85 protein-coding genes are annotated in these 85,034 nt (G+C 65.0%); 50 read left to right on the top strand and 35 right to left on the bottom strand.

The window, feature by feature from the left end; all coding sequences use genetic code 11:
- Window positions 1–459 precede the first annotated feature (459 nt).
- The 5 genes from JQ586_RS27740 to JQ586_RS27720 all read left to right on the top strand — a co-directional run bounded on the left by JQ586_RS27740 (window position 460) and on the right by JQ586_RS27720 (window position 4,862).
- A complete protein-coding gene (locus JQ586_RS27740; protein WP_212397808.1) occupies window positions 460–900 on the top strand; it encodes a hypothetical protein in 441 nt (146 codons plus the stop codon).
- A gap of 208 nt (window positions 901–1,108) precedes the next feature.
- Window positions 1,109–1,981, top strand: coding sequence for an AraC family transcriptional regulator (locus JQ586_RS27735; RefSeq protein ID WP_212397807.1), 873 nt, complete (start codon window positions 1,109–1,111; stop codon window positions 1,979–1,981).
- A gap of 143 nt (window positions 1,982–2,124) precedes the next feature.
- Window positions 2,125–3,321, top strand: a complete 1,197-nt coding sequence (locus JQ586_RS27730) for a CaiB/BaiF CoA-transferase family protein (RefSeq protein ID WP_212397806.1) — start codon at window positions 2,125–2,127, stop codon at window positions 3,319–3,321.
- A 151-nt stretch (window positions 3,322–3,472) separates the two neighbouring features.
- The gene (locus JQ586_RS27725) at window positions 3,473–4,213 is read left to right on the top strand and encodes an SDR family NAD(P)-dependent oxidoreductase (RefSeq protein WP_212397805.1); all 741 of its coding nucleotides are present in this window, start codon (window positions 3,473–3,475) and stop codon (window positions 4,211–4,213) included.
- A gap of 4 nt (window positions 4,214–4,217) precedes the next feature.
- A complete protein-coding gene (locus JQ586_RS27720; RefSeq protein ID WP_212397804.1) occupies window positions 4,218–4,862 on the top strand; it encodes a glutathione S-transferase family protein in 645 nt (214 codons plus the stop codon).
- A 41-nt stretch (window positions 4,863–4,903) separates the two neighbouring features.
- Here the strand turns inward: JQ586_RS27720 and JQ586_RS27715 are convergent, their stop codons facing one another.
- Entirely contained in the window at window positions 4,904–5,956 is a 1,053-nt protein-coding gene (locus JQ586_RS27715) for a Cj0069 family protein (protein ID WP_212397803.1), read from the bottom strand.
- 319 nt (window positions 5,957–6,275) lie between these two features.
- On the opposite strand from JQ586_RS27715, the gene JQ586_RS27710 reads away from it, so the two are divergent.
- Both JQ586_RS27710 and JQ586_RS27705 read left to right on the top strand, forming a co-directional pair.
- Window positions 6,276–7,361, top strand: a complete 1,086-nt coding sequence (locus JQ586_RS27710) for an AraC family transcriptional regulator (RefSeq protein ID WP_212397802.1) — start codon at window positions 6,276–6,278, stop codon at window positions 7,359–7,361.
- Between the two features lie 37 nt (window positions 7,362–7,398).
- On the top strand, window positions 7,399–7,563 hold the full coding sequence (locus JQ586_RS27705; RefSeq protein ID WP_212397801.1) for a hypothetical protein: 165 nt from the start codon (window positions 7,399–7,401) through the stop codon (window positions 7,561–7,563).
- A gap of 27 nt (window positions 7,564–7,590) precedes the next feature.
- Here the strand turns inward: JQ586_RS27705 and JQ586_RS27700 are convergent, their stop codons facing one another.
- From JQ586_RS27700 to JQ586_RS27680, 5 genes are all read right to left on the bottom strand, one after another.
- Window positions 7,591–8,286, bottom strand: coding sequence for an ABC transporter ATP-binding protein (locus JQ586_RS27700; protein WP_212397800.1), 696 nt, complete (start codon window positions 8,284–8,286; stop codon window positions 7,591–7,593).
- Window positions 8,286–9,035 (bottom strand): ABC transporter ATP-binding protein, encoded by a 750-nt coding sequence (locus JQ586_RS27695; RefSeq protein ID WP_212397799.1) that lies wholly within the window; start codon window positions 9,033–9,035, stop codon window positions 8,286–8,288. Before JQ586_RS27695 ends, JQ586_RS27700 begins: the two co-directional genes overlap by 1 nt.
- The gene (locus JQ586_RS27690) at window positions 9,032–10,336 is read right to left on the bottom strand and encodes a branched-chain amino acid ABC transporter permease (protein WP_212397798.1); all 1,305 of its coding nucleotides are present in this window, start codon (window positions 10,334–10,336) and stop codon (window positions 9,032–9,034) included. Before JQ586_RS27690 ends, JQ586_RS27695 begins: the two co-directional genes overlap by 4 nt.
- Complete coding sequence (locus JQ586_RS27685; RefSeq protein ID WP_212397797.1) at window positions 10,333–11,280, bottom strand: branched-chain amino acid ABC transporter permease; 948 nt, start codon at window positions 11,278–11,280, stop codon at window positions 10,333–10,335. Before JQ586_RS27685 ends, JQ586_RS27690 begins: the two co-directional genes overlap by 4 nt.
- Before the next feature lie 199 nt (window positions 11,281–11,479).
- Window positions 11,480–12,718 carry a branched-chain amino acid ABC transporter substrate-binding protein gene (locus JQ586_RS27680; RefSeq protein WP_212397796.1) on the bottom strand — a complete coding sequence of 413 codons (1,239 nt, stop codon included), beginning with the start codon at window positions 12,716–12,718 and terminating at the stop codon, window positions 11,480–11,482.
- 415 nt (window positions 12,719–13,133) lie between these two features.
- Here JQ586_RS27680 and JQ586_RS27675 point away from each other — a divergent pair, with 415 nt between their 5' ends.
- Complete coding sequence (locus tag JQ586_RS27675) at window positions 13,134–14,198, top strand: ketopantoate reductase family protein (RefSeq protein WP_212397795.1); 1,065 nt, start codon at window positions 13,134–13,136, stop codon at window positions 14,196–14,198.
- 102 nt (window positions 14,199–14,300) lie between these two features.
- Here JQ586_RS27675 and JQ586_RS27670 read toward each other — a convergent pair whose 3' ends face one another.
- The 4 genes from JQ586_RS27670 to JQ586_RS27655 form a co-directional block, all read right to left on the bottom strand.
- Entirely contained in the window at window positions 14,301–16,838 is a 2,538-nt protein-coding gene (locus tag JQ586_RS27670; protein WP_212397794.1) for a branched-chain amino acid ABC transporter ATP-binding protein/permease, read from the bottom strand.
- Entirely contained in the window at window positions 16,835–17,710 is an 876-nt protein-coding gene (locus tag JQ586_RS27665) for a branched-chain amino acid ABC transporter permease (RefSeq protein WP_212397793.1), read from the bottom strand. The genes JQ586_RS27670 and JQ586_RS27665 overlap by 4 nt, the downstream gene beginning before the upstream one ends.
- Window positions 17,711–17,797: 87 nt before the next feature.
- A complete protein-coding gene (locus tag JQ586_RS27660; protein ID WP_212397792.1) occupies window positions 17,798–19,036 on the bottom strand; it encodes an ABC transporter substrate-binding protein in 1,239 nt (412 codons plus the stop codon).
- Between the two features lie 154 nt (window positions 19,037–19,190).
- Window positions 19,191–20,078 (bottom strand): IclR family transcriptional regulator, encoded by an 888-nt coding sequence (locus JQ586_RS27655; RefSeq protein WP_212397791.1) that lies wholly within the window; start codon window positions 20,076–20,078, stop codon window positions 19,191–19,193.
- Window positions 20,079–20,265: 187 nt separating this feature from the next.
- Between JQ586_RS27655 and JQ586_RS27650 the strand changes: the two genes are divergently transcribed.
- From JQ586_RS27650 to JQ586_RS27635, 4 genes are read left to right on the top strand one after another with little or no spacing between them, the layout of a single operon-like run.
- Entirely contained in the window at window positions 20,266–22,065 is a 1,800-nt protein-coding gene (locus JQ586_RS27650; RefSeq protein WP_212397790.1) for a thiamine pyrophosphate-binding protein, read from the top strand.
- A gap of 20 nt (window positions 22,066–22,085) precedes the next feature.
- Complete coding sequence (locus tag JQ586_RS27645; protein ID WP_212397789.1) at window positions 22,086–22,790, top strand: SDR family oxidoreductase; 705 nt, start codon at window positions 22,086–22,088, stop codon at window positions 22,788–22,790.
- Between the two features lie 32 nt (window positions 22,791–22,822).
- A complete protein-coding gene (locus JQ586_RS27640; RefSeq protein WP_249148225.1) occupies window positions 22,823–23,347 on the top strand; it encodes a hypothetical protein in 525 nt (174 codons plus the stop codon).
- A gap of 16 nt (window positions 23,348–23,363) precedes the next feature.
- Window positions 23,364–23,747, top strand: a complete 384-nt coding sequence (locus JQ586_RS27635) for a cupin domain-containing protein (RefSeq protein ID WP_212397788.1) — start codon at window positions 23,364–23,366, stop codon at window positions 23,745–23,747.
- 6 nt (window positions 23,748–23,753) lie between these two features.
- Here the strand turns inward: JQ586_RS27635 and JQ586_RS27630 are convergent, their stop codons facing one another.
- Window positions 23,754–24,284, bottom strand: coding sequence for a chromate transporter (locus tag JQ586_RS27630; protein ID WP_212397787.1), 531 nt, complete (start codon window positions 24,282–24,284; stop codon window positions 23,754–23,756).
- Window positions 24,281–24,859 (bottom strand): chromate transporter, encoded by a 579-nt coding sequence (locus JQ586_RS27625; protein WP_212397786.1) that lies wholly within the window; start codon window positions 24,857–24,859, stop codon window positions 24,281–24,283. The genes JQ586_RS27630 and JQ586_RS27625 overlap by 4 nt, the downstream gene beginning before the upstream one ends.
- A gap of 116 nt (window positions 24,860–24,975) precedes the next feature.
- Between JQ586_RS27625 and JQ586_RS27620 the strand changes: the two genes are divergently transcribed.
- Together JQ586_RS27620 and JQ586_RS27615 are read left to right on the top strand one after the other, a co-directional pair.
- Window positions 24,976–25,890: a LysR family transcriptional regulator gene (locus JQ586_RS27620; protein ID WP_212397813.1), complete on the top strand. Its 915-nt coding sequence runs from the start codon at window positions 24,976–24,978 to the stop codon at window positions 25,888–25,890.
- Window positions 25,891–26,021: 131 nt separating this feature from the next.
- Window positions 26,022–26,318 (top strand): DUF1330 domain-containing protein, encoded by a 297-nt coding sequence (locus JQ586_RS27615; RefSeq protein WP_212397785.1) that lies wholly within the window; start codon window positions 26,022–26,024, stop codon window positions 26,316–26,318.
- A gap of 56 nt (window positions 26,319–26,374) precedes the next feature.
- Here JQ586_RS27615 and hydA read toward each other — a convergent pair whose 3' ends face one another.
- Complete coding sequence (gene hydA, locus JQ586_RS27610) at window positions 26,375–27,829, bottom strand: dihydropyrimidinase (protein WP_212397784.1); 1,455 nt, start codon at window positions 27,827–27,829, stop codon at window positions 26,375–26,377.
- Between the two features lie 248 nt (window positions 27,830–28,077).
- On the opposite strand from hydA, the gene JQ586_RS27605 reads away from it, so the two are divergent.
- Window positions 28,078–28,626 carry a carboxymuconolactone decarboxylase family protein gene (locus JQ586_RS27605; RefSeq protein WP_212397783.1) on the top strand — a complete coding sequence of 183 codons (549 nt, stop codon included), beginning with the start codon at window positions 28,078–28,080 and terminating at the stop codon, window positions 28,624–28,626.
- A gap of 64 nt (window positions 28,627–28,690) precedes the next feature.
- Here JQ586_RS27605 and JQ586_RS27600 read toward each other — a convergent pair whose 3' ends face one another.
- On the bottom strand, window positions 28,691–29,683 hold the full coding sequence (locus tag JQ586_RS27600; RefSeq protein ID WP_212397782.1) for a GlxA family transcriptional regulator: 993 nt from the start codon (window positions 29,681–29,683) through the stop codon (window positions 28,691–28,693).
- Between the two features lie 56 nt (window positions 29,684–29,739).
- Between JQ586_RS27600 and JQ586_RS27595 the strand changes: the two genes are divergently transcribed.
- On the top strand, window positions 29,740–30,450 hold the full coding sequence (locus tag JQ586_RS27595) for a DJ-1/PfpI family protein (protein ID WP_212397781.1): 711 nt from the start codon (window positions 29,740–29,742) through the stop codon (window positions 30,448–30,450).
- Between the two features lie 182 nt (window positions 30,451–30,632).
- Here JQ586_RS27595 and JQ586_RS27590 read toward each other — a convergent pair whose 3' ends face one another.
- A complete protein-coding gene (locus tag JQ586_RS27590) occupies window positions 30,633–30,857 on the bottom strand; it encodes a hypothetical protein (RefSeq protein WP_212397780.1) in 225 nt (74 codons plus the stop codon).
- 442 nt (window positions 30,858–31,299) lie between these two features.
- Here JQ586_RS27590 and JQ586_RS27585 point away from each other — a divergent pair, with 442 nt between their 5' ends.
- The 5 genes from JQ586_RS27585 (at window position 31,300) to JQ586_RS27565 (ending at window position 36,790) form a co-directional block, all read left to right on the top strand.
- Window positions 31,300–32,364: an amidohydrolase family protein gene (locus tag JQ586_RS27585; protein WP_212397779.1), complete on the top strand. Its 1,065-nt coding sequence runs from the start codon at window positions 31,300–31,302 to the stop codon at window positions 32,362–32,364.
- Window positions 32,365–32,374: 10 nt separating this feature from the next.
- Window positions 32,375–33,487, top strand: a complete 1,113-nt coding sequence (locus JQ586_RS27580) for an amidohydrolase family protein (RefSeq protein WP_212397778.1) — start codon at window positions 32,375–32,377, stop codon at window positions 33,485–33,487.
- An 8-nt stretch (window positions 33,488–33,495) separates the two neighbouring features.
- Window positions 33,496–33,909, top strand: a complete 414-nt coding sequence (locus JQ586_RS27575) for a Rieske (2Fe-2S) protein (RefSeq protein WP_212397777.1) — start codon at window positions 33,496–33,498, stop codon at window positions 33,907–33,909.
- A gap of 127 nt (window positions 33,910–34,036) precedes the next feature.
- Window positions 34,037–34,654 carry a glutathione S-transferase family protein gene (locus JQ586_RS27570; protein ID WP_212397776.1) on the top strand — a complete coding sequence of 206 codons (618 nt, stop codon included), beginning with the start codon at window positions 34,037–34,039 and terminating at the stop codon, window positions 34,652–34,654.
- Window positions 34,655–34,714: 60 nt separating this feature from the next.
- Complete coding sequence (locus tag JQ586_RS27565) at window positions 34,715–36,790, top strand: pyridoxamine 5'-phosphate oxidase family protein (RefSeq protein ID WP_212397775.1); 2,076 nt, start codon at window positions 34,715–34,717, stop codon at window positions 36,788–36,790.
- Here JQ586_RS27565 and JQ586_RS27560 read toward each other — a convergent pair.
- Together JQ586_RS27560 and JQ586_RS27555 are read right to left on the bottom strand one after the other, a co-directional pair.
- Window positions 36,775–37,797 (bottom strand): cyclopropane-fatty-acyl-phospholipid synthase family protein, encoded by a 1,023-nt coding sequence (locus JQ586_RS27560; RefSeq protein ID WP_212397774.1) that lies wholly within the window; start codon window positions 37,795–37,797, stop codon window positions 36,775–36,777. The two genes, JQ586_RS27565 and JQ586_RS27560, sit on opposite strands and share 16 nt — an antisense overlap.
- A 134-nt stretch (window positions 37,798–37,931) precedes the next feature.
- Window positions 37,932–38,507: a TetR/AcrR family transcriptional regulator gene (locus tag JQ586_RS27555; RefSeq protein ID WP_212397773.1), complete on the bottom strand. Its 576-nt coding sequence runs from the start codon at window positions 38,505–38,507 to the stop codon at window positions 37,932–37,934.
- Between the two features lie 123 nt (window positions 38,508–38,630).
- On the opposite strand from JQ586_RS27555, the gene JQ586_RS27550 reads away from it, so the two are divergent.
- A complete protein-coding gene (locus JQ586_RS27550; RefSeq protein ID WP_212397772.1) occupies window positions 38,631–39,614 on the top strand; it encodes a zinc-dependent alcohol dehydrogenase family protein in 984 nt (327 codons plus the stop codon).
- Window positions 39,615–39,682: 68 nt separating this feature from the next.
- Here JQ586_RS27550 and JQ586_RS27545 read toward each other — a convergent pair whose 3' ends face one another.
- From JQ586_RS27545 to JQ586_RS27535, 3 genes are read right to left on the bottom strand one after another with little or no spacing between them, the layout of a single operon-like run.
- The gene (locus JQ586_RS27545) at window positions 39,683–40,450 is read right to left on the bottom strand and encodes a hypothetical protein (protein ID WP_212397771.1); all 768 of its coding nucleotides are present in this window, start codon (window positions 40,448–40,450) and stop codon (window positions 39,683–39,685) included.
- Window positions 40,451–40,482: 32 nt separating this feature from the next.
- Window positions 40,483–40,875 (bottom strand): hypothetical protein, encoded by a 393-nt coding sequence (locus JQ586_RS27540; protein ID WP_212397770.1) that lies wholly within the window; start codon window positions 40,873–40,875, stop codon window positions 40,483–40,485.
- Window positions 40,876–40,933: 58 nt separating this feature from the next.
- A complete protein-coding gene (locus JQ586_RS27535; RefSeq protein ID WP_312017029.1) occupies window positions 40,934–41,719 on the bottom strand; it encodes a hypothetical protein in 786 nt (261 codons plus the stop codon).
- A 237-nt stretch (window positions 41,720–41,956) separates the two neighbouring features.
- Between JQ586_RS27535 and JQ586_RS27530 the strand changes: the two genes are divergently transcribed.
- The 5 genes from JQ586_RS27530 to JQ586_RS27510 all read left to right on the top strand — a co-directional run bounded on the left by JQ586_RS27530 (window position 41,957) and on the right by JQ586_RS27510 (window position 47,367).
- A complete protein-coding gene (locus JQ586_RS27530; protein WP_212397769.1) occupies window positions 41,957–42,622 on the top strand; it encodes a response regulator transcription factor in 666 nt (221 codons plus the stop codon).
- Window positions 42,616–43,941, top strand: coding sequence for an ATP-binding protein (locus JQ586_RS27525; RefSeq protein WP_212397768.1), 1,326 nt, complete (start codon window positions 42,616–42,618; stop codon window positions 43,939–43,941). Before JQ586_RS27530 ends, JQ586_RS27525 begins: the two co-directional genes overlap by 7 nt.
- Before the next feature lie 139 nt (window positions 43,942–44,080).
- On the top strand, window positions 44,081–44,893 hold the full coding sequence (locus tag JQ586_RS27520) for a uridine kinase (protein ID WP_212397767.1): 813 nt from the start codon (window positions 44,081–44,083) through the stop codon (window positions 44,891–44,893).
- Between the two features lie 14 nt (window positions 44,894–44,907).
- On the top strand, window positions 44,908–45,738 hold the full coding sequence (locus JQ586_RS27515; RefSeq protein ID WP_212397766.1) for a molybdenum storage protein subunit alpha: 831 nt from the start codon (window positions 44,908–44,910) through the stop codon (window positions 45,736–45,738).
- A 93-nt stretch (window positions 45,739–45,831) separates the two neighbouring features.
- On the top strand, window positions 45,832–47,367 hold the full coding sequence (locus JQ586_RS27510) for a tannase/feruloyl esterase family alpha/beta hydrolase (RefSeq protein ID WP_212397765.1): 1,536 nt from the start codon (window positions 45,832–45,834) through the stop codon (window positions 47,365–47,367).
- A 28-nt stretch (window positions 47,368–47,395) separates the two neighbouring features.
- Here JQ586_RS27510 and JQ586_RS27505 read toward each other — a convergent pair whose 3' ends face one another.
- Window positions 47,396–47,788, bottom strand: a complete 393-nt coding sequence (locus tag JQ586_RS27505; RefSeq protein ID WP_249148223.1) for an Ig-like domain-containing protein — start codon at window positions 47,786–47,788, stop codon at window positions 47,396–47,398.
- 196 nt (window positions 47,789–47,984) lie between these two features.
- On the opposite strand from JQ586_RS27505, the gene JQ586_RS27500 reads away from it, so the two are divergent.
- Window positions 47,985–48,356, top strand: a complete 372-nt coding sequence (locus JQ586_RS27500) for a cupin domain-containing protein (RefSeq protein ID WP_212397764.1) — start codon at window positions 47,985–47,987, stop codon at window positions 48,354–48,356.
- A 21-nt stretch (window positions 48,357–48,377) separates the two neighbouring features.
- On the opposite strand, the gene JQ586_RS27495 is transcribed toward JQ586_RS27500, so the two are convergent.
- Together JQ586_RS27495 and JQ586_RS27490 are read right to left on the bottom strand one after the other, a co-directional pair.
- The gene (locus JQ586_RS27495) at window positions 48,378–48,836 is read right to left on the bottom strand and encodes a GNAT family N-acetyltransferase (protein WP_212397763.1); all 459 of its coding nucleotides are present in this window, start codon (window positions 48,834–48,836) and stop codon (window positions 48,378–48,380) included.
- 36 nt (window positions 48,837–48,872) lie between these two features.
- Window positions 48,873–49,481, bottom strand: coding sequence for a TetR/AcrR family transcriptional regulator (locus JQ586_RS27490; RefSeq protein WP_212397762.1), 609 nt, complete (start codon window positions 49,479–49,481; stop codon window positions 48,873–48,875).
- Window positions 49,482–49,593: 112 nt separating this feature from the next.
- Between JQ586_RS27490 and JQ586_RS27485 the strand changes: the two genes are divergently transcribed.
- The 5 genes from JQ586_RS27485 to JQ586_RS27465 all read left to right on the top strand — a co-directional run bounded on the left by JQ586_RS27485 (window position 49,594) and on the right by JQ586_RS27465 (window position 53,396).
- Entirely contained in the window at window positions 49,594–50,289 is a 696-nt protein-coding gene (locus JQ586_RS27485) for a PspA/IM30 family protein (protein WP_212397761.1), read from the top strand.
- Window positions 50,290–50,341: 52 nt separating this feature from the next.
- Entirely contained in the window at window positions 50,342–50,617 is a 276-nt protein-coding gene (locus JQ586_RS27480) for a YiaA/YiaB family inner membrane protein (protein WP_212397760.1), read from the top strand.
- 172 nt (window positions 50,618–50,789) lie between these two features.
- Window positions 50,790–51,854, top strand: a complete 1,065-nt coding sequence (locus JQ586_RS27475) for a hypothetical protein (protein ID WP_249148221.1) — start codon at window positions 50,790–50,792, stop codon at window positions 51,852–51,854.
- The gene (locus JQ586_RS27470; protein ID WP_212397759.1) at window positions 51,851–53,050 is read left to right on the top strand and encodes a hypothetical protein; all 1,200 of its coding nucleotides are present in this window, start codon (window positions 51,851–51,853) and stop codon (window positions 53,048–53,050) included. Before JQ586_RS27475 ends, JQ586_RS27470 begins: the two co-directional genes overlap by 4 nt.
- Window positions 53,051–53,189: 139 nt before the next feature.
- Window positions 53,190–53,396, top strand: coding sequence for a hypothetical protein (locus JQ586_RS27465; protein ID WP_212397758.1), 207 nt, complete (start codon window positions 53,190–53,192; stop codon window positions 53,394–53,396).
- Between the two features lie 12 nt (window positions 53,397–53,408).
- Here JQ586_RS27465 and JQ586_RS27460 read toward each other — a convergent pair whose 3' ends face one another.
- Window positions 53,409–53,969, bottom strand: coding sequence for a DUF2478 domain-containing protein (locus tag JQ586_RS27460; RefSeq protein ID WP_212397757.1), 561 nt, complete (start codon window positions 53,967–53,969; stop codon window positions 53,409–53,411).
- A gap of 70 nt (window positions 53,970–54,039) precedes the next feature.
- Window positions 54,040–55,449, bottom strand: a complete 1,410-nt coding sequence (locus JQ586_RS27455) for an aldehyde dehydrogenase family protein (protein WP_212397756.1) — start codon at window positions 55,447–55,449, stop codon at window positions 54,040–54,042.
- A gap of 188 nt (window positions 55,450–55,637) precedes the next feature.
- Between JQ586_RS27455 and JQ586_RS27450 the strand changes: the two genes are divergently transcribed.
- Window positions 55,638–56,018: a hypothetical protein gene (locus JQ586_RS27450; protein ID WP_212397755.1), complete on the top strand. Its 381-nt coding sequence runs from the start codon at window positions 55,638–55,640 to the stop codon at window positions 56,016–56,018.
- Window positions 56,019–56,196: 178 nt separating this feature from the next.
- Here the strand turns inward: JQ586_RS27450 and JQ586_RS41620 are convergent, their stop codons facing one another.
- From JQ586_RS41620 to JQ586_RS27435, 3 genes are all read right to left on the bottom strand, one after another.
- Window positions 56,197–56,319: a polyhydroxyalkanoate synthesis regulator DNA-binding domain-containing protein gene (locus JQ586_RS41620; protein ID WP_212397754.1), complete on the bottom strand. Its 123-nt coding sequence runs from the start codon at window positions 56,317–56,319 to the stop codon at window positions 56,197–56,199.
- A gap of 238 nt (window positions 56,320–56,557) precedes the next feature.
- Window positions 56,558–57,409, bottom strand: coding sequence for an SDR family NAD(P)-dependent oxidoreductase (locus JQ586_RS27440; protein WP_212397753.1), 852 nt, complete (start codon window positions 57,407–57,409; stop codon window positions 56,558–56,560).
- 257 nt (window positions 57,410–57,666) lie between these two features.
- Window positions 57,667–58,050 carry a winged helix-turn-helix domain-containing protein gene (locus JQ586_RS27435; protein WP_212397752.1) on the bottom strand — a complete coding sequence of 128 codons (384 nt, stop codon included), beginning with the start codon at window positions 58,048–58,050 and terminating at the stop codon, window positions 57,667–57,669.
- 103 nt (window positions 58,051–58,153) lie between these two features.
- Here JQ586_RS27435 and JQ586_RS27430 point away from each other — a divergent pair, with 103 nt between their 5' ends.
- From JQ586_RS27430 to JQ586_RS27420, 3 genes are all read left to right on the top strand, one after another.
- Complete coding sequence (locus JQ586_RS27430; protein ID WP_212397751.1) at window positions 58,154–59,281, top strand: alkene reductase; 1,128 nt, start codon at window positions 58,154–58,156, stop codon at window positions 59,279–59,281.
- Between the two features lie 221 nt (window positions 59,282–59,502).
- On the top strand, window positions 59,503–60,018 hold the full coding sequence (locus JQ586_RS27425; protein WP_249164257.1) for a GFA family protein: 516 nt from the start codon (window positions 59,503–59,505) through the stop codon (window positions 60,016–60,018).
- Window positions 60,019–60,243: 225 nt separating this feature from the next.
- A complete protein-coding gene (locus JQ586_RS27420; protein WP_212397750.1) occupies window positions 60,244–61,908 on the top strand; it encodes a thiamine pyrophosphate-binding protein in 1,665 nt (554 codons plus the stop codon).
- Window positions 61,909–61,932: 24 nt separating this feature from the next.
- On the opposite strand, the gene JQ586_RS27415 is transcribed toward JQ586_RS27420, so the two are convergent.
- Window positions 61,933–63,300, bottom strand: a complete 1,368-nt coding sequence (locus tag JQ586_RS27415; protein ID WP_212397749.1) for an LLM class flavin-dependent oxidoreductase — start codon at window positions 63,298–63,300, stop codon at window positions 61,933–61,935.
- Window positions 63,301–63,461: 161 nt separating this feature from the next.
- Here JQ586_RS27415 and JQ586_RS27410 point away from each other — a divergent pair, with 161 nt between their 5' ends.
- Together JQ586_RS27410 and JQ586_RS27405 are read left to right on the top strand one after the other, a co-directional pair.
- Window positions 63,462–64,847: a M20 family metallopeptidase gene (locus JQ586_RS27410; RefSeq protein WP_212397748.1), complete on the top strand. Its 1,386-nt coding sequence runs from the start codon at window positions 63,462–63,464 to the stop codon at window positions 64,845–64,847.
- 220 nt (window positions 64,848–65,067) lie between these two features.
- Window positions 65,068–65,916 carry an IclR family transcriptional regulator gene (locus JQ586_RS27405; protein WP_212397747.1) on the top strand — a complete coding sequence of 283 codons (849 nt, stop codon included), beginning with the start codon at window positions 65,068–65,070 and terminating at the stop codon, window positions 65,914–65,916.
- Here JQ586_RS27405 and petA read toward each other — a convergent pair.
- On the bottom strand, window positions 65,903–66,556 hold the full coding sequence (gene petA, locus JQ586_RS27400) for a ubiquinol-cytochrome c reductase iron-sulfur subunit (protein ID WP_212397746.1): 654 nt from the start codon (window positions 66,554–66,556) through the stop codon (window positions 65,903–65,905). The two genes, JQ586_RS27405 and petA, sit on opposite strands and share 14 nt — an antisense overlap.
- Before the next feature lie 363 nt (window positions 66,557–66,919).
- Between petA and JQ586_RS27395 the strand changes: the two genes are divergently transcribed.
- The 7 genes from JQ586_RS27395 to JQ586_RS27365 all read left to right on the top strand — a co-directional run bounded on the left by JQ586_RS27395 (window position 66,920) and on the right by JQ586_RS27365 (window position 72,668).
- The gene (locus JQ586_RS27395; protein ID WP_212397745.1) at window positions 66,920–67,336 is read left to right on the top strand and encodes a hypothetical protein; all 417 of its coding nucleotides are present in this window, start codon (window positions 66,920–66,922) and stop codon (window positions 67,334–67,336) included.
- Window positions 67,333–68,196, top strand: a complete 864-nt coding sequence (locus JQ586_RS27390) for an alpha/beta fold hydrolase (RefSeq protein WP_212397744.1) — start codon at window positions 67,333–67,335, stop codon at window positions 68,194–68,196. The genes JQ586_RS27395 and JQ586_RS27390 overlap by 4 nt, the downstream gene beginning before the upstream one ends.
- A gap of 31 nt (window positions 68,197–68,227) precedes the next feature.
- The gene (locus JQ586_RS27385; protein WP_212397743.1) at window positions 68,228–69,139 is read left to right on the top strand and encodes an amino acid ABC transporter substrate-binding protein; all 912 of its coding nucleotides are present in this window, start codon (window positions 68,228–68,230) and stop codon (window positions 69,137–69,139) included.
- Window positions 69,140–69,433: 294 nt separating this feature from the next.
- The gene (locus JQ586_RS27380) at window positions 69,434–70,165 is read left to right on the top strand and encodes an amino acid ABC transporter permease (protein ID WP_212397742.1); all 732 of its coding nucleotides are present in this window, start codon (window positions 69,434–69,436) and stop codon (window positions 70,163–70,165) included.
- 2 nt (window positions 70,166–70,167) lie between these two features.
- The gene (locus JQ586_RS27375) at window positions 70,168–70,860 is read left to right on the top strand and encodes an amino acid ABC transporter permease (RefSeq protein ID WP_212397741.1); all 693 of its coding nucleotides are present in this window, start codon (window positions 70,168–70,170) and stop codon (window positions 70,858–70,860) included.
- Window positions 70,861–70,885: 25 nt separating this feature from the next.
- Window positions 70,886–71,617, top strand: coding sequence for an amino acid ABC transporter ATP-binding protein (locus JQ586_RS27370; RefSeq protein ID WP_212397740.1), 732 nt, complete (start codon window positions 70,886–70,888; stop codon window positions 71,615–71,617).
- Window positions 71,618–71,807: 190 nt separating this feature from the next.
- Window positions 71,808–72,668: a D-amino-acid transaminase gene (locus JQ586_RS27365; protein WP_212397739.1), complete on the top strand. Its 861-nt coding sequence runs from the start codon at window positions 71,808–71,810 to the stop codon at window positions 72,666–72,668.
- Window positions 72,669–72,764: 96 nt separating this feature from the next.
- Here the strand turns inward: JQ586_RS27365 and JQ586_RS27360 are convergent, their stop codons facing one another.
- The 3 genes from JQ586_RS27360 to JQ586_RS27350 all read right to left on the bottom strand — a co-directional run bounded on the left by JQ586_RS27360 (window position 72,765) and on the right by JQ586_RS27350 (window position 76,426).
- Window positions 72,765–73,223 carry a carboxymuconolactone decarboxylase family protein gene (locus JQ586_RS27360; protein WP_212397738.1) on the bottom strand — a complete coding sequence of 153 codons (459 nt, stop codon included), beginning with the start codon at window positions 73,221–73,223 and terminating at the stop codon, window positions 72,765–72,767.
- Window positions 73,224–73,254: 31 nt separating this feature from the next.
- Window positions 73,255–74,874, bottom strand: coding sequence for an MDR family MFS transporter (locus JQ586_RS27355; RefSeq protein WP_212397737.1), 1,620 nt, complete (start codon window positions 74,872–74,874; stop codon window positions 73,255–73,257).
- Between the two features lie 403 nt (window positions 74,875–75,277).
- Window positions 75,278–76,426: an HlyD family secretion protein gene (locus tag JQ586_RS27350; RefSeq protein ID WP_212397736.1), complete on the bottom strand. Its 1,149-nt coding sequence runs from the start codon at window positions 76,424–76,426 to the stop codon at window positions 75,278–75,280.
- Between the two features lie 141 nt (window positions 76,427–76,567).
- On the opposite strand from JQ586_RS27350, the gene JQ586_RS27345 reads away from it, so the two are divergent.
- The 3 genes from JQ586_RS27345 to mctP all read left to right on the top strand — a co-directional run bounded on the left by JQ586_RS27345 (window position 76,568) and on the right by mctP (window position 79,395).
- A complete protein-coding gene (locus JQ586_RS27345; RefSeq protein WP_212397735.1) occupies window positions 76,568–77,479 on the top strand; it encodes a LysR family transcriptional regulator in 912 nt (303 codons plus the stop codon).
- A 235-nt stretch (window positions 77,480–77,714) separates the two neighbouring features.
- Window positions 77,715–77,894 (top strand): DUF3311 domain-containing protein, encoded by a 180-nt coding sequence (locus JQ586_RS27340; RefSeq protein WP_212397734.1) that lies wholly within the window; start codon window positions 77,715–77,717, stop codon window positions 77,892–77,894.
- Between the two features lie 10 nt (window positions 77,895–77,904).
- Window positions 77,905–79,395, top strand: coding sequence for a monocarboxylate uptake permease MctP (gene mctP / locus JQ586_RS27335; RefSeq protein WP_212397733.1), 1,491 nt, complete (start codon window positions 77,905–77,907; stop codon window positions 79,393–79,395).
- On the opposite strand, the gene JQ586_RS27330 is transcribed toward mctP, so the two are convergent.
- Complete coding sequence (locus tag JQ586_RS27330; protein ID WP_212397732.1) at window positions 79,366–82,842, bottom strand: indolepyruvate ferredoxin oxidoreductase family protein; 3,477 nt, start codon at window positions 82,840–82,842, stop codon at window positions 79,366–79,368. The genes mctP and JQ586_RS27330 overlap by 30 nt on opposite strands.
- A 159-nt stretch (window positions 82,843–83,001) precedes the next feature.
- Between JQ586_RS27330 and JQ586_RS27325 the strand changes: the two genes are divergently transcribed.
- A complete protein-coding gene (locus JQ586_RS27325) occupies window positions 83,002–83,457 on the top strand; it encodes an Lrp/AsnC family transcriptional regulator (RefSeq protein WP_212397731.1) in 456 nt (151 codons plus the stop codon).
- A gap of 44 nt (window positions 83,458–83,501) precedes the next feature.
- Here the strand turns inward: JQ586_RS27325 and JQ586_RS27320 are convergent, their stop codons facing one another.
- Complete coding sequence (locus tag JQ586_RS27320) at window positions 83,502–84,683, bottom strand: serine hydrolase (RefSeq protein WP_212397730.1); 1,182 nt, start codon at window positions 84,681–84,683, stop codon at window positions 83,502–83,504.
- Between the last annotated feature and the right edge of the window lie 351 nt (window positions 84,684–85,034).

Raw genomic sequence — 85,034 nt, 5'->3', positions numbered from 1 at the left:
GTAGGACCACAGGTGTAACCGGGAACAACCCGGCTTTCCCTGCGCGATGGGTTACGGCTTATACGTGCTCTCCCCGGCGAGACTGGGCTTTTTTGTCACCGCTTTCGCAAAGATGCTTTCGCACGCTTCACGAGAGGACACCTGCCACCAGGGCGTCAGGCCTGCACGATTTCGCCGTCCGCTACATGCGCTCTCGTCAGTCACGCATGCAGCGTCCACCGCATCCCACCACCACGTTCGTGACGATCGCGAGCGCCCCTCGAGCGGGTGAGACGGAAAATCTATACACTGATTTGACCTACTGATAAACCGAAATATTTCTGCAATGGGGGCTTGCGCCGTCGGGCAAATCAATGATCGACAACCCGCGCCCAGTTCCGGCATTGAGTAGGGCGGCGACCGGCACGGAGCGCGACGTCTCTCGCGCGACTGGGGAGTGTGTCAGAAGGAGAGCCTGCGGTGCTCGATCATATTCTGAGGTTCGTGACGCTCGGGACCGTCATCGTCGGCATCACGGCGATCTACACTGCACTTCACACCAACAATCGGCGTCTGGGCGCCGACATATTCCTCAGATATTCCGATCGCATCTCCGATCTGCGACGCAGACTTCCAATGACGGCCCTCCTCTACGAGGGAGTCCCCGCATCCGCCGAGCTGACGCCCGAAGAGGTCAGGACGGTGCACGAAGTCATCTACTCGATCTTCGAGCTTTACGAACTGAAGGTGCACGGATTCCTTCCGCCCGCGATCTGGAAGATCAGGGAGCCCGACATCGAACGCGTTCTCCTGCTGCCGGTCGTCCAGCAGGAACTGACGACGTTGCGCGGCTGGTTCGTCAAGCACCCGCGATTTGCGGCATGGGTCGACCAAATCGAAAACGCGCACAGCCGGTCCTGACGGGCTCGAATGACGCTGCGGCTGCCGTCGGAATCCGATGCAGGGCCCGGGAGCGCATCTGCCGTCGCGGGTGATCACAGTCCCGTGCGCAAGCCGCGCCCGGCCAACATCCCGGCGAATCGATCGACAAAACGCTGGATTTCCGTTCGTGGATCGTCAATTCTGATTCAGAACTTACTATCCGTGCCACACGCGGAGGAGATATCCCATGGAGGAAGCGTGCGAGGGGCGGTATGTCCGCCAGGTCGGCGGTGAACTTGTCTCCTCCGTCATCGCCAGGTCGAGGCCGGTCAGGGTCGAGCTTCTCAGCCGAACCTCTCGGCCTCGAATGAACTGGCACTTCCGCCAGCCCGAACTGACCTTGTTCTGGTTCCGCAATGGCTGTTCGCGATTGCGGGCCACGCTCAACGGGCGGCCGGTCGAATACGCGTTTTCCGCCGCCGCAAATCTCGCGCTGTTTCCCGCCGGCACGGAGATCGAGGGTGAATGGTCGGTCGAGCCCGCGTTCGACTATGTCGTCGTCTTCCTCGATCCGCGGTTCGTGCAGAGCCGTCTCAATGGCCTGATCGAGAGGCCCGCGATTGCGTTCAGCCATGATCAGCTCTGCCACGGTCTGGCCGAGCTAAGCCAGGAGGCCGCCACACCCGACAATCTGTTCGATCTGTTCGCCGAGGGCTGGGCCACTCAGGCGCTGGCCCATCTGGCGCGGTTGTCGCACGGCGTCGAACCGCCAAAGCCACTGAGCCGCGGCGGACTGCCGGCGCTCAAGCTGCGAAGAATCGAGGAGTTCGTCCGCGGGAATCTCTGCGAGACGATCTCGCTTGCGGCGCTCTCCGACGTCGCCGGCCTCAGCAAGCGCCACTTTCTGCGCGCTTTCCATGAAAGTACGGGGACCAGCCCGCACCGCTATGTGCTCGGTTTGCGCATTGAAGCGGCCAAGCAACGCCTGAGCCTGACCGATGAGAGCGTGACGAGCATTGCGCTCTCGTCGGGCTTCAGCCACGCCCAGCACTTCTCGTCGACCTTCAGGCAGGTCACCGGATTGAGCCCGTCGCTGTTCCGGCAGCGAAGCCGGGCGTGAGTTTCGGCGCTTTTTCGCAAATCGGGGCGCTTTCCCGCAAGCGCCAGAACATCTCGCATCGTATCCCGGCGTAGCGGCGCGTCCGCTGGCGCGAGAATTTCCCGGCGTCTGGTGTGACCGGGAACCGGAGAAGGAAGCAGAGCATGGCAGGCCCATTGGCAGGAGTTCGCGTCCTTGACTTGACCAGCGTCGTCTCGGGTCCCTTCGCGACCATGTTGCTGGCGGACCAGGGCGCTGAGGTCCTGAAAGTCGAGCCGATCGGCGGCGATATCACCCGCCGCAGCCGCGCACCTCTCGACAAATCGGGCGAATTCTCGGCGCTGTTCATCTCGTCGAACCGCGGCAAGCGCTCGCTCTCCATCGACATAAAGACGGATGCCGGCCGCGAGGTCCTGGGCAGGCTGGTCGAGCAGGCCGATGTGCTGGTGCAGAATTTCCGGCCCGGGACGATGGAGCGTCTCGGGCTCGGTCCGGACAAGGTGCGCAGGAAAAACCCGCGGCTGATCTACGTGTCCATCAGCGGGGTCGGTGAAGACGGACCCTATGCGAAGAAGCGCGTCTACGATCCCATCGTGCAGGGCTTGTCGGGCTTCTGCGATATCCAGGCGCAACCGGTGACGAACCGGCCGCAGATGATCCGGACCATCGTGGCCGACAAGACAACGGCAGTCTATGCCGCGCAGGCGGTGACGGCGGCGCTCTATGCCCGGGAAAAAACCGGCAGTGGCCAGCACATCCAGGTGGCGATGCTGGACGCGATGCTCGCCTATCTCTGGCCCGAAGGCATGATGCAATACACGGTGGTCGGTCGCGAGCAGACCACCGCGGATCCCAACGATCGTCCCGATCTCGTGTTTCAGACCTCGGACGGCTACATCACCTGCGGCACGATCTCCGATTCCGAATGGCAGGGGTTCTGCCGCGCCACCGGTGACCCCGAACTCGCCAATGATGCGCGGTTCGCGACGCCGTCCGCGCGCTCCGTCAATGCAACGGCGCGCATCAACAGGATGCAGGACTATATCGGCAAGCACAGCACCGCCGAATGGCTGGCGCGGCTGGATGCCGCCGACGTGCCCTGTGCGCCGATCCTGCGGCGCGGCGAGATCATCGCCAACGAGCAGGTGGTGGCACGGGAGCTCATCGCCGAGCTGGATCAGCCGGGGGTCGGCACCGTGCGGCAGCCCAAGCCGGCAGCGCGCTTCGAACGCGATGCGGCCGCGATCGGCGGCCCGGCCCCGCGCATCGGCCAGCACACCCGCGAGGTGCTGCGCGAACTCGGCTACGGCGAAACGGCCGTCGATCAGATGATTACGCAGAAGGCCGTGCGGGTTGTCTAGAGCATGATCCGGAAAAGCGTGTAGCGGTTTTCCCTCGCGACAAACGCGGAAGGCGTTTGCGCGGAGATCATGCTCAAACAAAGAGCTAAAGCGCTGGCCGCGCAAGGCCGGCGAGTTGAACTGAACAAACTGCCGTCGGTGGGAGATCTCCATGGTCGAGACGAACAAGGCTGCCGTGCTGGTTGGCGCGGGCGATGCAATCGGTGCCGCGGTCGCGCGCCGGTTCGCCGCAGGGGGCTATTCGGTGTGCATCGCGCGGCGGGACCCGGCGAAATCCAGCGCATTGGTCGAGGAGCTGACGCGCGCCGGACATCAGGTGCAGGCGTTCGCCGTCGACGCGCGGCGCGAGAACGAGGTGCAGCAGCTTTGCGAACGTGTCGAGCGGGATGTCGGGCCGATCGAGGTCTGCCTGTTCAATGCCGGTTCGAACGTCAAGAAGGACCTCCATGAAACCAGCGAGAAGCTGTTCTTCAAGGCCTGGGAGCTCGCCTGCTTCGCCGGCTTCCTGGTCGGGCGCGAAGCGACACGGCAGATGCTGCGGCATGGTCGCGGCACCATGCTGTTCACCGGCGCGACCGCGAGCGTGCGCGGCAGCAGCGGCTTTGCGGCGTTCGCGTCGGCGAAGTTCGGCCTGCGGGCAGTTGCGCAAGCGATGGCGCGTGAGCTCGGGCCGAAGAATATCCATGTCGCGCATCTCCTGATCGATGCCGGCGTCGACAGCCCGGCCATTCACCAGCGGATGGCCGATCGCGGCATCGACGCCTCGGAGATGCCGCCGGATTCGCTGACGCGCACGTCCTCCATCGCAGAAGCCTACTGGTTCGTGCACCAGCAAAGCCGCGACGGCTGGAGTCACGAGCTGGATCTGCGGCCGTCCGTCGAGAAATGGTGACGCCATGTCGACGACGCTGACGCTATGGGGTGTCGGGACATCACGGACGATCCGGGCCCATTGGGCATTGCACGAGCTCGGCCTGGACTACCAATGCAAGCCGATCCTGCCGCGCTCGGGAGAGACCAAGACGCCGGAATACACCCGGCTCAATCCGCGTCAGAAGGTACCCCTGCTGCAGGACGGCGATTTCACGATCGGCGAGAGCGCTGCCATCGCCGCCTATCTGGCGCGGAATTATTCCAATCCGGAGAGGTCGCTTGTTCCGCGCGACGAGCGCGACTTCGCGCGCTGGCTGGAGTGGTGCTTCTTCATCGTGGCCGAGCTCGACTCGACCAGTCTCTACGTCATGCGCCGCCACGGCCTCCAGGGGCTCGCACACATCTATGGCCATGCGCCCGACGTGGTCGGACAGGCGGCGGATTATTTTCGCCAACAGCTCAGGCATGTGGAAGTCGCCCTGTCAGACGGCCGCAAATATCTGATGGGAGATCAATTCACGAGCGCGGATATCCTGCTGACGACCTGTCTCGTGTGGGCGATCGATTACGGCGTCGGGGTCTGCGATATCGCAAACCCCTATCTTGACCGCACCACGTCCCGGCAGGCCTACAAGGAAAGCGTCGCGGTCAACACCGTCAAGACCTGACCGGTTCGCTTCGCGATCCAAATGTCCCGACAGACCTGCCGTCAGGGCAGGCGCTCCCTGACCGCCCGCGCGATCGCCGCCGGCGCCTCGTCGGGGATCGCGAAGCACGAGCTCACATTGATCTCGCAGAGGACATAGGTGTCGGCGCCATCGGCGTCCGGCGGGCCGTAGAGGAAATCCGCATCCCAGATCACGGGGAGCGATGCCTCATCGAGGCTCAACGTCTTCATCATCCGGGGCGTCCATTCGTCTTCCATCGCGCGGCGCAGCGCCTGGAACGGCGGGGCATCGGGTCCGTGCATGATCCGTGGACCGGGCTGCGCATCCGGCGAGTCCGGCCCCTGCCGCGGCGGCGGGATCAAGGCCTTGATCAATTGGTGGCCGAAGCCCGCCACCTTGCTTCCGCTCATGTAACAACGGATCATTCCGTCGGGCAGGCGCGGCTGGAACGCCTGATCAATGATGCAGCCGCCCCATTCGAAATAGGACGCGCAGCGCGCGATGAATGCGTCGAGGGGGATGTCTTCAGTCAAGCTCCCGCGCTGTGCGTGGAGCACCCGGATTGCCGCATCGGCACCCGGCACGGTCTCCACCTTCCAGACGCCCTGGCCGCCATTGCCGCGATTCTGCTTGAGGACGCGGGGCCCGCCTGCCCGCAAGCGGGGTGGAAATTCCGCTGCGAATGCGGCGGCGCTGGCGTAGCGATGCGTATCGGCACCCCAGCCGAGATGGCGCGTCGTGTAGAGCACCTCCTTGACGCCCATCTTCAGGATGACGTCGGGATGTGCGCTCACCCATGGGCCGCGCGCCGCGACCTCGCGCAGCAATGCATCGAGTGCCGCGCGGGTCTTGCCCTGATGGATCGGATCGACCCAGACCAGCACGCCATCCGCCGTCAGAAGCTGCTCGCGGACGGCATCAGCGAAGGTTTCATCGTAGATCGCCGGACGCGCCTCGATGCCGGCGGCCGCGAGCGCCTCGAAGACGCGGACGAAGCGGCTGTTCTGCGGAGTGGCCTCCCGACGCGCAGCCGCGTCTCCACGCGAGAGGATGGCAACGGTATGGCGAGGGGAGGGATGTCGTTCGGTGTCCATGCGCAGGCTCCACGACTAGTCGTGCCGCGCAGAGCTTGGACGGGGCGTCTGACGGGGAGTCTGCCTGATCCCCGACAGGTGAATTTACCCGCCTTCGGGTGGTTTTCAAGTCGGAGAATGTGACGCCCCGGAGGGGACACGGAGTGGCCGCGAAGCAACCGGCTAGATGATTTGCCCCTTTCTCGTCTTGTAACCACAGGGTCATTTAATTGCCGGATACTGCCAGACCGCCGGTTTCGAGACGTGAGCTGATTTGACATAGGTCAAAATCCGATCCCGGAAGCTCGCGACGTTTGGCGACGACACATTTCGGTGCCGGATGAAAAACACCATACGCCTGGCAAACGCCTTGCCATCGATACCAACCTCAGCCGGGGGGATCGCGCGTCTCGCATGTACCCGACTTCGGGATGCGCGAGTTGACCTGGCTCCGATCGTGTCGGCCGCAGGCATGACAATCGACGACATCGAGGACCGCAAGCGCCGCATCGACGCGCGAGCGCAGATAAAACTGCTCGAGCATGCTGCCAGGGAATTGCAGGACGACTGCTTCGGATTCCGTTTGGCCCAGGACTTTGAACTCGGGGAGATCGGGCTCCTATACTACGTCATGGCCTCATCGGAGCAACTGGGCGATGCCCTGCAAACCGGAGGACGTTACTGCGCGATCAACAACGAGGGTGTGCGGCTGCGGGCCTCTCTGGAGCGCGGATTCGCCGTTGGCTTCGAGTATGTCAACATCGACAGGTCGTCGGATCGTCACCACGCGGAATTCTGGCTGATAGCGCTTGTCCGTATTTGCCGCGCACTGACTGACGGCAGGCTGGTCCCGAAACAAGTCAAATTGAAGCACTACAGGCGGGAAACACCTTCGGATGTCCGAACCCATCTGGGATGCGACATCGAATTTGCAGCTGACGTGGACGAGGTGCTGTTCCCTGCCCAGATCGGCGCGTTGGCTGTCGTGGGCGCTGATCTGCATCTCAACAGGATGCTGCTCGAATATGCCGACGAAGCGCTCAGCGACCGGGCGTCAAGACGGACCAGCGTGCGGTCTCGCGTCGAAGACCAGATCGCCCAGTTGCTTCCGCACGGCAAGGCCAACGCGGAGGCAGTCGCGCGCCGTCTTGGCATGAGCCGGAGGACTCTCGCCCGGGCGTTATCGTCCGAGGGCCTGGGATTCTTGAACGTCCTCGCGGCGTTTCGAATTGCGCTTGCGCGACGCTATCTCGAGGAAGCGGAGCTTCCGATTTCCGAAGTCGCATGGTTGTTGGGCTACAGCGAGGTCTCTTCCTTCTCACATGCCTTTGTGCGGTGGACCGGGATCACGCCGAGGGCGTACCGGAGTTCGAACGACGCCCGGCGATCGGATGACACAAAGCCTCAAGTGCCTGGCACGGAATAGCAAGACTTGGCGGATCGAATTCCGCTAGGCGAATGCCATGCATTCAAACTTCCTGTCTCAGCTGGCGTGTCGCTGCCGCGTCGCCTGGGCCGCGGTTTTCGGCCCGATGACCAGGGATGACTGGCTGTTCCTGGCTTCCATCATCTGGTTCCACAGTCTCCTGGTCGCGCTGATCTGGGGCCTGTATTACGGCTACCTTTGATGGTTTGCCCTGCCCGGCCGGGTCGCCTCACACCTCCAGCCATTCCTCGCGAATGGCGGCGTTGGACTTGAGCTGGTCGGGGGTGCCTTCGAACACGACGCGGCCGTGGCCCATGATGTAGACCCGGTTCGAGATCTTCATCGCGATCGAGAGCTTCTGCTCGACCAGCAGGATGGCGACGCCGGCCTTCGCGATTGTCGCGATCAGCTCGCCGACCTGCTGCACGATCAGCGGAGCCAGTCCTTCGGTCGGCTCGTCGATCATCATCAATTGGGGGTCGCCGAGCAGGGTGCGGCAGGTGGTCAGCATCTGCTTCTCGCCGCCCGACAGCACGCCGGCCGGCGTGTCGGCGCGGCGGGCGAGATTGGGGAACATGTCGAGCATGTTCTCGAGCCGCCACTTGCCGGGGCGGCGCGGATCCTTGATGCCGAGGATGAGATTCTGGCGAACCGTCAGGCTCGGGAAGATGTCGCGATGCTCCGGCACATAACCGAGCCCGAGGCGGGCGATCCTGTAGCTCGGAAGACCCGCGATGTCCTGGCCCTTGAAGCGGATCGTGCCCTGCGGCGGCACCTCGCCCATGATCGCCTTCACGGTGGTGGAGCGGCCGACGCCGTTGCGCCCGAGCAGGCTCACGACCTCGCCGGCCGCGATGTCGAGGTCGACGCCCTGCAGGATATGGCTCTTGCCGTAATAGGCGTGAAGATTCCTGACCTCGAGCATCAGTCGATCTCCTCGCCGAGATAGGCTTCCTTGACCTTCGGATTGCCGCGGATCTCGTCCGGCGTGCCGGAGGCGATGATGTTCCCATACACCAGAACCGAGATGCGGTCGGCTAGGCCGAACACCACGCTCATGTCATGCTCGACGATCACGAGCGTGCGGCCCTCGGTGAGGCGGCGGATCAGCGCGACGGCACGATCGGTCTCCGCATGGCTCATGCCCGCGGTCGGCTCGTCCAGCATGATGACGCTGGCGCCGCCGGCGATCGTGATGCCGATCTCGAGCTCGCGCTGCTCGGCATAGGTCAACAGGCCCGCCGGCACGTCGCGCCGGTGGCTGAGATGGATGTCGTCGAGGATCCGTGCCGTACGCTGCTTCACCTCGGGCAAATTGTCGACGTTCTTCCAGAACGCATAGCGATGGCCGGTCGCCCACAGCACCCCGCAGCGGACATTCTCCCACACCGTCATGCGGGCGAACACATTGGTGACCTGGAACGAGCGCGACAGGCCGCGCCGGTTGATCTCGAACGGGCGAAGGCCCGAGATCACGTCGCCATTGAGACGGATCTCGCCCGAGGTCGGCTTGATGTGGCCGCTGATCAGGTTGAACGTCGTCGACTTGCCGGCGCCGTTCGGGCCGATGATGGCATGGCGCTCGCCCTTGGCGACGCTCAGATTGAGATCGCGGATGATGCCGACATTGCCGAAGCTCTTGTCGACGGCTTTGACTTCGATGGCCGCGGTCATGCGAGATACCCCCGGTCACGAGCCACTGTCGCAGCGCGATCCCAGGCCTCCGCGACGCGCAGCCAGGTGAGGCGAGCGACCAGGTAGCCGCCGACCAGAAGGAATGCCGCCGCCGCCCAGGTTGCCGGCGCCGTGGCGACGAAGGGGATGCCGAGCAGATTGATGGTGCTGCCTTCGCCTTCGCCGCCCGAATACCGCGCAACCGTCTCGATGGTCAGGATGGCGCCGAGCGCGAACGCCAGCGTCGGGATCGCGGCGACCAGATAGGACGGGATGACCATGCCGAGGGAGCCGGCGCGGATCAGCGGACGGTGCTTCATCAGCAGGCCGGCGATGCCGCCCGGAGCGAACATCACGATGCCGATGAAGATGATGCCGAAATAGAGCAGCGAGACCGAGGTGACGTTGGTGAGCCCGAGTTGCAGATAGGTCACGAGGATGGCACCCAGGATCGGACCGAAGAAATAGGCGGTGCCGCCGATGAAGGCGGCGAACAGCACGAAGCCGGACTGCGTCGCGCCGAGATAGGCCGAATTGGCAATCTCGAAATTGATCGCGGTGAGGCCCCCGGCGATGCCGGCAAAGAAGCCGGCGAAACCGTAGGCGAGATAGCGCACCACATGCGGATCGTAGCCGATGAACTCGACGCGCTCCGGATTGTCGCGGACCGCGTTGCAGATGCGCCCGAGCGGCGTGCGGGTCAGCGCGTACATCGCGATCGCCGAGATCAACACCCAGAACGCGATCAGGTAATAGACCTGGAGCTGCGGCCCGAAGGTCCAGCCGAACAGCGGCATCAGGGCGGTGCGGTCGGTGGTGATGCCGGATTCGCCGCCGAACACGCTGCGCAGGATCAGCGAGGAGGAGGCGACCAACTCGCCGATGCCGAGCGAGATCATCGCAAACACGGTGCCGGCGCGCTTGGTCATCACCCAGCCGACCAGAAGAGCGAAGGCGAGGCCGCCGATGCCGCCGATCAGGGGAATCGCCGGCAGCGGGATCGGCCAGTTGTGGCTGGCGACCGCATTCATCATGTGCACGGCCAGGAAGCCGCCGAGGCCGTACTGCACCGCATGACCGAACGACAACAGCCCGGTCTGGCCGAGCAGGATGTTGTAGGAGAGCGCGAAGATGATCGCGATGCCGATCAGGCTGAACGAGGTCAGCGAGCCGCCGGAGGAGAAGATCAGCGGCAGCACGACGAGCGCTGCGGCTGCGATCAGCCAGACGCCATAGAAGCTCAGGGCGCCGCCGGGTTCCTCTTTGGTCACGGCCGGTGCGGGTGAAGCGGCGTTGCTCATGACTCGCGCGTCCCCAACAGGCCCATCGGGCGGAAGATCAGGACCAGCACCAGCAGCAGGTAGGGCAGGATCGGCGCGATCTGCGCGACCGTGACGTTCCAGATGTCGGTGAGGGGCGAGGGACCAAGGCCCGGATCGAGCGGGCCGAACAGGCTGGCGAGCGAGCCGTTGAGCGCGACCGCGAAGGTCTGGATCAACCCGATCAGCAGCGAGGCGATGAAGGCGCCGGGCAGCGAGCCGAGACCGCCGAACACGATGACGACGAACAGGATCGGTCCGAGCAGTCCGGCCATGTCGGACTGCGTCACCAGCGAGGGCCCGGCGATGACGCCGGCGAGGCCGGCGAGCGCGCTGCCGACGCCGAACACCAGCATGAACACGCGCCCGACATTGTGGCCGAGATGGCCGACCATGCTCGGATGGGTCAGCGCGGCCTGCACGATCAGGCCGACCCGCGTCCGCTTCAGCGCGATCAGCAGTGCCACGAAGATCGTGACCGACACCACCAGCATGAAGATCTTGTAGGCGGGATAATTGGTGGAGAACACGGTGAAGGCGGGAAAGTCCAGCGCCGCCGGGATCCGGTAATCCATCGGGCTCTTGCCCCAGACCATCGAGACGATCTCCTCGATGGCGTAGGCAAGACCGAAGGTCAGCAGCAATTCGGCGACGTGTCCGTGCTTGTGGGTGTTGCGCAGGCCGTAGCGCTCGACCGCCATGCCGACCGCGCCGACCAGCAGCGGCGCCAGCACCAGCGCCGGCCAGAAGCCGATCCAGCGCGTCAGCTGATAACCGAAGAACGCGCCCAGCATGTAGAAGCTGGCATGCGCGAAATTGAGCACGCCCATCATGCTGAAGATCACGGTGAGGCCGCTCGACAGCAGGAACAGCAGCATGCCGAACAGGACGCCGTTGAGAGTCGAGATGACGATCAGCTCAGCCATGGCGCACTCGCTGAAGACAATGGTTCACGTGGAGCAAAGCCTGTCAATTGAAATGAACTGACTGTCATTCCGGGGCGATGCATCGAACCCGGAATCTCGAGAATCCCAGGTGCGCAACAGCGCACCTGAGGTCTGGCCCTCCGGACCATCCCGGAATGACTGATCGGTATCCCCGGAATGACCTGGGAACGGCGGCCGATCAGGGCCGCTTCATCTTGCAGGTGGTCGGCACCATCGCATTTGCGGTGTCGATCTTGGAGACGAGGTGCCAGCCCCAGCCGGTGTTCTCCTCGTCGAACGGCTCCTTGGCCTTGTCGGCGAGCGTGCCGAACGAGGAGATGTAGATCGGCTGGAAGAACTGGTGATCGTCGGCGCGCATGAAGCCCTCGCCGCCGTCGAGCACGTCGAACTTCATGCCTTCGAGCGCGGCGGCGACCTTGACCGGATCGATCGAGTTGGCCTTCTCGGCGGCCGCCTTGAACATCCGCATCTCATTGACGGCGCGCGGATACCACAGCGACAGGTTGACCTTGGCGCGGAAATCCTTCTCGAAATCCATCGCCGCCTTGTTGCCGGAGTTCGGGATGCCCTCGGTGATCTGGTACACCTGGTGATCGAGGCCGGTCTGCTTGATCGCGGTCGGGCCGCCGGCGCCGCCGGCATAATAGGTGTACCAGTTGACCTTCAGCCCGGCGTCGGCGGCGGCCTTCAACAGCAGCGCGATGTCCTGGCCCCAATTGCCGGTCACGACGCTGTCGGCGCCCGACGCCTTGATCTTGGCGATGTAGGGCGAGAAGTCGGTGATCTTGAGCAGCGGATGCAGCTCGTCGCCGACGATCTGCACGTCGGGCCGCTTCGCCGCCAGCATCTTGCGCGCGTCCGATCGCACCGACTGGCCGAACGAGTAGTCCTGGTTGATCAAATAGACCTTCTTGATGGACGGCTGATCCTTCATGTAGTTGGTCAGCGCTTCCATCTTGATGTCCGAGCTCGCGTCCCAGCGGAAATGCCAGTAGCTGCACTTCTCGTTGGTCAGGCTCGGATCGACCGCGGCATAGTTGAAGTAGAGCAATTCCTTGCCGGGATTGCGCGAATTGTTCTTGGTGACGAAATCCTCCAGCGCGGCGCCGACCGACGAGCCGTTGCCCTGCGTGATGTAGCGGATGCCGGCGTCGACCGCCTTCTGGGCCTGCACCAGGCTTTCCTGCGGATTGGTCTTGTTGTCGAGCGGGACGATCTCGACCTTGTGGCCGAGGACGCCGCCCTTGGCGTTCAACTCGTCGGCAAGATACTGGAACGTCTTCAGGCCGCCTTCACCGACGCTGGCGCCGCCGCCTGAGAGCGGATCGATATAGCCGATCTTGACGGTTTCCTGCGCGGAGGCCGCGCCACCAAGCATCAGGACAGCCGCAGCCACGGCGATGGGAAGATGACGCATGTCTTGTCGTTTCCTCGTTGGCGATTGACTTTTGATTGAAATTGTCCGCCGACCATGCAGCGCAACATCGAAGGCGATACTGCGCGAACCGGACATTGACAAGTCTGGTTTGGGCATGGCTCGCGCCGGACGTCCCGCAAAAGCGAGCAAGCGCTCGGTAAATCCCTGCAACACCATCGCTCATCCCGTGGTGAGGAATAAGACCGCGAGCCACGATAGACGTAAGTTGCGGTTCCCGAAAGATGTCACCAATCGGGTTATTTGAGCCCCGGATCGGGGTGTCGCGCAGACGGCACAATCGCCGCAGTGGTCACTTTACGCTGGACACCGCCGCGCCTTCCGGTAAGGGGTTGCTCTCGTGGTATACCAGACTTCGCGTGAAGAACATTCCGGGATTGTCTTTGTGAGAGGGAGCATGGCGCGCAACATTCTGATTCTCGGAGCCTCCTACGGCTCGCTGCTGGGGACCAAGCTGCTGATGGCGGGTCACAACGTGACCCTGGTCTGCCGCAAGAACACGGCAGAGCTGATCAACCGCGAGGGCACCGAGGTTCGCATCAAGCTGCGCGACGAAAAGACGCACCGCGCGATCTTTTCACGCGACCTTCCAGGCAAGCTCGACGCGGTGACGCCCGGTGACGTCGACGTCTCGCGCTACGACATGGTCGGCCTTGCGATGCAGGAGCCGCAATATACCAACCACACGGTGCGCGTGCTCATGATCAGGATTGCCGCGGCAGGGCTGCCCTGCCTCTCGATCATGAACATGCCGCCATTGCCCTACCTCAAGCGTATCCCCGCGCTCGCGGGCATGGATCTCGAGGAGGCCTACACCAATGCGCAGGTGTGGGAGCGCTTCAAGCCGGGCCTCGTGACGCTCTGCTCGCCCGATCCGCAGGCGTTCCGTCCGCCGGATGAGAAGGCGAATGTGCTGCATGTCGGGCTGCCGACCAACTTCAAGGCCGCGGTGTTCGCCGACGACGAGCACAACAAGGTGCTGCGCGAGCTCGAGGCCGACATCGACGCGGTGACGCTGGATGGCCAGGACGTCCCGGTGAAGCTGAAAGTGTTCTCGTCCCTGTTCGTGCCGCTGGCGAAATGGTCGATGCTGCTGACCGGCAATTACCGCTGCATCACCCCATCGGAGCCGCAGTCGATCCGCGACGCCGTGCATGGCGATCTGGCGCGTTCGCAGGCGATCTACGACCATGTCGACGGCATCGCGCGGCGCCTCGGCGCCGACCCTGCCGATCAGGTGCCGTTCGCGAAATACGCCAAGGCGGCGGAAAGCCTGCTCAAGCCCTCGTCGGCGGCCCGCGCGGTGGCGGCCGGCGCGCCCTTCATCGAGCGCGTCGACCTGCTTGTGAAGCTGATCTCGCATCAGCTCGGCACGCCCAGCACGGAGATCGACCGCACGGTCGAGACCGTCGATGCGAAGCTGAACGAGAAGATCGTGCAGGGCGGATCAGGGGCGCAGTGAGGACCAGGTAGGCACGCCTCTCAGGCTCCCCCTCCCGCAAGGGGGAGGGAGCCCATCGGCCAGTGGCTCCCTCACGCGTTGTGCCGATAACAGCCGCGGCGCTCACAGCCACAGCACCTTCTTGCGGTAGTCGAGATCGACCAGCAACTCGCTGGCCGGGCCCTCGTGGAATACGGCGCCGCGTTCCAGCGCATAGACGCGGTTCGCGAGCGCCAGCACCAGGTCGAGATTGTGCTCGACGATCACGATCGGGATTTTTTGGCGCAGGGCATCGAACACCCTGAACAGGTCGAGGATCACGGCCGGCGCCAGGCCCTCGAACGGCTCGTCGAGCAGCAGCAGCCTGACATTGCCCGACAGCGCGCGGGCGACTGCGACCATCTGCTGCTCGCCGCCGGAGAGATAGTCGGCGGCGACGTCCATGCGTTGCTTCAGCCGCGGGAAGTGCGCCAGGATCTCGGCTTCGCTCCAGGCGACGCCGCTGCGTCCGTCAGTGTCGCGGGCGAGGCGGCCGAGCGCCAGATTGTCCCGCACCGTCATGCCCGCGAACAGGCCGCGGCCCTGCGGCACATAGCCGATGCCGAGCCGTGCGATGTCGGGTGCCCCGAGGCGCGAGATGTCGCGGCCGTCGAAGGCGATGCGGCCTGAGGCCGCCGGCACCAGGCCCGCCAGCGTCTTCAGCAGGGTCGATTTGCCGGCACCGTTGCGGCCGAGCAGGGCGACGATCTCGCCCTGCCGGACATCGAACGTCGCATCATGCAGGATGTGGCTCTTGCCATAGAAGGTGTTGATGCGGTCGACGCTCAGCAGCGGCGCTGCGGCCGCTGTCGCATCGTCGCGGCCGGCATGCTCGACCGGCGGAACCCCCGACCCGGTGTAGATCTCCTGCACGCGGCGGTCGCAGCGCACTTCTTCCGGCGATCCCGTCATCAGGACTTCGCCCTGGTTCATCACCGTGACGCGGTGGGAGAAGCCGAGCACGCGATCGATGTCGTGCTCGACGATCAGGATCGGGAGCCTGGCGGCGACGCATCGGATCAGGTTGGAGACGCGCTCGCGCTCGGCGGCGGCGAGCCCCGCCAGCGGTTCGTCGAGCAGCAGCACTTTCGGCTTCGAGGCGAGCGCGATGCCGAGATCGACGAGGCGCTGCCCGCCATAGGACAGCGCGCCGGCTTCGATGCTCTCGATGCCTTCCAGCCCGAGGAACTTCACCAGCGCCTGCGTCTCGGCGTGGATGTCGGCGTAGCCGTCGATATCGCGCCAGAGGTTGAAGCGCCGCTTGTGTTGTGCCTGCCGCGACAGCCGGAGGTTCTCGTAGATCGAGAGACCCTTGAACAGGTTGGTGATCTGGAACGAACGCGACAGGCCTTGATGGCAGATCAGGTCTGCCGGAGTGCCCTGGATTTCGCGGCCGTTGAGGCGGATCAAGCCGCGGTCCGTAGGGTACAGCCCGGACACCAGGTTGAACAGCGTGGTCTTGCCGGCGCCGTTGGGTCCGATCAGCGCGTGGATTTCGGCGGCGGCGACCATCAAGCTCGCATCCGACACCGCGCGGATGCCGCCGAAGGATTTTGCGACGCCGGCAACCTCGAGCACGGCGCCGACGCGGCTTGCCGGGATCAGGAAGTCCGGCAGCGGCAGGCCGTCATAGGTCTTGCGCCGGCTCATCGCGGCGGCCTCTTCCGGCGGGGGCCGGAGGCGGCGCGCAATCTGCGACCAGATGCCGACGAGGCCGTCGGGCGAATACATCACGAAGCCGACGAAGATCAGTCCGAACCACAACAGCCAGTCCGGCGTCCAGATCGAGAGCAACTCGCGGAACAGGATATAGAACAGCGCGCCGAGCGCGGGCCCGAGCATGCTGCGCATCCCGCCGATCACGACGATCGCGAGCAGTTCGCCGGAGAACGGCACCGAGACCGCCTCGGCCGAGACGAGGTAGTTCTGGAACGCGATCAGGCCGCCGGCAAGGCCGGTGACGGCGGCCGAGATCACGAACACCGCGAGCTTGTATCGTTCTATCCGATAGCCCTGGAAGCCGGCGCGCAGTGGATTTTCGCGGATCGCGACCATCACATGGCCGAACGGCGAGCGCACCAGGCGGAGCAGCAGATAAAGCATGCCGAGCGCGATCAGCGCGACCACGATGTAATAGGTCAGCGCATCGTCGAGATTGAGCGGGCCGAGATGCCCGCGCTTCAGGCCGCCGAGCCCGTCCTCGCCGCCGGTCAGGCTGCTCCAGCGGAACGCCGTGGTATAGGTCAGCGCCGCGAGCGCCAGGGTCAGCAGCGAGAAATAGACGCCGCGCCGGCGCAGGATCACGGCGCCGACGAAGGTCGCGGCAACCGCGACCGTGACCATCGCCAGCAGCAGCGGCAGCCAGATCTCGCCGGGGAAATAATGCAGCTGGAGCAGGCCGGCCGCATAGGCGCCGATGCCGAACCAGGTGCCGTGGCCGAACGAGACGAGGCCGGTGTAGCCGATGCAGAGGTTGAGCCCCAGCGCGGCGATCGCAAGCGCCACCACCGTCGTCCCGGTGTTCAGCGACAGCCCGAGCGCGTGCAGCAAGAAGGGCAGCGCGATCATCGCCAGCGTCGCCAGCCAGAGCGGGCGATATTTTTCCGTCGCCGATACGATCATTCGAATTTCTCGATGCGCTCGCCGAGCAGGCCGCGGGGCCGCACCATCAGCACCAGGAACATCAGCACGTAGATCGAGGCCTCGCCGGCGGCCGGCGCGAAATGGATGGTGATGCCCCTGACGACGCCGACCAGCAGTGCTGCGATCACGACGCCCCAGAAGCTGCCGAGCCCGCCGATCACGACGACGACGAAGGCGACCGTGATGATCTCGGCGCCCATCGCCGGTTGCACGATTGATATCGGCGCAAAGAACGCACCGCCGAGCGCGGCCATGCCGACCCCGAGCATCACGATCACGGTCATGTAGGGCTCCAGCCGGATGCCGAGCGAAGCGACCATGTCGGGCCGCTGGATGCCGGCACGCACAACGCGACCGAACGAGGTCTTGTGCAGCAACAGCCAGACGCCGAGCAGCACGGCCGCGACCACCGCAAGTATCAACAGTCGATAGCGCGAGAACAGGAAGTCACCGAGGATGATCGAGCCGCGGAACGTGGGCGGGATCGAGGCCGACAGCGGCGCCGCGCCCCAGATCATGCGGATCGCCTGCTCGGCGACGAGAGCCAGGCCGAAGGTGACGAGCAGGCTCAGGATCGGATCCGACATGTAGAAGCGGCGCAGGATGAAGCGCTCGAACAGGATACCGAGCAGGGCGACCGCGACCGGCGACAGCACGATCGCGGGGCCGAATCCGAAATAGCGCGTGAGCTCGACCGAGACATAGGCGCCGAGCGCGTAGAATGCGCCATGGGCGAGATTGACGATGCCGCCGACGCTGAAGATCAGCGACAGCCCAAGCGCGATCAACAGGTAGTAGCCCCCGAGCACGAGGCCATTCACCACCTGTTCCAGCAAGAACCCGAATTGCATGTATGTTCCACACTGGCGTCTGGTTGACCCCGTCCCCCTTCTCCCCGCAAGAGCGGGGCGAGGGAGAAGCGGCCGCCACTTTGCGCATCACATCGAGCAGGGATTCTGCTCCTTCGTCAGCGCAATCGATTCCAGCGACTCGTTCGGCGCGGGAATCGCTGCGCCGAGCTCGAGCGTGTCCCACGGGTCTTTCGCCTTGCCCTTGGGCTTGACCGTGAACGGATAGGCCTCCTGCATAAGCTGGTGATCCCACGCCCTGAAGTAGCCCTTGCGGGCCTTCAGGATGTCGAACTCGGTCTGCTTCTCGAAATAGGCGATGAGCTTGTCGGTGTCGGTCGACTTCGTCTCGTTCATCGCCTGCGCCATCATCTTCAGCGAGACGTATTCGATCCAGGCGTGGTTCTCCGGCGGCTTGCCGTACTTCTTGATGAAGTTCGCGACGAAGATCTTCGACGCCGGCACATCCGACGTATGGTACCAGACCGTCGGCCAGGTGCCGCTGAGATTGCCGTCGCCGGCGGCCCAGGCGTCCGCGGTATTGAGGTTGAAGCCGACGATCGGATAGGGCAGGCCGAACTCGGCATATTGCTTGATCAGATTGGTGACCTGGTTGCCGGCGAGGTTGGAGCAGACGATGTCGGGCCGGGATTGCCGGATCTTCAGCAGATACGGGCTGAAATCGGTGACGTCGGTTGCCACCAGTTCGTCGCCGATCAGCTTGCCGCCATTGCCGTCGAAGAACGCCTTGGCCGCACGCGCCAGATCATGGCCGAAAATGTAGTCGGCGGTCAGCGTGTAGAATTTCTTGTCCTTCATCATGTTGTCACGCACCAGCGCCTTGCCGACCGCGTTCACCATCACGGTCGAGGGGATGTCGACATGGAAGGTGTAGCGGTTGCAGTTCTTGCCGCGCAGCGCGTCGGAACGTGCACCGATCTGCATGAACAGCCGCTTGTTGCGGTCCGCGACCTGCATGATGGTCAGCGCGGAGGCCGAGTTGATTTCACCCATCAGGACCGCGACGCCGTCCTGGTCCAGCATGCGCTGCGCCTTGGTCGCCGCGGTCGCGGGGTTGACCGAGTCTTCCGATTGGATATCGAGTGGCCGCCCCATCACGCCGCCGGCGGCGTTGATCTCCTCCGCCGACATGCGGATGCCGAGCTGCGCATAGGCGCCGAGCGCGCCCAGGAAGCCGGTCAGCGGCGTCAGATGGCCGATCCTGATCTTGTCGGATTGTGCTTGGACGATCGCAGGCGACCCGATCGCCGCCACGCCGGCCAGCGCGGCGCCCTGTTTCAGCAATCTGCGTCGGCTGTAGTGGATCATGCTCTCCTCCCGGGCGCAGCCAGTGCTCTCGCCGCTTATGCGACATTGTGAGAGACCTTCTTTTATTATTGGAGGATATTTCCGGACGCGGCGGAGCCTGTCAACGCTTAAAGCGCTGCCGCGTCTTTGGTCGTATACGCGCTTGGCAGGACGCCTAGATCACACCCTTGGCGCCGAACTCCACCGACAGGCGGTTGGCGGTGACGCGCACGGCCTTGGCGTGGGTTTGCAGCGCCTGGTTGGTCATTCGCCAGATCGGCCCCGAGATGCCGAGCGCGCCGATGATCTGGCCGGTGAAATCCATCACCGGAACCGCGATGCAGCGCACCTCGGCATTGTATTCGCCGTCGTCGAAGGCGATCCCGCTGCGCCTGATCTCGGCGATCTCGCGCAGCAGAACCGTGCTTTCGGTGATCGATTTGCTGGTCGACGGCTTCAGCTCGACGCGTTCCAGGAAGCGGGTGAGCTGATCGGGCCGCAATGAGGCGAGGATGATCTTGCCGAGCGCGGTGCAATGCGCCGGCCGCACCACGCCGACGCGGTCGGTGAGCTGGAATGCGCCGGGGCCGGCGGTGCGCGCGATCACCACCACCGCATCGCCCATGCGCACGGCGAAATGGCCGCTTTCCCCGGTCTCGCGCGACAGGTCCTCGAGAATCGGCGTTGCGACATTCACCATTTCGATCTCGTCGAGCGCGCTGGCGGCGAGCGCGAACAGCGGACGGCCGATGCGATAGCGCTTCGAATCCTTCTCCTGGCGAAGATAGCCGAGTGAGACCAGCGTCTTGGCGAGATGGAACGTCGTCGAATTGTGCAGGCCGACCAGCTTGCTGAGGTCGGCAAGCCCGATGCCGTCGCGATGGCGCGCCACCTCTTCCAGGATCGAGAAGGCGCGGCCGAGCGACTGCACGCCGCCGCGTGCGCGGTCCTCTGCCTCGTCGTCGATGTCACGGTGCGGCGATTGTACGAGCTTGGCGATAGCGGCCTTGCGCAAGTCGGCGGGCCTGGCGGCCGATGTCTTGTTCTTGGTACGCGGTTTCACGGAACCTCTTTTCGTCCGGCGTTCGTCAAACCCTACAGGCGGGCGCACGCTTGAACAGCGGTGCAGGCCGTTTCACGAACGTATATCACAATAGCAATTGACGTACAGTATTATGAGACATACGGTTTGCCCCCGCCAAGGCCGGGTCCAACCGGCCGGCCGTTGAGCTCAGGGGAGAGTGCTGTCGATGTCGCGCAACATGCTCAACGGGGCCCAGGTGATCGTCGACTATCTGATCCAGGAGAAGGTGCCGCAGGTGTTCGGTCTCTGCGGCCACGGCAACATCCAGTTCATCGACGCGCTGTATGAGCGCTCGGCCGACATCAAGACGATCTCGGTGCATCACGAGAGCGTCGCGGGCTTCATGGCCGACGTGTACTACCGTGTCTCGGGGCGGCCGACCGCGACCTTCACCTCCTGCGGCCCGGGCTCGGCCAACCTGCCGATCTCGCTTGCCAACGCGTTCCTGGATTCCGTGCCGTTCATGGCGGTGACCGGCAACGTGCCGACCAGCCAGTTCAACCGCGGCGCGTTCCAGGAGATGTACCGGCACCATCAGGCCGACTTCCCCTCCACCGTGCGCACCATCTGCAAGAAGGTGTTCCAGCCGACCCGCGGCGAGATGGTGCCGCTCGCGGTGCGGCAGGCCTGGAAGACCATGACATCGGGCCGGCCGGGTCCCGTCGTGCTCGACGTGCCGTTCGACGTCTTCATGGAATCCGCCGCCGAGGAGGCGCCGAACGCGCAAAGCTGGAACGCCAATATCTCCAGCCGCTGCGGCGCCGATCCTGATGGAGTCGTGAAGGCAGTGGACATGCTGCTCGGCGCCGAGCGGCCGGTGATCCTGATCGGGCAGGGCGTCCGCTATGGCGGCGCGGCCGGGGAATTGAAGCGGCTCGCCGAGCGCCTGCAGATTCCGGTCGCGGCTTCGGCAAGCGGCCTCGGCGGGCTCGATTGTCATCATCCGCTGGCGCTCGGCCTCGTCGCGCGCGCAGGCCATTATCAGGCCAACCACGCCACGCGCCAGGCCGACGTGCTCCTGGCGCTCGGCGTGCGCTTCGACGACCGCACCTCGAGCTCCTGGATCCCGGGCTATTCCTTCACCATTCCACCAACGCGGCTGATCCATGTCGACATCGATCCCGAGGAGATCGGCCGCAACTATCCGGTCGCGCTCGGCCTGATGGCCGATGTCCGCGTGTTCCTGCAACAGGTCCATGCCGAGCTTGATCGCCGCGCCGGCATCACGGTGAAGGCCGATGCGCGCGCGAAATGGCTGGCGCAGATCGACACCTATCGCAAGGAGTGGGACCGTTTCGTCGCGCCCGGTTTCTCCGACGACACCACGCCGATCAATCCGCAGCGCGCCGCCGCCGAGATCGACAAGGCGCTGCCGGAGGATGCGATCCTGGTCAGCGATATCGGCGTGCACCACAACTGGCTGCTCGGCTTCTGCAAGCCGCGGCGACCGGATTCGCTGATCGGCTCGATGGGTTTCGGCCCGATGGGCTTTGGTGTCGCCGGCGTGATGGGCGCGAAGTTCGCCGCGCCCGACCGGCCCTGCGTCTCCGTTTGCGGCGATGGCGCCTTCTTCATGCATGCCAACGTGCTCGGCACCGCGGTCGAATACAATCTGCCCGTGGTCTGGGTGGTCTGGAACAACTACGCCTATGCCTCGATCCGCGGCTTGCAGCGCGGCTACCTCGACGGCCGCGAGCTCGCGACCGATTTCCACGATCCGGTCTCGGGTGAGCGCTACAATCCGGACTTCGCCGCGATGGCGCGCGCCTGCGGCGTCGAGGGCGTGCGCGTCGACCGTGCCGGCGATATCGGCGAGGCCGTGCGCAAGGGCATTGCCGCCAACAAACCGTATCTGATCGACGTCGACATCGCGGCCGACGTCAATCCGTCCGGCGCGGGGGTGTGGGAATTGCCCGGGCTCGGCCAGAGCAAGCCCGGCATCGGCACGCGCTATCAGCCGGCGTGATCGGAAACCAGGAGGGCAGCATGCAGCTCGCAGGCAAGAAGGTCGTCGTCGTCGGGGGCTCCTCCGGCATCGGCCTCGCCACCGCGGAACTGGCCAGGCACGCAGGCGCCGACGTCATCATCGCCTCGCGCAACGCCGAAAAGCTCGATGCGGTCGCAGGCAGGCTGAAGGTCGCGGCAATCCCGGCTGACGTCACCGACGATGCCAGTGTCGAAAACCTTTTCAGGCGATCCGGGCAGGTGGATCATGTCGTCGTCACCGCCGCGCAGTTGCGCACCGGTCCGTTCAAGACCGTACCGATGGCGGATGTGCGTTCGACATTCGAAGGGAAGTTCTGGGGCGCCTGGCGCGTCGCGCGCGTGGCGGAGTTCCGCACCGGCGGGTCGCTGACATTGGTCTCGGGCTTCCTGAGCATCCGCCCGCGGCCCAACTCGGCCATCATCAGCGCTGCCAACGCCGCGCTGGAATCGCTGTCGCGGGCGCTCGCGCTGGAACTCGCACCGGTGCGGGTCAACTGCGTCTCGCCCGGCATCATCGATACGCCGATCCGGGCCGCGATGCCGGAAGCGGCACGACAGGACATGCTGGCCAGGGCGGCGGCGGGCCTGCCGGTCGGGCGGGTCGGTCAAGGCGAGGACGTCGCCCACCAGATCGTCGCCTGCATGACCAACGGATTCATGACGGGATCGACCATCTATCTCGACGGCGGCGCGCTGGTCGTCTGACGGCACCGGCTGCGGTCAGGAAGGAGGACGCGGTGGCGCAGGAAGGCATCATTGGCAAACGCGCGACCGCGTCGCGTGCGGCCGGCGAGCCCGACAGCAGGGACAAGGTGCTGATCGGCCTCGCGGGCGGCCTGCTCGGCGGCGTGATCATCTGGATCTATGAAGCCATCGTCTGGGTCGGCGTGCAGCATTTGATGCCGCTGGCCGGCATTCCCCGCAACGCGACCGGGCTCGTGTTCGGAAAGGCGGTGCAGGACCAGCTCGGCGGCATCGCCTATCTCGTCGGCACCGGCATTCATTTTGTTTTCGCGCTCGGTTGGGGCGTGGCGTTTGCGTTCGCCTGGCCGTGGTTCCGGCGCCGCGGGTACGAGGCGACGCTGGTGGCACTGTTCTTCGCGGTCCTGCTCTGGATCGTGATGCATGTCGCGATCGCGGTCGCCTCCGACAACCATCCGAACTACCTCGATCCCGCCGTGATCATCGGCGGGTTCATGTCGCATTTCTTCTATGCTGTGCCGCTTGCGCTGTATGTGAAGCATCGTTTCGCGCAAGCGTAACCGGGGACGACATCCGATGGACTCAGAAAGCAATGGTGCCTTCATCCGCAACATCGCGGAGGTGCCCTGGCGCGAATTTCCCGATCATTTCGGCGGCGCGCTGTCGAAGCCGCTGGTGATGCCGGAGACCGCGGGCGCGCGCCACCTCGATTACCGCATCTCGCTGTATCAGCCGATGGCCCGCGTCGCGCGGCACAAGCACAAGATCCAGGAGCAGATCTATCACGTGCTCGAGGGCGAAGGGCTGATGGAGATCGCGGGTCAAGCGCGCGTCGTGCGCAAGCATGACGTGATCTTCCTGCCGCCCGGCGTCGAGCATGCGATCTCGAACTCCGGCCTGGTCGATCTCGTGTTTCTCGTCATCACCTCGCCGGTGAATGATGCGGTGGCGCCGGCGTAGACCGCCTCATGGCTGGCCGAGACCGGTCAGCCCCAGCACCGCGCCGGCGGCGAGCGCCAGCAGTGGATGGATACGGGTCGTGGTGGTGGCGATCGCGACCAGCGCGGTGATCAAGGCGAGGCTCCAGCTTGGAGCCGAGGCGTGGGTGATGACAATGGCACTGGCCGTGACCAGGCCCGCGGTGACCGGAACGAGGCCGGCCTGCACATGCCGCCGCCAGGGCCGGTCCTTGAAGCGCTCCCAAAGCTGCAGGGCGACGCCGGTGATGAGGGAGGATGGCCCGAACTTCGCGAGCGACGTCACCAGCACGCCGGCGAAACCGGCGACGTGCCAGCCGACCAGCGGCACGACCATCATGTTCGGCCCGGGCGCAGCCTGGGCGAGGGCGAACAGCGCACTGAATTCCTGTGCCGACATCCAGTGATTGATGTCGACGACCTGGCGCTTCATCTCGGGCAGGATGGTGTTGCCGCCGCCAAAGGCGAGCACCGAGAGTTCGGTGAAGATCAGAGCCAGCGTGACGAGGGTGCCGCTCATGACGCCTGCCTCGATTTCAGGAAGATGCTGAGCGGCGCCAATGTCAGCAGCGTCGGCAGCAGCGGCAGCTTGAGGATTGCGATCGCCAGCACGCCGAGCGCTACGATCAGCAGGCCCTGCACGTCCCGCCGCAGCGGCCAGGCGATCTTGATCGCCATCGAAACCAGCAGTCCCGCCGCCGCGGCGGCGAGCCCGCCGAACAGGTGACGGACGGTCGGCGCGTTCTCGTAGCGCTCATAGATCACGCCGAGCGCGATCACCACGGCCGTCGGCGCAGCGATCAGGCCGATGATCGCCGCCAGCGCGCCGGGAATGCCGCGGAACTTGAGCCCCACCGCGACCGACATGTTGATGATGTTGCCGCCGGGCAGGAACTGGCAGAGCCCGAGCAGGTCCGTGAATTCCGCGCCGGTCAACCAACGGCGTTTCTCCACCATCATCCGCCGCGACAATGGCAGCACCCCGCCGAAACCGGTCAGCCCGAGCATGAAGAAGCCGGTGAACAGCTCACTCACGCCTGGCGCGTCATGCGTGATCGTGGTCGGGGCTGAGGTCGGGGCTGACTTGGCGTCCATCGGAGCATCGGTTCCGGTTCGAGCGTTTTCGAACGAGAGCCTAATTGGCGGCATGCCAAATTTCAAATATATGGTAGAAGCAAAATCGATATGTTCTGGATATGGATCACCAGGTGATCGAGCTGCGCCATCTTCGTTATGCGGTTGCCGTGGCCGAGGAAGGCCACATCACCCGCGCCGCGGCACGGCTCGGCATCCAGCAGCCGCCGCTGAGCCAACAGATCCGCGCGCTGGAGGCCGCGATCGGCGCACCGCTGTTTCGCCGGCAGCCGCGCGGGGTCGACTTGACGGCGGCCGGCCGGGCGTTCGTCGACAAGGCACGGCGAGTGCTGCGCGACGCGGATCTTGCAGTGGAGGCTGCGCGCCGCGCCAGCCGCGGCCAGGAAGGCCAGCTTGCGATCGGCTTTACCAGCTCGGCGGCGTTCCATCCCTTCGTCACCGGCGTGATGCGCGAGATGCGCGAACGCGCGCCGGCGATCACGCTGTCGCTGGAAGAAGCCTCGACCGCCGAGCTGATCGAGGCGCTCGAAGCCGACCGGCTCGACGCGGCCTTCGTGCGCTCGCCGACCGAGCGGCTGGAAGGGCTCACGATCACGCATTTGCTGAACGAGGAGATGCTGGTCGCGTTGCCGGACCATCATCCGCGCGCCCGCAAGGACACCCGCCGCCGGATTGCACTGGCCGCGCTCGCCGACGAGCCCCTGATCCTCTACCGCCGCCCGACCGGCGCGGGCCTCTATGACAGCATCATCGCCGCCTGCCGGGCGGCGGGCTTCAGCCCCAAAGTGGCGCAGGAGGCGTCGCGGATGGTCTCGACGCTGAGCCTGGTCGCGGCGGGGCTCGGAATTTCGATCGTGCCGGAATCGATGGCGCGGCTGGAGACTGCCGGTGTTTCCTATCTCCGGCTCGACCGCGCAGCAGGCCTGGTCGCCCCGCTCGCGCTGGCGCGCAAGAAGGGACCGGCGAGCGGGACGCTGGCCCGCCTGCTCGGCATCGTCTCGCGCCGCGTGAAAGATCGTGCCGTCGGATGAAGGGGGCCAGCCGGGTTGCTGATGCGGCATTATAGCGCAAACGCCACCCGCGGTCATGGAAGTAGGATCATATCGAGCTGGGCGCTGAAAGGCGCGGGACGGTAGCAATCTTCACCACGAGGAGGGGTTGAATGCCCGCTTATCTGGTTGTGGAACACAAGATCACCGATGCCGCGAAATTCGATGAATACAGAATCGCCGTAGGCCCGATGATCGCAAAGCATGGTGGCCGCTACCTGACGAAGGGTGGCAGCCATAAATTTCCGGAAGGCGGCCACTGGCTCCCCGAACGGGTCGTGATCATTGAATTTCCCACCATGGACGCGCTCAACGCCTGGTACACGTCGCCCGAATATCAACCACTCATAGCGCTGCGAAAGTCGTGCACGAGCGATCTGGATATGCTGATTACGCTCGAAGGCGCATAACCGGAATTCAAGCTCAGGCTTGTGACGTTTTCGCCGATCCCGGGTTCATTCCGTCGTCAGGGCGTGACGGGGCCGCGGGGAACGGCACGTGGTGCGGTCAATTCCTTCCAGGTCGAGTTCGCGACATGGACGGGCGGGAAGGCGGGTCGCTCGATGTAGCGGCCATCGCCCTTCCCGGCGCGAAGATCGCCGTCCTTCCAGGCGATCTTGCCGCGTGACAGGGTGATCGCCGGCGCGCCGGTGCAGGTAAAACCTTCGAACACGTTGTAGTCGATGCGGCTGAATTGCGTGCTGGCGCGGATCGCCTTGGTCGCCGCGGGATCCCACACCACGAGATCGGCATCGGAGCCCGTGGCGACTGCGCCCTTGCGCGGATAGATGTTGAGAATGCGGGCGATATTCGCCGAGGTCACTGCGACGAACTCCTCCTTCGTCAACCGCCCGGTGCCGACGCCTGCGGTCCAGAGCAGGGGCATGCGGTCTTCCAGCCCGCCGGTGCCGTTCGGAATCTTGCGGAAATCGTCAAGCCCGAACCGCTTTTGCTCGGTGGTGAAGGCGCAATGGTCGGTCGCGACGACCTGCAGCGATCCCGCCTGCAGTCCGGCCCACAGACTGTCCTGATGCACCTTGTCGCGGAACGGCGGCGACATCACGCGCTGCGCCGAATGGTTCCAGTCCTTGCTTGCATATTCGCGCGCATCCAGCAGCAGATGCTGGATCAGCGGCTCGCCATAGACGCGCTTGCCCGCCGCGCGCGCCCGCGCGATCGCCTCATGCGCTTCGCGGCAGCTGGTGTGCACGACATAGAGCGGCGTGCCGGTCATGTCGGCGATCATGATGGCGCGGTTGGTGGCCTCGCCCTCGACCTCCGGCGGCCGCGAATAGGCGTGGCCCTCGGGCCCGGTGACGCCGCGCGCCATCATCGCCTCCTGCATGCGCGCGACGATGTCGCCGTTCTCGGCATGCACCAGCGGCATCGCGCCAAGGCCTGCGCAGCGGGCGAACGAGTTGTAGAGCTCGTCGTCATTCACCATCAGCGCGCCCTTATAGGCCATGAAATGCTTGAAGGTGTTGATGCCGTAGGTCTTGACGACAGTCTCCATCTCGTCGTGGATCTGCTTCGACCACGACGTCACCGCCATGTGGAAGCCGTAGTCGGCGGCCGCCACCTCGGATTTGCGCCGCCAGTCCTGATAGGCCGAGAGCAGGGATTGGCCGGGGTCGGGCAGGCAGTGGTCGACCACCATCGTGGTGCCGCCGGTCAGCGCCGCCTTGGTGCCGGATTCGAAATCATCGGCTGTGACGGTGCCCATGAAGGGCATTTCGAGATGGGTGTGCGGATCGATGCCGCCCGGCATCACGTAGCAGCCGCCGGCATCGATGATCGCGCTGCCCGCGGGCGCCTCGATCGCGGTGGCGACTGCGGCGATGGTTTCGCCATGGATCAGCACGTCGGCGCGGCGCGAATGATCGTGATTGACGACGGTGCCGCCACGGATGAGGAGGGGCATGATGTCTCCGGGAAAAAAATGTTTGCGCGACCGCGGAGCGCGGGGATCGCACTCAGCGTAGGCCGCGTGATGGCCCGGTGACAGGTGAAAATTTAGCCAGTCGCTGAACCATTCTTGAGCGCTCGATCCGACCATCGGGGCATTCGGGCCGATGGCGTGGAATGTGGGGCCTTTGGCGAGGCCGGCGCGATTGCTGCAGCTAGATTGCATGCAGCGAAACACGGCCCAACCAGCAAAAGGCAATTCCGATGGCACGTTTTCCTGTTCATACGTTCGACACCGCCCCCGAGGCCTCCAAACCGTCCCTGAAGGATGTGCAGGCGCGGTTCGGCATGATCCCCAACCTCGCCGCGACGATGGCGACGTCACCGGTGCTGATCCAGAGCTTCATAGGCATCTTCGACAAGGTTCACGGCGGCAGCTTCACCGAGCCGCAGATCCAGACCGTGCTGCTCACCGACGCCGTGACAAATGGTTGCGCCTGGGCGGTTGCGCTGCATTCCGTGCTCGCGACGCAGGCAGGCGTCGATGTCGCCGACGTCGCGGCGATGCGCGGCGGCCGATCGCCCGTGGACAAGGGGCTCGGCGCGCTCTCGACACTGGCGCGCACACTGATCGAAAAGCGCGGGCGGCTCGATGAGGGGGATGTCGAGCGTTTCCTGGCCGCAGGCTTCAGCAAGGAGCTGCTGCTCGAGACAATCACCATCGTCGCCGCGTCGACGATCACCAACTATGTCGGCAGCGTGACCAACCCGCCGCTCGAGGAGATGTTGCAGGCGCATGCCTGGAACGGTTGAGCAGCATCGGACAAGACAGCACGCCGCGGCGGCCGCAAGGCCGTCGTGCGCGTTTTGGCGACCGTCAGCTGAATCTCGCCCGGTAATCCTGTGGCGTGGTGGCGAGCAGTCGCAGGAAGCTGCGGCGCATGGTTTCTTCCGAGCCGAAGCCGCAGCGCTGCGAGATGCGCTTGATCGGCAGGCGCGTCTCCGACAGCAGATGCCGCGCGCCTTCCACTCTCAGGCGCTCGATGGCACGCGCCGGCGTCAGCCCTGTCGCTTCCGCATAGTGACGGCTGAAACTGCGCTCGCTCATGGCCGCCTGCCTTGCCAGCACCGGGAGCGAGAGATCGTCGGCCAGATGATTGCCGATCCAGTCATGCAGTTCGCCGAACTTGTCCTCGGAGGCCTGCAGCAGCAGCATCTCGCTGAATTGCGTTTGTCCGCCCGGCCGTTTGAAGAAGACCACGAGATAGCGGGCGACCGCCAGCGCCATGGCGCGGCCGAGATCCTCTTCCACCAGCGCCAGCGCGAGATCGATGCCTGACGTTACCCCCGCCGAGGTCCAGATCGAACCGTCGCGCACGAAGATCGGATTGCTCTCGACGCGGACGAGGGGATAGCGCCGGGCAAGTTCCGCGCAGAAGCCCCAATGGGTGACCGCGCGCCGCCCATCGAGCGCGCCTGACGCGGCGAGCAGGAACGCGCCGGTGCAGACCGATGCGGTACGACGCGCGCGCCCGGTGCGTTGGCGGACCCAGTCGACCAGCGTGGCATCATCGGAGGCGGCATGGACGCCGTCGCCGCCGGCGATCACAAGCGTATCCACGGCCGTATCGATCGGAGAAAGCGCATGCACCGCGAGCCCGACGCCGGCCGATGCTTCGATGGTCGGACCGCGCCTTGCGACAATCCGCACCGCATATGGCTCGGCCTTGCCGTCCTTCGCCATCATCGCATTGGCGGACGCGAACACCTGCAGCGGACCGGTGACATCGAGCAACTGCACGGAGGGAAAGGCGACGACCTCGACCAGGCGGCTGCCGTTTGGCTGAGAACGTGGGGGCTTTGGCGTCATCGCGCGAGCGTGACGCGATAGCGTTACCTTGTCCAGAGTGGAACAGGAGTACGGCAATGATTCCTCATGACGTTCATCTGCAGATCGGCTCGCTGCTGTTTGACGGCGTCGATCAGATCGATCTCACCGGCCCCTTCGAGGTGCTGTCGCGGATTCCCAATTCGACCTATCGCATCTACGGCAAGACATCAGGCGCGGTCCGTGACGTCAGGGGATTGCGCCTGATGCCCGATGGCGCGCTGGCGGATGCGCCGCCGCTCGACGTGCTGCACGTGCCAGGCGGCTTCGGCCAGGAAGCCCTGATGGAGGATACGGAAGTGCTTGGCTGGATCCGCCAGCAGGCAGCGGGAGCATGCCGCATCTTCTCCGTATGCACGGGTGCCCTGCTGTGCGGTGCCGCCGGCCTGCTGAAGGGGCGCAGGGCAACGACGCACTGGGCGTCGTTTCATCTGCTGCCGTTCTTCGGCGCTACCCCGGTCAATGAACGCGTCGTGGTCGACGGCAGCTACGTGTTTGCCGCCGGTGTCACCGCAGGCATCGACGGCGCGTTGCGGCTCGCCGCCGAATTGCGCGGTGACGATGCGGCGCGATCGATCCAGCTCTACATGGCGTATGCGCCGGAGCCGCCTTTCGACAGCGGCACGCCTGAGACCGCGCCGCCCGCAGTCGTCGCACAGGCCAGGCAGGCCATGAGCGCGATGACCGCCCGGCGGGAGGACACCGCACGCCGCCTGGCTGCAAGGCTCGGCGTCGCAGTTCCGGGTTAGCCGGGCGGCGCGTTGGCGGACTCACGAGCGCGTGGCCGTGATCGGCGGTGATCTACGATGATGGACGATGAAACCCGAGCAGGATGCTGCGCGGGCGAACTCAGCGAATCTCTCACGTAGTCTCAGCGGTCCAACATTGAAAGGATCGCGTAGGTTGCGCGATGCTCTTCCGTCGCGCTTCGCTACCTCAGCACGCCAATTTCCCGGATCGTTATCTCGGATAGCGCCAAGGCGTTGGTGACGCCGCGCGTGAGAACCTCGACCATCGTCTTGGCCACGAGGTCGCACAGCGGATCGTTGCGATCAACCAGGTTGAGCTTGCGCAAAGCGGTGCCGAATGCCAGTTCGATGATGTGCTGCTGGTCAGGCGTGAGATTGATGTCTGCGAATTGACGCGTGACCGGCATTCCCGTTGCTCCTCTTGAGTATACAGGCGGGAGCGCAACCGGCGTTCTCATCGCCGATGTATACCGAAGGTCGTGCGGCGATGGGGCAAGGCTGCGCTCTATTGCGCGCAAGCGCCAGCAGTATGTTTCGCTCCGATCACGGAACGATCTGAAAACGGCTCAAGGCACTAAAGGGACTAAGGGGACTAAGTTGCCGGTTTCTGCACTCAAATCTCCTCTGGCACAACTTGCTCAAGCTCCAGCGATGATGCCGAAACTGAAGCTGCGGCAAGGGCCTTCGCGCCCGTGAGCAGGCTGATGCGCTGACCGGGCGGAGCTGCCCCGCATCTATCGGCTTGCAGGATCAGGCCATCGGCGTCACAGTCCGGTTCGCGGCATGGATGCCGCCAAGAATCGAGACAAGAATCGAGACAAGAATCAAGTTAAGGGTGTGAGGAACGCCATGGCGGCCACGCGCATCGACTGCGACATCCATCCCGCGGTGGGAGGGACGCGCACTACGCTGCTGCCCTATCTCAACGATCACTGGAAGGAGCAGGTCGTCAGCCGGGCCATCGACGGGCTCGATCTCAACTCCTATCCGCCATCGATGCCCCTGAGCGGCCGCGCCGACTGGCGCCCGGCGGACGGAAGCAAGCCCGGCAGCGATCTTGCCATGGTGCAGCGCGGTGCGTTCGACCAGCTCGGCGCCAGCCACGCGATCTGCAATGTCGTGTACGGCGCTCAGGCGGTGTTCGATCCCTACATGGCGGCTGACTTCTGCAGGGCGATCAACGACTGGATCGCGGCCGAGTGGCTTGCGAGGGACAAGCGGCTGCGTGCCTCGATCGTGGTGCCGATTCAGGCGCCGGACCTCGCGGTCGAGGAGATCGAGCGCCGCGCCTCCGACAATCGCTTCGTGTCGGTTCTGGTGCCCTCGCAGGGCGAGACGCTGCTCGGCCGCCGTCACCATTGGCCGATCTACCAGGCCGCGGAGAAATACAAACTGCCGATCGCGATCCACGCAGGAAGCGCCTACCGCACCGCGCCGAGCTCGATCGGCTGGCCGTCCTATCGCTACGAATATTACCTGGCGGAGGCGCAGGCGTTCCAGGCGCAGGCGCTGAGCCTGATCTATGAGGGGGTGTTCGGCAAATTCCCGCACCTGAAGATCGTGCTGATGGAGTCAGGCGTGAGCTGGCTGCCGGCCTTCATGTGGCGCGCCAACAAGACCTGGCGCGGCGTCCGCGTCGAAGTGCCCTGGGTCGAGCGCGAGCCGGCCTCGATCATCCGCGATCATTTCCGCGTCACCATGCAGCCGTTCGACGGCCCGCCGGATCCAACCGGCGTGGAAGACGTCATCGACCAGATCGGCTCCGACAAGATGTTCCTGTTCGCATCCGACTATCCGCACTGGCAGTTCGACGGCGACGATCCGATTCCGCCGCATCTGCCAAAGAGCATCGTGTCTCGGATGTGTGAAGACAATCCGCGGGAGACCTTTCCGCGGTTGAAGCTGGATTCATAAGGAGGCTTGCATGAGTGACGTCATGGACCGCCCGGTGCTCGATGAGGAAAAGACCGCCGCGACGCGCTTGCGCATCATCGACTGCGACATCCATCCGAGCATTCGTTCGCATAGCGACCTCGACGAATTCCTGCCGAAGCGCTGGCAGCAGCACCTGAAGGAGTACGGCAGCCACCTGCGCACGCCCTATATCGGCACCACGCCCTATCCGCGCTCCTCGCCGCTGATCGCGCGGCGCGACGCCTGGCCGCCGACCGGTGGCGTCCCCGGCTCCGACCTCGATTTCATGCGCAAGCAGCATCTCGATCCGTTCGACGTCGAGTTCGGGATTCTTCAGGTGCTCGACCTCTTCATCTTCTCGCAGCAGAACCTGGAATTCGGCGCTGCGATCCAGCGCGCCATCAACGACTGGCAGCTCGCGTTCTGGGCGCATCGCGATCCGCGCCTGAAGGCCTCTATCCTGGTCGGGCAGGATGGCTCGGATCTCGGCCTCGCCGAGATCGAGCGCTGCGCAAAAACCGGCGAATACATCCAGATCAACGTCTCGCCGCGCGCCAACGAGCCGCTCGGCCGCCGCGGTTACTGGCCGATCTATGCACGCGCGCAAGAACTCGATCTGCCGCTCGGCATTCATGTCGGCGGCTATGGCGGGCACGCGCCGACCGGCGGCGGCTGGCCCTCCTATTATTGCGAAGAACACCAGTCGAACGCGCATACGATGGCGTCGATGCTCACCAGCCTGGTGCTCGAAGGCGTGCCCGAACGCTTCCCGAGGCTGAAGATCGTGTTCATCGAGGGCGGCTTCGGCTGGATCCCCTCGGCGATGTGGCGGATGGACCAGCATTTCGAGCGCTTCCGCAGCGAGGTGCCGCATCTGAAGCGCAAGCCGAGTGAATATGTGAAGGAGCACTTCTGGTTCACGACCCAGCCGATCGACGAGCCGGACGAAGCGCGGCATCTGCGCCAGCTGATCGAATGGGTCGGCATCGACCGGCTGTTGTTCTCGTCGGACTATCCGCACTGGGACTACGACGACGCGCGCTACGCCTTCAAGACGCCGCTGACCGAGGTCGAACGGCGCAAGATCTTCAACGGCAACGCCCGCGCGGTGTACAAGTTCTAGGACGCAGGATGGCCCGTCACATCGTCGCGCGCACCAGCGATATCCCGGCCGGGGGCAACAGGGTGTTCGGCGTCGAAGGCCGCGACATCGTCGTGTTCCACGTCAATGGCGAGTTCTTCGCATTGCTCAATCGCTGCCCGCATGAGGGCGCGCCGCTGGAGAAGGCGGCCTGCGTCGCGCGGCTGACCTCGCCGGAGCCCGGCATGTACCACCGCGACCGCGTCGGCGAAATGCTGCGCTGTGCCTGGCATGGCTGGGAATTCGACATCCGCAACGGCCAGTCCTGGTTCGACCCGAAGCGCTTCAAGGTCCGCTCCTTTCCGGTCGCGGTCGAAAGCGGGGAGGAGCTGCAGAAGGGACCCTACGTGGCCGAGACGTTTCCGGTGCACGTCGAGGACAATTACGTGATTGTCGAGGTATAGGCGCGGATTATTGCTGAATTCGCAATAATGAAGTGCCAGTGCCGGCGATTATCATGTTCGGTGCAATGAGCCATCTTGGGGTCGCGGATCGGGAATGACCCCGTCCACGAGTTCCGGGAATTGCATCATGAAGCTCTATCATTTTCCCCTGTCAGGCCACGCGCACCGTGCTCGCCTGTTTCTGTCCCTGCTGGGCGTGCCGCACCAACTGGTCGAGGTCGACCTGAAGTCGGGCGCGCACAAGACGGCGGAATTCCTTGCGCTCAATCCGTTCGGCCAGGTGCCGGTGCTGGATGACGACGGCACCATCGTCTCCGATTCCAACGCGATCCTGGTCTATGTCGCAACCAGGCTCGGCCGCACCGACTGGCTGCCCGCCGATGCGAAGGGTGCCGCTTCCGTGCAGCGCTGGCTGTCGGTGGCCGCCGGGGAAGTGGCCTATGGTCCCGCCGCGGCGCGGCTCGTCACCGTGTTCGGCGCGAAGTTCAATCCGGAAGATGTGATCGGCCGTGCGCATGTATTGCTGAAGCGGCTCGAAGCGCATCTGGCCGATCGCGACTGGCTGGTCGGCGCGCGGCCGACGATCGCGGATGTGGCGCTCTACAGCTATTTGTCGAGTGCTCCCGAAGGCAATGTCGATCTCTCGACCTACGCCAACGTGAACGCCTTCCTGCGCCGGATCGAGGCGCTGCCGGGCTTCGTGCCGTTTGCAAAGACGCCCGTCGGTTTGGCGACGGCAGCATGACAAGCTGATCGGGCGCGTCATCGGGCGCGCCCGTCCAACCCCGACGGGGAGGGCGATGAAATGAGCGACAGGCGAACGAAGACGAAGCTCGCGACCTGGCATGCCGGTGAAAAGGCGATCCAGCAGAAGGCCGGTGTCGCCGAGCGCATGGAGTCCGTGGGCCGGCGATCCGTGCGCGACTTCATGCCGGATCAGCACCGCGAATTCTTTGCCCGGATTCCGTTCATTGTGTTAGGCAGCGTCGACCGCAAGGGCGACGCTTGGGCCACGTTGCTGACAGGACGGCCGGGCTTCATTTCCTCGCCGACCGAGCGCAGCCTCGAGATCGCTGCGCGTCCCGACCCCGGCGATCCCGCGGCCGAGGGCGCGCAGGAGGGCGACGCCATCGCGCTGCTGGGCATCGAGTTGCACACCCGCCGCCGCAACCGCGCGAACGGAATCATTCGCTCATCATCAGGCAACGCACTCGGCTTCGACGTCGACCAGAGCTTTGGCAATTGTCCGCAATACATCCAGCTGCGCGACTTCAGGTTCGTCCGCGCGACGGATGAGCCGTTCAACGGTGAGATCGAGGAGAGCGCTTCGCTCGATCAGGCCACGCGCGACATGATCAAGGTGGCCGACACGTTCTTCGTGGCCTCCTATGCCGAGCGCGAGGATCGCCGCCAGGTCGACGTCTCGCATCGCGGCGGCAGAGCCGGTTTTGTCCGCATCAGCGACGACGGCACCCTGACGATTCCCGATTTCGCCGGCAATCTGTTTTTCAACACGCTCGGCAACATCCACCTGAACGGCAAGGCGGGGCTGCTGTTCGTCGATTTCGAGACCGGCGACATGCTGCAAATGACCGGTGATGCGGAGGTGATCCTGGAGTCTCCCGAGATCGCGGCATTTCAGGGCGCCGAACGGCTCTGGCGCTTCCGCGCCCGTCGCATTGTGCGGAGACGCGGTGCGCTGCCGTTGCGCTGGGCCTTCCGCGCTGATGGCTGGTCGCCGAACGCGCTGATGACCGGTGACTGGACGCAGGCCGCCGACCGCATCAGGGCGGCCGAGCGCGCGACGCAATGGCGTCCGTTCAAGGTGACTGATATCGTCGACGAGAGCGCTTCGATCCGCTCGTTTCATCTCCGGCCTGATGATGGAGCAGGGTTGCTTCCGCACAAGGCGGGGCAGCATTTGCCGATCCGCCTGTCTCTGCCCGGCGTGGACAAGCCGGTCATCCGCACCTACACGCTGTCCGTCGCGCCGTCGGACGGCATCTACCGCATCAGCGTCAAGCGCGACGGTCTGGTGTCGCAGCATCTGCACGACAACATCCATGTCGGCGATCTCATCGAGACGCGCGCGCCGGATGGCGCGTTCACGATCGACGCGCGCGAGAAGCGGCCGGCGGTGCTGCTTGCCGGCGGCGTCGGGATTACCCCACTGCTCGCCATGCTGCGTCACGTGGTCTACGAGGGGTTGCGCACCCGACGCATCCGGTCGACGTTCCTGTTGCAGGCCGCGCATGCCAGGCGGGATCGTGCGTTCGGCGGCGAGCTGGAGCAACTCGCGAGCGCTGCCGGCGGCGCGGTCCGGATCATCCGCGTACTCAGCGACGTCGATGGCGCTGCGGAGGGTACGGACTACGACGCCGCCGGGCGGATCGACATGGCGCTGCTGTCGCGCGTCCTGCCGTTCAACGATTACGACTTCTATCTATGCGGGCCGCCGCGTTTCACGCAGTCGCTCTATGACGGCTTGCGGGGCTACAACGTTGCGGACCACCGGATCCATGCGGAGGCGTTCGGTCCGTCGTCGCTGGTGAGAACGCCCGACGTCGCGTCAGCGGCGCCGACGCGCCGGCCACCGGCGACCGAGCCGGTTGCGGTCGACTTCACCGCATCCTCGAAGGAGGCACGCTGGACGCCGGAATCGGGCACGTTGCTCGAGCTGGCGGAAGCAAGCGGGCTCAGTCCCGCGTTCTCCTGCCGGGCAGGGAACTGCGGCTCGTGCCGAACCCGACTGCAGGCAGGTGCCGTGACCTATGTGAAGGATCCCACCGCCGAGGTGGCCGGCAACGAGGTGCTGATCTGCTGCGCCGTACCTGCGGCACCGGAAGCCGGCGGCGGGGATCGGGTTCAGCTCGCGCTTTGATCGGTGCATTCCGTTTGGGGCGGCACTTCGGAGAGCCGTGCGGCCTTCGGCTTGATGGCGAGCACGATGTTATAGGGGTTGCCGAACACGAATACCTTCGACGTGCGCCAGATGATCCGTTCCAGCTCCACGAAGGTGCGCATCTTCAGCCGGTACTTCCACAGCAGCAGGTGTTGAAAGAAGTTCCATGTGAGGCCCCAGGCCCAGAACTGCAGGCGTCGATAGCGAATCGGGCCGAAGCCGAGCCGGCGCAGCTTGTAGACGAGAAGATTGGCGCCGACGAAATTGTAGCGCCAGTTGTCGAAGAAGGCGGTGACGCTCCGGTAGTCCTCCTCGCGGCGGCAATGATCCAGCGATCCCGGTGTGCGGACCAGCAGGCGGCCGCCCGGCTTGAGCATTCGCCAGCATCGCGCCAGCCAGGTGTCCAGGTCCTTGGTGTAGCCGATCGACTCCAGCGAATAGATCGCGTCGAAACTGTCGTTCGGGAGATCGAGGCTGTCGAAGTCCGTGACGATGACCTGTCCACGCCCGCCGAGCTTCGCGAACTTTCGCCGGCAGATGTCGGCTTGCACGGATGAATTGGTCACGCACACGATGTCGATGTTGCGCCGGCTGGAGAGATACGCAGCGGCCGCGCCGGAACCGCACCCCAGGTCCAGCAACCGCATCCCGTCCTTGGGCTTCAGAAGCGCATATTCGGCCTCGTAGGCCTGCGAAAATGCCGTCCGGGGGAATATGCACGTGCTGTAGTTCGCCTCTTCGTCGCGATAGGTCCCGAACACGTCGTCGTACGTCCGCTTCTCGTCATCGTGCTTGAGAAAGTCGTCCGGCCGTGGCGCCCACTCGACCAATTGGCGCTGCTCGAATGGATTGAGTTGCTGGCCTATCCCGCTCGCGTCCCTTGGATGCGTCACCATGAGGAAAAGGACGTAATGCAAAAGATTATATGCCACAGACAACGCGACGATGATCGTCGCGGCGACTAGAAGTATGAGAACGATGTCCAAGGTCGCTCCTGACCGGTGAAAGCGTTCTGAACGCGAGCGGTTTACTCACGCGGCATAGCGCCACGCTCAAATGATACTCGTTGCAATTGTACGATTTTATGTCTCTGCTGGGGAGGGTCGGCGCGGACTGGCGGTCACGCGACCAGGTTCATGACCTGGTCGATCACGGACTTCACACGCCTGGACTCCGGCGACTGGTGCGCGAGCGCCAACAATCCCGCATGCACCACCATGATCGTGTGCGCGGTGACGTCAGGGTCAAAACCCCGGCCGAATTGGGCGCGGTCGGCGCGAAGCCGTGCGCGCAACAACTCCTCGAGGCGCCTGTTGTAGCGTTCGATGCTCTTGCGGATTTCGGCCCGGTCGAGCGAGCCGTCGGCCGCTGAATTGATCGACAAACAGCCCCGCTGTCCCTTCTCGCCCGAACAATACGGGATGAACCCGGTGAGCCATTGCCTGATGGCGTCGCGGGCCGACCCGGGCTGTGCCAGCACGCGCTCGGCCCAGCCCAATATGCCGTCGTGGTAGCGGTCCAGCACCTTCAGGAACAGCGCGTTCTTGTCGCCGAAGGCTGCATAGAGGCTGGGCTTCGCCACACCGCTTGCCGCCGTGATCTCGTCGAGCGAGGTCGCCTGAAAGCCCTTCTGCCAGAACATCTGGCGGGCGATATCGAGGACATCATTCGGGTCGAAGCTGCGCGGCCTTGCCATGATCTCCTTTTATGTACTCCCGCGTCGGATGTGAAGGCCTCAACTCACCGTGAAAGCAATTTCAGCTCATTGACCGTCTGTCCATTATTTACTATCAAGTACAGAACAACGGGAGATCCTGCCATGAAGGCGATTCAGGTGGTTGCGTTTGGACGTGCTGCGGAGGTGGTGAAGCTGAACGAGGTGCCCGAATTGGGCAGCCCCGGGCCCGATGAGGTCGTCGTCGCCGTCGAAGCGACCCCGATCAACAATACGGACTTGCTGGTCATCGCGGGACGGTACGGCTATTTGCCGCCGCTGCCGGGGACACTCGGAATCGAGGGCGTCGGGCGTGTCATCGCCAGGGGATCGCAGGTCAAGAACCTCAAGGAGGGCGACCGGACGCTGATACCGGTCATGACCCCGACCTGGGCCGAGCGCGTCAAGTTCGCAACGTCCTGGCAGCGGCCCTTGCCCGAGCATGCGGACGCCAACCAGCTCTCGATGGTCGGCGTGAATCCGGCGACCGCCTATCTCCTGCTCACCGACTACGTCAAAATCCCCCGCGACGGATGGGTGATCCAGAACGGTGCCAATTCGGCGACGGCGCGTGCGGTGATTGCGATCGCCAAATCGCTTGGATTGAGGACCGTCAACGTGGTGCGGCGCGAGGAGGTGGTGGCCGAGCTCAAGTCGCTCGGAGCCGACGTTGTACTGGTCGACGGGCCGGATCTGGCGAAGCGCGTCGGAAAGGAGACCGGCGGGGCGCCGATCCAGCTCGGGCTCGATGTCGTCGGCGGTTCGTCTACGCTGAACCTGATGAATTGCCTGGCGCAGAAAGGCGTCCTGGTGGTCTACAGCGGGGTGAGTGGACAGCCCTTCAGCGGTTCGGTGCAACGCGCGATCTTCGGCGAGGTCTCGTTGCGCGGCTTCTGGCTCGGTCACTGGCGCAAGACCGCGAAGGACGACGTGACCGCCGCGATGTACGACTATCTCGTGCCGATGGTCGCATCCGGGGCGATCAGCGCCCCCGTCGATGCCACCTACGGCCTGGAGCGATTCCCCGAGGCGATCGCACAGGCCGCGACGTTCAAGGGCAAGGTCATCCTGACTCCCGGCAAGGCCTGACCTGGCTGGATCGGCTTCGTTGACTGGCGTTCTATACCCATCAGTCAACAACAGGTTCGGAGATGGCCTCATGCGTGGTCTCCGGCCCGCTGCGGCAGGATGAGCACCAGTGCGGCGATCGCGACCGCGAGCGCGATCGATGCCGTGTAGCGGCTAAGCGCCAGGCCACCGTGATCGATCGGCTTGTCCAGGAAGTCGCCGACCGTGGCGCCGAGCGGCCTGGTCAGGACAAAGGCGATCCAGAACAGCAGCGTGTGCGATACCCTGGTCCAGAGATAGGCGGCGGCAACGATCGCGATGCCGGCGGCAAAGACCAGTGCGCCGCCGCCGTAGCCGAGCCCGGTTGAATCGGCCATCCAGTCGCCGAGCGCCGTTCCCAGCGTCTGCGAGAACAGGATCGTGACCCAGTAGAAGGTCTCGGCCACCTTGTTGTCGATCGACGCGATCGAGACCGTTCCCATGGTGCGATACCAGGCGGCGAGCGACACGACCAGCAGTGCCGCGAGCAGCGAGGAGCCGCCCAGATATCCGATCCCGAGCGAGCGATCGACGAAATCGGCGAACGTCGTGCCGACCGTCGTCGTCGCGACGATCACCGTCCAGTAGAGGAGCGGGTGGAACCGCTTCGCCGCCATCTGCGCGGCGACGGCAACGGCGAAGATGATCGCGAAGATGGCCGTGCCGACGAGATAGCCGAGATCCATCGACATCGTCACGGCGTCGCCACCGGTTTCGCCCAGAGTGGTGGCGAGGATCTTGATGATCCAGAAGCCAAGCGTGACGGCGGGGACCTTGCCGGCGCGGGCGGCGGTCGCGGTATCGTAGGTCAAGTCCATGAGATCGGCGCTCCGGGTGATGGTCGGGATGATCAGGCCTTCATCGAGTCCATGATCGAGAGCAGGTCGGCGAGCGCCTGCTTGCACTTGGCGGCGTCGGGGCTGGTCTCGCGCAGCGCCGCCAGCGCCCGGTCGATCGCCTTGTCGACCGTGTGCCAATCGGCGGCCGCGCGCGGCTTAAGGCCTGCTTCGGCGTCATCCCATCTGGTTTCGAGATTCTTGATTCGAATCCTGGCGCCGGCAAGGTCGCCCTTGTCGACCAGTGCGGCAACGTCGATCACGATGGCGTGGAACGGCGAGAGATCGCCGAGTTTCGAAGCTGCGGCTTCCGCGCGCGGCAGCAGCGCCGGTCCGCCGCTGGCGTGCGGCAACGTGACGGAAAGCGCGAGGACTGCCGTCGCGACGCTGAGAATCGCCCTGTTCATCATGGTTCTCCTTGGTTGAGAGGACTTTGGTTGCCGTCCATCAGGACGAGCGTTGGATTCAATCCTTGAGCGGGACTTTGAGGTTCCGGCCCGCGTCGCCGTCGAACGACAGCCAGACAACCAGCGCGACGATCACGGTCAGGAAAGCGAGGCTGGTGGAGATGGTTCCGAGGCCGAGGCCGCCATAGTCGCGCGACTGCGACAGCAGGTCTCCGAACGAGGCCCCCAAAGGGCGGGTGAGGATGTAGGCGAACCAGAAGGTCAGCACCGTGTTGGCGCCGAGCGCATAGGCTGCCGTGACGGCCGCGATCAGGCCAGCGAAGGCGACTGCCCCGACATTGAAGCCGAGTCCCAGCGCTTCGGTCGCAAGGTCGCCCCCGGCGGTGCCGAGCGCGAATGTGAAGAGGATCGCGGCCCAGTAGAACAGCTCGCGACGTGTGGTGACGATGCTGTGGATCGACAGCGTCCGTTCGACCTTGAACCAGACGGCGAAGATGGCGGCCAGCGCGATCGCGAAGGCGGCCGTGCTGGCGTAAAGGCTGACCTCGAGCCTGTCGGTCAGCGCGTCGGTGATCTCAGTACCGACGATGCTGACCAGCACGACGGTCAGCCAGTAGATCCATGGCACGTAGCGGTCGGCGCGCAACTGGACCAGCAGCGCCACCGCGAGCAGGCTGGCCATCACAAGGCCGGTGATTGATGTCCCCAGGCCGATATGGACGGCAAGGTAGTCGGCGCCGGTCTCGCCGACGGTGGTCGACATGATCTTGATGGCCCAGAACACGAGCGTAACCTCGGGGACCTTGTTCAGCGTCGTGCGGCCGATGCGTATTGAGTCCTGCACAGTGTAAAGCTCCGCTCCTGAATGTCCGGCATCCGTGCCGAAGGCCGGGGGAAGCGTGCACCGCGGGACTTAGCTGCGGCTTAGTGCCCTCGGCGGAAGGTCTGGGAGCGCGGCCAGGCGCTAAGTTCCGCCTAAGTCTGGGCTGATATCATCGCTTGATGACGCCCCGGGCCCGCCGGCCATGCGCGAACTCCGCCGCGGCCTCTCCCGGGCGGATCATGATGGATTTACCGAGCGATGCGAGTGCTCCTGGTCGAGGACGACAAGATGATAGGAGCGGCCGTCGTCGAGGCACTGAAGGATGCGGCCTATGCCGTGGATTGGGTGCGTGACGGCGATTTCGCCATCGAGGCCACCCGCAGCGAGACCTACGACATTGCGCTGCTCGATCTTGGCCTGCCGGTGACCGATGGTCTCGACGTCCTCAAGACCGTTCGTTCGCAGAGCCGGCGTGTCCCCGTGATCATCCTGACCGCGCGCGATGCGCTCGAGGACCGCATCCGCGGGCTCGATCTCGGCGCCGATGATTACCTCGTCAAGCCGTTCGAGATCGCCGAATTGCTGGCGCGGATGCGCGCGGTGCTGCGCCGCGAGGGCAGTGGAGCGCCACCGGTGCTTAGCAATGGCGAACTCCACCTCGATCCCGCGACCCGCGAAGCGCGCCTTGCCGGCGAGGCCGCCGTGCTCAGCGCTCGCGAGTTCGCCCTGCTTCAGGCGCTGCTGACGCGGCCGGGAACGATCCTGTCGCGCGCCGAACTCGAACGCCAGATCTACGGCTGGAGCGAGGAGGTCGAAAGCAACGCGGTCGAATTCCTGATTCATGCCGTGCGCCGAAAGCTCGGTTCTGCCGCGATCCGGAATGTGCGCGGCGTCGGCTGGATGGTGGATCGTCCCAAATGCTGACGTCGCTGCGCGGGCGCCTGTTCCTCGGGCTCACCGTCATCATCGTGCTCACCGGCGCGATCGGCGGAACGTTTGCCTATCTGTGGGCGTATAGCGAAGCGATCGAGATGCAGGATTCCTCCCTTGTCCAGATCGGCAGCTTCGCGCTCACCGCCTCGATCAGGCAAAGCGGGCCGGTGAACGGGGTCGATGCGGACTCAGAGGTCGCGATCGTCGAGCTGGGCGCCGCGCCCCACGGCTCGGCCGAGGAGCGCCAGCTGTGGAGACTTACGGACGGGCTGCACAATGACCGGTATCAGGGGCAGCCGGTGCGCATCCTGTTGCGCACCCGGCCCGACGGCAGCCGCTTTGCGGTGACGCAACGCACCGAAATCCGCACCGAGATCGCAGGCGACATGGCGGTACGGACGCTGCTGCCGATCGCTGCGCTGGTGCCGTGCCTGTTGCTGGTGACCGCGTGGGTGATCGAGCGATCGTTCCGGCCGATGCTGCGGCTAGCCGACGATCTCGACACAAGAAAGCCCGACGACGTCGGTCTGTTGGCTGCGACCGGCGCGCCGCGCGAGTTGCGGCCGTTCCTCGGCTCGATCAACGGGCTGCTGGAGCGGGTGCGCGCCATGATGGAGCAGCAGCGGCATTTCATCGCCGACGCGGCCCATGAGCTCCGCACGCCGATCACGGCGCTCAGCCTGCAAGCCGAGAATCTCGAATCCCCCGACATGCCGCCGGCGATGCATGACCGGCTCGAAGCCCTGAGGAGCGGCATGCGGCGGACCAGGAATTTGCTCGAGCAACTCCTGGCGCTCGCCCGACAGGATACCGCGCCGCCCGCCGCCGGCGAGGCCGTGCAACTCGACATCATCGCAAAGGGCGTCGTCGCCGATTTGCTGCCGGAGGCAGCCTCGCGCGAGATCGATCTCGGTTTCACCATGGTCGAGCCGGTTGCGGTCAACGGCGATCCGCTTGCGCTCATGACGGTGGTACGAAACCTGGCCGAGAACGCGGTGAAGTTCACGCCTGACGGGGGCAGCGTCGATCTCGGAGTCTATCGCGAAGACGGCATGGCCGTCATCCGGATCGAAGACACCGGGCCGGGCATTGCGCCGGAGGATATCGATCGCATTTGCGAGCCGTTCTTCCGCGGCCGTCAGCCGAGTGGCGACGGAGCCGGGCTCGGACTGTCGATCGTGAAACGGATCGTCGATCGCGGCAGTGGATCGATCCGGTTCGAGAATATGACCGGTGCCGGACGGTCCGGCCTGCGCGTCACCGTGAAGTTGGCGGTGGTCGGCTATGAGGCCGCTCGGGCGACGTCATGACCGTTGCGTCTTGAGACCCGCCCAAACTATCGCTACCACTGGCAATCGGATGCGGGGCCGTGGAACGGCCGGTGGAGACCGGTTCGGTTCAGGGGTCCGATGAATTGTGCTTCAACGCATTGGAAACAAGGACATTCTCATGACCGACACGACGACGGAGCTCGAGGCGCTGCTGATGCAGCGGTCGCTCACCGATCCTCAGCTCTTGGCCGTGGCGGATGCGGCAACCGACTTCCGGATCCTGCCGGATGCAACCGTCATCAAGATCGGCGGGCAGAGCGTGATCGACCGCGGCCGTGCCGCGGTCTATCCACTGGTCGACGAGATCGTTGCCGCCCGCAAGGATCACAAGATCCTGATCGGAACCGGCGCCGGCACCCGCGCACGGCATCTCTACTCGATCGCGGCCGGGCTTCGCCTGCCGGCCGGCGTGCTCTCGCAGCTCGGCGCCTCCGTCGCCGACCAGAACGCCGCGATGCTGGGGCAATTGCTGGCCAAGCACGGCATCTCCGCGGTCGGTGGTGCCGGGCTCTCGGCCGTGCCGCTCTATCTCGCCGAGGTGAACGCCGTGATCTTCAGCGGCATGCCGCCCTATAGCCTGTGGATGCGTCCCGCAGCCGAAGGCGTGATCCCGCCCTATCGCACCGACGCCGGGTGCTTCCTCGTCGCCGAGCAATTCGGCTGCAAGGCGATGATCTATGTGAAGGACGAGAACGGTCTCTACACCGCGAACCCGAAGACCTCGAAGGGCGCCACCTTCATCCCGAAGGTCTCGGTGGCCGAGATGAAGGCCAAGGGCTTGCAGGACTCTGTGCTGGAATTCCCGGTGCTCGACCTGCTGGCCTCGGCGCGCTACGTGCGCGAGGTGCAGGTCATCAATGGCCTCGTTCCCGGCAATCTGACCCGCGCGCTCGCGGGTGAGCATGTCGGCACCATCATCACCGCGAGCTGAAGGGAGCGATCGCCATGAACGTCATCAACCAGATCAAGCATGTCGCTTCGCCGCTCGCGCGCCAGACCCTGCTCGACGGCGATCTCACCCGTCCCGTCGCGGGCGGCCGCCCGATCCAGCTGCTGCCATGGTTGCAGGTGGTCAAGATCGGCGGCCGCTCCATCATGGATCGCGGCCACGAGGCCATCCTTCCGCTCGTCGACGAGCTGCGTTCGCTGCTGCCGGAGCACCGCCTCCTGATCCTGACCGGCGCCGGCATCCGCGCTCGCCATCTCTACAGCGTCGGCCTCGATCTCGGACTGCCGGTCGGATCGCTGGCGCCGCTCGCGGCAAGCGAGGCCGGGCAGAACGGCCACATCCTGGGCTGCCTGCTCGCGCCGGAGGGCGTCTCTTATGTCGAGCACCCCACCATTGCGAGCCAGCTCGCCATTCATCTTTCGGCGGCCCGTGCGGTCGTTGGTAGCGCCTTTCCGCCCTATCATCACCACGAATTCCCGACCTCGCGCATCCCGCTGCATCGCGCCGACGTCGGCGCTTTCCTGATCGCGGACGCGCTGGGCGCTGCCGGCCTCACCATCGTGGAGGATGTGGACGGCGTGTACACGACGGATCCCAATGGTCCCGACGGGAAGCAGGCGCAGCTGCTGCGCGAGACCAGCGCCGCTGAGCTGGCGAAGCTGAAGGGCACGCTGCCGTTCGATCCCGCACTGCTCGAGGTCATGGCACATGCGCGGCATATCGCGCGGGTGCAGATGGTGAACGGACTCGTTCCCGGACGGCTCACCGCGGCGCTGCGCGGCCAGCATGTCGGGTCGATCATCCACACCGGCGCGCGACCGGCCTGAGCCTCCCGATTGCGGGCACAACGGTCTCGCGCCATTCTGTGGCGAGGCTCAAGCGGGCTCCTGAAGAAGACAGGACACGGGAGGAATCGGGCCATGAGGAAGCAAGTCGTCGCCGTCGGACTATGCTTGGCCGTCACCACGCCGATGCTGCTTTCTCGATCTGCCCAAGCCGGAACGCCGCTTGCCTGCGAGCAGCTCGCGGGGTTGAAGATCGACAACGTCAATCTGCTGTCGTCGACCAGGGTCGAGGCGACTGCCGACCTTCCCGCGCATTGCCGCGTGCTCGGCTATGTGCGGCCGGCGATCAACTTCGAAATCCGCCTGCCGGTCGAGGGATGGAACGGCAAGTTCTACATGACCGGCTGTGGCGGCTTCTGCGGCACGCTTGACAGCGACCGGGCTGGCTTCACCAATTCGATGAACTTCGGCTTGCGGCGCAACTATGCGGCATCGACCATGGACTCAGGCCATTGGGGCACATCGGTGCTCGACGGGCGCTGGGCCTACAACAACCGGCTCGCCGAGATCGACTGGGGGAGCCGCGCGGTCACCGAGACCGCGAAGGTGACGAAAGCGATCATTCGCGCGTATTACGGCGATCCGCAGAAGAAATCCTACTTCATCGGCTGCTCGACCGGCGGACGCATGGCGGCACTCGAGGCGCAGCGCTTCCCGGATGATTTCGACGGCATCATCAGCGGCGCGCCCGCGCTCGATTACACGGGCCTGGTCGCCACGCACTTCGCCTGGCTGGTGCAGGCCAATACCGGTCCCGACGGCAAGGACATCCTGAGCAAGTCCAAGGTCCCGCTGATCCGCGACGCCGTGGCAAAACAATGCGGCGATGCCACGGGACTCGTCACCGATCCCGCGGCCTGCAAGTTCGAGCCCGCAAGCCTGATCTGCAAGCCCGGCCAGAATTCCGACTGCCTGAGCGAAGCCGAGGCCAGGGTCGTCGAGAAATGGTACGGTGGCGCGAAGAATTCGAAGGGCGAGCAGGTGTATCCAGGCGGCCTGCCGAAGGGGTCGGAGCCGTATTGGCCGGTCTGGCTCACAGGCCTCGACCCTGCCGGCGGAAAGCTGATCTACGGGTTCGGTCTCGATTTCCTGCGCTACATGGCGTTCCAGGACGATCCCGGCGAGCGCTACAAGGCCGCCGATTTCGATTTCGACAAGGATCCGCCGCGGCTTGCGCATATGGCCGCGATCTACAACGCCATGAATCCGGACCTCTCACGCTTCAAGGCCCGTGGCGGCAAGCTCCTGATGTATCACGGCCTCGCCGATCCGATCGTCACGCCGCAGAACACGCTCGATTATTACGCCGCGGCGGAGAAGGCGGCCGGCGGCAACATCGCCGATACGTTCCGTCTCTTCATGATCCCCGGCATGGATCATTGCGGGATCCCCGGTCAGGCGGGGCCGGGGATCACGGAAGCCGGCTTCGATCCGGTCAGCGCGCTGGAGAAATGGGTCGAGGACGGCGTCGCGCCCGACACGCTTGTTGCGACCAAGACAGACAAGGAAGGCAAGGTGCTCTGGACGCGGCCGCTCTGTCCGTATCCGAGGAAGGCGACCTTCGCGGGGACGGGCGATATCAAGGATGCCGCGAATTATCGCTGCGAGTAGCATGCAAGGACGCAGGCGACCGGAACGACTACTTGATCGTCGCGTGCACCGTGATGACCGATGTGCCTGATACCGTCGGCCCCTGGCCGGTGGCCTTGATGGCGAACGTGTCGCTTCCCTTGTATTTTGCCTTCGGCGTGTATTCGAACGTCGACGCGTTGACCTTCTTCAGCTTGCCGTGCGCGGGTTTTTGCGAGATGGCCGAGTCGGTCACCGTGCCGCGAATCTCGATCGGAAAAGTGCAGGTGTCCCCGGCCTTGACGTCGATGTCGCCCGTCGGATTCTCGCCCCAGTTCGCCAGCGTGACCGACCTCGAGCAGTCGGACGCGGCGCGCGCCGGCACGAGGTCTGAAACTGTAACCACAAGCAGCACCAAAGCGGCGGTCTTCGCCAGCAGCGAAGCAAAGTCTAGCGTTCTCATGCAGGATTCACCCAGGAGACACCCCACGCCAAGGTTTTGCAACGCGGGCGCACGGGAGGCAAGGGCTTCAGCAGAGACGAATTGGAAGGCCGGCGCAAGGTCACCTTGCTGCTTCGACAGGGCGTCCCCATAGTCTTCTCGCGCGGTCCGATCGCGCTGCAGTGACCCAATGAAGAATATGAAGAAGAGGTATCCAATGGGTGAAGGTATCGGCGGACAAGCAAGCGCCCGGCAGGCCGGGTTCTCGGGCGTCACGCGCAAGACGCTGGAACGTCTTGCACTGCCTGATGACCACAGGGAACTCGTGGTGGCCGAGGTGACCTATCCGCCCGGTGGCGTGGCGCCGCTGCACCGGCATCCGGTTGGCGGCATCATCTTCATCGTCGAGGGCGTTGCCGAGTCCGCCTATGGCAGCGATGCCCCACGGCAATATCGGGCCGGCGAGACCTTGCAGGATCGGGCCGATCTGCCTCACACCCTGTTTCGCAATTGTGATCCGGAACGCCCGCTCCGCTTTCTGACCATCTATGCGCTCGAACCCGGGCGCGCCTACACGATGGAGCCGTGAGCACGCTCCGGCATCCTCATGTCAGAGCGCCATCTTGTAGCCGATATGGCTATCGACGAAACCCAGCCTTGCATAGAATCGATGGGCATCCGCGCGGCTCTTGTCGGTAGTGAGCTGGACGAGATCGCAGCCGCGCGCGCGGCATTGCGCGATCGCCCACTCGAACATCTGCTGCCCGACACCTGATCCGCGGTGGTCAGCCGCGATCCTGACCGCCTCGATCTGCCCGCGCCAGGCGCCTTGGCGCGCGAGCCCCGGGATGAAGGTGAGTTGAAGGCTGCCGATCACCTCGTCGTTCAAGGTCGCGACGATCTGCAGCTGGTTGGGATCGGCAAGGATCGCCTCGAACGCCGTTGTATATCGCTGATGCGGCGGGGAGCTGGCGTCCTCCCGCTGCTGCCCCAGGACATCATTTGCCAGAAGCGCGATGATCGCCGGAAGATCGGCTGCTTGGGCGCGACGGAACGTCAGCTGCGTCATTGAGAGGTCTCCACGAGACGGGGGCAGGGCGGATGCCTACTCCTTCTTCGCCGTCAGCCCGTCGATCATCGCGCGCGTCAGCGTCGCAATCTCGACGCGCAGCGCATCGAGTGGAACGGCGATCAGCTTCTGCTCCAGCCCGAGCGTTACCATGCCGTGCACGGCGGAGAACAGGCTGCGAGCGGTGACGCCGAGCTGCGCGGCCGAGCGCTGCGGGAACAGCGCGGTGAGCGGCTTGTAGATGTGGCGGAACAATTCCATCTGCTCCGCAACAGCCCATTCCGGCACAGGCTTGCCGGGCTGCATGCGGTGCTCGAACAGCGCGCGCCACAGTTCGAGGTTCTCGGCCGCGAACTCGCAATAAGCGACCGCGATCCGCACCAGCATGTCGCGCGGGTTGGTCGAACCACTGATCTCGGCCAGCGACAGCGACGCATCCAGGCGTGCCAGCGTGCGCGAGCCGACGCGCAGGATCAGTTCGTCGACATCCTCTACCAGATTGTAGACACCGCCATTGGCGATGCCGATTTCCTGGGCCAGGTCGCGCGTCTTCAGGCCGCCGAGGCCCTTTGCGGAGATCGCCCGTTCCGCCGCCTCGACTAGCGCTTCGCGCAGTTTTGCACGTCGTTCCAATGCCTTGGACATCATTCACCTGTCGTTAATCACAATTATGAGCGTTGCTCAAATAAAGCTTGAGCGATGCTCATTATGTGGTACAAAGGATTCATGAGCGATGCTCATAGCAGGGAGCGGCCAAATGTTCAAAACTGTTTTCACGCTTTTCCGCGGCACCGTGGCCGCGGCGGAAGAACAACTGGAGGACCGGACGGCGCTGGTCATCCTCGATCAGCAGATGCGCGACGCGGCCGCCGCCGTGGACCGCTCGAAGCGGACGCTGGCGCTTGCCATCGCCGGCGACCAGCAGGAGGGCCGGCGGCTCGAGGCGACCCACGCCCGGATCGCCGATCTGGAGGTGCGCGCCACGGCAGCGCTCGAGGGCGGCCGGGAGGATCTCGCCCGCGAAGCGGCGCAGGCGATCGCCAACCTTGAGGCCGAGCGCGATGCGGCGATGACCGCGCGCACGCTGTTCGCCGCGGAGATCACGCGGCTGAAGCGCCACGTTGCCAATGCGGAAGCGCGGATCTCCGAGCTCGATCGCGGCCGCCGGCTGGCGCGTGCGTCGGAAGCGGTGCGGTCGCTGCGCCGGAGCGGCATCGAGGCGGAGCGGCCCTACGAGTCGACGCTGCCGGAAGCGGAGGCGACGCTGAAGCGGCTGCGCGAGCGGCAGATGGAAGCCCAGGCCGCCGACGAGGCGCTGTTCGAGATCGACGCCGCGTCGGGTCCGCTCACAATTGCCGAGAAGCTCGCCGAGCAGGGCTTCGGCCCGCGCATGAAATCGACCGCCGACGACGTGCTGGCGCGGCTGAAAGCCAAGCGCCCGCCGGCCGCCTAGTTGCCAAGACCCCGTCAACCACAAACCACCTCGTATCATCAAGGAGAATATCATGAACCAGACCATCCAACCTCACAGCGGCGCCTGGGTCACCTTCACCTACGCGTCCTTCGCGGCTTCCGCCTTCCTCGTCGCCATCGGCGTGTTCTGGCTGCCGATCGATCTCTGGATGAAGGGCTATCTCACCATGGGCGTCGTGATGTTGATCCAGACCTGCGTCACGCTGACCAAGACGGTGCGCGACAACCACGAGAGTGGCAGGCTCGTGAACCGCATCGAGGACGCCAAGGCCGAGCGCCTGCTGATGGAAGTGTCCAAGGCGGCCTGAGCCGGAAGGGAAGCGAAGCGGCGGGTGGCGATCACCCGCCGCGTCGTGCTCGGACCAACTTGTTCCGTTTCCTGAAGGGCTCGTTTACCCTGCGACGAACTGCGTCACCTCGCGCTCATCGCCCCTTAACGGGCGGAAGCGCAGACATCGCCCCGACAAACGGGCAGGACAGATGGCGTCCACGGACAACGGCACGCGCCCGGCGCGCGGCGACAGGGGGCTTGCGAAGACGCGGGCGGCCTTTGACGCCTTGCGCAGCCATGCCGGCTTCTGGCTCAAGGCGCTGTCGCAGTCGACCATCGATCTCTCCTTGCGCACGGAGGCTGGCCAGCGTACGCGGATCGTCGAGTCGCCTGGCCTGTCGTTGCCGCAGGCGGAGCTCGACGCGCTGGTCGCGCAACTGCGCATCGTGGCGGCGAAGACGCTGCCGCAGGAGAGCCTGACCTACGGCATCTTCTCCGGCGAGCCGGAACGGCTGTCGCACGCCATCGTCACGCTGATCTCCGAGGAGGAGAGCGGGCGGCCGATCGCCTTCAATGCGCTGTCGGTGATGGACGTGCCGCTCGACGGCGAGCCTGTCGAGGTCACCCATCTCGGCCTCGTGATGGTCGATCCCGATGTGCGCGGGCAGGGGCTGTCCTGGGTGCTCTACGGCCTGACCGCGCTGGTGCTGTTCGCCCGCGACGGCTTGCGGCCGAAATGGATCTCGAACGTGACCCAGGTGCCGTCGGTCGTCGGCATGGTCTGCGACACTTTTTCCGACGTGTACCCCTCGCCGCTGCCGGGCGCGCGGCAGAGCTTCGCGCATCTGCAGCTCGCCCGCGGCATCATGGCGCGGCACCGCTCCGTGTTCGGGATCGGCGCGGAGGCCGGCTTCGACGAGGCGCGCTCGGTCATCACCAATGCCTATACCGGCGGCTCCGACGCGCTCAAGAAGACGTTCGAGGTCGCGCCGAAGCACCGCAGCGAGATCTACAACGATTTCTGCGCGCGCGAGCTCGATTACGTCAGAGGCGACGACGTGTTGCAGCTCGGCCGCATCGATCTCGCCGGCGCGCGCCGTTATCTGCTCAGCGAAGTGCCGCACGGCTCGCTTCCGGCGCTGCTGGCGGCGTCCGCGCTGCTGGCATTGCAGCGGCTGGTATTGCCGGTGGTCTACTGGCTGGACGACAGTCGCGCGTTCGGGACGCTGCGGCCGCGTCGCCGCGCCATCGACCGTGTGACGGGCGACAGATGACCTCAGGGGCGATCGCCGATTCCATCGTCAATCTCTGCGGCGCCATCGGTCTTGCGGTGGCGATGATGACGTTCTACCGCCGCGATCCGAACAGCCCGTTGAGCCGCCGCCTGCTGTTCGCGCTCGGGGTGATCGCGATCCTGTTCCTCGACCGCGGCGTGGCGTGGTGGACCGGCAGCTTCGTGCTCGACCGCCTCTCGGTGATTCCAGCCGCGCTGATACCGCTCGGCGCCCTCGTCGTCACCGAGGGGATCTTGCGCCGTCATGCGCCGCGCGCCGTGAAGATGGCAGCCCTCGGCGGCGGCATTTTGCTCGGCCTCGGCGGTACGTTCGGGCTGCAACGCTTCGCGATGCCCTATGCCGTCACGCTGGCGCTGTTCCAGCTCCTGGGCTTTGCCACCTGCGCTGCTCTGCTCGCGGCGCGCGACCGCTCGGCGCTGATGGCCTCGGAGAACCGCAGCATCGGGCGGCTGGCGGTCGGCGCGCTCGTGGTGATCCCGTTCATCCTGACCGATTTCCGCACCCTGTTCCCGGATATCCCGGTGCGCCTCGGCGCACTCGGCGCGCTGCTTACCGTGACCGTGATGCTGATCGCGGGCGGCGGCGCCGAAACCCGCCGTCACGGCCTTGCGATGATGGCGCTGCGGTTGATCAGCTCCGGGCTGCTCGGCTTTGCCGCCGCCTTCATGGCGCCCGACGCCGATGCGGCGCAGATCGTCCGCTTCGTCGCGGTCGCGATCGCGGGCGTGCTCACCATCGGCCTGATGACGGACGCGCTGCGCGCGCTGTTCGAAGCGCAGGAGCCGGGCGTGCTCAATTCGATCGCCGCATCGCCGGCAGCGACACGAGATCAGCTGATTGCCGAGCTGGCGCGGCACCCGATCTTCGAAAGCGCCCGGCGCTACCGCGAGAGCGAGCTAGGTCCCTACGATCCGCCGCTGCTGCGCGATTTCCTCTCTGCCAGGCGTGTGCTGCGGCGCTCCGATGCGCCGTGGGGGCTTTCGCCGACCGACCCCGCTGCCGAGCGCGTGATCTCGCTGATGTCGGCCGACAGCGCCACCCATGTCATCGTGCTGGCGCCCGATCCGCTCGACCTGATCGTGCTGGCGGTGCCGGTGACCGCGGCCGATCCCGCCACCGAGACCGCGCTGGCGCTGGTGCGGCGGCTGCTGGCGCTGACCCCCGAGGTCAAATGACATTCGACAACGGCCATATCCGCTGTTGAAGCTTCATACGGGCGTGCTATGACCGCGCCCGCGAGCTAACGCATGATCCGGAAAAGTGGACACCGGTTTTCCGAAAAGATCATGCTCAAACAAAAGACCGGTAAGCAGCATGTCAAAGCAGTCGATGCGCGAGGAGGCCGAGCGCCTGATCCGCGAGACGATGGAAAAGCGGAACCTCACCATCAAGCAGGGCATGACCCGGATCGAGGCCGTCTGCGGCAAATGCGGCGCGCCGAACCGGGTGCAGGCGGAAAAGGGCCAGGCCCGCGTCAAATTCGCCTGCAAGCAATGCGGCCACAAGCAGGAAACGCTCTGAGGGTTCGGATGCCTACTTGAAAGCCTCGCACACGGTGACGTGATCCGAGGCGACCCGGGTCGTGGTACGCAGCGAGACGCTGCGCCACCATCCCTGCAGCGCCGATCGTTCGCAGGCGAGCTTCACGCTCATGCCGCCGGCGAACTTGATCCAGTCGGCAAAACTGTGGCGCGACACCGCGATGACCACGGGAATGTCGGCACCGAGCGCGCGCTCGATCAGATAGCCAAGGCCCTTGCCGTCGCGTTCGCGTTTGCCGAACCGGTTGACGATCAGGATATCGGCGCCAGCCTCGAGCGCCCCGGCGACCCGGGCGCCTGCGTCCTGGAGCCGCGCGAGGTCGAGCTTGCAGCCGGTGGCACCCGGGCTCGGCGGCTGCGCCAGCAACAGTGTCTCGCCGCTATGGATCAGCACGGCCGACAGGCTGGAATCGGCGCACTGGCCGGCCTGGACCATGCCGACCGCGCGATACCCCTGCGCATTCAATTCGCCCGCGAATTCATGCAGCACAGCATCCGGGTCGTCCTGGTCGTCATAGACGAGGGCGGCGAGATCGGATTGAGCATCGAACATGAAGCGTCTCACTTGCTGCGGGGAGAGATCGGCCGCGGCACCTCTGCGCCGCGGCCGTGATTTGTCGGGATCAGGCGGCCGGCGGGCCGTTGATGATCTGGAGCTGGGTGAACTCGGCGAGGCCTTCCTCGGCGAATTCGGTGCCGATGCCCGACTGCTTGGCGCCGCCGAACGGGATGTTCGGGGCCATGTCGAGATGCTTGTTGATCCACACCGTGCCGGCCTCGATCCTGGTCGCCACTTCGTGCGCGCGGTTGATGTCGGATGACCACACCGATGCGCCGAGACCATAGGTCGTCGCGTTCGCCCGGCGGATCACGTCATCCTTGTCGGAGTACTTGATGACAGGCAGCACCGGACCGAACTGCTCCTCGTCGACCAGCCTGGAGCCTTCCTTGATGTCGCGCACGATGGTCGGCTCGATGAAATAGCCGGGACGATCCATTGCCGAGCCGCCCGCGATCACGTTGCCGTTCTTGCGCGCGTCCTCGAGGAACGCCTTCACCTTCTCGTACTGCATCTTGTTCTGCAGCGGCCCGAGCTTCGTCCCCTGCTTGGAGCCATCGTCGACCACCGTGTTCTTGGCGATCGCGACCAGCTCGTTGCAGATCTCGTCATAGACGGATTCGTGCACATAGAGCCGCTTGATGGCGAGGCAGACCTGGCCGGAGTTCTGGAACGCGCCCTCGAAGATGCCGGGGGCGACCTTCTTCGGATCGACGTCGTCGAGCACGATGCCGGCATCGTTGCCGCCGAGCTCCAGCGTGATCCGCTTCAGCGTCTGCGAGGCGCTCGCCATCACCTTCTGGCCGGTCGCGGTCGAACCCGTGAACGAGATCTTGCGGATGTCAGGATGCTTGGTCATGTGATCGCCGAGGTCGTTGGCATCAGTGATGAAGTTGAGCACGCCCTTCGGCAGGATGTCCTTGACCAACTCGGCAAAGCGCAGCGACGCCAGCGGCGTGGTCGGGGCCGGCTTCACCACCAGCGTGTTGCCGGCGAGCAGCGCCGACGGCAGCTTGAATGCCAGGATCAGCAGCGGATAGTTCCAGGGAATGATGGCGCCGACCACGCCGAGCGGGCGGCGATAGGCCTCGACCTTGCGATCGCCGGAATTCTCGATCACGCGCATCGGCAGCTCCAGCGAGCCGAGGTAGCGGAAGAAGCCCGCCATGCCCAGCACTTCGCCGGTGGCGTCGGCGAGCGGCTTGCCCTGTTCGCTGGTCAGGATGTGGGCGAGCTCGCTTGCATTTGCTTCGATCGCCTCGGCCATCCTGGTCACGAGCTTGCGGCGCTCTTCCATCGGGGTTGCGGCCCATGCCGGATAGGCGGCCTTCGCTGCGGCGACAGCCCTGTCGAGCTGCTCCCTGGAGGCGCGTGGGCACTGCGCCACCACCTCTTCGGTCGCCGGATTGAGGACCGGCATGGTCATGTCGCCGGGTACCATCTTGCCGTCGATGAGAAGACTGTAATCACTCATTGGCTTTGCTCTCCCTGGTCGCGGGCCCTTCCACGGGCTTCGCTATATTCAGTCGTATATCACGCATGACAAGGCCCCGCCACGGGCTTGCGGAGGACCTCGCCCGCGGGCCTGCAATAACGGCTGGACGGCGGACAAAGGAACGATATATCGTTACGAATATAACGAAAATGGCCGGGAGTGCCGATATGGAGATCGAGACCCAGGAGCTCACCACGTGCGAGGTCGCGCCCGACGGCTGCGCCATCTCGCTGGGGTTCGTGGATGGCAGGGGCGAGCCCGCGACGATCCGCCTGTCGGTCAACCAGGTCGGCGCGCTGGTCATGACCCTGCCCGGGCTGATCAGCAAGGCACTCCAGGCCCGTTTCGGCGACCAGAGTCTGCGCTACGCCTATCCGCTGGATTCCTGGGTGATCGAGCAATCGACCGATCCGACCCAGGGCGTGATGACGCTCAAGACATCAGACGGCTTCAGCGTCTGCTTCTCGATCCCGCGCGCGCAGCAGAGCGAGCTGGGTGAAGCGCTGGTGGCGCAGCCCGAAGCGCAGGTGCGCGTGCGCGCGAATTAGGCCTTGTACCTATAAACCGGCTGCGTCATCGGTGACTATGTCCGCTTTGCTTCTATAGCGGCCAAGCTCGCGCGGCATCGCAATATGTCGCGATGGGCCAACATGCGATATCGAAAGGAAGAGATGGCCAACTGATGCGGTCCAAGCAAGAAGAACGCGGGTTACATCTTGGCCCGTTTCAACGTCGATCACAGAGAACGCGACGTGTTTGCCATTCTTGAAGATCGGCCAGTGTCACGTACCGGGCAGCTTGCGTGTCATAAAGGCGGCTCCGAGCATAGCGTTTGATCAGCCTGGGCATGGTTCGCCCTTCCATGTATTGGCGCAGTTGATGCAGCTCCCGTCCGTAAGCGCCGTACTAATCCGGACGCGGTGATATCCAGGGCAAATTCATCCATCGTCATTCCCCGGTGCGCAATTGCGCACCTGAGGGCGCGCGCAGCGCGAGCCCGGGATCCATCGGGCCGCAGGCTTCCTGGCGCAATTGATTCCGGGCTCAGCCCTTCGGGCTGCCCCGGAATGACGAGGGCATCGAGATTTCACTTCCCCTTCACGAACGCGGCAAACGCATCGCCGAAATCCTTATGCCAGCGCGACAGCGGCGGGCGGTTCTCGACGATGTCGCCGGCGGCCCACAGGATGCGGCGCTCGTCGAGCGCGCGCGGCACATCGTTGTCGGGGCACAGGATGTAGAAATCGCCGGCATCGAGGCGTTCGATCATGAAGTCGACGGTCTGCTCCGCGGTCCAGGCGCCGGCCGGCTTCTCGGTGCGGCCGCGCGCGGTGAGGCCGGTGAACACGAAGCCGGGGATCAACAGATGCGCCGCGATCTTGCAGCCCGCGGTGTTGCGCAGCTCGTGCTGCAGCGCCTCGGTGAACGCCTTCACGCCGGCCTTGGAGACGTTGTAGGCCGGATCGCCCGGCGGCGTGGTGATGCCCTGCTTGGAGCCGGTGTTGATGACCAGCCCCGGCCGGCCGCGCCTGATCATGTTGGGCACGAAGGCCTGCGTGCCGTTGATCACGCCCCACAGATTGACGGCGAGGATGCGCTGCCAGTTGTCTTGTGGCCCGAACATCGCGCTGCCGGGCTGGATCCCCGCATTGTTCATCAGGATGTCGGTGCCGCCGAACCGTTTTGCGACCGCGGCCTCGAGGCGCGCGACCTCATCCGCTCGGCTGACATCGACAGCCTCGGCCATGATGTCATCGGCGCCACCGGGTGCCGCGGATGACAGTTTTGTCGCGGCGTCCTTCAGCCTGTCATCGCCGAGATCGGCGATGCACACTTTCATGCCGGCCCTGGCAAGGCGGATCGCGGCGGCAAGCCCGATCCCGGACGCGCCGCCGGTGATCACGGCAGCATGATTTGATGACATCGCAGGATGGGGCATCGGAACTCTCCGGACACAGATGTGGCTGACAACATCCAGGCTAGCACAGGGTGCTTCTCTTCACCTCGCCCCGCTTGGGGGGAGAGGTCGGATTGCGCAGCAATCCGGGTGAGGGGGGTACAGGGCTCACCTTTTGCGTTGCCTGGCGGAGAGAGCCCCTCACCCCTACCCTCTCCCCGCAAGAGCGGGGCGAGGGAGAATCGCAGGGATGCTCGCGGCAAGGAGATCGGAAACGACGGCCCGAGCCGCTTCTCGTCTTACCGCCCCGCAGCCCTCTTCGGCTTGCCGATGTCGCTGCGCAGCGCCTCGAGATCCTTGCGTACGGCGCTCGCCGCATCGCGCTCGATCTTCCGGTAGCGCGCCACCAGCGAGAGGCCGAACGGGGTCAGCACCGCACCGCCGCCGTTCTTGCCGCCGGTCTGGCGCTCCACGGCGGCTTGCCGGCAGATGCGGTTGATCTCGTCGACGAGGTCCCAGGCGCGCTTGTAGCTCATGTCCATGGCGCGGCCGGCGGCCGAGATCGAGCCGCATTCCTTGATCTGCTCGAGGAGCTGGATCTTGCCCGGCCCGATCCGGTCCTCGGCATCGAGGTCGATGCGGACGCTCAGGGAGGGGAGCAATGTGGTGCCCGATTTCGACATGGCAAGCCTGCTAGTCTGTTCAACAGATTGCCACTACAAGGTTTTGCGAACAAGATGAACCCGTTGGATAACGGGAAATCACCAAGAAAAATCCGGGGCAGGCATGAATCCTCCGTCGCTGTTCGATCCGCTGAAGATCGGTCCATATGAGCTCAAGCACCGCGTCGTGATGGCGCCGCTGACGCGGATGCGGGCGTCGCGGCCGAGCCTCGCGCCGAGGCCGCTGAACGCCGAATACTACGCACAGCGTGCCACGCCGGGCGGCCTGATCATTGCCGAAGCCTCGCCCGTGGTCGCGACCGGCTTCGGCAATCCCGGCGTTCCCGGCATCTACACCGAGACCCAGATCGCGGGCTGGCGCGAGGTGGTCGATGCCGTACACGCCAAGGGCGGCTTCATCTTCCTGCAGATCTGGCACGTCGGCCGCGTCTCGCATTCCTCGTTCCAGCCCAGCGGCGCACTGCCGGTGGCGCCGTCGGCAGTGGCGATCGCGCCCGAGTTCAGGGCGATGACGGCGGACGGCAAGGTGGTTGAGTACGAGACGCCACGCGCGCTCGAGACCGGCGAAGTCCCGCTGATGGTCGAGGCCTACCGCCAGGCGGCGAAGAACGCGCTGGCCGCCGGCTTCGACGGCGTCGAGATCCACGGCGCCAATGGCTATCTGGTCGAGCAATTCCTGCAATCGTGCAGCAATGTGCGCGCCGATCAATATGGCGGGTCGATCGAGAACCGGGTGCGCTTCCTGATGGAGGTGACGCAGGCCGCGATCGACGTCTGGGGCGCCAACCGCGTCGGCGTGCGACTGTCGCCCTACGGCATCGCCAATGGCAGCGGAGAGGCCGATCCGATGCCGCTCTACAGCCACGCCATCAAGTCGCTGGACAGGCTCGGGCTCGCCTATCTGCACTTCATCGAGCCGCGCGCCTCCGGTACCGGGCGCGCAGACGTCGATTGGAAGAACGTACCGTCTGCGATGGTGCTGTACCGCTCGATGTGGAGCGGCGTCCTGATATCGGCGGGCAACTTCGTCGGCGAGAGCGCGCAGAGCGCGATCGCCGAGGGCCATGCCGATGCGATCGCCTTCGGCCGCTACTTCATCTCCAACCCGGACCTGCCGCGCCGCCTGCAGCGCGGCTATCCGCTGACGCCGTACAACCGCGCCACCTTCTACGGCGGGGAGGAGAAGGGGTATACGGATTATCCCGGGCACGACGAGATGGCGGAGGCCTAGACGTGTAGTCTTCGTCGCCCGGATGCAGCGCAGCGCAATCCGGGGACCCGCATCCGCGGATCAACCGTCCCGGATTTCGCTGCGCTGCATCCGGGCTACAAGGACTCTCCCTCGCGTTATTGCGAGCGCAGCGAAGCAATCCATATTTCCACGAGCGGAGAGATGGATTGCTTCGTCGCTTCGCTCCTTGCAATGACGATGCGCACATGGAGCGCCCCCCGATGTTTCCGGACGACGAGTTCGAGACGACCAGGAAGCCGAAACCCGTCGCGCTTGCCAAGCCGGCGGCAGGGCAATGCCTCTGCGGCAAGGTGCGCTTCGAGATCGACGTGCCGGCGCGCTGGGCCTGGCACGATCACACCGTGGCGAGCCGCCGCGCGCATGGCGCGGCCTATGCCACCTATGTCGGAAGCTGGCGCAAGCGTTTCCGCATCACGCAGGGCGAAGGCGAACTGTCGCGCTATGAGGATGCGGCGACCAAGACCGCGCGCAGCTTCTGCGCCAATTGCGGCACGCCGATCGTCTATGAACGCGCCCGCTCGCCGCACATGGTCAACATCCCCCGTGCCCTGTTCTCCGGCCGCACCGGGCGCCAGCCTCTCTATCACATCGCGATCGAGGAGCTGCAGGAATGGGCCTATACCGGCGAGCCGCTGGTGCCGTTGAAGGGCTATCCCGGCGTGGTCTGGCAGCGCTCGAAAAAGAAGAAGCGCGCCGAGCGCGAGGGGATGTTCTAATTCGCTGGAGGCGAGCAGCCGGCGGCGCGTCCGGCGTATTACGCCGGTTCAATCCCGCAAGGATCGTCTCGCGAAGATGTTACAGGGGCTGCGCGAGATCCTCGCGCATGAGGCGCGCGCCTGCGGAATGCGGCCATGACCGCCCGCTCGATTGCTCCCGCCGCACAAGTTTGGTCATCTCCTTCGATCCCGCCGGCCAACGTTCCGGCGGGGTTCGGAGGAGACATGAAGAACCGCATTACCGGCCGCTCGGCATTCCTGGCGCTGCTGAAGGACGAAGGCGTCACTCATCTGTTCGGCAATCCCGGCACCACGGAACTGCCGATCATGCACGCGCTCAAGGATCATCCCGACCTCACCTATGTGATGGCGATGCAGGAGAGTCTCGTCGTCGCGATGGCGGACGGCTTCAGCCGTGCCTCCGGCAAGCTGGTCGCCTGCAACGTCCACGTCGCGCCGGGCCTTGGGAACGCGATGGGCTCGCTCTACAACGCAAGCTTCACCGGCACGCCGCTGATCCTCACCGCCGGCCAGCAGGAGCAGGGCCACGGCCTGACCGAGCCCGTGCTCTATGGGCCGCTGGTGCAGATGGCGACGCCCCTGGTGAAGTGGGCCGTTGAAGTCACGCGGCTCGAAGACCTGCCGCGGATCGTGCGCCGCGCCGCCAAGATTGCGACCACGCCGCCGACCGGGCCGGTGTTCATCTCGCTGCCCGGCGATATCCTCAATTCGGAGGCCGGCATCGAGCTCGGCCGCTCCACCCGCATCGATACGCGCGTGAGGCCGTCGGAAGATGCTCTGGAGCGACTTGCCACGCGTATCCTGAAAGCCGAGCGGCCGGTGATCGTCGTCGGCGACGAGATCGTCAAGAGCGACGCGCTGCGCGAGGCGGCCGACCTCGCGGAGACGCTGGGTTGCCCGGCCTGGCAATCATCGACGCCCTACGGCGCGCATTTCCTCTCGGAAAGCCCGTGCTTCATAGGCGCGATCGCGCGGCTGCAAAAGGTCGCGCGCGACGTGCTTGCGCCCTACGACCTCCTGATCGCGCTCGGCGGCGATCCGTTGCGGATGTCCGTCTTTAGCGAGGTCGATCCGCTGCCGGATGGCTTGTCGATCGTGCAGGTCGGCCTGGTCGACAACGACCTCGCCAGGAACTATGGCGCCGAGATCGCCGTGAAGGCCGACGTGAAAGAAACGCTGCGCGCGCTTGTGCCGGCGCTGAAGGCCGCGGGCGGAGTCGCGCTTGAAGCGCGCGCAAGGCAGGGGCTTGCGGCGCTCGCGCCGAAGAACTGGGCGGCGAAGCGCAGGGCGCTGGTCGAGCAGATCTCGAAAGCGAGCCACGCTTCGCCGATCGATCCGGACTGGCTTGCGCTGCAAGTCGTCGAGGCGATGCCCGACAATGCGATCCTGGTCGATGAGGGCCTGACCTCGTCGCGCCAGATCATCGGCTTGCGGCCGCATCGCGACCGCTACGGCTATCATGCGCTCGCCTCCGGCGGCATCGGCTGGGGCCTGCCGGCCGCCGTCGGCGTCAGTCTCGCCAATCCGACCCGCCCGGTGGTCTGCTATTCCGGCGACGGCTCGTCGATGTATTCGATCCAGTCGCTGTGGACAGCGGCCAATCACAAGCTGCCGTTGACCTTCGTCATCGTCAACAATGGTGGCTACCGCATCATCAAGCAACGCCTGCTCGCCTTCCACGGTGATGACAATTATGTCGGCATGGACTTCATCGACCCGCCGGTCGACTTCACCGGCGTGGCGCGCTCGCTCGGACTCGAGGCGATCAAGGTCAGCGATCCGCAGGAGTTGAAGAGCGTGATGACATCGGCATTCAGCCGGCCCGGCGCGAAGCTGATCGAGGTGATGGTGAGCAATGCGGTGAATTGAGAGATTCCGTCATTCCGCCGCAGTTCACTTCATCCGATACCGGCTCGCCGGATGCGTGCCGTCGAGCCGCGCACGTCCCGCGCCGAACAGCTTCTCGCGCAACGTCCCCGTTGCATACTCGTTCTTGTAGCGGCCGCGCCTGGTCAGCTCCGGCACCAGCATGTCGGCGATATCCTCGAAATCGCCGGGCGAGATCGCGAACGCGACGTTGAGGCCGTCGACACCGGTTTCCTCGAACCATTGCTCGATCTTGTCGGCGACCTGCGCGGGCGAGCCGACCACGACGGGACCCGCGCCGCCGATGCCGACATGCTCGGCGACCTCGCGCACTGTCCAGACCCTGTTGGGGTCCGCGCGGGTGACGTTGTCCATCGCGGAGCGGCCGGCGTCGTTCTGCACGTGGCGCACCTCCTGGTCGAGCGCATAGGTCGAGAAGTCGACGCCGGTCCAGCCCGACATCAGCGCCAGCGCACCCTCGTGGCTGATATGGCTGCGATACTCGGCATACTTCGACCTGGCCTCTGCCTCGGTCGGCGCGACGACGATGCACATCATCGAGAACATCAGGATCTCGGCGGGGTTGCGGCCCTTCCCGGCGGCAAGCTCGCGGATCGCGGAGACGCGCGGCGCGATCACCTTCGACGACGGTCCCGACATGAACACGCATTCGGCATGCTCGGCGGCGAATTGCCGGCCGCGCGGCGAGGTGCCGGCCTGGTACAGCACCGGCGTGCGCTGCGGCGACGGCTCCGAGAGATGGATGGCGTTGAGCCGGTAGTTGTTGCCCTCGTGATGCACGGGATGGACCTTCGAAGGATCGGTGAAGATGCCGCGCGCGACGTCGCGGATCGCGGCATCATCCTCCCAGCTGCCCTCCCAGAGCTTGTAGACCAGCTCCATATATTCGTCGGCGATCTCGTAGCGATCGTCGTGCGCGGTCTGCTTGTCCTTGCCGGCGCCGCGGGCCGCGGAATCGAGATAGCCGGTCACCACGTTCCAGCCGACCCGACCGCCGGTCAGGTGGTCGAGCGTCGACATGCGCCGCGCGAACGGGTAGGGCGGCTCGAACGAGAGGTTGCTGGTGACGCCGAAGCCGAGATTCTCGGTCACCGCCGCCATCGCCGGGATCAGCATCAACGGCTCGTTGGCCGGGGTCTGCGCCGCATTGCGCAGCGCCGCATCCGGACCGTTGGCATAGACGTCGTAGACGCCGAGCACGTCGGCGAGGAACAGGCCGTCGAACCGACCGCGCTCCAGCGTCTTCGCCAGGTCGATCCAGTAGGACAGCTTGTTGTAGTCCCTGGTGCGGTCGCGCGGATGGGTCCATAGCCCCGGCGACTGATGCGCCACGCAGTTCATGGCAAAGGCGTTGAGCCGGATCTGTTTTGTCATTGTCGAAACCTGGGCGCTGCTGCCCGATCGGACGCCGGGCTTTCCACCGCGAAATTGTTGCGACTTCACGCATTTGGCAAGACCCATTCGCGTTTCGCACCCTTCCCGTCGCGAAGCGATCCCGATAGGTTCGCATCAGATACAGCGCTGAAGGGACCATCATGGCGACACGGGCCGACGCGATCGCGATCGTGCGAGAGCATTTTCAATCGGGACAGTTCCTCGAGGAACTGAACGCCAGGGTCGGCTACCAGACCGAGAGCCTGAATGCCGACAAGGCCGGTGCGTTGCGCGCCTATCTGGTCGAGAACCTGCAGCCGGCCTTCGCCGAGCTCGACTTCAAGACCCGGCTGATCGAATCCCCGACCGGCCGCGGGCCCTATCTGATCGCCGACTACCGGGAAGATGCCTCACGGCCGACCGTGCTGAGCTACGGCCATGGCGATGTCGTCGACGGCATGGTCGGCGAATGGCGCGACGGGCTCGATCCCTGGCAGACCACGGTGAGGGGCGAGCGGGTCTATGGCCGCGGCACCGCCGACAACAAGGGGCAGCACTCGATCAATATGTCCGCGCTTCGTGCGGTGAAACAGGCGCGCGGCGGCAAGCTCGGCTTCAACGCCAAGTTCATCATCGAGACCGGCGAGGAGATCGGTTCGCCCGACCTGCGCGAGGTCTGCGAGGCGCATCGCGAGGAGCTGAAGGCCGATTTGTTCGTCGCCTCCGACGGGCCGCGGCTCTCGGTGGAGCGGCCGACCATCTTCCTCGGCTGCCGCGGCGGCAACCGCATCCATCTCGACGTCAACTTGCGCGAGGGCGGCAACCATTCCGGCAATTGGGGTGGCGTGCTCGCCAATCCCGCGACGATCCTCTGCAATGCGATCGCAAGCCTGGTCGACGGCAAGGGCCGCATGAAGCTCGAGATCCTCAAACCGCCGCCGATCTCCAACCGCGTCCGCGCCGCGCTCGCGGACGTCAGGATCGAACCGACCGCGGATGAGCCCGCACTCGCAGCGGACTGGGGCGAGGAGGGATTGACCCCGGCCGAGCGGCTCTATGCCTGGAACACGCTTGAAGTGCTGGCGATGTCGACAGGCAATATCGACAAGCCGGCCAACGCGATTCCGGGCAAGGCGAGCGCGGTGCTGCAGCTGCGCTTCGTCGTCGGGACCAAGTACCTCGAGGTGATCGACGGCGTGCGCGACCATCTGCACAACAACGGTTTCCCGATGGTCGAGGTCTCCGGCGCGCAGCGCTTTGGCGCATCGCGCACCGACATGGACAGCCCGTGGATCGACTGGGCGGCGACCTCGATCCGCAACACCACCGGCAAGTCGCCCGCGGTGTTGCCGAATTTCGGCGGCTCGCTGCCCAACGACGTGTTCTCCGAGGGGCTCGGCCTGCCGACAATCTGGGTGCCACATTCCTATCCGGGCTGCTCTCAGCATGCCCCCGACGAGCACATCCTGCTGCCAGTGACGGAAGAAGCGCTCACCATCATGGCCGGCCTGTTCTGGGATCTCGGCGAGACGCCGCGCAAGTCATGACTTGCATCCTGTGACGGGATGCTGCTTTGCCTGATTTCGTCTTGCGAAATTCACATGAGTTACATTGCTGCAAAGCAACGTAGATAAATCGCAGCACAGTTTCATCTGACGAAAGTATACGATGCCCCGCGGTCGCCAACCGCTCTAGGATGGCGGCTCGCGCGGAGCCATGTCCATGACGGATGTCGTGTCCGGATCAGAGATTGTGTGAGGGCAGGGCATGAATGCGTCGACGACCGCGACCGCACGCGCCGCGCGGAAGAAGCCGGCGCCGGAGCCGGGGCAGCCCGACAAGTTCAACGCGATCCAGAAGGTCTGTGCGATCCTGCGCGTGCTGGCGCAGCGCTCGCCGCTGCGCCTCACCGACATCGCCGACGCCACCTCGCTGAACAAGGCAACCGCGCTGCGCATCCTCAACTCGCTGATCCAGGAGGGGTTCGTCGCCCGCGTCGCGGGCGCCAAGACCTACGAGCTCGGCCAGGAGGCGCGGGTGATGGCGGTCGGTGCGCGGCGCTCGGTCGATATCGCCGAGCTGGCACAGCCGAGCCTGTTACGGCTGTCGGAACGATCGGCGGATACGGCGCTGCTCTCGGTGCGCTCCGGCGTCGAGGCACTTTATCTCGCGCGCTCGGTCGGCAGCCATCCGCTGCAGCCGAACTATCTGCAGATCGGCAGCCGCCGCCCGCTCGGTGTCGGTGCCGGCGCGCTGGCGCTGCTGGTCTGGCTGCCGGATGCCGAGATCGAGGCTGTGATCGAGGTGATCGTGCCGAGGCTGGCGAAGTCGCCGCGCATCACGCCGAAATTCCTGCGCGAGCGCATCACGAGCGCGCGCAAGATCGGTCACACCGTGCTGATCGACGCTGCGTTTCCCGGCATGGGCGGCGTCGGCGTGCCGGTCCGCGACGACGCCGGCGAGGTGGTCGCCGCTCTCTCGATCGGCGCCGCAAGCGACCGCATCCGTCGCCGCGAGGCGGAACTCGCCGACATGCTGAAGAAGGAAGCCCAGGTGCTCGCGCGCGCCATCGCGCAGGCGCCGAAGAACGGCCGCGTCGCTGCTAGATCTGGGTGACCGAATCGAACTCGAAACTGGAGTTCGGCGGGTTCTCGCCGACACGGAGCATCTTGTCGTTGGGGAAATGATGCGGAGGAACCGGCAGGTTATAGGGTGCCGGCACCCCGTGATACACGCGTCCGGCGAGATCGTATTTGGAGCCGTGGCACGGGCAGAAATAGCCGCCCGGCCAGTTCGCTGCCGGCGAGGTCGGGTTCGGTTGCGGCTCGAACAATGGAATGCATCCGAGATGGGTGCAGATGCCGACCACGACGCCGAATTCCGGCTTGATGGAGCGATGCCAGTTCTGCACGTAGGGCGGCTGCTGCAATTCCGACGATTGCGGATCGGCCAATAGCGAGAGCAGGGCCGGGTCCTTGAGCTTCTGCACCGCGTCAGGCGTGCGGTGGGTCACGAACACGGGCCTGGACCGCCAGCGGAGGATCACCTGCTGGCCTGGCGCGACCTTTGAGAGGTCAAGCTCGACCGGGCCGCCGGCGGCCAGCGTCGAGGCGTCGGGGTTCATCTCGCTGATCATGGGGACGATCGAGGCCACCACGCCCACCGTGCCGAAGGCGGCGGTCGCGATGTAGAGGAAGTCGCGGCGCGTTGCCTTGCCGGACATCGGGATGATTTCGGTGGAAGTCAAGTCAGCCATCGCGCATGCTCCTTCGAAGGGAACGCAGAAGACGGAAGCATTACGCGCGATGGAGTTCGGCGAACCCGCCGGATCTGCTGCAAGTTCATGATGATCGACGCGCACGGCAGCCGGTCGTCGCGGGTGAGACCTGATCTGTGGCTGCGCGCCTCGCCGTGGTCATTCACGGCGTCTACCCAAGTATTTGGCGACGCACGGCGCCACCACCAGTCGTCCTTCGTTAATTCGGGGACATCTTCAAGCCGGGTTGAGATGGACGCGCAAATGTTCCCAGCGCGCATGCTGCTGGTTCCGCGGCGACTTGCGGCATTCGGCACTTCCGGTCATCATGGACCTGCCCGCCGCCGGAACCCTGCCCGACGAATGACGCCATCGCCCGCCACCACCGACGACGCCGTCATCCGGGCGTTTGCCGGCATTCCCGCGCTGCTTGACCGGGCACCGGCCCTGATCGCACGTGGCCGGTTGCTTGATTGCGATTGCCTGTTGGGGCCGGTTGATCATCCATTCCATGTTTCGATCCGCGCCGGCCGCATCGTCGAGCTCACGCCGGCGCCTCGCCTGATGCGCTCCTGGCGTTTCTCCTATCGCGCGACGCCGCAAGCGTGGACCGCCTACTGGCAGGCGGAGCCGAAGCCGGGCTGGCATGACCTGCTGGCGCTGACCAAGCGCGGTGAGGCCGCGCTGGAAGGTGATCTCCATCCCTTCATGACGCATCTGCAGTACTTCAAGGACCTGCTCGCGCTGCCGCGCCTGCATGCTCCGGCGATCGCACCATGACCGCTGATATCGCAAACGGCCATGTCGAGCCGATGATCGGCCGTTACGTCCACGTCGAGATCGGCGGCGAATTGCATCGCATCTATTTCGAGGAGAACGGCAGCGGCGTTCCGCTGGTTTGCCTGCACACCGCGGGCTCCGACGGGCGGCAGTGGCGGCATCTGCTCGCAGACAGCGAGTTTGCCGAAAATTTCCGCATCATTGCCTTCGATATGCCCTGGCATGGCAAGTCGAATCCGCCGAAGAGCTGGGTCGGCGATGAATACCAGCTCACCACCATCAGATACACCGAGACCATCCGTGCCTTCTGCCGCGCGCTCGCGCTGGAGAAGCCTGTCGTGATGGGCTGCTCGATCGGCGGCCGCATCGTGCTCAACCTTGCGATCGAACATGCCGCCGAATTCCGCGCCTTGATCGGGCTCGAGGCTGCCGATTTCCAGCAGCCGTGGTACGACACGAGCTGGCTGAACCGCCCGGACGTCCATGGCGGCGAGGTCTGCGCCGCGCTGGTCTCGGGGCTGATCGCCCCGCAGAGTCCTGCTGCCCAGCGGATGGAAACGCTGTGGGCCTACAAGCAGGGCGGTCCCGGCGTGTTCAAGGGCGACCTCCACTTCTATCGCGTCGACGGCGACCTGCGCGGCAAGGTCGCGTCAATCGATACTAAAGTATGCAGGCTCTATCTGCTCACGGGCGAGTATGATTTCTCCTGCACGCCCGAGGACACGAGGCGGACGGCAGCGGCAATAGGGGGCGCCAGCGTCACGATCATGGAGAAGCTCGGTCATTTTCCGATGAGCGAGAATCCCGGACAGTTTCGCCGCTATATCGCACCCGTCCTCGCTGACATTCTCACGCATTGAAATATGCAGTTTCCACGCAAGGAGTAGACGTATGACACGGAACTATCTGATCGGCTTCGCGCTCGCCGGCGCGCTGTGCGCGGGCCAGGCGCAGGCCGAGGAGCTGACCGGCACGCTGAAGAACATCAAGGACACCGGCGCGATCACTCTCGGCTATCGCGATTCCTCGATTCCGTTCTCCTATCTCGACGACAACCAGAAGCCCGTCGGCTACGCCATGGACATCTGCTACAAGATCGTCGATGCGATCAAGAAGGAGCTCAAGCTCGACAAGCTCGAGGTCAAGCTCAACCCGGTGACCTCGGCGACGCGTATTCCGCTGATGGCCAACGGCACCGTCGACCTCGAATGCGGCTCGACCACCAACAATGCCGAGCGCCAGAAGCAGGTCTCCTTCACCAATACCCACTTCCTGACCGCGAGCCGCTACGTCTTCAAGAAATCGGCCGGGCTCAAGTCGATCGACGACCTGAAGGGCAAGACCGTGGTCTCGACCGCCGGCACCACCAACATCAAGCAGCTCACCGAAGCCAACGTCGCGCGCAGCCTCGGCGCCAACATCATTCCGGCCAAGGATCATGCCGAAGCCTTCCTGATGGTCGAGACCGACCGCGCGGTCGCCTTCGTGATGGACGACATCCTGCTGGCGAGCCTTGTGGCCGGCTCGAAGGCGCCCGACGACTACGTGATCTCCAAGGATGCGTTCTCCAAGCCCGAGCCCTACGGCATCATGCTGCGCAAGGACGACGCGCCCTTCAAGAAGGTCGTCGACGCCGCCACCGCCGCGCTGTACACCAGCGGCGAGGGCCAGAAGATCTACGACAAGTGGTTCACCCAGAAGATCCCGCCGAAGGGCCTGAACCTCAACGTGCCGATCGGGCCGGAACTGAAGAACGAATTCGCCAAGCCGTCGGATTCGCCCGATCCGGATTCGTATAAGTAGGCTTTCTTCTTCGCCGGGCACGTAAAAGCATCGAAGCGCGGAAGCTGCTTCCGTTCCCTCTCCCCGCTCTTCGCGGGGAGAGGGTCAGGGTGAGGGGCTCACTCCGCAAAGGCAGCGCGAGTTGGACTCGCGGAGAGCCCCCTCACCCGGATCGCGATGCGATCCGGCCTCTCCACGCAAGCGGGGCGAGGCAGAAGAGTCGAGAAATGGCCGGCCATTTTTTGGAGGAGAATGGCCGGACATTTGCATACATCTTGCCGTCATGCGTGATCGGCGTGGTTGCGCGGGGGACCTGTGAACTACAATTGGAACTGGCACATCTTTCTTGAGCCGAACCCGATGGGGACCGGCACCTATCTCGACCTGTTGCTGTCGGGACTGGTGGTCACCCTCAAGACGTCGCTGCTCGCATGGATCATCGCCTTGATCTCCGGCTGCGTGATCGGCGTCATGCGCACGCTGCCGTCGAGGACGGCCTCGTGGATCGGCTTTGGCTATGTCGAATTCTTCCGCAACATGCCGCTCCTGGTGCAGCTGTTCCTGTGGTTCTTCGTGCTGCCGGAATTGCTGCCGAAATCCGCCGGCCTGTGGCTGAAGCAGTTGCCCAACGCCCCGTTCTGGACGGCCGCGATCGGCATCGGTTTCTTCATGTCGGCGCGGGTCGCCGTGCAGTTGCAGGCCGGCATCTCCTCGTTGCCGCGCGGACAGAAGCAGGCAGCAACCGCGCTCGGCCTGACCACCATGCAGACCTATCGCTACGTGCTGCTGCCGATGGCGTTCCGCATCATCCTGCCGCCGCTGACCTCGGAGTTCCTCAACACCATCAAGAACACGGCGGTCGCCATCACCATCGGCCTGGTCGAACTGACCGGCGAGGCGCGCTCGATGCAGGAGTTCTCGTTCCAGGTGTTCGAGGCCTTCACGGCGGCGACCGTGCTCTACCTCATTGTCAATTTCATCGTGGCGACCGCGATGCGCTTCCTCGAGCGCTATGTCGCGATTCCCGGCTACATCGCGGGGAAATGACCATGATCGGCAATTTCGATTTCGACGTCATCCGTCGCGCGCTTCCCTATCTGTTCTTCGAGGGCATGCGCTTCACGTTGACCCTGACCGCACTCGCGGCCTTCGGCGGGCTCGTATTCGGCACGCTGATCGCGCTGATGCGGCTGTCCGGCTACAGGCTGCTCGGGCGCGTCGCCGGCATCTATGTCGACTTCATGCGTTCGCTGCCGCTGGTGCTGGTGATCTTCTGGTTCTACTTCCTGGTGCCCTATATCGGACAGTGGCTGACCGGTGCGTCGCGGCCGATCACGGTCGGCGCGTTCGCCTCCTCGCTGATCACCTTCATCATGTTCGAGGCGGCGTATTTCTCCGAGATCATGCGCGCCGGCATCCAGTCGATCTCGCGCGGCCAGCCGGCCGCGGCCAACGCGCTCGGCCTGACCTACAGCCAGACCATGCGCTACGTCGTGCTGCCGCAGGCGTTCCGTAACATGCTGCCGGTGCTGCTGACCCAGACCATCGTGCTGTTCCAGGACACCTCGCTGGTCTACGTGCTGTCGATCACCGATTTCCTCGGTGCCGCCAGCAAGGTCGCGCAGCGCGACGGCCGCCTGGTCGAGATGTACCTGTTCGCAGCGGTGGTCTACTTCGTCATCTGCTCTGCCGCGTCCTTCCTCGTCCGCCGCCTGCAGGCGCGCATCGCCATCGTTCGATAGCGATGCTCCAACAAACAGAGCCATCATGATCGAGATCAATCACGTCAACAAATGGTACGGGCCGAGCTTCCAGGCGCTGAAGGACTGCACCACCAGCGTCGCCAAGGGCGAGGTGGTCGTGGTCTGCGGGCCCTCCGGTTCGGGCAAGTCGACCCTGATCAAATGCGTCAACGCGCTGGAGCCGATCCAGGGCGGCGACATCACCCTCGACGGCGTCAAGGTCAACGACCCCAGGACGGACCTGCCGAAGCTGCGCTCGCGGGTCGGCATGGTGTTCCAGCATTTCGAGCTGTTTCCGCATCTGCGGATCGTCGAGAATCTCTGCCTGGCGCAGGAGAAGGTGCTCGGCCGCAGGCATGACGACGCCGTGGCCAAGGGCATGAAGCTGCTCGATCGCGTCGGCCTGAAGGATCATGCCAAGAAATTCCCGGCCGAACTCTCGGGCGGCCAGCAGCAGCGCGTCGCGATCGCCCGCGCGCTCGCCATGGACCCGATCGCGATGCTGTTCGACGAGCCGACCTCGGCGCTCGATCCCGAGATGATCAGCGAGGTGCTCGACGTGATGGTCGACCTCGCCCGCGAGGGCATGACCATGATGGTCGTGACCCACGAGATGGGCTTTGCCAACAAGGTCGCCGACCGCGTGATCTTCATGGACCGTGGCGAGATCGTCGAGGATGCCAAAAAGACCGACTTCTTCGGCCAGCCCCGCAGTGATCGCGCGCAGAAGTTCTTGTCGAAGATCTTGCAGCACTGAGGCTGGGGGGCACGGGCCTTCCACATCGTCATTCCCGGGCGATGCGCAGCATCGAAACCGGAATCTCGAGATTCCGGGTTCGCCTCTCCGAGGCGCCCCGGAGTGACGGCGCGGCTGGAGGGTTTATCCCGGCCCGCAATTTGCGTATACGAAGGCCTGAAACCCGCCCTTCGTCCGCAGGAGAATCCGCTTGGAAAAGATCGCTTACGTCAACGGCTCGTTCGTGCCGCACTCCGAGGCCAAGGTCTCGGTCTTCGACCGCGGATTCCTGTTCGCCGACGGCATCTATGAGGTCGCAGCAGTCCTCGACGGCAAGCTGATCGACAGTGCCTCGCATCTGGCGCGGCTGGAGCGTTCGGTCGGCGAGATCAAGCTCAAGCTGCCCGAGAGCGTGGCGCGGATCGAGGAGATCCAGAAGGAACTGGTCAGGCGCAACGACCTCGTCAACGGCATGGTCTATCTCGAGGTCACCCGCGGTGCCGACAAGGGGCGAGACTTCGCGTTCCCGAAGGCGGACGTCAAGTCGACGCTGGTGATGTTCACCTCGGAGAAGGACATCATCAACGCACCGTCGGCCAGGACCGGCATCAACGTCATCACCGTGCCCGACATCCGCTGGACCCGCCGCGACATCAAGAGCGTGGCGCTGCTGGCGCAGGTGCTGGCCAAGCAGGCCGCGGCCGAGGCCGGCGCCGGCGAGGCCTGGATGATCGAGGACGGCAAGGTCACCGAGGGCGGCTCGTCGTCCGCCTTCATCGTCACCCGGGACGACGTCATCGTGACGCGGCAGAACGGCAACGAGATCCTGCCTGGCTGCACCCGCAAGGCGGTGGTCAAGCTCGCCGAGGAACGCCAGCTGCGCATCGAGGAACGCGCCTTCACGGTCGAGGAAGCACTCGCCGCCAAGGAAGCCTTCATCACCAGCGCCTCGGTGTTCGTGCAGGGCGTGGTCGCTGTCGACGGCAAGGCGATCGGCAACGGCAAGGTCGGTCCGATGACCGACCGCCTGCGCGAGATCTATGTCGACTTCGCCAAGGCGACGGCGGTTTAGCGCGGTCGCGTCGCCTGTTGAATGTCAGCCGGGAGGCCGCTGCGTACTGGATGCCCCGCATGAAGCGGGGCATGACAGCTGAGTATGAGGTGACGTCTACGCCGCCGCCTTCGCCTTCACCGGATGCACCGCGCGGAAACCGATTGCGATCCGGTTCCAGGCGTTGATGGCCCCGATCAATGTGGTGAGGTTGACCAGTTCGGCATCCGAGAAATGCGCGCGCACAGCCTCGTAATCGGCGTCGGGCGCGTGGGTTTCCGCAATATGCGTCAGCGCTTCTGTCCAGGCCAGAGCGGCGCGCTCGCGGTCGGAGTAGAGCGGCGACTCGCGCCAGGCGTTGAGCAGATAGAGCCGCTGCTCGGTCTCGCCGTGCTTGCGGGCATCCTCGGTGTGCATGTGGATGCAATAGGCACAGCCGTTGATCTGCGACGCCCGGGTCTTGACCAGTTCGATCAGCGATTGCTCGAGACCGCTGGCGGTGATCTGGTTCTCCACGGCGACCAGTGCCTTGATGGTCTCGGGGGCGGCCTGGAAGAAGTTCATGCGGGGTTTCATGGTGGTTCTCCTTTGCTTGCGGTGATGAAGTTCAATGCGCGCCGCCGCCACCGGCAAGATGGCCGGGCTTCTTCAGGAACAGTCCCGCGGCAAGCGCGACAATCAGGGCGACACCGAGCAGGTAGAAGGTGTCGCTGAAGGCGAGGATGAAAGCCTGTTTCTGCACGATCTTGCCGATGGCGACCAAAGCGCGGCTGGTCGCATCGGCCTGGTTGGCCACGCCGTGGCTCATGAAATACTGGGTCAACTGATCGATCCGCGTGCGGGTGGCCTGCTCCAGCATCGAGACGGAGGAGCTGAGCACGTTGGAGTGGTACTGCTCGCGCTTGGTCAGCACCGTCTGCAGGATGGCAATGCCGACGGCGCCGCCGAGGTTCCGCATCATGTTGAACAGGCCGGATGCTGAGCCGGCATTCTCTGCCTCGATCCCCGCGGTCGCGACCGCCGACAGCGGCGCCATCACCAGCGCCTGGCCGACGGCGCGCACCACGTTGGGCCAGAACAGCTGGTCGGTGCCGTAATCGTTGGTCATGAAGATGTTCATGAAGTTGGAGCCGGCAAACAGCGCAAAGCCGACGCCGATCATGATGCGCGGGTCGAGGCGCTGCATCAGCCGGGGCACCAGCGGGATCAGGACGAGTTGCGGCAGGCCGGTCCAGGCCAACACCATGCCGATCTGCTCGGAGTTGTAGCCCTGAACGCGCGACAGGTACTGGGGCAGGATGAACACCGAGCCGTACAGCGCGACGCCGAGCAGGAAGTTCGCCAGCATGCCGAAGCCGAAATTGCGTCGGACGAGCAGGCGCAGATTGAGCAGAGGCTTCTCGACCGTGAACTCGATGACCAGGAAGGCCGTCAGCGCGACAGCGGCGATGACAGAGAGGCGAACGATGAAGTCCGAACCGAACCAGTCGTCCTTGTTGCCCTCTTCCAGCACGGTCTGCAGCGCGGCGAGCCCGATCGACATCGTGATGATGCCGAGCCAGTCGCCTTGGCGCAGCAGCGACAGCTTCATCGGGCTGGAGTCGAGCGAGAAATACAGCATGCCGATCATGATCGCGCCGGGCACCAGATTGACATAGAAGATGTATTGCCAGCCCCAGTTCTCGGTCAGGTAGCCACCGATGGTCGGGCCGATCGCAGGCGCAAACGTCGCCGAGATCGCGAACAGCGCGAGCCCGATCGGCTGCTTGGCCCGCGGCAGCAGCGTGATGATCAGCGTGAAGGCCAGCGGAATCAGCACGCCGCCGGAAAAGCCCTGAACCGCGCGCAGCACGATCATCTGCGGCAGGTCCTGCGCCAGCGCGCAGGCCGCCGAGAACACCAGGAACAGGAACGCATTGACGAGTAGATATTTGCGCACCGAGAACACCTGGGCGAGCCAGCCGCTCAGCGGGATCACGATGATCTCTGCGATCAGATAGGAGGTCGAGATCCAGCCGCCGTCGTCGATGCCGGCGCCGATTGCGCCCTGCACGTCGGCGAGCGAGGCATTGACGATCTGGATGTTCAGCACCGCCATGAACGCGCCGAGGTTGGCGCCGATCACCGCGATCCAGGTCCGCGCCGAGACGGTCGGCGCCGCGGGTGCAGCGGGCTTGGAGAGGTCAGCAGAGGCAGCGGCGTTGAGTGTGGGCCGGAGCGCGGTCATCGGGGTCGTCCCTTGCATTGATGCAGGCACCATGCATTAGGCGGTTGGTTTCGATAATCAGGGAAAGAATGGAAGCATTGTCTCTCCCTGCTTGATAATGACGCTGCGATCAGTGGCTCGCTGGCGAGATCGATCGTGAGGTGAACAGACCCGTCACACTCCCTCCCCCTTGCGGGGAAGGGGGGGAGAGGGGTAGGCCCCGGGCGCTGGCGTGAAGATGTGCGAGCCGCCTCAATCTTGCTGGCGCCGTACGGATTGCTTCTCGCGCTCCGTCGAACGTCAGAGCGAGCGGCACCCCTCTCCCTAACCCTCCCCCGCAAAGGGGGGGAGGGAACCCTTCGACCGGAATCTGCGGCGCGGAAGGAGAGAGGTTGATCGCGGTTATTCGAAAGCTTGCGTCGCCTTACCCGCCGTTGGCGCCCGCCGCCGAGGCCAGATGCCGCTTCGCCGCGCGCTCGGCGATGACCGTCGCCTTGGTGTCGACGGTCGGGATCGCCGACATGCCGGGACGGAGCAGTCCGGTCAGCCTGCCGTCGTCGAGCACGATCTTCACCGGAACGCGCTGCACGATTTTTGTGAAGTTGCCGGTGGCGTTGTCGGGCGGCAGCAGCGCGAATTCGAGGCCGCTGGCCGGCGACAGGCTGTCGACATGGCCTTTCAGCGTGGTATCGCGGAAGCCGTCGACTGTGAGCTCGACAGGCTGGCCGTTGCGCACATGGGTGAGCTGGGTCTCCTTGAAGTTGGCGACCACATAGACCGCACCGAGCGGCACCACCGCCATCAGCTGGGTGCCGGCCTGCACGTACTGGCCGACGCGCAGCGTGCGGGCGCCGACGGTGCCGTCCACCGGCGCGGTGATCTGCGTGTATGACAGATTCAGCTCGGCCTGCTGTTCGACCGCGCGGGCGTGATCAGCCTGCGCCACGGCCTGCGCGCGCTGCGTGGTCAGCACGTCGACCTTGCGCTGGGCGGCGAGCAGGCCGGATTGCGAATGCTGCAGCTGCGCGTCGCTTGAGCGTAGCGCGGCGTCGGTCTGCTGCGCGCGCTGCACGGTCCCGGAGCCGGTCTTCATCAGCCCGTCGTAGCGGGCCTGCTCTTCCTGCGCGAATTTCAGGTTGGCCTCGGCCGCGTCGACATCGGCCTTGCCCTGCGCGATGATCGGCTGTTGCAAGGCGAGCTGCGCATCGAGGTTGCGCACCGACGCATCGGCCGCATCGACGTCGGCCCTCGCCTGGCCGAGCGCGGCGCGGTAGTCGCGGTCGTCGATCTGCGCCAGCAATTGCCCGGCCTTCACCGGCTGGTTGTCGTTCACCAGCACTTTCGCGATGTACCCGGACACGCGCGGCGCGATGATGGTGGAGTCAGCTTTTACATAGGCATCGTCGGTCGACTCGAGGTAGCGGCCGGTGGTGAGGTAGCCGTAGCCGAAGTCTCCCGCCGCGGCGACGCCGAGCGCGGCGACCAGCGCGAGGGCTGCCCCCTTGATCGCGCGCCGCGACGGGCGCAGGCTGATTTTCGGAGCATCATCAGAGACATAGGTGGTGGTCGACATGGCATCCTCCGAACCGGCTTTGGCGCCTCGTCGAGGAGGACGCCGGGTACGACCCCTAGATGCAATATCCTCCCCGCTGTGATAATCCCGATAAAGCTGGAAGCATTATCAAGCCAGGCTAGACAATCCGAGGTCTTCCAAATGGATCGCCTGACCAGCCTGACTGCCTTCGTCAGGGTCGTGGATTCCGGCGGCTTCTCCGCCGCCGGCCGCAAGCTCAACATGTCCACCACGATGGTGAGCAACCACGTCCAGTCGCTGGAGGATCGGCTCGGCGTGCGTCTGCTCAACCGCACCACGCGCAAGGTCGGCCTGACCGAGGTCGGCCAGGCCTATTACGACCGCTGCATCCAGATCCTCGCCGACATCGAGCAGGCCGACGACATCGCCGGCGCGCTGCAATCGGTGCCGCGCGGAACGCTGCGCATCTACACCAACACCCATGTCGTGCAGTTCCTCTCACCCGCGGTCGCCGAGTTCCTCGCGACCTATCCGGAGGTCAAGGTCGACCTCACCATCGGCGAGCGCGACGTCGACCTGCTCGACGAGAACTACGATCTTGCGGTGCGCATGATCCCGCCGCGGGATTCCAGCCTGATCGTGCGCAGCATCGCGACCTGGCGGCACGTGCTGTGCTGCTCGCACGGCTACATCGAGCAGCACGGCAAGCCAACGCTGCTCGCGGATCTGGCGACACGCAACTGCATCCAGCACGTCAATTATCCCTTCAAGGACGAGTGGCGCTTCGTCGATCGAAAGGGCGCGGCGGCGTCGGTGCGGGTGTCGGGCAATCTGATCTCGAACAGCGGCGAGACGCTGCGGCTGGCCGGGCTCGCCGGCGTCGGCATCTGGATGGCGGCGGGATTCCTCGTCCGCGACGATCTGGAGGCCGGCAGGCTGGTCCGCCTGCTGCCCGAATACCGGCCGGTCGAGCTGACGATGAACGCGGTCTATCCGCATCGCCATCACCTCTCGGCCAAGGTGCGCACCTTCATCGATCTTCTGGTCCGCCACGCCACCGAGCAGCAGAAGCTGATCAATCCGTATTCGTGACGATGCGCTGCTGCTCTTCGCATCTGCGAACACGTCGCCGCGAGTCGGAATGCGAAGGTCGGAATGCAAAGCGCGCTGCGCGAGGTGATTGACGACGCGGCATCAAAGCAGGGTAAGATCGCGATTCCGGCGGGCGATTCATCTGATGTCGCGCTGCCGTGACGCGGATTCCAGACGCCGCGAACCGGTGTCGGGTCGTCGGGCGAAACACCGATGCGAGATGGGGGAGGAAGCCATGTGGATTCTGTTGCTGCTGCCGTTTGTCGGCCTGCTATGGGTGCCGTTCTACAATTTAGTCGAGCCGTCGCTGTTCGGCTTCCCCTTCTTCTACTGGTACCAGCTTGCCTGGGTGCCGATCTCCTCGCTCTTGATCTGGCTGGTCTATCGCAGCAGCACGCCTGACGAGACGCGGTGAGGGGACCGACATGACCGATCATATCGAGTGGGTCGCACTCTGCGTCTTCATCTTCTTCTTCGCGCTCGTCACCGTGATGGGCTTCTTCGCCGCGCGCTGGAAATCGGGCCCGGTTGGTGAGCATCTCGACGAATGGGGCCTCGGCGGCCGGCAGTTCGGCACCTGGATCACCTGGTTCCTGGTCGGCGGCGATTTCTACACCGCCTACACGGTGATCGCGGTGCCGGCGCTGGTCTATGCGGTCGGCGCCTACGGCTTCTTCGCGCTGCCCTACACCATCATCGTCTATCCGTTCGTGTTCGCGGTGATGCCGGTGCTGTGGAAGAAGGCGCATGCTGCGGGACACGTCACCGCCGCCGACGTCGTCCATGCCGCCTATGGCTCGCGCGCGCTCGAGCTTGCGGTGGCGCTGACCGGCATGGTCGCGACCATGCCCTACATCGCGCTGCAGCTGATCGGCATGGAGGTCGTGATCAAGGCGATGGGGCTGTCGGGCGAATTGCCGATCGTCGCCGCCTTCGTGATCCTCGCGCTCTATACCTACAGCTCGGGCTTGCGTGCGCCAGCGCTGATCGCCTTCGTCAAGGACATCATGATCTACATCGTGGTGCTGGTCGCAGTGGTCGTGGTGCCCGCCAAGCTCGGCGGTTATGGCGCGGTGTTCTCGGCGGCGAACGACGCATTCACCGCGAAGGGCGGCGCCACCGGCCTGACCCTGAAGCCGGCGCAATATCTGCCCTATGCGACGCTGGCGCTCGGCTCGGCGCTCGCCGCGTTCATGTATCCCCACACGCTGACCGGCATCTTCGCCTCGAGGTCGGCGGATACGATCCGCAAGAACGCGATCCTGCTGCCGGCCTATACGCTGCTGCTCGGCCTGATCGCGCTGCTCGGCTACATGGCCTATGCCGCGGGCGTCAAGGTGACCTCGCCGAACGACGTGGTGCCGACGCTGTTCAAGACGCTGTTCCCCGAATGGTTCGCGGGCTTTGCGTTCGCGGCGATCGCGATCGGCGCGCTGGTGCCGGCGGCGGTGATGAGCATCGGCGCCGCCAACCTGTTCACCCGCAATGTCTGGAAGTCCTACGTCAATCCGGACATCAGCCATGCCGGCGAGGCATCGGTGGCGAAAATCACCTCGCTGGTGGTGAAGGTCGGCGCGCTTGCCTTCATCCTGTTCCTGCCGACCCAATACGCGCTCGACCTGCAACTGCTCGGCGGCCTCTGGATCGTGCAGACGCTGCCGGCACTGGTGTTCGGCCTGTTCACCGCCTGGTTCCGCGCCGAGGGCCTGTTGCTCGGCTGGGCAGTCGGGATCGGCTGGGGCTCGTACACGGCGTGGAGCAACGGGCTGAAGCCGCTCGCCAGCATCACGCTTGGAGAGGCCAGCTACACCTTCTATGTCGGCCTCGGCGCGCTGCTGCTCAACATCGTGGTCGCCGTGCTCGCGACCATCGTGGTCGGCTGGATGTCACCCGCCAAGCGCGGCGCGGCGGCCTGAGCCGCCACCTGCGTCAGACGGGGCGGAGGTGGGTTGCGCGGTCAGCCGCGCCACCTCCGCCTTGGTCTTCTCGATGGCCGCATCCTTCACCGGACCGTAGCCGCGGATCTCCATCGGCGCCTTCGCGATCGCGATGAGGTCGGGCAGGCGTGCCGCATCGAGCTTGCCGAGCATGGTCTCGATCAGCGCCTCGTACCAGCTGATCAGTTCGCGCTCGGCGCGGCGCTCCGCAGTGTAGCCGAACAGGTCGAACGGCGTGCCGCGCAGCCCCTTCATCCGCGCCAGCAGCCGCAGCGGCGTCTGGATCCACGGACCGAACGCGCGCTTGCGCGGCCGGCCGCGCGCGTCGCGTCGCGCCGGCAGCAATGGCGGCGCCAGATGGTACTGCACCCGGTAGTCGCCATCGAATTCGCGATCGATCTGGTCGAGGAAGCCGGTCTGCATATGCAAACGCGCCACCTCATATTCGTCCTTGTAGGCCATCAGCTTGAACAGCGACCGGGCTACCGCGTCAGTGAGGTTCTCGCCGCCGAGCGCCGCCTCGGCGCGGCGCACGCGATCGACTGCCGCCTTGTAGCGCGCGGCATAAGCCTCGTCCTGATAATCCCTCAGGAAGTCGGCGCGCCGCGCGATGACCTGATCGAGCGCCTCCGGCGTCGCAGCGCCGGTGTCCCCGGTCTTCGGCAGGAAATCCGGATCGGCGAAGGCGATCCGGCCCCAGGCCAGAGCCTGCCGGTTGCGCTCGACGGTGACGCCGTTGAGCTCGATCGCGCGCGACAAGGCTTCGAGCGACACCGGCACCAGCCCCTGCTGCCAGGCAAAGCCGAGCATCATGATATTGGCATAGACACTGTCGCCGAGCAGCCGCTCGGCCAGCGCATTGGCGTCGATCGCGGTGAGATTGCCCGATCCGATCACCCGCTCGATCGCGCGCAAGCGCACCGGGGAGGCGAGGTCGGCGTCGCGGAAACGCACCACGTCGCCGGTCGGCATCTCCGCCATGTTGATCGCGGCGCGCATGCCCTTGCGGTAGGTGCCGGAGGCCTTTGCCGACGAAGACACCACGAGGTCGCAGCCGATCAGCGCATCCGCCGCGCCCTGGTCGATCCGCACCTGATGCAGTGCATCGGGCGCCGCCGCCAGCCGCAGGAAGCTCAGGACGGGGCCGAATTTCTGCGCGAAGCCGGTGAAGTCGAGCACCGAGACGCCGCGTCCCTCGAGATGCGCGGCCATCGCGATCAGCGCACCGACCGTGATCACGCCGGTGCCGCCGACGCCGGTGACGAGCAGATCATAGGGCCGCTCCAGCGCGGAGAACTCCGGCGCCGCCAGCGTCGCAGCGCGCGCCAGCGGATCGACCTGGCTCGCCGCCTTCGCCCGCCGCTTGCCGCCCTCGATGGTGACGAAGCTCGGGCAGAAGCCGTTGAGGCAGGAGAAATCCTTGTTGCAGGTCGAGAGGTTGATCTTGCGCTTGCGGCCGAACGGCGTCTCCTTCGGCTCGACGCTGAGGCAGTTCGATTCCACCGAGCAATCGCCGCAGCCCTCGCAGACGAGGTCGTTGATGTAGGCGAAGCGCGCCGGGTCGGGAAGCGTGCCGCGCTTGCGCCGACGGCGCTTCTCGGTGGCGCAGCTCTGCTGGTAGATCAGCACGGTGACGCCCTTGATCTCGCGCAGCTCGCGCTGGACGGCGTCCATCTCCTCGCGCGGATGGATGGTGACGCCGCCGGGCAGATCCGCCGGCGAGAAATGGGAGGGATCGTCGGAGACCAGCGCAATGCGCGACACGCCTTCTGCGCGGACGCTGTGGGCGATTGCCTGCACGCTGACCGGGCCGTCGACCGGCTGGCCGCCGGTCATCGCCACTGCGTCGTTGAACAGGATCTTGTAGGTGATGTTGGCCTTCGCCGCGATCGCCTGCCGGATCGCCATCGAGCCGGAATGATAGTAGGTGCCTTCGCCGAGATTCTGGAACACATGCGTATTGCCGGTGAATTTCGAAGAGGCCGCCCAGTTGACGCCTTCGCCGCCCATCTGGATCAGCGACGAGGTCTCGCGGTCCATCCAGCTCGCCATGAAATGGCAGCCGATACCGGCCAGTGCCTTCGAGCCATCGGGCACCTTTGTCGACGTGTTGTGCGGGCAGCCCGAGCAGAAATAGGGCGTGCGCGTCGCGCCGGGCACGGCGATCGTGCGATCCCGCTCGGGCGCGAGCGCAGCGACGCGGCGGGCGATCTGCAATTCGGGAAACATCGGATCGAGCCGCCGCGCCAGCACGTCCGCCAGCATCCGCGGCGACAATTCGCCGATCCAGGAGATCAGCCGCGCGCCGGTCTCGTCATGCTTGCCGACCATCCGCTCCGGCTTCGATCCGGGATAGTCGTAGAAATATTCCTTGAACTGGCTTTCGATGATGCCGCGCTTCTCCTCGACCACCAGGATCTCGCGCTTGCCCTTCACGAACTCCATCGCGTCGTGCAGCGCGAGCGGCCACACCATGCCGACCTTGTAGATGTCGATGCCGAGGCGGCGGCAAGCGGCTTCATCGAGTCCGACCAGCCGCAGCGCCTCCATCAAATCGAGATGCGCCTTGCCCGTGGTGACGATGCCGTAGGTCGCCTCCTCGACGTCGTAGATGCGGCGGTCGATCGGGTTGGCCTTCGCGAAGGCGTAGACCGCGTGCTTCTTCGCCTCCAGCCGCTCCTCGATCTGCGGCCCCGGCAGATCCGGCCAGCGATAGTGCAGGCCGCCGGGCGGCGGGGTGAAATCCGGCCGTGCAAACACGCGCGGTGCGCGCAGCTCGACCGACGCGCCCGATTCCACGATCTCCGAGATCGCCTTGAAGCCGACCCACATGCCGGAGAAGCGGCTCAGCGCGTAGCCATATTCGCCGAAGGCGAGATACTCGCCGACATCGGCCGGATGCAGCGTCGGCATGAACCAGGTCATGAAGGCGACATCGGACTGGTGCGGCATCGAGGACGACACGCAGCCATGATCGTCGCCGGCGACGACAAGCACGCCGCCATGCGGCGAGGAACCATAGGCATTGCCGTGCTTCAGCGCATCGCCGGAACGGTCGATGCCGGGGCCCTTGCCGTACCAGAGCCCGAACACGCCATCGACCTCGCGATCGCGTTGCGTCTCCACCTGCTGCGAGCCGAGCACGGCGGTCGCCGCGAGGTCTTCGTTGACCGCGGGCAGGAATTCGATGCGGCTCGTCTTCAGTTGATCCTTGATCTTCCAGAGCTCGAGATCCACGCCGCCGAGCGGCGAGCCGCGATAGCCCGAGATGAATCCGGCGGTGTTGAGCCCGGCGGTGCGGTCGCGTTTGGCCTGGTCGAGCGCGATGCGGACGATCGCCTGTGTGCCGGTGAGGAAAACCCGGCCATGCTGGCGGGTGTAGCGGTCGGAGAGCTGGTAGGCGTCGAGCAGCGGCATCTGGCCCATGACTGACCCCTCGGAGGAATCGCTGGTGATCTCGGAAGACAACGCTACGCCCTGATGCCTGGTAGGTCCTACCTATCTGTTCTTTCTGAGGCGCGATATCGGTGGAATGTTGTGGCCATGGCGCCTTTTTGGTAGAATTTACCAAAATGGAGCTTGTTCATGGTCGAAGAGCAGGACGAAAAGATCCTTGGCGAATTGCAGAAGGACGGCCGCGCCACCAACCAGCAGCTGGCGGAGACCGTGGGCATGTCGACCTCGGCGTGCTGGCGCCGCGTGCGCGCGCTGGAGGAGTCCGGCGTGATATCAGGCTATGCGGCGCTGGTCGCCCGCGAGCAGGCGGGCTTTGCCACCTCGGCGATCCTGCACGTCTCGCTGGAGCGGCACGACGTCAAATTCGTCGACGAGTTCGTCGCCAGCGTCTTGAAGCGCCGCGAGGTGCTGGAGTGCTTCGCGACCACCGGCGACGCCGACTACCATCTGCGCGTCGTGGTACGCGACATGGACGCCTACAACAGATTCCTCGACGATTTCATGTTCCGCATCCCCGGCATCCGCCACGTCCGCACCAACGTGATCCTGAAGGAAATCAAGACCGGCGTGGCGCTGCCGTTTTGAGGGCGCGACGACTCGGATGTAGCGCGCCTTACCTTACCTTGAGCCTACGACCGCGTCTCCGGATGCCAGTCGGGCACCATCTTGATCATGCGCCACACGAGCAGATCGAGGGCGCGGGTCATGCCATCTCGCGACCTGGTATTGGTGAACGCCGACCAGCAGAAATCGCTGTTGGTGCGCACCGAGATCGTCGTCGTTCCGTCCAACAGGCCACTGTGCCACCAATTGTTGTTCGCGGTGATGAACGACCCCTTGGCGTAGCGAGGGTTGACGGCGCTTGGGGTGCTCATGGCGCGGAGGCTGTCGTCGGTGAGCAGTTGCCCGGTGTCCTTGAAGCCGTCGATATGGATGAACAGTGCCGTCAAATCGCCCGGCGTCGCAATCCAGCCACCATGGGAATCCATGCGTGCGACGTTCATCCGATACGGATCGCCGGTCTGGCAATAATATTTGACCTCGCTCGTCGCCCGCTCGCTCAGCGTATTGCCGGCGATCTGCATGTCGGCGATGCCGGATCGCTTCAGGACGGTATCCCTGATGTACCGCTCGTAGGTCTGGCCGGTCAGCTTCTCGATGACGCGCCCGAGGATGCAATAGCCGAAGTTCGAATAGGAATAGGACTCGCCCGGGGGACTAGTGAGCGGCATGTGCTCGAGCGTCCACTTGATCAGCTCGCGGTGCGACATGTCCTGGTTCATGAACATCGGATCGCGAACCTGGTTTCCCCAGGCACCGGTGGTGTGAGTCAGGAGATGCTCGATCGTGATCTGCTCGACGTTCGAGCGAGACACGCCTCCGGTCATCAGGCTTTGCAGGGTCGGTGTCGTCGGGTAATCCGCCGCGAGAATGGAGTTCGGCCCGAACACGTAGTCACCGAGCCGCAACTTGCCGGCTTCGACCAGCGTGAATATCCCTGTCGAGGTCACCGGCTTGGAGATGCTGGCGATCCGGAAGCGGTGTTGCGGCGTGAGTGCCTCGCCGGTCTCCCGGTCCGCAACGCCGAATGCCTCGACATAGACGGGCTTTCCCTTGATCGCGAGGGCGATCGAGAGGCCGGGAACGTCGTAGTCGCCCATGAAATCGGCCGCCAGGGCGGCCATCTGCCTGCGCTGGACCGACGTCGGCAGCGCTTCGGGCTCCGCGGCAAGGGCGGGCGAACGCGCGTGGATCAGACCCGCAGCCGATAGCAGCGAGCCCTGAAGCAATGTTCGGCGTGAAAGCGACATGGCTGCCACCCCCGGGAGCGAGCCGCGACACGGTATTTCGCTTCTCCTTCCGTTGTCACGTCACAAAAGGCTGTGTGACGACCTCACGACGATCCGACGGGCAAATCAGCAAAACCTGTCAATCCTCCCGCGCGAAAATATTTCGGTTTATCATAATAGCGAATCAACGTATAGAGTTTCCCGTCTCACCCGCTCGAGGGGCGCTTCGCGATCGTCACGAACGTTGTGGTGGGATGCGGTGGACGCTGATGTCGCGATTGACGGTCGCGGCGGATAGCGGACGGCGAAATCGTGCAGGCCTGACGCCCTAGTGGCAGGTGTCTCCCGCGAGATGCGAAAGCATCTTCGCGA

The organism is Bradyrhizobium jicamae, assembly GCF_018130215.1.
Classification (GTDB): domain Bacteria; phylum Pseudomonadota; class Alphaproteobacteria; order Rhizobiales; family Xanthobacteraceae; genus Bradyrhizobium; species Bradyrhizobium jicamae_A.
This window is presented reverse-complemented; position numbering and strand designations above follow the sequence as displayed.

Coding starts and splice junctions, on each gene's coding strand:
- JQ586_RS27710 (WP_212397802.1), top strand. CDS start 6,276: ATGAAAAACACCATACGCCTGGCAAACGCCTTGCCATCGATACCAACC.
- JQ586_RS27420 (WP_212397750.1), top strand. CDS start 60,244: ATGAAGAACCGCATTACCGGCCGCTCGGCATTCCTGGCGCTGCTGAAG.
- JQ586_RS27490 (WP_212397762.1), bottom strand. CDS start 49,481: ATGTCCAAGGCATTGGAACGACGTGCAAAACTGCGCGAAGCGCTAGTC.
- JQ586_RS27660 (WP_212397792.1), bottom strand. CDS start 19,036: ATGATCCACTACAGCCGACGCAGATTGCTGAAACAGGGCGCCGCGCTG.
- hydA (WP_212397784.1), bottom strand. CDS start 27,829: ATGCCCCTCCTCATCCGTGGCGGCACCGTCGTCAATCACGATCATTCG.
- JQ586_RS27345 (WP_212397735.1), top strand. CDS start 76,568: ATGGATCGCCTGACCAGCCTGACTGCCTTCGTCAGGGTCGTGGATTCC.
- JQ586_RS27650 (WP_212397790.1), top strand. CDS start 20,266: ATGTCGCGCAACATGCTCAACGGGGCCCAGGTGATCGTCGACTATCTG.
- JQ586_RS27635 (WP_212397788.1), top strand. CDS start 23,364: ATGGACTCAGAAAGCAATGGTGCCTTCATCCGCAACATCGCGGAGGTG.
- JQ586_RS27705 (WP_212397801.1), top strand. CDS start 7,399: ATGCATTCAAACTTCCTGTCTCAGCTGGCGTGTCGCTGCCGCGTCGCC.
- JQ586_RS27565 (WP_212397775.1), top strand. CDS start 34,715: ATGAGCGACAGGCGAACGAAGACGAAGCTCGCGACCTGGCATGCCGGT.
- JQ586_RS27695 (WP_212397799.1), bottom strand. CDS start 9,035: ATGACCGCGGCCATCGAAGTCAAAGCCGTCGACAAGAGCTTCGGCAAT.
- JQ586_RS27325 (WP_212397731.1), top strand. CDS start 83,002: ATGGTCGAAGAGCAGGACGAAAAGATCCTTGGCGAATTGCAGAAGGAC.
- petA (WP_212397746.1), bottom strand. CDS start 66,556: ATGGCTGACTTGACTTCCACCGAAATCATCCCGATGTCCGGCAAGGCA.
- JQ586_RS27590 (WP_212397780.1), bottom strand. CDS start 30,857: ATGCCGGTCACGCGTCAATTCGCAGACATCAATCTCACGCCTGACCAG.
- JQ586_RS27630 (WP_212397787.1), bottom strand. CDS start 24,284: ATGAGCGGCACCCTCGTCACGCTGGCTCTGATCTTCACCGAACTCTCG.
- JQ586_RS27385 (WP_212397743.1), top strand. CDS start 68,228: ATGACACGGAACTATCTGATCGGCTTCGCGCTCGCCGGCGCGCTGTGC.
- JQ586_RS27475 (WP_249148221.1), top strand. CDS start 50,790: ATGGCGTCCACGGACAACGGCACGCGCCCGGCGCGCGGCGACAGGGGG.
- JQ586_RS27570 (WP_212397776.1), top strand. CDS start 34,037: ATGAAGCTCTATCATTTTCCCCTGTCAGGCCACGCGCACCGTGCTCGC.
- JQ586_RS27680 (WP_212397796.1), bottom strand. CDS start 12,718: ATGCGTCATCTTCCCATCGCCGTGGCTGCGGCTGTCCTGATGCTTGGT.
- JQ586_RS27625 (WP_212397786.1), bottom strand. CDS start 24,859: ATGGACGCCAAGTCAGCCCCGACCTCAGCCCCGACCACGATCACGCAT.
- JQ586_RS27390 (WP_212397744.1), top strand. CDS start 67,333: ATGACCGCTGATATCGCAAACGGCCATGTCGAGCCGATGATCGGCCGT.
- JQ586_RS27575 (WP_212397777.1), top strand. CDS start 33,496: ATGGCCCGTCACATCGTCGCGCGCACCAGCGATATCCCGGCCGGGGGC.
- mctP (WP_212397733.1), top strand. CDS start 77,905: ATGACCGATCATATCGAGTGGGTCGCACTCTGCGTCTTCATCTTCTTC.
- JQ586_RS27690 (WP_212397798.1), bottom strand. CDS start 10,336: ATGAGCAACGCCGCTTCACCCGCACCGGCCGTGACCAAAGAGGAACCC.
- JQ586_RS27455 (WP_212397756.1), bottom strand. CDS start 55,449: ATGAGTGATTACAGTCTTCTCATCGACGGCAAGATGGTACCCGGCGAC.
- JQ586_RS27340 (WP_212397734.1), top strand. CDS start 77,715: ATGTGGATTCTGTTGCTGCTGCCGTTTGTCGGCCTGCTATGGGTGCCG.
- JQ586_RS27465 (WP_212397758.1), top strand. CDS start 53,190: ATGTCAAAGCAGTCGATGCGCGAGGAGGCCGAGCGCCTGATCCGCGAG.
- JQ586_RS27580 (WP_212397778.1), top strand. CDS start 32,375: ATGAGTGACGTCATGGACCGCCCGGTGCTCGATGAGGAAAAGACCGCC.
- JQ586_RS27500 (WP_212397764.1), top strand. CDS start 47,985: ATGGGTGAAGGTATCGGCGGACAAGCAAGCGCCCGGCAGGCCGGGTTC.
- JQ586_RS27485 (WP_212397761.1), top strand. CDS start 49,594: ATGTTCAAAACTGTTTTCACGCTTTTCCGCGGCACCGTGGCCGCGGCG.
- JQ586_RS27355 (WP_212397737.1), bottom strand. CDS start 74,874: ATGACCGCGCTCCGGCCCACACTCAACGCCGCTGCCTCTGCTGACCTC.
- JQ586_RS27395 (WP_212397745.1), top strand. CDS start 66,920: ATGACGCCATCGCCCGCCACCACCGACGACGCCGTCATCCGGGCGTTT.
- JQ586_RS27330 (WP_212397732.1), bottom strand. CDS start 82,842: ATGGGCCAGATGCCGCTGCTCGACGCCTACCAGCTCTCCGACCGCTAC.
- JQ586_RS27600 (WP_212397782.1), bottom strand. CDS start 29,683: ATGACGCCAAAGCCCCCACGTTCTCAGCCAAACGGCAGCCGCCTGGTC.
- JQ586_RS27675 (WP_212397795.1), top strand. CDS start 13,134: ATGGCGCGCAACATTCTGATTCTCGGAGCCTCCTACGGCTCGCTGCTG.
- JQ586_RS27415 (WP_212397749.1), bottom strand. CDS start 63,300: ATGACAAAACAGATCCGGCTCAACGCCTTTGCCATGAACTGCGTGGCG.
- JQ586_RS27440 (WP_212397753.1), bottom strand. CDS start 57,409: ATGCCCCATCCTGCGATGTCATCAAATCATGCTGCCGTGATCACCGGC.
- JQ586_RS27450 (WP_212397755.1), top strand. CDS start 55,638: ATGGAGATCGAGACCCAGGAGCTCACCACGTGCGAGGTCGCGCCCGAC.
- JQ586_RS27430 (WP_212397751.1), top strand. CDS start 58,154: ATGAATCCTCCGTCGCTGTTCGATCCGCTGAAGATCGGTCCATATGAG.
- JQ586_RS27550 (WP_212397772.1), top strand. CDS start 38,631: ATGAAGGCGATTCAGGTGGTTGCGTTTGGACGTGCTGCGGAGGTGGTG.
- JQ586_RS27350 (WP_212397736.1), bottom strand. CDS start 76,426: ATGTCGACCACCACCTATGTCTCTGATGATGCTCCGAAAATCAGCCTG.
- JQ586_RS27720 (WP_212397804.1), top strand. CDS start 4,218: ATGTCGACGACGCTGACGCTATGGGGTGTCGGGACATCACGGACGATC.
- JQ586_RS27605 (WP_212397783.1), top strand. CDS start 28,078: ATGGCACGTTTTCCTGTTCATACGTTCGACACCGCCCCCGAGGCCTCC.
- JQ586_RS41620 (WP_212397754.1), bottom strand. CDS start 56,319: ATGCCCAGGCTGATCAAACGCTATGCTCGGAGCCGCCTTTATGACACG.
- JQ586_RS27460 (WP_212397757.1), bottom strand. CDS start 53,969: ATGTTCGATGCTCAATCCGATCTCGCCGCCCTCGTCTATGACGACCAG.
- JQ586_RS27435 (WP_212397752.1), bottom strand. CDS start 58,050: ATGTCGAAATCGGGCACCACATTGCTCCCCTCCCTGAGCGTCCGCATC.
- JQ586_RS27375 (WP_212397741.1), top strand. CDS start 70,168: ATGATCGGCAATTTCGATTTCGACGTCATCCGTCGCGCGCTTCCCTAT.
- JQ586_RS27595 (WP_212397781.1), top strand. CDS start 29,740: ATGATTCCTCATGACGTTCATCTGCAGATCGGCTCGCTGCTGTTTGAC.
- JQ586_RS27370 (WP_212397740.1), top strand. CDS start 70,886: ATGATCGAGATCAATCACGTCAACAAATGGTACGGGCCGAGCTTCCAG.
- JQ586_RS27510 (WP_212397765.1), top strand. CDS start 45,832: ATGAGGAAGCAAGTCGTCGCCGTCGGACTATGCTTGGCCGTCACCACG.
- JQ586_RS27685 (WP_212397797.1), bottom strand. CDS start 11,280: ATGGCTGAGCTGATCGTCATCTCGACTCTCAACGGCGTCCTGTTCGGC.
- JQ586_RS27700 (WP_212397800.1), bottom strand. CDS start 8,286: ATGCTCGAGGTCAGGAATCTTCACGCCTATTACGGCAAGAGCCATATC.
- JQ586_RS27725 (WP_212397805.1), top strand. CDS start 3,473: ATGGTCGAGACGAACAAGGCTGCCGTGCTGGTTGGCGCGGGCGATGCA.
- JQ586_RS27360 (WP_212397738.1), bottom strand. CDS start 73,223: ATGAAACCCCGCATGAACTTCTTCCAGGCCGCCCCCGAGACCATCAAG.
- JQ586_RS27405 (WP_212397747.1), top strand. CDS start 65,068: ATGAATGCGTCGACGACCGCGACCGCACGCGCCGCGCGGAAGAAGCCG.
- JQ586_RS27505 (WP_249148223.1), bottom strand. CDS start 47,788: ATGAGAACGCTAGACTTTGCTTCGCTGCTGGCGAAGACCGCCGCTTTG.
- JQ586_RS27545 (WP_212397771.1), bottom strand. CDS start 40,450: ATGGACTTGACCTACGATACCGCGACCGCCGCCCGCGCCGGCAAGGTC.
- JQ586_RS27480 (WP_212397760.1), top strand. CDS start 50,342: ATGAACCAGACCATCCAACCTCACAGCGGCGCCTGGGTCACCTTCACC.
- JQ586_RS27670 (WP_212397794.1), bottom strand. CDS start 16,838: ATGATCGTATCGGCGACGGAAAAATATCGCCCGCTCTGGCTGGCGACG.
- JQ586_RS27470 (WP_212397759.1), top strand. CDS start 51,851: ATGACCTCAGGGGCGATCGCCGATTCCATCGTCAATCTCTGCGGCGCC.
- JQ586_RS27555 (WP_212397773.1), bottom strand. CDS start 38,507: ATGGCAAGGCCGCGCAGCTTCGACCCGAATGATGTCCTCGATATCGCC.
- JQ586_RS27715 (WP_212397803.1), bottom strand. CDS start 5,956: ATGGACACCGAACGACATCCCTCCCCTCGCCATACCGTTGCCATCCTC.
- JQ586_RS27665 (WP_212397793.1), bottom strand. CDS start 17,710: ATGCAATTCGGGTTCTTGCTGGAACAGGTGGTGAATGGCCTCGTGCTC.
- JQ586_RS27645 (WP_212397789.1), top strand. CDS start 22,086: ATGCAGCTCGCAGGCAAGAAGGTCGTCGTCGTCGGGGGCTCCTCCGGC.
- JQ586_RS27735 (WP_212397807.1), top strand. CDS start 1,109: ATGGAGGAAGCGTGCGAGGGGCGGTATGTCCGCCAGGTCGGCGGTGAA.
- JQ586_RS27320 (WP_212397730.1), bottom strand. CDS start 84,683: ATGTCGCTTTCACGCCGAACATTGCTTCAGGGCTCGCTGCTATCGGCT.
- JQ586_RS27410 (WP_212397748.1), top strand. CDS start 63,462: ATGGCGACACGGGCCGACGCGATCGCGATCGTGCGAGAGCATTTTCAA.
- JQ586_RS27495 (WP_212397763.1), bottom strand. CDS start 48,836: ATGACGCAGCTGACGTTCCGTCGCGCCCAAGCAGCCGATCTTCCGGCG.
- JQ586_RS27615 (WP_212397785.1), top strand. CDS start 26,022: ATGCCCGCTTATCTGGTTGTGGAACACAAGATCACCGATGCCGCGAAA.
- JQ586_RS27585 (WP_212397779.1), top strand. CDS start 31,300: ATGGCGGCCACGCGCATCGACTGCGACATCCATCCCGCGGTGGGAGGG.
- JQ586_RS27425 (WP_249164257.1), top strand. CDS start 59,503: ATGTTTCCGGACGACGAGTTCGAGACGACCAGGAAGCCGAAACCCGTC.
- JQ586_RS27520 (WP_212397767.1), top strand. CDS start 44,081: ATGACCGACACGACGACGGAGCTCGAGGCGCTGCTGATGCAGCGGTCG.
- JQ586_RS27525 (WP_212397768.1), top strand. CDS start 42,616: ATGCTGACGTCGCTGCGCGGGCGCCTGTTCCTCGGGCTCACCGTCATC.
- JQ586_RS27730 (WP_212397806.1), top strand. CDS start 2,125: ATGGCAGGCCCATTGGCAGGAGTTCGCGTCCTTGACTTGACCAGCGTC.
- JQ586_RS27515 (WP_212397766.1), top strand. CDS start 44,908: ATGAACGTCATCAACCAGATCAAGCATGTCGCTTCGCCGCTCGCGCGC.
- JQ586_RS27540 (WP_212397770.1), bottom strand. CDS start 40,875: ATGAACAGGGCGATTCTCAGCGTCGCGACGGCAGTCCTCGCGCTTTCC.
- JQ586_RS27530 (WP_212397769.1), top strand. CDS start 41,957: ATGCGAGTGCTCCTGGTCGAGGACGACAAGATGATAGGAGCGGCCGTC.